This window comes from Pseudomonas sp. Kh14 (assembly GCF_900291005.1).
Lineage (GTDB): Bacteria > Pseudomonadota > Gammaproteobacteria > Pseudomonadales > Pseudomonadaceae > Aquipseudomonas > Aquipseudomonas alloputida.
The window spans coordinates 286049-401391 of the sequence record NZ_OLKJ01000038.1; the positions used below are offsets into that span (position 1 = coordinate 286049).

The 115343-nt window shown below is 63.1% G+C and carries 96 protein-coding genes and 2 riboswitches (2 of these 98 running past the window's edge); of the genes, 36 read left to right on the plus strand and 60 right to left on the minus strand.

Going from position 1 to position 115343, the window contains the following annotated elements; genetic code table 11:
* The 8 genes from hflK to FQ668_RS23795 form a co-directional block, all read right to left on the minus strand.
* Positions 1 to 445, minus strand: the beginning of a protein-coding gene (gene hflK, locus FQ668_RS23760) for an FtsH protease activity modulator HflK (protein WP_014592593.1). The gene continues 737 nt to the left of window position 1, outside the view; only the first 445 of its 1182 coding nucleotides appear in the window; its start codon is at positions 443 to 445; the stop codon falls past the left edge of the window.
* A gap of 96 nt (positions 446 to 541) precedes the next feature.
* Entirely contained in the window at positions 542 to 1843 is a 1302-nt protein-coding gene (gene hflX / locus FQ668_RS23765) for a ribosome rescue GTPase HflX (protein WP_012274456.1), read from the minus strand.
* 12 nt (positions 1844 to 1855) lie between these two features.
* Complete coding sequence (hfq, locus tag FQ668_RS23770; RefSeq protein WP_003249532.1) at positions 1856 to 2116, minus strand: RNA chaperone Hfq; 261 nt, start codon at positions 2114 to 2116, stop codon at positions 1856 to 1858.
* Positions 2117 to 2210: 94 nt separating this feature from the next.
* Positions 2211 to 3182: a tRNA (adenosine(37)-N6)-dimethylallyltransferase MiaA gene (gene miaA, locus FQ668_RS23775; protein WP_019437573.1), complete on the minus strand. Its 972-nt coding sequence runs from the start codon at positions 3180 to 3182 to the stop codon at positions 2211 to 2213.
* A gap of 1 nt (position 3183) precedes the next feature.
* Entirely contained in the window at positions 3184 to 5082 is a 1899-nt protein-coding gene (gene mutL / locus FQ668_RS23780) for a DNA mismatch repair endonuclease MutL (RefSeq protein ID WP_014592595.1), read from the minus strand.
* Positions 5082 to 6512, minus strand: coding sequence for an N-acetylmuramoyl-L-alanine amidase (locus FQ668_RS23785; RefSeq protein ID WP_014592596.1), 1431 nt, complete (start codon positions 6510 to 6512; stop codon positions 5082 to 5084). Before FQ668_RS23785 ends, mutL begins: the two co-directional genes overlap by 1 nt.
* An 11-nt stretch (positions 6513 to 6523) precedes the next feature.
* Positions 6524 to 6997: a tRNA (adenosine(37)-N6)-threonylcarbamoyltransferase complex ATPase subunit type 1 TsaE gene (gene tsaE, locus FQ668_RS23790; protein ID WP_003249523.1), complete on the minus strand. Its 474-nt coding sequence runs from the start codon at positions 6995 to 6997 to the stop codon at positions 6524 to 6526.
* The gene (locus FQ668_RS23795) at positions 6985 to 7845 is read right to left on the minus strand and encodes an NAD(P)H-hydrate dehydratase (RefSeq protein ID WP_014592597.1); all 861 of its coding nucleotides are present in this window, start codon (positions 7843 to 7845) and stop codon (positions 6985 to 6987) included. The genes tsaE and FQ668_RS23795 overlap by 13 nt, the downstream gene beginning before the upstream one ends.
* A 65-nt stretch (positions 7846 to 7910) precedes the next feature.
* Between FQ668_RS23795 and queG the strand changes: the two genes are divergently transcribed.
* Positions 7911 to 8975, plus strand: a complete 1065-nt coding sequence (gene queG, locus FQ668_RS23800; protein ID WP_014592598.1) for a tRNA epoxyqueuosine(34) reductase QueG — start codon at positions 7911 to 7913, stop codon at positions 8973 to 8975.
* A gap of 140 nt (positions 8976 to 9115) precedes the next feature.
* Here the strand turns inward: queG and FQ668_RS23805 are convergent, their stop codons facing one another.
* Together FQ668_RS23805 and orn are read right to left on the minus strand one after the other, a co-directional pair.
* Complete coding sequence (locus FQ668_RS23805; RefSeq protein WP_003249516.1) at positions 9116 to 9727, minus strand: trimeric intracellular cation channel family protein; 612 nt, start codon at positions 9725 to 9727, stop codon at positions 9116 to 9118.
* 91 nt (positions 9728 to 9818) lie between these two features.
* A complete protein-coding gene (gene orn / locus FQ668_RS23810; protein WP_003249514.1) occupies positions 9819 to 10361 on the minus strand; it encodes an oligoribonuclease in 543 nt (180 codons plus the stop codon).
* Positions 10362 to 10513: 152 nt separating this feature from the next.
* Here orn and rsgA point away from each other — a divergent pair, with 152 nt between their 5' ends.
* Positions 10514 to 11545 carry a small ribosomal subunit biogenesis GTPase RsgA gene (rsgA, locus tag FQ668_RS23815; RefSeq protein WP_014592599.1) on the plus strand — a complete coding sequence of 344 codons (1032 nt, stop codon included), beginning with the start codon at positions 10514 to 10516 and terminating at the stop codon, positions 11543 to 11545.
* A gap of 173 nt (positions 11546 to 11718) precedes the next feature.
* On the opposite strand, the gene motB is transcribed toward rsgA, so the two are convergent.
* Complete coding sequence (gene motB / locus FQ668_RS23825) at positions 11719 to 12759, minus strand: flagellar motor protein MotB (protein ID WP_144180701.1); 1041 nt, start codon at positions 12757 to 12759, stop codon at positions 11719 to 11721.
* Positions 12760 to 12762: 3 nt separating this feature from the next.
* Positions 12763 to 13614 carry a flagellar motor stator protein MotA gene (gene motA, locus FQ668_RS23830; RefSeq protein ID WP_003249507.1) on the minus strand — a complete coding sequence of 284 codons (852 nt, stop codon included), beginning with the start codon at positions 13612 to 13614 and terminating at the stop codon, positions 12763 to 12765.
* 130 nt (positions 13615 to 13744) lie between these two features.
* Here motA and FQ668_RS23835 point away from each other — a divergent pair, with 130 nt between their 5' ends.
* From FQ668_RS23835 to asd, 3 genes are read left to right on the plus strand one after another with little or no spacing between them, the layout of a single operon-like run.
* Positions 13745 to 15280, plus strand: a complete 1536-nt coding sequence (locus tag FQ668_RS23835) for an HDOD domain-containing protein (RefSeq protein ID WP_014592601.1) — start codon at positions 13745 to 13747, stop codon at positions 15278 to 15280.
* Positions 15281 to 15324: 44 nt separating this feature from the next.
* Positions 15325 to 16134 carry a rhodanese-like domain-containing protein gene (locus FQ668_RS23840; RefSeq protein WP_053868173.1) on the plus strand — a complete coding sequence of 270 codons (810 nt, stop codon included), beginning with the start codon at positions 15325 to 15327 and terminating at the stop codon, positions 16132 to 16134.
* Positions 16135 to 16143: 9 nt separating this feature from the next.
* Positions 16144 to 17007, plus strand: a complete 864-nt coding sequence (gene asd, locus FQ668_RS23845; RefSeq protein WP_003249501.1) for an archaetidylserine decarboxylase — start codon at positions 16144 to 16146, stop codon at positions 17005 to 17007.
* Between the two features lie 76 nt (positions 17008 to 17083).
* On the opposite strand, the gene serB is transcribed toward asd, so the two are convergent.
* Positions 17084 to 18298, minus strand: a complete 1215-nt coding sequence (serB, locus tag FQ668_RS23850; RefSeq protein WP_019437570.1) for a phosphoserine phosphatase SerB — start codon at positions 18296 to 18298, stop codon at positions 17084 to 17086.
* A gap of 134 nt (positions 18299 to 18432) precedes the next feature.
* On the opposite strand from serB, the gene FQ668_RS23855 reads away from it, so the two are divergent.
* Complete coding sequence (locus FQ668_RS23855; RefSeq protein WP_004576414.1) at positions 18433 to 19890, plus strand: AhpA/YtjB family protein; 1458 nt, start codon at positions 18433 to 18435, stop codon at positions 19888 to 19890.
* A gap of 410 nt (positions 19891 to 20300) precedes the next feature.
* On the opposite strand, the gene FQ668_RS23865 is transcribed toward FQ668_RS23855, so the two are convergent.
* The 9 genes from FQ668_RS23865 to FQ668_RS23905 all read right to left on the minus strand — a co-directional run bounded on the left by FQ668_RS23865 (position 20301) and on the right by FQ668_RS23905 (position 29577).
* The gene (locus tag FQ668_RS23865) at positions 20301 to 21011 is read right to left on the minus strand and encodes a membrane integrity-associated transporter subunit PqiC (protein ID WP_019437569.1); all 711 of its coding nucleotides are present in this window, start codon (positions 21009 to 21011) and stop codon (positions 20301 to 20303) included.
* A gap of 172 nt (positions 21012 to 21183) precedes the next feature.
* Positions 21184 to 23442, minus strand: a complete 2259-nt coding sequence (gene parC, locus FQ668_RS23870; RefSeq protein WP_014592603.1) for a DNA topoisomerase IV subunit A — start codon at positions 23440 to 23442, stop codon at positions 21184 to 21186.
* Positions 23443 to 23452: 10 nt separating this feature from the next.
* Positions 23453 to 23971: a TIGR02281 family clan AA aspartic protease gene (locus FQ668_RS23875; RefSeq protein ID WP_010955495.1), complete on the minus strand. Its 519-nt coding sequence runs from the start codon at positions 23969 to 23971 to the stop codon at positions 23453 to 23455.
* Positions 23968 to 24954 (minus strand): esterase-like activity of phytase family protein, encoded by a 987-nt coding sequence (locus FQ668_RS23880; RefSeq protein ID WP_014592604.1) that lies wholly within the window; start codon positions 24952 to 24954, stop codon positions 23968 to 23970. The genes FQ668_RS23875 and FQ668_RS23880 overlap by 4 nt, the downstream gene beginning before the upstream one ends.
* The gene (gene parE / locus FQ668_RS23885) at positions 24951 to 26855 is read right to left on the minus strand and encodes a DNA topoisomerase IV subunit B (RefSeq protein WP_003249486.1); all 1905 of its coding nucleotides are present in this window, start codon (positions 26853 to 26855) and stop codon (positions 24951 to 24953) included. The genes FQ668_RS23880 and parE overlap by 4 nt, the downstream gene beginning before the upstream one ends.
* Positions 26856 to 26890: 35 nt before the next feature.
* Entirely contained in the window at positions 26891 to 27499 is a 609-nt protein-coding gene (locus tag FQ668_RS23890) for a YqiA/YcfP family alpha/beta fold hydrolase (RefSeq protein WP_003249484.1), read from the minus strand.
* Between the two features lie 131 nt (positions 27500 to 27630).
* The gene (gene cpdA, locus FQ668_RS23895) at positions 27631 to 28431 is read right to left on the minus strand and encodes a 3',5'-cyclic-AMP phosphodiesterase (RefSeq protein ID WP_014592606.1); all 801 of its coding nucleotides are present in this window, start codon (positions 28429 to 28431) and stop codon (positions 27631 to 27633) included.
* 85 nt (positions 28432 to 28516) lie between these two features.
* Positions 28517 to 28969: a DUF1249 domain-containing protein gene (locus FQ668_RS23900; protein ID WP_003249480.1), complete on the minus strand. Its 453-nt coding sequence runs from the start codon at positions 28967 to 28969 to the stop codon at positions 28517 to 28519.
* A complete protein-coding gene (locus FQ668_RS23905) occupies positions 28960 to 29577 on the minus strand; it encodes an NUDIX domain-containing protein (protein ID WP_003249478.1) in 618 nt (205 codons plus the stop codon). Before FQ668_RS23905 ends, FQ668_RS23900 begins: the two co-directional genes overlap by 10 nt.
* Before the next feature lie 185 nt (positions 29578 to 29762).
* Between FQ668_RS23905 and FQ668_RS23910 the strand changes: the two genes are divergently transcribed.
* Complete coding sequence (locus FQ668_RS23910; protein WP_019437568.1) at positions 29763 to 30509, plus strand: RsiV family protein; 747 nt, start codon at positions 29763 to 29765, stop codon at positions 30507 to 30509.
* Here the strand turns inward: FQ668_RS23910 and cytX are convergent.
* Both cytX and thiC read right to left on the minus strand, forming a co-directional pair.
* A complete protein-coding gene (gene cytX / locus FQ668_RS23915) occupies positions 30478 to 31761 on the minus strand; it encodes a putative hydroxymethylpyrimidine transporter CytX (RefSeq protein ID WP_041167102.1) in 1284 nt (427 codons plus the stop codon). The genes FQ668_RS23910 and cytX overlap by 32 nt on opposite strands.
* 144 nt (positions 31762 to 31905) lie before the next feature.
* Positions 31906 to 33786, minus strand: coding sequence for a phosphomethylpyrimidine synthase ThiC (gene thiC / locus FQ668_RS23925; protein ID WP_144180703.1), 1881 nt, complete (start codon positions 33784 to 33786; stop codon positions 31906 to 31908).
* 155 nt (positions 33787 to 33941) lie between these two features.
* A riboswitch (TPP riboswitch) is annotated at positions 33942 to 34048 on the minus strand.
* 160 nt (positions 34049 to 34208) lie between these two features.
* Between thiC and FQ668_RS23930 the strand changes: the two genes are divergently transcribed.
* Complete coding sequence (locus FQ668_RS23930; RefSeq protein ID WP_076402322.1) at positions 34209 to 35642, plus strand: TolC family outer membrane protein; 1434 nt, start codon at positions 34209 to 34211, stop codon at positions 35640 to 35642.
* Between the two features lie 114 nt (positions 35643 to 35756).
* On the opposite strand, the gene waaA is transcribed toward FQ668_RS23930, so the two are convergent.
* The gene (gene waaA, locus FQ668_RS23935) at positions 35757 to 37028 is read right to left on the minus strand and encodes a lipid IV(A) 3-deoxy-D-manno-octulosonic acid transferase (protein ID WP_119713239.1); all 1272 of its coding nucleotides are present in this window, start codon (positions 37026 to 37028) and stop codon (positions 35757 to 35759) included.
* 11 nt (positions 37029 to 37039) lie between these two features.
* Entirely contained in the window at positions 37040 to 37930 is an 891-nt protein-coding gene (locus tag FQ668_RS23940; protein WP_003249460.1) for a LysR family transcriptional regulator, read from the minus strand.
* Between the two features lie 86 nt (positions 37931 to 38016).
* On the opposite strand from FQ668_RS23940, the gene FQ668_RS23945 reads away from it, so the two are divergent.
* The 4 genes from FQ668_RS23945 (at position 38017) to FQ668_RS23960 (ending at position 41449) form a co-directional block, all read left to right on the plus strand.
* Positions 38017 to 38349, plus strand: a complete 333-nt coding sequence (locus FQ668_RS23945) for a multidrug efflux SMR transporter (RefSeq protein ID WP_004577390.1) — start codon at positions 38017 to 38019, stop codon at positions 38347 to 38349.
* A gap of 88 nt (positions 38350 to 38437) precedes the next feature.
* The gene (locus tag FQ668_RS23950; RefSeq protein ID WP_014592611.1) at positions 38438 to 39613 is read left to right on the plus strand and encodes an FAD-binding oxidoreductase; all 1176 of its coding nucleotides are present in this window, start codon (positions 38438 to 38440) and stop codon (positions 39611 to 39613) included.
* Positions 39610 to 40422: an aldo/keto reductase gene (locus FQ668_RS23955; protein ID WP_003249454.1), complete on the plus strand. Its 813-nt coding sequence runs from the start codon at positions 39610 to 39612 to the stop codon at positions 40420 to 40422. The genes FQ668_RS23950 and FQ668_RS23955 overlap by 4 nt, the downstream gene beginning before the upstream one ends.
* A 58-nt stretch (positions 40423 to 40480) precedes the next feature.
* Positions 40481 to 41449: a hypothetical protein gene (locus FQ668_RS23960; RefSeq protein ID WP_014592612.1), complete on the plus strand. Its 969-nt coding sequence runs from the start codon at positions 40481 to 40483 to the stop codon at positions 41447 to 41449.
* Positions 41450 to 41530: 81 nt separating this feature from the next.
* On the opposite strand, the gene hldE is transcribed toward FQ668_RS23960, so the two are convergent.
* The 3 genes from hldE to FQ668_RS23975 all read right to left on the minus strand — a co-directional run bounded on the left by hldE (position 41531) and on the right by FQ668_RS23975 (position 46082).
* Positions 41531 to 42952 carry a bifunctional D-glycero-beta-D-manno-heptose-7-phosphate kinase/D-glycero-beta-D-manno-heptose 1-phosphate adenylyltransferase HldE gene (hldE, locus tag FQ668_RS23965; protein WP_003249449.1) on the minus strand — a complete coding sequence of 474 codons (1422 nt, stop codon included), beginning with the start codon at positions 42950 to 42952 and terminating at the stop codon, positions 41531 to 41533.
* 130 nt (positions 42953 to 43082) lie between these two features.
* The gene (msbA, locus tag FQ668_RS23970) at positions 43083 to 44891 is read right to left on the minus strand and encodes a lipid A export permease/ATP-binding protein MsbA (RefSeq protein WP_014592614.1); all 1809 of its coding nucleotides are present in this window, start codon (positions 44889 to 44891) and stop codon (positions 43083 to 43085) included.
* Positions 44892 to 44906: 15 nt separating this feature from the next.
* Complete coding sequence (locus tag FQ668_RS23975; RefSeq protein WP_076402324.1) at positions 44907 to 46082, minus strand: O-antigen ligase; 1176 nt, start codon at positions 46080 to 46082, stop codon at positions 44907 to 44909.
* Positions 46083 to 46182: 100 nt separating this feature from the next.
* Here FQ668_RS23975 and FQ668_RS23980 point away from each other — a divergent pair, with 100 nt between their 5' ends.
* Positions 46183 to 46788, plus strand: a complete 606-nt coding sequence (locus FQ668_RS23980) for a toluene tolerance protein (RefSeq protein WP_076402325.1) — start codon at positions 46183 to 46185, stop codon at positions 46786 to 46788.
* 3 nt (positions 46789 to 46791) lie between these two features.
* Here the strand turns inward: FQ668_RS23980 and FQ668_RS23985 are convergent, their stop codons facing one another.
* From FQ668_RS23985 to putP, 9 genes are all read right to left on the minus strand, one after another.
* Positions 46792 to 47883 (minus strand): glycosyltransferase, encoded by a 1092-nt coding sequence (locus FQ668_RS23985; protein ID WP_019437559.1) that lies wholly within the window; start codon positions 47881 to 47883, stop codon positions 46792 to 46794.
* A gap of 37 nt (positions 47884 to 47920) precedes the next feature.
* Positions 47921 to 48694, minus strand: a complete 774-nt coding sequence (locus FQ668_RS23990; protein ID WP_010955517.1) for a glycosyltransferase family 2 protein — start codon at positions 48692 to 48694, stop codon at positions 47921 to 47923.
* A gap of 65 nt (positions 48695 to 48759) precedes the next feature.
* Positions 48760 to 49716 carry a glycosyltransferase gene (locus FQ668_RS23995; RefSeq protein WP_003249439.1) on the minus strand — a complete coding sequence of 319 codons (957 nt, stop codon included), beginning with the start codon at positions 49714 to 49716 and terminating at the stop codon, positions 48760 to 48762.
* 48 nt (positions 49717 to 49764) lie between these two features.
* Positions 49765 to 51168: a PIG-L deacetylase family protein gene (locus tag FQ668_RS24000; protein ID WP_014592619.1), complete on the minus strand. Its 1404-nt coding sequence runs from the start codon at positions 51166 to 51168 to the stop codon at positions 49765 to 49767.
* Positions 51165 to 52061: an antimicrobial resistance protein Mig-14 gene (locus FQ668_RS24005; protein ID WP_014592620.1), complete on the minus strand. Its 897-nt coding sequence runs from the start codon at positions 52059 to 52061 to the stop codon at positions 51165 to 51167. The genes FQ668_RS24000 and FQ668_RS24005 overlap by 4 nt, the downstream gene beginning before the upstream one ends.
* Complete coding sequence (locus FQ668_RS24010) at positions 52061 to 53191, minus strand: glycosyltransferase (RefSeq protein ID WP_019437557.1); 1131 nt, start codon at positions 53189 to 53191, stop codon at positions 52061 to 52063. Before FQ668_RS24010 ends, FQ668_RS24005 begins: the two co-directional genes overlap by 1 nt.
* Positions 53175 to 54932: a carbamoyltransferase gene (locus FQ668_RS24015; protein WP_003249431.1), complete on the minus strand. Its 1758-nt coding sequence runs from the start codon at positions 54930 to 54932 to the stop codon at positions 53175 to 53177. Before FQ668_RS24015 ends, FQ668_RS24010 begins: the two co-directional genes overlap by 17 nt.
* Positions 54933 to 55124: 192 nt before the next feature.
* Positions 55125 to 55961 carry a 23S rRNA (adenine(2030)-N(6))-methyltransferase RlmJ gene (locus FQ668_RS24025; RefSeq protein WP_010955521.1) on the minus strand — a complete coding sequence of 279 codons (837 nt, stop codon included), beginning with the start codon at positions 55959 to 55961 and terminating at the stop codon, positions 55125 to 55127.
* Positions 55962 to 56067: 106 nt separating this feature from the next.
* Complete coding sequence (putP, locus tag FQ668_RS24030) at positions 56068 to 57546, minus strand: sodium/proline symporter PutP (protein ID WP_041167205.1); 1479 nt, start codon at positions 57544 to 57546, stop codon at positions 56068 to 56070.
* A gap of 72 nt (positions 57547 to 57618) precedes the next feature.
* Between putP and FQ668_RS24035 the strand changes: the two genes are divergently transcribed.
* Positions 57619 to 57837, plus strand: coding sequence for a hypothetical protein (locus FQ668_RS24035; protein ID WP_134697803.1), 219 nt, complete (start codon positions 57619 to 57621; stop codon positions 57835 to 57837).
* A 64-nt stretch (positions 57838 to 57901) separates the two neighbouring features.
* On the plus strand, positions 57902 to 61855 hold the full coding sequence (gene putA / locus FQ668_RS24040) for a trifunctional transcriptional regulator/proline dehydrogenase/L-glutamate gamma-semialdehyde dehydrogenase (RefSeq protein ID WP_070384418.1): 3954 nt from the start codon (positions 57902 to 57904) through the stop codon (positions 61853 to 61855).
* 533 nt (positions 61856 to 62388) lie between these two features.
* Here the strand turns inward: putA and FQ668_RS24045 are convergent.
* Positions 62389 to 63072, minus strand: a complete 684-nt coding sequence (locus FQ668_RS24045; RefSeq protein ID WP_019437554.1) for a hypothetical protein — start codon at positions 63070 to 63072, stop codon at positions 62389 to 62391.
* A gap of 142 nt (positions 63073 to 63214) precedes the next feature.
* On the opposite strand from FQ668_RS24045, the gene FQ668_RS24050 reads away from it, so the two are divergent.
* From FQ668_RS24050 to yccS, 7 genes are all read left to right on the plus strand, one after another.
* Positions 63215 to 65017: an acyl-CoA dehydrogenase gene (locus FQ668_RS24050; RefSeq protein ID WP_019437553.1), complete on the plus strand. Its 1803-nt coding sequence runs from the start codon at positions 63215 to 63217 to the stop codon at positions 65015 to 65017.
* Positions 65018 to 65048: 31 nt separating this feature from the next.
* Positions 65049 to 66491, plus strand: coding sequence for a TldD/PmbA family protein (locus tag FQ668_RS24055; protein WP_014592626.1), 1443 nt, complete (start codon positions 65049 to 65051; stop codon positions 66489 to 66491).
* Positions 66491 to 67810 carry a TldD/PmbA family protein gene (locus tag FQ668_RS24060; protein ID WP_019437552.1) on the plus strand — a complete coding sequence of 440 codons (1320 nt, stop codon included), beginning with the start codon at positions 66491 to 66493 and terminating at the stop codon, positions 67808 to 67810. Before FQ668_RS24055 ends, FQ668_RS24060 begins: the two co-directional genes overlap by 1 nt.
* Positions 67811 to 67919: 109 nt before the next feature.
* On the plus strand, positions 67920 to 69347 hold the full coding sequence (mdtD, locus tag FQ668_RS24065) for a multidrug transporter subunit MdtD (RefSeq protein ID WP_014592628.1): 1428 nt from the start codon (positions 67920 to 67922) through the stop codon (positions 69345 to 69347).
* A 112-nt stretch (positions 69348 to 69459) separates the two neighbouring features.
* A complete protein-coding gene (dbpA, locus tag FQ668_RS24070) occupies positions 69460 to 70797 on the plus strand; it encodes an ATP-dependent RNA helicase DbpA (protein ID WP_230065385.1) in 1338 nt (445 codons plus the stop codon).
* A gap of 121 nt (positions 70798 to 70918) precedes the next feature.
* Complete coding sequence (locus FQ668_RS24075; protein ID WP_026031845.1) at positions 70919 to 72100, plus strand: NAD(P)/FAD-dependent oxidoreductase; 1182 nt, start codon at positions 70919 to 70921, stop codon at positions 72098 to 72100.
* A gap of 83 nt (positions 72101 to 72183) precedes the next feature.
* On the plus strand, positions 72184 to 74367 hold the full coding sequence (yccS, locus tag FQ668_RS24080; RefSeq protein ID WP_003249401.1) for a YccS family putative transporter: 2184 nt from the start codon (positions 72184 to 72186) through the stop codon (positions 74365 to 74367).
* 18 nt (positions 74368 to 74385) lie between these two features.
* Here the strand turns inward: yccS and FQ668_RS24085 are convergent, their stop codons facing one another.
* Positions 74386 to 75123: an ABC transporter substrate-binding protein gene (locus FQ668_RS24085; RefSeq protein WP_014592632.1), complete on the minus strand. Its 738-nt coding sequence runs from the start codon at positions 75121 to 75123 to the stop codon at positions 74386 to 74388.
* 153 nt (positions 75124 to 75276) lie between these two features.
* Here FQ668_RS24085 and FQ668_RS24090 point away from each other — a divergent pair, with 153 nt between their 5' ends.
* Positions 75277 to 75729 carry a GNAT family N-acetyltransferase gene (locus FQ668_RS24090; protein ID WP_014592633.1) on the plus strand — a complete coding sequence of 151 codons (453 nt, stop codon included), beginning with the start codon at positions 75277 to 75279 and terminating at the stop codon, positions 75727 to 75729.
* Between the two features lie 25 nt (positions 75730 to 75754).
* Here the strand turns inward: FQ668_RS24090 and FQ668_RS24095 are convergent, their stop codons facing one another.
* From FQ668_RS24095 to tkt, 9 genes are all read right to left on the minus strand, one after another.
* Positions 75755 to 76051, minus strand: a complete 297-nt coding sequence (locus tag FQ668_RS24095) for a helix-turn-helix domain-containing protein (protein ID WP_003249396.1) — start codon at positions 76049 to 76051, stop codon at positions 75755 to 75757.
* Between the two features lie 12 nt (positions 76052 to 76063).
* Positions 76064 to 76564, minus strand: coding sequence for a M48 family metallopeptidase (locus FQ668_RS24100; protein ID WP_026031844.1), 501 nt, complete (start codon positions 76562 to 76564; stop codon positions 76064 to 76066).
* Positions 76565 to 76603: 39 nt separating this feature from the next.
* Positions 76604 to 78730, minus strand: coding sequence for a bifunctional diguanylate cyclase/phosphodiesterase (locus tag FQ668_RS24105; RefSeq protein WP_019437229.1), 2127 nt, complete (start codon positions 78728 to 78730; stop codon positions 76604 to 76606).
* A gap of 212 nt (positions 78731 to 78942) precedes the next feature.
* Positions 78943 to 80007, minus strand: coding sequence for a class II fructose-bisphosphate aldolase (fba, locus tag FQ668_RS24110; RefSeq protein ID WP_010955535.1), 1065 nt, complete (start codon positions 80005 to 80007; stop codon positions 78943 to 78945).
* A gap of 100 nt (positions 80008 to 80107) precedes the next feature.
* Entirely contained in the window at positions 80108 to 80437 is a 330-nt protein-coding gene (locus FQ668_RS24115; protein ID WP_003249387.1) for an MliC family protein, read from the minus strand.
* A 78-nt stretch (positions 80438 to 80515) separates the two neighbouring features.
* Positions 80516 to 80767: a hypothetical protein gene (locus FQ668_RS24120; RefSeq protein ID WP_019437228.1), complete on the minus strand. Its 252-nt coding sequence runs from the start codon at positions 80765 to 80767 to the stop codon at positions 80516 to 80518.
* The gene (locus tag FQ668_RS24125) at positions 80767 to 81930 is read right to left on the minus strand and encodes a phosphoglycerate kinase (protein WP_014592638.1); all 1164 of its coding nucleotides are present in this window, start codon (positions 81928 to 81930) and stop codon (positions 80767 to 80769) included. The genes FQ668_RS24120 and FQ668_RS24125 overlap by 1 nt, the downstream gene beginning before the upstream one ends.
* A gap of 12 nt (positions 81931 to 81942) precedes the next feature.
* The gene (gene epd, locus FQ668_RS24130; RefSeq protein ID WP_014592639.1) at positions 81943 to 83001 is read right to left on the minus strand and encodes an erythrose-4-phosphate dehydrogenase; all 1059 of its coding nucleotides are present in this window, start codon (positions 82999 to 83001) and stop codon (positions 81943 to 81945) included.
* A gap of 151 nt (positions 83002 to 83152) precedes the next feature.
* The gene (gene tkt / locus FQ668_RS24135; RefSeq protein WP_019436740.1) at positions 83153 to 85150 is read right to left on the minus strand and encodes a transketolase; all 1998 of its coding nucleotides are present in this window, start codon (positions 85148 to 85150) and stop codon (positions 83153 to 83155) included.
* A gap of 251 nt (positions 85151 to 85401) precedes the next feature.
* Here tkt and FQ668_RS24140 point away from each other — a divergent pair, with 251 nt between their 5' ends.
* The 4 genes from FQ668_RS24140 (at position 85402) to FQ668_RS24155 (ending at position 90057) form a co-directional block, all read left to right on the plus strand.
* On the plus strand, positions 85402 to 86394 hold the full coding sequence (locus tag FQ668_RS24140) for a metalloregulator ArsR/SmtB family transcription factor (RefSeq protein ID WP_003249377.1): 993 nt from the start codon (positions 85402 to 85404) through the stop codon (positions 86392 to 86394).
* 18 nt (positions 86395 to 86412) lie between these two features.
* A complete protein-coding gene (metK, locus tag FQ668_RS24145) occupies positions 86413 to 87603 on the plus strand; it encodes a methionine adenosyltransferase (protein ID WP_003249375.1) in 1191 nt (396 codons plus the stop codon).
* A 228-nt stretch (positions 87604 to 87831) separates the two neighbouring features.
* Positions 87832 to 89532, plus strand: coding sequence for an NAD-dependent DNA ligase LigB (gene ligB, locus FQ668_RS24150; RefSeq protein ID WP_019436741.1), 1701 nt, complete (start codon positions 87832 to 87834; stop codon positions 89530 to 89532).
* A 132-nt stretch (positions 89533 to 89664) separates the two neighbouring features.
* Positions 89665 to 90057: a DUF1090 domain-containing protein gene (locus FQ668_RS24155; protein ID WP_003249372.1), complete on the plus strand. Its 393-nt coding sequence runs from the start codon at positions 89665 to 89667 to the stop codon at positions 90055 to 90057.
* A gap of 188 nt (positions 90058 to 90245) precedes the next feature.
* Here the strand turns inward: FQ668_RS24155 and FQ668_RS24160 are convergent, their stop codons facing one another.
* Positions 90246 to 90704 carry a cytochrome c gene (locus tag FQ668_RS24160; RefSeq protein WP_019436742.1) on the minus strand — a complete coding sequence of 153 codons (459 nt, stop codon included), beginning with the start codon at positions 90702 to 90704 and terminating at the stop codon, positions 90246 to 90248.
* Positions 90705 to 90823: 119 nt separating this feature from the next.
* On the opposite strand from FQ668_RS24160, the gene FQ668_RS24165 reads away from it, so the two are divergent.
* The gene (locus FQ668_RS24165; RefSeq protein ID WP_019436743.1) at positions 90824 to 91975 is read left to right on the plus strand and encodes a murein transglycosylase A; all 1152 of its coding nucleotides are present in this window, start codon (positions 90824 to 90826) and stop codon (positions 91973 to 91975) included.
* Positions 91976 to 92025: 50 nt separating this feature from the next.
* Here FQ668_RS24165 and FQ668_RS24170 read toward each other — a convergent pair whose 3' ends face one another.
* Both FQ668_RS24170 and FQ668_RS24175 read right to left on the minus strand, forming a co-directional pair.
* On the minus strand, positions 92026 to 92412 hold the full coding sequence (locus tag FQ668_RS24170) for an MAPEG family protein (protein ID WP_010955544.1): 387 nt from the start codon (positions 92410 to 92412) through the stop codon (positions 92026 to 92028).
* A 28-nt stretch (positions 92413 to 92440) separates the two neighbouring features.
* Positions 92441 to 93274: an EamA family transporter gene (locus FQ668_RS24175; protein WP_014592644.1), complete on the minus strand. Its 834-nt coding sequence runs from the start codon at positions 93272 to 93274 to the stop codon at positions 92441 to 92443.
* A gap of 282 nt (positions 93275 to 93556) precedes the next feature.
* Between FQ668_RS24175 and FQ668_RS24180 the strand changes: the two genes are divergently transcribed.
* Entirely contained in the window at positions 93557 to 94792 is a 1236-nt protein-coding gene (locus FQ668_RS24180; protein ID WP_014592645.1) for a sodium:proton antiporter, read from the plus strand.
* 112 nt (positions 94793 to 94904) lie between these two features.
* Here FQ668_RS24180 and FQ668_RS24185 read toward each other — a convergent pair whose 3' ends face one another.
* Positions 94905 to 95306 (minus strand): acyl-CoA thioesterase, encoded by a 402-nt coding sequence (locus FQ668_RS24185; RefSeq protein ID WP_003249362.1) that lies wholly within the window; start codon positions 95304 to 95306, stop codon positions 94905 to 94907.
* Positions 95307 to 95484: 178 nt separating this feature from the next.
* Positions 95485 to 95581: riboswitch (S-adenosyl-L-homocysteine riboswitch) on the plus strand.
* A 20-nt stretch (positions 95582 to 95601) separates the two neighbouring features.
* Here FQ668_RS24185 and ahcY point away from each other — a divergent pair.
* From ahcY to FQ668_RS24215, 5 genes are all read left to right on the plus strand, one after another.
* A complete protein-coding gene (gene ahcY, locus FQ668_RS24190; RefSeq protein ID WP_014592646.1) occupies positions 95602 to 97011 on the plus strand; it encodes an adenosylhomocysteinase in 1410 nt (469 codons plus the stop codon).
* A 154-nt stretch (positions 97012 to 97165) separates the two neighbouring features.
* Entirely contained in the window at positions 97166 to 98011 is an 846-nt protein-coding gene (gene metF / locus FQ668_RS24195; protein WP_014592647.1) for a methylenetetrahydrofolate reductase [NAD(P)H], read from the plus strand.
* A 93-nt stretch (positions 98012 to 98104) separates the two neighbouring features.
* Positions 98105 to 99181: a hypothetical protein gene (locus FQ668_RS24200; protein ID WP_019436744.1), complete on the plus strand. Its 1077-nt coding sequence runs from the start codon at positions 98105 to 98107 to the stop codon at positions 99179 to 99181.
* A 169-nt stretch (positions 99182 to 99350) separates the two neighbouring features.
* Positions 99351 to 100139, plus strand: coding sequence for an ABC transporter substrate-binding protein (locus tag FQ668_RS24210; RefSeq protein WP_019436739.1), 789 nt, complete (start codon positions 99351 to 99353; stop codon positions 100137 to 100139).
* A 218-nt stretch (positions 100140 to 100357) separates the two neighbouring features.
* Complete coding sequence (locus FQ668_RS24215; RefSeq protein WP_144180705.1) at positions 100358 to 102238, plus strand: DEAD/DEAH box helicase; 1881 nt, start codon at positions 100358 to 100360, stop codon at positions 102236 to 102238.
* A 140-nt stretch (positions 102239 to 102378) separates the two neighbouring features.
* Here FQ668_RS24215 and FQ668_RS24220 read toward each other — a convergent pair whose 3' ends face one another.
* From FQ668_RS24220 to FQ668_RS24230, 3 genes are all read right to left on the minus strand, one after another.
* Complete coding sequence (locus tag FQ668_RS24220; RefSeq protein ID WP_003249350.1) at positions 102379 to 102957, minus strand: YceI family protein; 579 nt, start codon at positions 102955 to 102957, stop codon at positions 102379 to 102381.
* 32 nt (positions 102958 to 102989) lie between these two features.
* Positions 102990 to 103541, minus strand: coding sequence for a cytochrome b (locus FQ668_RS24225; RefSeq protein WP_014592651.1), 552 nt, complete (start codon positions 103539 to 103541; stop codon positions 102990 to 102992).
* Positions 103542 to 103735: 194 nt separating this feature from the next.
* A complete protein-coding gene (locus FQ668_RS24230) occupies positions 103736 to 105595 on the minus strand; it encodes a flavin monoamine oxidase family protein (protein WP_014592652.1) in 1860 nt (619 codons plus the stop codon).
* A gap of 372 nt (positions 105596 to 105967) precedes the next feature.
* Between FQ668_RS24230 and FQ668_RS24235 the strand changes: the two genes are divergently transcribed.
* The gene (locus FQ668_RS24235) at positions 105968 to 107374 is read left to right on the plus strand and encodes an adenosylmethionine--8-amino-7-oxononanoate transaminase (protein ID WP_014592653.1); all 1407 of its coding nucleotides are present in this window, start codon (positions 105968 to 105970) and stop codon (positions 107372 to 107374) included.
* Between the two features lie 148 nt (positions 107375 to 107522).
* Positions 107523 to 108242, plus strand: coding sequence for a 16S rRNA (uracil(1498)-N(3))-methyltransferase (locus FQ668_RS24240; RefSeq protein WP_019436737.1), 720 nt, complete (start codon positions 107523 to 107525; stop codon positions 108240 to 108242).
* Here FQ668_RS24240 and FQ668_RS24245 read toward each other — a convergent pair whose 3' ends face one another.
* The 4 genes from FQ668_RS24245 to FQ668_RS24260 form a co-directional block, all read right to left on the minus strand.
* Positions 108243 to 108860 (minus strand): hemolysin III family protein, encoded by a 618-nt coding sequence (locus tag FQ668_RS24245; RefSeq protein ID WP_019436736.1) that lies wholly within the window; start codon positions 108858 to 108860, stop codon positions 108243 to 108245. It abuts the gene before it with no gap.
* Positions 108861 to 109067: 207 nt separating this feature from the next.
* Positions 109068 to 109541 carry a chemotaxis protein CheW gene (locus FQ668_RS24250; RefSeq protein ID WP_003249336.1) on the minus strand — a complete coding sequence of 158 codons (474 nt, stop codon included), beginning with the start codon at positions 109539 to 109541 and terminating at the stop codon, positions 109068 to 109070.
* The gene (locus tag FQ668_RS24255) at positions 109534 to 114474 is read right to left on the minus strand and encodes an Hpt domain-containing protein (RefSeq protein WP_019436735.1); all 4941 of its coding nucleotides are present in this window, start codon (positions 114472 to 114474) and stop codon (positions 109534 to 109536) included. The genes FQ668_RS24250 and FQ668_RS24255 overlap by 8 nt, the downstream gene beginning before the upstream one ends.
* Positions 114475 to 114486: 12 nt before the next feature.
* Positions 114487 to 115343, minus strand: the end of a protein-coding gene (locus tag FQ668_RS24260; RefSeq protein WP_223279128.1) for a methyl-accepting chemotaxis protein. 1168 nt of this gene lie beyond the right edge of the window; the window shows 857 of its 2025 coding nt (coding positions 1169–2025); its start codon lies beyond the right edge, outside the window; it ends in the stop codon at positions 114487 to 114489.

Below are 115343 nucleotides of genomic sequence, written 5' to 3' on the forward strand. Positions count from 1 at the left end.
CGACGATGTTCTCGTCTTCGGTCAGCATCTGGCCCTGCTTGGTGTAGGCACGCTCACGCGTGACGTTTTCCATGTACTTGCGATCAAGCGGCGGGAAGTAGATGTTCAGGCCGGGACCGACCGTCTCATAGTACTTGCCGAGGCGCAGCACAACCGCCTGCTCCTGCTCGTCGACCACATACACGGCGCTGTACAGCCAGATTGCAGCCAGCACCGCCAGGCCGATGCCCAGCAGGCCCAGGCCACCGCCCTTGCCGACATTGCGATCACCGCCGCCACGTTTCTTGCTGCCGCCGAACATGCCATTCAGGCTGTCCTGCAGTTTGCGGAAGGCCTCGTCCAGATCCGGTGGACCTTTCTTGTCACCACCGCCGCCACCGCCACCACGGCGGCCGCCCCAGGGATCCTGATTGTTCGAGTTGCCACCCGGCTCGTTCCAAGCCATAGCGCTCTCCATCTGATAAAGCAAAGACGCGCCCACGGCGCGCCGTCCAATGCTACAGAATGCCTGTCACTGCTGCCCGGCGACCTCGACGAGCATTTATTGCAAAGTGTGTTGCTCGACAAACACTTGCGGCTCCATGCCTTCGCGGCTGACCAGGCGATTCAGTTCGACCATGGGCAGTCGCACGCTCAGCAGGCTGCGCCCTTCTTCATCATGCTCTTCACTCTGCACGGCCCCCAAGGCAAAGAATTGCGCGCGCAAGCGGGCAAAACGCTGCTCCAGGCACAGGGTACCGACAAACAGATCATCCCCCAGCAACTCGGCAACCGCCTGGCCAACCAGCTCCAGGCCACGCCCATCGCGTGCCGATACCCAGACCCGTTCCGGCTTGCCATCGGCATTGCGCTGGATCTGAGGCTCGACATCTTCGAGCAAGTCGAGTTTGTTGTACACCTCCAGGATCGGCAACCCCTCGGCACCGATCTCGCCCAACACCGCCAGCACCTGCTCGATCTGCTCCATGCGCTCAGGCTCATGGGCGTCGATCACATGCAGCAACAGGTCGGAGTTGCTCGACTCTTCGAGCGTAGCCCGAAATGCCTCGACCAGCTTGTGCGGCAGGTGGCGAATGAAGCCTACGGTGTCGGCCAGCACGATCGGCCCCAGGTCGTTGAGCTCGAGCCGGCGCAGGGTCGGGTCGAGGGTGGCGAACAGCTGGTCCGCGGCATACACCTCGGATTCGGTCAGGGCGTTGAACAGCGTGGACTTGCCGGCGTTGGTATAACCCACCAGCGACACCGAGGGGATATCCGCGCGCTTGCGCCCGCGACGCGCCTGCTCACGCTGGCTGCGCACTTTCTCCAGGCGTGACTTGATCTGGCGTATACGCACCCGCAACAGGCGGCGGTCGGTTTCCAGCTGGGTTTCACCCGGGCCGCGCAGGCCGATACCACCTTTTTGTCGCTCAAGGTGAGTCCAGCCGCGCACCAGCCGCGTGCTCATGTGCTCCAGCTGGGCCAATTCGACCTGCAGCTTGCCTTCATGGGTACGCGCCCGTTGGGCGAAGATATCGAGGATCAGCCCGGTACGGTCGAGCACACGACACTCGAACACACGTTCAAGGTTGCGCTCCTGACTGGGCGTGAGGGTGTGATTGAAAATCACCAGGTCTACCTGTTCGGCATGGACCAGGTCGTGCAGCTCTTCGACCTTGCCGCTGCCAATCAGGTATTTGGCGGAAGGCTGATGCCTTGTCACCGTGACCAGCGAGACGATGTCGGCACCGGCCGACAATGCCAACTCCTGAAACTCCTGCGGGTCTTCGCGCGCCTCAGGGTTCTGACCTTCCAAGTGAACGAGCAATGCCCGCTCACCACCACCGTGGCGCTCAAAGAACAATGCAGGCTCCTATCAGGCGTTGCCTGGCTCGCTGTCGCCGTGCTCGCTGTCGGTCGGGCTTGGCAGGCGGACCGGACGGGCCGGAACTACGGTCGAGATGGCGTGCTTGTAGACCATCTGGCTGACGGTGTTCTTCAGCAATACCACGAACTGGTCGAACGATTCGATCGAACCCTGCAGTTTGATACCGTTGACCAGGTAAATGGATACCGGGACCTTTTCTTTTCTCAAGGTGTTCAAGTAAGGGTCTTGTAGCGAATGCCCTTTTGACATATGCCGCACTCCTGTAAGGATAAATAATAGAAAATCAATAAAATCGATAAATTAGGCCGCCCCTTCGCAAGAATAGACGGCAATCAGCAGGGACTCAGCTCAATATGGAGATGGCCCCAAGGTATTTCAAGGTGCGGGACAGATTGTCGCAGGCCAGGCTGTCAAGCCAGTGCACTTCAGGCCAGCCACGCAACCAGGTGAACTGCCGCTTGGCCAGCTGCCGGGTAGCAATGATACCGCGTTCACGCATCTCATTCTCAGTCAGCTTGCCATCCAGGTAATCCCAGACTTGCCGATACCCCACTGCCCGTATAGACGGCAGCCCGGCGTGCAAGTCACTTCTGGCTCGCAGCGATCGGACCTCGTCAACGAAGCCCTGTTCCAGCATCTGCGAAAATCGTAACGCAATTCGCTGATGCAAAATGTGACGATCTGTAGGAGCAATCGCCAAGCTGGCGACAGTATAGGGCAAATGTCCGCCGGCGCCTGCGTCTGCGCCGCGACTTTCCGCGAATTGACGCCGACGATGAACTGTCATGCTCTCGCCGCTCACCCGGTACACCTCCAACGCCCGGATCAGCCGCTGCGGGTCATTGGGGTGGATACGTGCCGCGGACTCCGGGTCGACTTCGGCCAACTGGCGGTGCAGCTCGGCCAGGCCCAGGGCTTCAGCCTGCGCTTCCAGCTCGGCGCGCACCGCCGCATCGGCGGCCGGCATGTCGGCCAGGCCATCGATCAACGCCTTGTAATAGAGCATGGTGCCGCCGACCAGCAGCGGGATCTTGCCGCGCGCGGTGATCTCGGCCATGGCCTCCAGCGCGTCGGCACGGAACTGCGCGGCGGAATAGCTCTGGGCCGGGTCGAGAATGTCGATCAGCCGGTGCGGGTGGGCAGCGAGGACTTCTTTCGACGGCTTGGCCGAACCGATATCCATGCCCCGGTAGACAAGTGCCGAATCGACGCTGATCAGTTCACACGGCAGCACTGTGGTAAGTTCGATGGCAAGGTCGGTCTTGCCGGCCGCCGTAGGACCCATCAGGAATATTGCAGGGGGCTTGCCGCTCATTTCATCGACCGCGCAGGAAAAGTTTGTCCAGATCGTCCAGGCCCATCTGGGTCCAGGTGGGACGGCCATGGTTGCACTGGCCGCTGCGCTCGGTATTTTCCATGTCGCGCAGCAGGGCGTTCATCTCGGGAATTGCCAGGCGCCGGTTGGCGCGCACGGCACCGTGGCAGGCCATGGTACCGAGCAGTTCATTGAGGTGCGCCTGAATGCGATCACTGGTGCCGTACTCCATAAGGTCGGCAAGCACGTCCTGCACCAGGCGGTTGGCTTCGGCCTGCTTGAGCAAGGCCGGGATCTGGCGAATCGCCAAGGTCTCGGGGCCCAGGCGCTGCAATTCGAAGCCCAGGCGCTGGAACCACTGTGAATGCTCTTCGGCACAGTCGGCTTCACGCTGGCTGAGGGCCAGGGTTTCCGGCACCAGCAGCGGCTGGCCGCTCAGGCCCTCGCTGGCCATGGCCACCTTGAGGCGCTCGTACATTATCCGCTCATGGGCGGCGTGCATGTCCACCAGCACCAGGCCAACAGCATTCTCGGCCAGTATGTAGATGCCCTTGAGCTGCGCCAGCGCGTAGCCCAGCGGGGGAATGTCGCCTTTGCTCTCGGGCAGGGCCGTCGCAGGCGCTGCACCGCCTTCCAACGGTTTGTAGAACTCGCGATACACCGCCTGCGCCTCTGCAGCCGGCAGCGGCTGCGAAGGGCGCGGAGTGTACTGATACTGGTAACCGGCGCCACTGCCACTGTTGGAAAACGACTGCTGTGGGGCTCGAGGTTGCTCAAGCACCGGCGAGGCCAGGCGCATTTCACCCTGGGGCCCGAACTCACCGGCCTGCTGGCCAGTGGGGCGAACCAGCTCAGGCACGGCAGCAGGTGCAGCCAACTGGTCTTCCGGGCGTACATCGGCCAAGGCACGGTGCAAGGTGCCATACAGGAAGTCGTGCACAGAGCGCCCTTCGCGGAATCGCACTTCATGCTTGGTAGGGTGCACGTTCACATCGACGCCGTTGGGCTCCAGCTCCAGGAACAGCACGAAAGTGGGGTGGCGGCCGTTGAACAGCACGTCCCGGTAGGCCTGACGCACGGCATGGGCGACCAGTTTGTCGCGCACTGCCCGGCCGTTGACGAAGAAGTACTGCAGGTCTGCCTGGCTGCGCGAGAACGTCGGCAAACCGACCCAGCCCCAAAGGCGCAAGCCGTTGCGCTCGACGTCGATCGGCAGCGCCTGCTCCATGAAGCCCGGGCCGCAGATGGCACCCACCCGCCGCGCACGGGCGGTTTCGTCGTGGGCCTCGTGCAGGCTGAGGATGCTCTTGCCGTTGTGGCGCAGGTGGAAGCCGACATCGAAACGGGCCAGCGCCAGCCGGCGGATCACTTCCTGCAAGTGATCGAACTCGGTTTTCTCGGCCTTTAGGAACTTGCGCCGGGCCGGGGTATTGAAGAACAAATCACGCACTTCCACCGAGGTACCGACCGGGTGCGCCGCGGGCTGCACCCGCGGCGTCATGTCGCGGCCTTCGGTTTCTACTTGCCATGCCTCGCTGGCACTGGCGGTACGCGAGGTCAGGGTCAGGCGCGCCACCGAACTGATCGAGGCCAAAGCCTCGCCACGGAAGCCCAGGCTCAATACCCCTTCAAGGTCTTCCAGCTCGCGGATCTTGCTGGTGGCGTGTCGGGCCAGGGCCAGCGGCAGGTCGTCGGCAGAAATACCGCTGCCATCGTCCCGCACCTTCAGCAGTTTGACGCCGCCCTGTTCTACTTCGACATCGATACGCCGGGCACCGGAGTCCAGGCTGTTTTCCAGCAGTTCCTTGGCTACAGATGCCGGCCGCTCTACAACCTCGCCGGCAGCAATCTGGTTGGCCAGCCGCGGGCTGAGCAGCTGAATTCGCGAACCACCACTCATTATTGCGCGGCCAGGGTTGTGGCGGGTACATCGAGGCGCTGGCCTACCTTCAGCTCATCGGTCTTCAGGCTGTTGGTACTGCGCAGGCTGGCCACACTGACCTGGTAACGCACGGCGAGCATCGCCAGGGTTTCACCAGGGCGCACGATGTGTTCACGCGGGCCGGCGGCAATCTTGCCGGTGTCACGCAGCCAGGCGATATAGGTGCCAGGTGGCGGGTTCTGCTGGAAGTACTGGTGCACCCCGGTGCGGATCGATCGGGCCAGGGCCTGCTGGTGGCTGGCGGTGGCCAGCTTGGCTGCTTCGTTGTTGTTCGAGATGAACCCGGTTTCAACGAGGATCGACGGAATATCCGGCGACTTCAGCACCATAAAACCGGCTTGTTCCACGCGCTGCTTGTGCAGCGAGGTGACGCGCCCCATGTTGCCCAATACCTTTTGCCCCACGTTGAGGCTGGAGCTGAGCGTGGCTGTCATCGACAGATCAAGCAGCACCCCAGCAAGCATGCGGTCCTTGTCGTCGAGGCTGACGTTACCCGCACCACCGATCAGGTCAGAACGGTTTTCCGTGTCGGCCAGCCAGCGTGCAGTCTCGGAGGTGGCACCACGATCGGACAGGGCGAACACCGAGGCGCCAAAGGCTGCGCGCGACGGTGCCGCGTCGGCGTGAATCGAAATGAACAGGTCGGCGCCTTTCTTGCGGGCGATTTCCGTACGCTTGCGCAGCGGGATGAAGTAATCGCCGGTGCGGGTCAGCTCTGCACGGAAACCTTTTTCGCTGTTGATCTGACGCTGCAGTTCCTTGGCGATCTGCAACACGATGTCTTTTTCGTGCTGGCCACGCGAGCCGGAAGCGCCAGGGTCTTCGCCGCCGTGCCCGGCATCGATGGCAACCACGATGTCACGCTTGCCACTGGGTACCGGTGGTAGCTTGATCGCCGGCTGGGCCGGCGTTACTGGCACCGCCGGCGTGGTCGCAGGCGTTTGTACCGGGGCCGGTGCAGGCGGCGGCGCGCTGGCCGCGATAGCGTCAGCTTCCTGGTCATACAGGTCGACGACCAAGCGGTTGCCGTACTGTGCATTGGGCGCCAGGGTGAAGCTTTTCGGGGTAACCGACTTTTTCAGGTCGACCACAACCCGAAGATCGGTCGGAGTACGCTGGGCCGAACGCACACTGCTTATCGGCGTGTTGGAGGTGGCCACATTCAGTGGCGCGGCCAGTGTTGCACCATTGATGTCGATGACCAGTCGATCGGGTGCGCTCAGGGTGAAGACACTGTGCTGCACGGGGCCAGACAGGTCGAAGACCAGCCGCGTGTTGTCCGGTGCGCGCCACAGGCGCATGCTCTTGACTTGAGTGACGGCCAGAGCCTCAACGGTCACCGTTGTCAGCAGCAGCCCAACGATGGCGACCAGTGCGCGTATGCGCATACCTACCCCACTTACTGTTTATAGTGTTCGGCCAGTGCCACGCACCAGGCCTCGCCGCGAGCCCCCTGCGGCGAAAGGTTCAGCGAGCGTCCACTCGCTTGGGGGCTTATGGTAATGGTCAGGTCAGGCTTTGGCAAAACGCCCGCACCCTTTTGTGGCCATTCGAACAGGCACAGCGGGTCCCCCTCGAAATAGTCACGAATGCCCATGAACTCAAGCTCCTCCGGGTCGACCAGGCGATACAGGTCGAAGTGAAAGGCTCGGACCTCGCCAATTTCATAGGGTTCGACCACGGTGAACGTCGGGCTTTTCACAGCACCAGTATGGCCCAGACCGCGGATCAGGCCACGCGACAGGGTAGTTTTACCCGCGCCCAGGTCGCCCTCGAGGAAAATCACGCCGCGACCGCCGGTCACCTCGGCCAGTGCTGCACCGAATTTGACCGTGGCCTCTTCATCGGCCAGAAACAGATTTAAGCCAGACACGCAGAATGCTCCTCCAACAACTCACGAATGGCCGGCGCCAGATCACTGGCCGCCAGGCCTCTACCTTTTTTCCCAAGGCGCTCGCCGGCACAGGCGTGCAGCCACACCCCCAGACAGCCCGCGCCCCAGGCATCCAGGCCTTGGGCCAACAGGGCTGCCAGCACGCCAGTCAGCACATCGCCCAGGCCGGCGCCGGCCATCGCCGGGTGCCCGCGCTCGCACAACGCCAGTTGCCCGCTCGGGGCTGCCACCAGTGTGCCGGCACCTTTGAGTACACAGACGCTGTTATAACGGCGCGCCAGCTTGCGCGCGGCACCAGGACGGTCGGCCTGCACGGCCTCGGTGGCAATGCCCAGCAGCCGCGCCGCCTCCCCCGGGTGCGGAGTAAGGATGCTGCCACTGGGCAGGGCCAGCGGGGTCCGCGCCAGCAAATTCAAGGCATCGGCATCCCACACTTGCGGCCGCTCGGCGTTGGCCACCGCCGACAGCAGGCTGCGGCCCCACGCCGCCTGCCCCAGGCCGGGCCCGACCACCAGTACCGAGGCGCGCTCCAGCACGCCCATCAGCTGGTTGGCCGAACGGACACCCAGGCACATGACCTCGGGCAGGCGCGCCAGGCTGGCCGACACGTGCTCGGGCCGGGTTGCCACGCTGACCAGCCCGGCGCCGCAACGCAGGGCGGCTTCGGCGCTGAGCAATACAGCGCCTCCGGTACCAAGATCGCCACCGACCACCAGTACGTGGCCAAAGTCGCCTTTGTGGGCATGCGCATGCCGTGCCGGCAGGCGGGCAACCGTCACGCTGCTGAGCAATTGTGGGGCATTACTAGGGTGTTTGGTCTGCGGCATGGGGTCAAAGGCTCCAATGTCTGGCAGAATTATACGCACCTGAGCCCGTATTGCCTTGCCCATCCATGTCCGCCTCTGCACCTGACCTCGCCCAACTGGCCCAATCGATCAAGATTTGGGGCCAGGAACTCGGTTTTGCCCATGTTGGCATCGCCGGGGTCGACCTTGGCGAACACGAACACCACCTGCAGCGTTGGCTCGACGCCGGTTATCAGGGTGAAATGGAATACCTGGGCGCCCACGGCAGCAAAAGGTCACACCCCGACCAGCTGATCCCCGGCACGGTACGCGTGGTCTCGCTACGTATGGACTACCTGCCCGGCGACACGCAGATGGCGCAGCGCCTGGCCCAGCCGGAGAAGGCCTACGTGTCGCGCTACGCGCTTGGCCGGGACTACCACAAGCTGGTGCGCAAGCGCGTGCAATTCCTTGCCGACCGCATTCAGGAGGCCATCGGCCCGTTCGGCTACCGCGCCTTTGTAGACAGCGCCCCGGTACTTGAAAAAGCCTTGGCCGAACAGGCCGGGCTGGGCTGGATCGGCAAGAACACGCTGTTGCTCAACCGCAAGGCGGGTAGCTACTTCTTCCTTGCCGAACTGTTCGTCGACCTGCCGCTGCCGGTGGACGAAGCCACCACCAGCGAGCACTGCGGGCGTTGTCAGGCCTGCCTGGACATCTGCCCGACACAGGCGTTTGTGGGGCCCTATGTGCTGGATGCGCGGCGCTGTATCTCGTACCTGACCATCGAGCTAAGGGGCGCGATCCCTGTCGAGTTACGCGCAAAGATGGGCAACCGAGTGTTCGGTTGCGACGACTGCCAGATCGTCTGCCCCTGGAACCGTTTTGCCAAGCACAGCCAGGAGCAGGACTTCCAGCCACGGCACGGGCTGGAAAATACCGACCTGGCGGCGATGTTCCTGTGGGATGAACGCACCTTCCTGCGCAAGACCGAGGGCGGGCCTTTGCGGCGGGCGGGGTACGAGCGGTTCTTGCGCAACCTGGCGGTGGGGTTGGGCAATGCGCCCTCCACGATTCCCGTGATCGAGGCGCTGAAGGCCAGGCGTGACGATGAATCGGAATTGGTGCGTGAGCATGTGGAGTGGGCGCTGGCCCGACACGGAGCTCAATAGCGACCAGCCTCAGAGCATACGCCATCCTTGTGGGAGCGGGCGCGCCCGCGAAGCAGGCAACACAGGGAATGGCACCGGCTTCGCCGGTGTTCGCGGGCACGCCCGCTCCCACATGGGCCATGTTGCGCTTGTAAATCGCGTCACTGCTGGTCGTTGTAGTGGAACTTGGGCATTTCCCAGTGGAAGCGTATCGCCAATAGACGTACCAGGAAGCCGCCAAACAGAGTCAGCAACATCGCCTGCTCCGCCGGCACCTTGAAATACACGCATCCCAGATAGAACCAGGCCGCGGCAAATGACACGCTGGCATACAGCTCACGGCGGAACACCAGCGGGATGTCGTTGCAGAAGATATCCCGCAGGATCCCGCCAAACACCCCGGTGATCACCCCGCTGATCGACGCCACCAGCATGCCCTGCCCCATCTCCAGCGCCGTCATGCAACCTATCAAGGTAAACGCCACCAGCCCCAGGGCATCGAGCACCAGGAACAGCGAGCGAAGGCGGCGCATCATCGGCGCGATGAAAATGGTCAGCAGCGCCGCAAAACTGGTCAGCACCAGGTACTCAGGGTGCTTCACCCAGGTCAGGGGATAGTGCCCGAGCAGTACATCACGCACCGAACCGCCCCCAAGCGCAGTGACGCAGGCGATCAGCACCACGCCAAACCAGTCCATGCCGCGACGCCCGGCAGACAGCGCGCCAGTCATGGCTTCGGCGGTAATGGCGATAAGGTAGAGCATCAACAACATGGTGCGGGTCCGTGCAGGAAAGGCGCGCAGTCTAACCAGTTGCCCAAGGCACCAAAAGGGGGCGCAGATACAATATCTGCGCCATTTCGACTCACAGCTTGATGAAGTGCTCGCGATAGTGACGCAGTTCGGCGATCGATTCGCGGATATCGTCCAGCGCCAGGTGGGTATTGCCCTTCTTGAAGCTGTCACGCACGTCCGGCGCCCAGCGCGCGGCCAGTTCCTTGAGGGTGGAGACATCCAGGTTGCGGTAGTGGAAGTAGTTTTCCAGGTTGCGCATGTGGCGGTAGAGGAAACGACGATCCTGGCAGATGCTGTTGCCGCAGATCGGCGACTTGCCTTTAGGCACCCACTGCTCGAGGAAGGCGATGGTCTGTGCCTCGGCTTCAGCCATGCTGACCTTGCTCTCGCGTACGCGCTGGGTCAGCCCCGAAGCACCATGGGTGCGGGTGTTCCACTCGTCCATGCGCGCCAGCACTTCGTCACTGTGGTGGATGGCGATCACCGGCCCTTCGGCCAAGGTATTGAGCTCGCTGTCGGTGACGATGGTGGCCATTTCGATGATGACATCGCTGTCCGGATCCAGGCCGGTCATTTCCAGGTCGATCCAGATCAGGTTCTGTGGGTTTTGCATGCAGGGGCTCCTCATATAGGCGGTCATATTAGCCTAGTGGCCAAGGCACGCCCATTCACGGCACAAAGGTGAGCAGAATAGTCCAGCGGCGGGCGTGCTAAACTGCCTGCCGTTTTCAATGCCCCACGCCGGGCCTCTCTTACGGTACCTTCATGGCCAAACGCCAGCTCAATCGCCGCCAAAACTGGCGGATCGAAAAAATCCAGGGCGAGCGCGCCGCTCGCGCGGCCAAACGCGAGCAGCATGCACTGCAGGAACTGGAAGGTGGCGACCTGGGGCCGGAACAACTGGGCCTGGTGATCGCGCACTTCGGCGTGCAGGTAGAAGTTGAAGCTCAGGATGGCGAAACCGCAGGCCAGGTGTTCCGCTGCCATTTGCGCGCCAACTTGCCAGCACTGGTCACCGGTGACCGTGTCGTGTGGCGTGCGGGTAACCAGGGCATCGGCGTGATCGTGGCGCAGATGCCGCGCAGCACCGAGCTGTGCCGGCCGAACAACCATGGTCAACTCAAGCCGGTGGCAGCCAACGTCGACCTGATCGTGATCGTGTTCGCCCCGGCGCCGGAGCCGCACCCGAACCTGATCGACCGCTATCTGGTAGCGGCCGAGCACGCCGGCCTCCGCCCGCTGCTGCTGTTGAACAAGGCCGACCTGATCAACGACGAGAACGGCCCCGGCCTGCATGCGCTGCTGGAGGTCTACCGCGAACTGGGCTACCCGCTGCTGGAAGTATCGGCTCACCAGGGCGACGGCATGCAGCGCCTGCAGCAGCAACTCGACGGCCATATCAGCGTGTTCGTCGGCCAGTCGGGGGTGGGCAAGTCGTCGCTGGTCAACAGCCTGCTGCCAGACGCCGGCACCCGCGTCGGCGACTTGTCGGAATGGTCAGGCCAGGGTACCCACACCACCACCACGGCGCGGCTGTACCACTTCCCCAACGGCGGCGACCTGATCGACTCGCCGGGTATCCGCGAGTTCGGCCTTGGCCATGTCAGCCGCGACGACGTGGAGGATGGCTTCATCGAGTTCCGCGACCTGTTCGGCACCTGCCGCTTCCGCGACTGCAAGCATGACCGCGAACCGGGCTGCGCGCTGCTCAAGGCACTGGAAGAGGGGCGCATCAAGCCGCAGCGCATGAACAGCTACCGCTCGATCATCGCCAGCCTGGCAGAAGACAGCTACTGAAACGCTCGAAATGAAAGTTGCCGCGATCCCTTGTAGGAGCGGCTTTAGCCGCGAACACCGGCAACGCCGGTGCCATTCACCGCACTGGAGGCTTCGCGGGTAAACCCGCTCCTACAGTGATCGCGCCAGCGTTCAGGTGTTGGGTAGCACAGTTGCCCGCACCAAAAAGCCGCTTACTGCTCCTTGGCTTCATCCATCTTCAGCGTGCCATCTTCAAAGATGTTCAGCTTCTGGCGCAGCTCGCGCGGTTGCATCGGTGGCTGTTCAGTTGCCCCTGGGTCAGCCGGTGCCGAAGCCCCTGGCGCAGCACCACTGGCTGGCGCTGCAGGTGCAGTTGGCGCAGCTGGCGGCGTTTCCGGCGCCCCTTGCTCACCTTCGATATTGCGCTGGGCTTTCTTGGTCAGCACGATGATGTCGATACGGCGGTTGACCGGGTTGAACGGGTCCTTGCGGTCGAATAGTGACGACGAGGCGTACCCCACCACCCGTGCCACCTGGCCATCCGGGTAACCACCCGCCACCAGGGCACGCCGCGCGGCGTTGGCGCGGTTGGCCGACAGCTCCCAGTTACCGTATTCGCCAGTGCCAGCATACGGCTTGGCATCGGTATGGCCGCTGATGCTGATCTTGTTCGGCACCGCCTTGATGGTGTCAGCCATGGCCAGCAGGATATCTTCGAAGTAAGGCTGCAGGCGCGCGCTACCGATGTCGAACATCGACCGGTTCTCGGCATCCATGATCTGGATGCGCAGGCCGTCCTGGGTGATCTCGAACAGGATCTGGTCCTTGAACTTCTGCAGCTGTGGGTTCTCTTCCACCTTGTTCTGCAGTTCCTGCAGCAAAAGCTCCAGACGCTCGCGCTCGACCTGCTCGGCCATGGTCTCGACCTGGTCCTTGCTCAGCTGAGTGGGGGACTGCTGCGTCGGCTCGGTCTTCACTTCCGGATTGATGGTTTTGTCCGGCGCCATCTCCGGTGAACCCCCCAGGTCGATGACATAAGGCGTGCCACTCTCGGAGAAACCAATAGGGTCCTGGAAGTAGCCGGCAATGGCGATCTTCTGCTCAGGCGTGGCCGTGGACAACAGCCACAGCACCAGGAAGAACGCCATCATCGCCGTGGCGAAGTCGGCAAAGGCGATTTTCCAGGCGCCACCATGGTGGCCGCCGCCAAAGCGCTTGACGCGCTTGACGATGATGGGCTGATTGTTCTCCATGACTCAGCGACCGCGAACCGCTTGTTCCAGTTCGGCGAAGCTTGGGCGGTGCTTGGGGTACAGCACCTTGCGCCCGAACTCGACCGCCAGCGAAGGTGGCATGCCCGACGCCGAGGCCACCAGCGAAGCCTTGATCGATTCGTAGAGGTTCAGTTCTTCCTTGGCATCGTGCTCCAGGCACTTGGCCAAAGGGCCGAAGAAACCGTAAGCCGCCAGAATACCGAAAAAGGTACCCACCAGCGCCGCACCTACGTGCATGCCGATGGCCGCCTGATCGCCATCGCCCAGCGAGGCCATGGTCACCACGATACCCAGTACCGCCGCAACGATACCGAAGCCGGGCATACCGTCGGCGATGCCGGTCACCGCGTGGGACGGGTGCTCCAGCTCTTCCTTCATGCTCAGCAGTTCCATGTCGAACAGGCCCTCGAGCTCGTGCGGGGCCATGTTGCCGGTGGACATGATGCGCAGGTAATCGCAGACGAACGCGGTCATGCGCTCATCGGCCAGTACCGTCGGGTACTTGGCGAAGATCGGGCTGGCAGCGGCGTCCTCGATGTCGGCCTCGATGGCCATCATGCCTTCGCGACGGCTCTTGTTGAGGATTTCGTAAACGAGGCCCAGCACCTCCAGGTAGAAGGCATGGCTGAAGCGCGAGCCGAACATCTTCATCGACTTCTTGATGACGTGCATGGTCATGTGGCCAGGGTTGGCCTGCAGGAATGCACCAAAGGCCGCACCGCCGATGATCAGTACTTCGAACGGCTGGATCAGCGCTGCGATCTTGCCGTGGGAGAGCACGTAGCCGCCGAGCACGCTCGCGAATACGACGATGATGCCGATAATTTTAGCCATAGGTTCAAAGCACTTGCTGTCGTGGTCAGGGGAAGAGACGGGAGCTTTAAAACTCTTCTTCTACTTATCGGCAGAACTGCGCCAGACTATAGCCACTCAATGCGAAAAGCCAGTTCGGACTGATGTCAAAATGCCAATTGAAACCAAGGTGCCCACTCAGGCCCCGCGTACGCTAGAGGCCTGGGTAAAGCTGCTCGAGAGTGTTCGCATCCCCGTGCCGAAGCACAGCTACGACCGGGTCATGGCTGCCATCCACGATAGCCGCCGCTCGCTGCGCGACATCGCCGAACTGATGCAGGATAGCCCGGCACTGGTGCTGTCAGTGATGCGCGAAGCCAATCACCCCACCAATGCCAGCCTCGCCGAACCCGCCGAAAGCCTGGAGGTCGCTCTCAACCGCCTGGGCCTGGAGCGCAGCGAGCAGCTTCTCAAACGCCTGCCGGCGCTGCCCGTGGAGGAAATTCCGCCGGTACTGTGCCAGTTCCAGATGATCAGCCAGCATGCGGCACAGCAGGCCAGCGGCCTGTTCGCCAGCCGCCTGGCACGGCTGTGGCAAGAGATTCACTGGGGCAGCCTGCTGTTCCTGTCGCCGCTCTGGCCACTGGCACTGGCCTACCCCAAGCTGCTCGACACTTGGGAGCTGCGGGTTATCCACAAAGGTGAAGACGCCGCCCACGTCGAGGAAGAACTGTTTGGCGTGCGCATCATGGCGCTGTGCCAGACCATGGCCGAGTATTGGCGCCTGCCCCAGTGGGTCACCCAGGGTTATCGCCTGCTGCTGGAAGAGCGCGAGCAACTGGCCCTGGTGCTGAATATCGCCCGCGACGAAGACTTGCTCAGCCAGCAACACCGCCTGGACGCCGAGCCCGGCCTGCGGCGCTGGTTCAACCAGCCGGCCAATACCGTACTGCTGGCCAACAACCTGGCCCTAGCGGCACAGGTCGGCTGGGACAACCCGCACCTGCTGCGCTGGCAACTGCTGACCGCGCTGTACCTGCAAACCTCGCTGGAAGACGTGCAGCAGCAGGTGCACCAGCAGGCTGCCGCCAGCGCCCGCCGCCACGCCAGGCACGCCCTGTTCCACCCGGCCGAGGCCTTGATCTGGCCGTGGCACCAACGCCGCCCTCACCCGGACATGCTGGCCCCGCCACCGCCCAGCAGCGACGACCTGGCACGCTGGCGCACGCTGTGCCAGCACCTGCTGGCCCAACCCAGCCCGTTCACCAACGCCGTGCACCTGGCCACTCAGGCCCAAGAAGCCCTGCTGGCCTGTGGCATGCAACGCATCATGCTGCTTAGCCTGGACAAAGCCAGCGACTACCTGCGCGTGCAGCAAATTGCCGGCCTGCCCAAGGAGGCCGGTGCTCTGGCCCTGCAGGTATCGCAGAACAAGTTGCTGCAAAAGCTGCTGAGTCAGGCCGGGCAGCTGCGCATCACACCGGAAAACCACAGCCAGTTCTCGGCGCTGTTGCCCGCCCCGCTGCGCACCTTGTTCCGCAGCGAACATGTACTGCTTCGCTCGCTGGCTGCGAACGACCAGGTGCTGATGCTGCTGGTGGCCGACCAGGGCTGCCGGCCTTTGGCCGATATCAGCGTGCAAGCCTTCGGCAAGACCGCGCAATGCATCGAGCGGGCCTTGTCGGTGTTTACCAACCGCAAGGGTTGAGCCTTGCGCTACAATCGCCCCTCTTTCCACACTGGAGACCGTGGATGACCGACTTTTCCGGCCTGCCCCTGGTGATCGAAGCTGCAGACCTGCTGCCACGCCTGGATTCGCCGCAGCTGATCCTGGTCGACCTGAGCAGCGCCAACCGCTATGTCAGCGGGCATATCCCCGGCGCGCGCTTCGTCGAAGGCAAGCGCACCCAGCTCGGCCAGCCCCCGGCGCCCGGCCTGCTGCCAGCCCTGGGCGAGCTCGAAAAATTGTTCAGCGAACTCGGCCACCGCGCCGATGCCGTGTATGTGGTGTACGACGATGAAGGCGGCGGCTGGGCCGGGCGCTTCATCTGGCTGCTCGATGTCATCGGCCACAAGCGCTACCACTACCTCAATGGCGGTATCCAGGCCTGGCCGGCAGACAAACTATCCACCGAAGTGCCTGCCAGTGGCAACGCCCCGGTCCGTCTGCACATCGACGCCGCACCCACAGCCACCCGCGAGTACCTGCAAAGCCGCCTGGGCGCCGATGACCTGGTCATCTGGGACGCGCGCGGCCCGCAGGAATTCAGCGGCGAAAAAGTGCTGGCAGCCAAAGGCGGCCACATCCCCGGCGCGATCAACTTCGAGTGGACCGCCGGCATGGACCTCAACGACCACCTGCGCATTCGCCAGGACATCAAACAAGTCCTCGAGCAACTGGGCATCACCCCTGACAAAGAGGTGATCACCCACTGCCAGACCCACCGCCGCTCCGGTTTCACTTACCTGGTGGCAAAGGCCCTCGGCTACCCACGCGTCAAGGCCTACGCCGGCTCGTGGAGCGAATGGGGCAACCACCCGGACACGCCTGTAGAAGTCTAAGGAACCTGCATGAAATCCCGTCTGTTCATCATCAGCCAGTACCTGCTGCCGCACCACCTGCTGTCGCGGCTGGCCGGCTGCATCGCCGAGTGCCGCGTGCGCTGGTTCAAGAACGCCTTCACCGCATGGTTCGCCAAGCGCTACCAGGTCAACATGAGCGAGGCGCTGGTCGAAGACCTGAGTGCTTACGAGCACTTCAATGCGTTCTTCACCCGCGCCCTGAAACCTGGCGCCCGTCCGCTGGACGAAACCCCGGGCGCCATCCTGTGCCCGGCCGACGGTGCGGTCAGCCAGCTCGGCCCGATCGAGCACGGCCGTATCTTCCAGGCCAAAGGCCACGGTTTCAGCGCGCAAGAGCTGCTGGGCGGTGATCCGGCCATGGCCGCGCCGTTCATGGGCGGCGAGTTTGCCACCATCTACCTGTCGCCCAAGGACTACCACCGCGTGCACATGCCGCTGGCCGGCACCCTGCGCGAAATGGTCTATGTGCCGGGCCGCCTGTTCTCGGTCAACCAGACCACCGCAGAGAATGTCCCCGAGCTGTTCGCTCGCAACGAGCGCGTGGTCTGCCTGTTCGATACAGAGCGTGGGCCAATGGCTGTGGTACTGGTCGGCGCGATGATCGTCGCCTCGATCGAAACGGTCTGGGCCGGGCTGGTCACGCCGCCCAAACGTGAGCTGAAGACCTTCCGTTACGACGAAGCCAGCCGCACGCCGATCCACCTGGAGAAAGGTGCCGAACTAGGCCGCTTCAAGCTGGGTTCGACCGCCATCGTGCTGTTCGGGCCGGAGCAGGTGAAGTGGGCTGAGAGCCTGGGTGCGGGCTCTGCAGTGCGCATGGGGCAGCAGCTGGCGGCGCCTGTGCAGGCTTGATTCGAGCCATATGAAAAAGGCCCTGCATATGCAGGGCCTTTTTCGTTGGGCCGCCCTGCGGCCCCGGATTCACGGATCAGCCGCGGGCGTCGCGATCACGCAGGCCCAGCAGATACAGCACCCCGTCCAGCCCCAAGGTGGAAATCGCCTGCTTGGCCGACTGGCGCACCAGCGGCTTGGCACGAAACGCTACGCCCAACCCGGCCAGCGACAGCATCGGCAGGTCATTGGCGCCATCGCCCACGGCGATGGTCTGCTCCAGTTGCAAGCCTTCGTCACTGGCCAGCTTCTTCAACAAATCGGCCTTGCGCTGGGCATCGACAATCGGCTCAACAGCCACGCCGGTCACCTTGCCATCGACCACTTCAAGTTCGTTGGCGAATACATAGTCGATACCCAGGCGCGCCTGCACCTGACGAGCGAAGTAGGTAAAGCCACCGGACAGAATCGCGGTTTTGTATCCCAGGCGCTTGAGCTCGGCAAACAGGTTCTCGGCACCCTCGGTCAGGCGCAGCGATGCCCCGATCTCGTCCAGCACCCCCACATCCAGGCCCTTGAGCAGCGCCATGCGCTCTTTGAAGCTGGCGCGGAAGTCCAGTTCACCGCGCATGGCGCGCTCGGTGATCGCCGCCACCTGCTCACCCACACCCGCCGCCTTGGCCAGTTCGTCGATGACTTCGGCCTCGATCAGCGTGGAGTCCATGTCGAACACCGCCAGGCGGCGGTTGCGGCGGAACAGATCGTCCTTCTGGAAGGCGATGTCGACGCTCAGCTCTTCAGCCAGGGCAAAGAAGTCGGCACGCAGGGCCTGGGCATCGCTCGGCACGCCACGCACGGAGATCTCGACGGCTGCCTTGCCCTTGTCGATTTCAGCATCCAGTGCCACCCGGGCCGACAGGCGCTCTATACGCTCGATGGTCAGGCCGTACTGGCTGATCACCGCACTCACCCGCTGCAACTGCTCGGGAGTGATCTTGCGGCTGAGCAGGGTAACGATGTGTCGGGCTTCGCCATGCCCATCGGCCCAATGCTGGTAGTCCGCCTCGGAAATTGGCGTGTAACGGGCCTGCAGGTTCAGTTCGTGGGCTTTGGCCTGCACGCTTTGCAACAGCGCGGTAGCCACTTCGTTGTCCGGGATGTCGACCAGGATGCCAAACGACAAGGTGCCGTGCATGACCGCCAGGCCGATGTCGAGGATACTCACACCGCCCTGCAGCAGGACGCCGGTGATAGCCGCAGTGAGACCGGGACGGTCCTCACCGGTGATGTTGATCAGGACGATTTCGCGCACAACCTGGCTCCGACTTCGATGAAAAATGCGCATTCTACCGATTTTCCATGACCATCGGGCGCCAACGATACTTTGCCGACAAAACCCGGCTCGCTATACTCCCCCCACTTTCATGCCATTAAGAGCCGAGCTCTGTGAACCGGCCCACGCCAGTCAAACCAGACAATTTCTTCCTGATGATCTATCGCGCCCTGAGTCAACGTCGCGTGCCGCTGGCACTGCGCATCGCCTGCACCAACATTTTCCTGGTGGCGCTGGCGCTGGTGATCTACGCCTGCGTGATGGGCCTGCAGTTCAAGCAGGCCATGCATGAGCAGGCCGATGCCTTGGGCCAGAGCCTGACCACCCAGACGGCCACATCGGCAACCGAGCTGCTGGTGTCCAATGACATCCTCAGCCTCAACGTGCTACTGGGCAACCTGGTTAAAAACCCGCTGGTGGCCCATGCGGCAATCTACAGCGTGGATAACCGCATCCTCGCCGAAGCCGGCCAGCGCCCGCGCAACAGCCTGCTGGGCGAGGCCGAAGGCCTGTACCAGACCAAAATCACGTTCCAGGACGTGACGGCCGGGCAGCTGCGCATAAGCCTGGACATGAGCCAGTTCCAGCAACCGATGCTGATCAGCCTGCAGAGCATGGGCATTCTGGCCGCTATCCTGCTGGCCCTGGCCTTGGCCCTCAGCTTGCGTCAGGGCCGCTTCATCACCCTGCCACTGCTGCAGCTGCGGGTATGGCTGCGCGACCCGCAGCCCTATACCCCGGCCACCGACCGCCAGGACGAAATTGGCGACATCGCCCGCCAGCTGCATGCACGCCTGGCCCCGCCTCCGCCCCCGGAGCCGGAGCCTGAGGAAGAAGACGACGAGCAGTTCGACGACCTGCCCGCCGCTGCCCCGGCACCCAAGGCCGTACCGCGCGCCAAGGCTGCCCTGGAAGACGAGGATGACGACGAGGCCTTCGCCGGCCTGTTGGACGACGACACTGCACCCAAGGCCGCCGCAGAGGTCGAGTCCGACGAACCGCAGTACAGCGCCGTACTTGCCGTGCAGCTGGGCTCGCAGGAGCAACTGCGTCGCCTGCCACGCACACGCCTGGCCGAGCTGACCGAGCGCTACCGCGATTGCCTGGAGCACGCAGCCTCGCTCTACGACGGTGAAACCCACACGCTGAACGACGGCAGCACCTTGGTGCTGTTCCACAGCCGCGAGTGTGGCGAGGACTACCTGACCAACGCCATTTGCTGTGGCGAACTGTTGCGCGCCCTGGGCCACGCCCTGCAGATTGAGGTAGCTGACAGCGGCATTACCCTGCAACTGCAGCTAGGCCTGGTCTTGGGCAACGACCTGCATGGGCTGGAACTGGTTGACCTGCTGATGGCCGAGAAGGTCCAGGATGCCCTGGCACTGTCGCAGCACAGCCGTAACCTGTTGCTGGTGGAGCGGCAGATCAACGATGACGCCCTGATTCGCCAGCGTGCGCGTATTCGCCCGATCGCCAGCCCCGAAGGCGCCTGCTGTGTGGAGCGACTGATGGAGCCCTACCCGTCAATGCTGGAACGGCAACTGGCGCGCATGCATGAGCACCGCGCCTGACAGGCATACGCTGCATCTACAGCGCATGTCTTGTGCCAGGCTGGTTCCTTGCGACCACCTGCCTGGCGCAAGATGCAGCCAATAGCGCCCCCCGGTAGGAGCGGGTTTACCCGCGAATACGGTAGCGGCGGCAACGGTGAACGGCGGGTGGAAATTGGCCAACAGGCCTGGCCTCTTCGCGGGTAAACCCGCCCCTACGGCGGCCTGTGTTAAACCTCCGATGTGTGTCCCCCCCGATCAGGTGTAGGAGCGGGTTTACCCGCGAATACGGTGGCGGCGGCAACGGTGAACGGCAGGTAGAAATTGGCCAGCAGGGCCGGCCTCTTCGCGGGTAAACCCGCTCCTACGGAGACCGGCAGATACAAAAAAGCCCGCAGCGAATGCGGGCTTTGTCGTATCTGGCCATTTGATCAGAACCGATAAACTTCCATATCGGTGCGAATCGGCGAGGCCATCGGGATTTTGGGTTTCTCCGGCCCCTTCTTCACCTGCGTCGGTGCAGCGGGCTTTTTCGGTGCCTCTTCGGCAATCGCCGGCTGGTTGGCCAGCGGCTTCACCGCTGTGCTCAGCTGTTCGGCCAGCTTCTGCAGCAGTTGGCCCTGAGCCTGTACCTGCGACGACTCACTGCCCTCGTGCTGCTGCTCGAGGTGGATGATACGGTTGTCACGCACATGGCCACGGCGGTCAAGCAGACGCCACTGGGCATCCAGGATGGCCGGCTGGTTCTTGCCCGAGTCCAGGCGTGTAATCGACAACAGCACTTGCACGTCCGGGCTGAAGCCTGCAGTCGCCGGGGCCAGTACTACGCGTTGGCTGTCCAGACGCCAAGCCAGTTGACGCACCAGCAGCTGGTCGATATCCGATGAAAGGCTGCCAGCCCAACGACCATCGGTCGCCGCGCTCAGGCTGCCATCAGGTTGACGCTGCAGGAATGTCTCACGCTGAAGGTAATCGGCCACCGATACCGGGCCGAGCACCACGGCCATGCCCGCACTCTGCGACGGCTGGCCAGGATCACCACTGTCGAGCTGATACAGGGCAACCGGCTGATGCATGGTGCACCCGCCAAGGCCCAGCAGGCCAGTCATCAACAGCGCAAATGGAAGGCGCAGAAATTTCATCATCCCATCCAGGCGGCTGCCACAAGGCACACCGCAGTGATACATGTAGATTCAAACGGGCACACGGCCACGCCGGCACCGCAAGGGGCATATCATCCGCGAAATAACCGTCCGACTCCAGCATTTCTGCCCGAAACGGCGTTGAAATTGCCGTTCCAGACATTACAACCGGTTATGTCGGCACTTCCACCTGCAACCCATCGACGCGCTGGAACCCGCGTGGCAGCTTGCTGCCGCGTCGACCGCGCTCGCCCTTGTAGTGCTCCAGGTCGTCCGCCTTCAAAGACAGGGTACGCTTGCCGGCCTGCAATACAAGGGTCGCGCCTTCGGGAATCACGGCCAGATCGGTAACAAATTCTTCACGGCTGGCCACCCGGTCACCCGGCACGCCAATGATCTTGTTGCCCTTGCCTTTACCCAGCTGTGGCAAGTCGCTGACCTTGAACACCAGCAGGCGGCCTTCGGTGGTCACCGCCGCCAACCAGTCCTGCTCGCGATCAGCCACTGGACGCGGGGTCATGACCTTGGCCCCGTTGGGCAAGCTGAGCAAGCCCTTGCCGGCCTTGTTCTTGGCCTGCAGGTCTTCACCCTTGACCACGAAGCCGTAACCGGCATCCGAAGCCACCACGTACAGCGCATCGTCGTCAGGCAACAACACACATTCGAAAGTCGCCCCCGGTGGCGGCGTCAGACGGCCAGTCAGCGGCTCGCCCTGGCCACGCGCCGATGGCAGGCTGTGGGCCGCCAGCGAGTAGCTGCGACCGGTGGAATCGATAAGCACGGCAAACTGGTTGGAACGCCCCGCAGCAGCAGCCTTGAAGCCGTCGCCGGCCTTGTAGGAAAGGCCAGTGGCGTCGATATCGTGGCCCTTGGCGCAGCGCACCCAGCCCTTCTCCGACAGCACCACGGTGACGGGCTCGGTCGGCATCAGCTCGTTTTCCGACAGCGCCTTGGCTTCAGCACGCGCTACGATCGGCGAGCGACGATCATCGCCATAGGTTTCGGCATCCTTGATCAGCTCGCTGCGCACCAGCTTGCGCAGTTTGGCCTCGCTCCCCAGCAAGGCCTGCAGCTTGGCTTGCTCTTTCAGCAACTCATCCTGCTCACCGCGGATCTTCATCTCTTCCAGGCGCGCCAACTGCCGCAGGCGGGTCTCGAGGATGTAGTCGGCCTGGATCTCGGTCAGCTCGAAACGTTCGATCAGGGCCTGCTTGGGATATTCCTCAGTACGGATGATGTGGATCACTTCATCCAGGTTGAGGAATGCGGTGAGCAAACCGTCCAACAGGTGCAGACGCTTCTCGACCTTATCCAGACGGTGCTGCAGGCGGCGACGAACGGTATTGGTACGGAATTCCAGCCACTCCACCAATATGGTTCGCAGGTTTTTCAACTGCGGCCGGCCGTCCAGGCCGATGATATTCACGTTGACCCGATAGGTGCTTTCCAGGTCGGTGGTAGCGAACAGGTGCTGCATCAGCTCGTCGACATCGACGCGGTTGGATCGCGGGATGATGACAATACGGCACGGGTTCTCGTGGTCCGACTCGTCGCGCAGGTCGGCGACCATCGGCAGCTTCTTGGCCTGCATCTGCGCGGCAATCTGCTCCAGCACTTTGGCCCCGGAGACCTGGTGCGGCAGCGCAGTGACGACGATGTCGCCATCCTCGACGCGGTACACGGCGCGCATGCGGATCGAGCCGCGGCCGCTTTCGTACATCTTGAGAATTTCAGCCCGCGGCGTGACGATCTCTGCCTCGGTCGGGTAATCCGGCCCCTGGATGTGCTCGCACAACTGCTCGACGGTTGCCTTGGGCTCATCGAGCAGTCGCACACAGGCACTGGCCACCTCTCGCAGGTTGTGCGGCGGCACGTCGGTGGCCATGCCCACGGCGATACCAGTGGTACCGTTGAGCAGGATGTTGGGCAGGCGCGCAGGCAGCACGGCTGGCTCCTGCAACGTGCCATCGAAGTTCGGCACCCAGTCCACGGTGCCCTGGCCGACTTCGCTGAGCAGCACTTCAGCGTAGCGCGACAGCCGCGCCTCGGTGTAGCGCATGGCGGCGAACGACTTCGGATCATCCGGCGCACCCCAGTTGCCCTGGCCATCGACCAGGGTGTAGCGGTAGCTGAACGGCTGCGCCATCAGCACCATGGCCTCGTAGCAGGCCGAATCGCCATGGGGATGGAACTTGCCGAGCACGTCACCGACGGTACGTGCCGACTTCTTGTGCTTGGCATCGGCATCGAGCCCCAACTCGCTCATGGCGTAGACGATGCGTCGCTGCACCGGCTTCAGGCCGTCGCCGATGTGCGGCAGGGCACGGTCCATGATCACGTACATGGAGTAGTTGAGGTAGGCCTGTTCGGTGAAGTCAGCCAGCGAGCGGCGTTCTACGCCGTCCAGGCTGAGTTCCAGTGAGTCGCTCATGCGGGCCTCGTCATTTCAGGTTCTGGCGCAGCAGCATGGTGCCACCGCGCTGGGTAAATTCAAGTTGTTGCAGGGCACTCATACCCAGCAGTACGGTGGACCCATCCAGGCCCGGCACCACGATGGCGCGCACGTTCTGCAGGCGGATATCGCCCAGTTGCAGGCTGGTCAGGCGCGTGCGGTAGCCTTCGGTGCGGCCGTTGGCGGTGCTCAGTAGCACCGGGCTACCGCGCTCCAGGCTCAGTTCATGAGCCAACGCCTCCGGGATCGCCACGTCGGTGGCGCCGGTGTCGAGCATGAAATGCACCACCTGGCCGTTGATGGCACCATCCACCACGAAGTGGCCCTGGCCATTACTCAGCAGGCGCACTTCGATAAAGCCTTGACCATGCTCGGATTGCACCTGGCGGTTGGGGTTACGCTGGCTGTCTTCCCACTGGCCGAAAAAGCGCGTGGCAAGAAACAGCGCCGCCGCCCAGGCGACGATCATCAGTAACTTGCCCGCGCGCTTGCCCGGCGCCTGGCTCATGGTTTGGCGCTCCAGCCGCCTTCCGGTGCGTCGAAGCGCCAGACGACCGGGCGGGTTTCACCGTCGGCACGGGCGCCGTTGTTGTTGTCCAGGCCAATCCAGGCGCCCTTGGCATCGATCACCAGTGCTTCAGCCAGGCCAAACGGCTGCGCGTAGCGCCGTGACTCGACCAGCGCATCTGCAGCGAACGACCAGCAACGCTCAACCTTGCCACTGTCGACATCACGTCGGCACACCCGGTAGGCGTTACGTTCGAGGGTAAATAGCTTGCCCTCGAACCAGGCCAGGTCAGCGAAGTCGCGCGACAGTGCCCTGGCATTGGGCATCTGTGCGGGTTGCATTTCGACCCCCGCCTCGCTCAGCAGCACGCAACCACGCCCGCAGGTCCAGACCGACTGCTGGCGCTCGATGGCCACCAGGCCACGGCGCTCACGCTCGGCAGCCAGCCACAGGCGGTCACCCGCCGGGTTGATCGCCAGGCCTTCGAACAGGGCATTGAAGTTCAGCAGCATGCCGCTTGCCCGGGCCTGGCGCACCATGGCCGAGTCGATCCTCAACCAGTCCGGCTCGCCTTCCAGCGGCAATTGCAGCACCGCGGCATGCGCCTCGCTGACCAGATAGAGGTTACCCGCCTGATCACAGGTGATACCTTCGAAATCCAGCTCGCCACCGCGAATGTACGATGCCGCCCAGTTGCGCGACTTCAACCCCCATGGCAGGCCGCTTTCAGGGACAGCCGGCGGGGTGAAGGTAAGCGGCTGCGCGCGCCAGGTCGGGCTCTGCTGATCGAAGCGGTAGATACGGTCGTCGTCACGGTCGGACACGCCCCACAACCCGCCCCGGCATTCCACCAGGCCCGACAGGTTGCCACCGCGCATACCGTCGATCGGGTGCTCGGCTGTCATCTTCAGCTCTGGCCAGTTGCCCGCCAGACAAGGCAGGGCAACCAGCGTCAGGCAAACGGCAAGTACTTGCCGAATCAAACCATGACCTCGGCCAGGTTACCCTTGGTTTCCAGCCAACTCTTGCGGTCACCGGCGCGCTTCTTGGCCAGCAGCTTGTCCATCAGCTCGCAGGTGGCTTCTACGTCGTCCAGGGTCAGCTGCACCAGGCGCCGGGTGTTCGGGTCCATGGTGGTTTCGCGCAACTGCGGCGGGTTCATCTCGCCCAGGCCTTTGAAGCGTGTTACCTGCGGCTTGCCGCGTTTCTTCTCGGCCACCAGGCGGTCGAGGATGCCGTCACGTTCGGCTTCGTCGAGGGCGTAGTAGATTTCCTTGCCCAGGTCGATGCGGTACAGGGGCGGCATGGCCACATAAACATGCCCAGCTTCGACCAGTGCCCGGAAGTGCTGAACAAACAGCGCACACAGCAGCGTGGCGATGTGCAGACCATCGGAGTCAGCGTCGGCGAGTATGCAAATCTTGCCATAGCGCAGCTGCGCAAGGTCGGTTGCCCCCGGATCGACGCCAATGGCCACAGCAATGTTGTGCACTTCCTGGCTGGCCAGGACTTCGCCACCGTCCACTTCCCAGGTGTTGAGGATCTTGCCGCGCAGCGGCAGGATGGCCTGGAATTCCTTGTCCCGCGCCTGCTTGGCCGAACCACCGGCCGAGTCACCCTCGACCAGGAACAACTCGGCACGCATCGGGTCCTGGCCCGCACAATCGGCCAGCTTGCCGGGCAATGCCGGGCCCTGGGTGATGCGCTTGCGCTCGACCTTCTTGCTGGCCTTGAGGCGGCGCCCGGCGTTGCTGATGGCCAGTTCTGCCAGTTGCATGCCCAGTTCGGGGTGGGCGTTGAGCCACAGGCTGAAAGCATCCTTGACAACACCGGAGACGAACGCGGCGGCCTCGCGTGATGACAGGCGCTCTTTGGTCTGCCCGGAGAACTGCGGGTCCTGCATCTTCATCGACAGTACGAAGGTGATGCGCTCCCAAACGTCTTCCGGTGCCAGCTTCACCCCGCGCGGCAGCAAGTTGCGGAACTCGCAGAACTCACGCATGGCATCCAGCAAGCCTTGGCGCAGGCCGTTGACGTGGGTGCCGCCCTGGGCGGTGGGGATCAGGTTGACGTAGCTTTCCTGAATGCTGTCGCCGCCTTCGGGCAGCCACAGCAAAGCCCAGTCAACCGCTTCCTTGTTACCCGCCAGGCTGCCACAGAACGGCTCGTCGGGCAGGCGCTGGAATTCGTTGACCGAGTCGACCAGGTAGGAGCGCAGGCCATCCTCGTAGTGCCATTCCACCTTTTCGCCGCTGGCCTTGTCCTCGAAGCTGACCAGCAGCCCCGGGCACAATACCGCCTTGGCCTTGAGCACGTGCTTGAGGCGGCTGATGGAAAACTTGGGCGAGTCGAAGTACTTCGGGTCGGGGCTGAAGTACACGCTGGTGCCGGTGTTGCGCTTGCCGACCGAGCCGACCACTTCCAGCTCGCTGGCCTTGAAGCCATCGGCAAAGGTCATCTGGTACTCATTGCCGTCACGCTTGACGCGCACACGCACCTGCGTCGACAGGGCGTTGACCACCGAGATACCCACCCCGTGCAGGCCGCCGGAAAACTGATAGTTCTTGTTGGAGAACTTGCCGCCGGCGTGCAGCTTGGTGAGAATCAGCTCGACCCCGGACACGCCCTCTTCCGGATGGATGTCCACCGGCATGCCGCGGCCGTCGTCGCTGACTTCCAGCGAGTGGTCGGCATGCAGGATGACCTGCACCGAACGCGCGTGGCCGGCCAGTGCTTCGTCGACACTGTTGTCGATGACTTCCTGGGCCAGGTGGTTGGGGCGGCTGGTATCGGTGTACATGCCCGGCCGCTTGCGGACCGGATCAAGGCCCGAGAGGACTTCGATGGCGTCTGCGTTATAGGCGCTAGCGCTGGGATTGGCCATAGGGTCTCGTCGTCAGTCTGGTGAATGCAAAAAAGTCAAAATACAGAAAAATCGAGCGCCGCATACTGCCCACGGGCAATGCCGGCGAAGGCCAGCAGTGCCGGCAGGCGCTCGGCGAAGCCCTGGAAGCTGTGATCGCCACCGGCCTGGATACGCAGGGCACAAGCACGGTAATAGCGCTCGGCATGTCGATAGTCCAGGGTTTCATCGGCGGTCTGCAGCCACACTTGATAGCGGTCGGCATCGGCCGGGGCCGCGACTTCCAGCTCGGCCAGGGCCTGCACGTGATCGTGGGTCAGCTCCCAGGTTTCACCGCTGTAATGGTTGCGCTGGGTGCCCAGGTAACCGTCGAAATGCTTGTGCGGGGTTACCGCCGGGTTGACCAGCAGGGCCTTGAGGCCATGGCGCTCAGCCAGATGGGTGGCATAGTAGCCGCCGAGCGAACTGCCCACCAGCAGTGGCGCCCCCAGTTCGGCGATGGCCGCTTCGAGCTGGACCATGGCTTGCCGTGGGTGGTGGTGCAGGGCCGGCACTCGCAGCTGGTCGGCCAGGCCGAGCTGCTGCATGACTGCCTCCAGCTGACGCGCCTTGGTCGAAAGCGGCGAGCTGTTGAAGCCATGGATATAGAGGATGGAACCCGACATGCTGCCCCCGGAATCTGTGGCTTCGCGCCTGATAATGCGGGCGCAGGGACGCGCAGTGTAGCGCGTTCGCCGGGTTTTGACGCAGTGCCACGGATTTCGCAATACATTTCCGGCAGGCCGACGCGGCCTGCTCAATACCCTGGGCTATCGAAGTCGAGCTTCACCTCGAAATCCAGCGCCCGCTCCACCCCGGTCTCCAGCCGCCCGTCGGCATGCAGGCGCAACCAGCGGTACCCCGGATGCTCTTCGCTCACCTGGAAGTCTTCGCTGCGCGCCGCGAACTGAATGCAGGTCGACGGCGTGGCCAACAGGCGCCTCCCCTCTCGGACCTCATCCCATTCCTGGTGCACATGCCCCCATAGTAAAGCCCGTACCTGTGGATATCCTTCAACGATATCGAACAGCGCCTGGGCATTGCGCAAGCCGATCGGCGCGATCCAGGCGCATCCGATGTCCACTGGCTGATGGTGGAAGCACACCAGGCAATGCCGCTCGCCGGCCTCTTTCAAGGCGGCTTCCAGTACGGCCAGCTGGTCATCTTGCAGAAACCCGTGGGTAGCACCCTGCACGGCGGTATTGAGCATGACCACCCGCCACGCGCCGATATCGGTCACCGCCTGCACCAGTTCCGGCGCCACCTGCGCCATCACCTGAGCCTCGTCATGGTTGCCCGGCAGCCAGCGAGTGGGTACGCCAAACGGTGCGGTCAGCTCCCGAAACGCTTCATAGGATGCCACGCTGGCATCCTGGGACAGGTCGCCCGTGCACAGCAGCAAGTCGACAAGCGGCTGCTCGCGCCGCACCTGGGCCACCACGTGGCGCAGGCTGTCTCGGGTCTTGAGGCCCAGCATGCTGCCAGCCGGGTCGGCGAACAGGTGGGCATCGGTCAGTTGCACCACATGCACGGGGCGGGATTGGTCTGGCGGCGACAACGGCCATCTCCTCGAATGGATTCAGCGGGAATTATGGCTGTGCGACGGTGACGAGCAAACACCCGCAACCGACTAACGTCACAATTCAGCGAACACTTGCCAGTTCGTGGCCGCAGGCCAGGCAGTGGCTGAGCCATTCACCCAGGAACAGGTTGAGCTGGGCCTTTTCGTCCGGCTGATGCATGGCGTCGTTCGGATACGGGTAGATGCTGCGCAGGCGCCGGGTGTGTTCGGCGCTGACCACTTCGGCCATGCGTGCATCGTGATACACCTGCACTTCCAGGTGTGGCACTGGCAACCACGGCAGGCTGTGTTCCTGCCGCACATGCAGGGTGGTGGTATACGGGCAGGCCAGCACCACGTCGAGCACCAGCACGCCAAGCATCTGGTCACCCTGGGTCATGCCGATGCGGCGCGAGCTCTGGGTGGTGCGCATGTCGGGCAACAAGCGCATCAGCCGGGCATAGTTGGCCTCGCAGGCTGCCTGCAGCCCGACCAGGTCAACTCGATAGCGCTCGCGCAGCAGGTTCACTTCCACATACCTCTTACTTCGTCACGGTTCAGCGCCAACCATTGCAGGCCAATGATGGTGGCCGCATTGCAGATGCGCCCGTCGCGCACCGCCTGCAGGGCATCCTCGAACGCCCACACGCGTACACGAATGTCTTCGCCCTCTTCCTCCAGGCCATGCAGCCCTCCCGCGCCCTCGCTGCTGCAACGGCCGAGGAACAGGTGAACGTATTCGTCACTGCCGCCAGGCGACGGGAAGTAGCGGGTCATCGGCCACAGGGCGCTGAAGGTCAGGCCGGCTTCTTCTTCAGCCTCGCGATGGGCGACTTCCTCGGGCTGCTCGTCTTTGTCGATCAGCCCGGCAACCATCTCGATCAGCCAAGGGTTGGCGACCTTGTCCAGTGCGCCCACGCGGAACTGTTCGATCAGCACCACTTCGTCGCGCGCAGGGTCGTACGGCAGCACGCATACCGCATCGTGGCGCACAAACAGTTCGCGACTGATCTCGCGCCCCATGCCCCCGGCAAATAGCTCGTGGCGCAGGCGTAACTTGTCGAGCTTGTAAAAGCCCTGGAAGCAATTGGCCCGCTCGATGATTTCGAAGCCCTTGGGCACGGCGTTCAACGCGTCTGACATGGAAATCCTCATTACCTCAAATACTGCTTCGCGCCATCCTACTCCGCACGCCTTTTGGTTTCATCCCTTTCCAGCAACCGCTGGCGCACTCGGGACAGTAGCCCTTCACTCTGTTAGCTTAGTGGCGAACCGAAGGCCGCGCAGACGGTCAAAGGCCGACTTTTCCCTGTTCTGCAAGGATCATCATGACACTTGTCAAACTGACTTCCGTGGCCGTGCTGGCACTCGCTCTGGGCGCCTGCCAGAGCCTGTTCACGCCCAACTACCGGGCCCCGCTCGAGGTCAAGCGCGACGCCTGGGAGCATGTCAAACCCGGCTGCAGCGAGAGCGACTGCCCGCTGGTGAACATCGACATGATCCACTTCCCGGCTCTGCCCAAGCTCGACGGCATCGTCGAAAAACGCCTGCTGCAACTGACCGAAGACAATCAGCATGGCACCGCACCAGGCACCCTGCAGGCCTACGAACAGCAATATCTGGCCAATGCCGACAAACGTAACAGCAGCTACTTGCAAGCCAAGGTACGCGAGCAGCATGACGGGCTGGTGATCATCGAGCTGTCCAGCTACCTGGACAGCGGTGGCGCCCACGGCATGCCCGGGCGCGGCTTCATCAACTATTCACGCAAACTGGACAAGGTGCTGACCCTGCAGGACATGCTGGTGCCCGGCCAGGAAGACACCTTCTGGAAAACCGTCGAAGAATCGCACCGTGCCTGGCTGATGAGCGTGGGTATGGACAAGGATGCCGAGTTCGTCAAGACCTGGCCGTTCAAGAAATCGCCGCACGTCGCCCTGACGTACGGCGCGGTAGTGGTCAAGTACGAGGTCTATGCCATCGCGCCCTACTCCATGGGCCACGTGGAACTGAAGATCCCCTACCCGCGCCTGAATGGCGTACTCAAGCCTGAACTGTTTCCCGGCCGCGGCTGAGGCTTAGCAGCCCATGCAGCACACCTGCCAGCAGCAATGCGGGCAGGGTAGCGCCCAGTTCAGGCGCCTTGGCGGCAATCAGGTGATAGGCCACCGCCCCGGCAAACCAGGCCACCAACGCCTGCCAGTGCAAGCCATTGACCTGTGCTGGCAGACGGCGTCGACGGACCACGTAGTGGTCCATCAACACCACGCCGAACAGCGGTGCGAACACCGAACCGATCAGCAACAGGAAGTTTTCGTACTGTGCCAGTGGCGCCAACAGGGCGATCAGGGTGCACAACACGCCGATGGCCAACGCCAGGTGCTCGACCTTCAGCGGTAGCAGCACACCGGTGGAAACCGCCGCCGAGTGGATGTCGGCGAAGGCCTTTTCCGACTCGTCCAGCAGAATAAGCAGCAGCGGAATCCCCATGCCGGCGCCCGCCAGGGCCAGCAGCAAGGCATTGACTTCGCCATTGGCGGCGAACGCCAGCGTGTACGCCACGCCCAGGCTCATCAGCCAGGTGTTGCCGATGAAGTAGCCCACTACCGTACCGCCGAACACATGCCTGCCATTGCGGGCAAAGCGTGAGTAGTCCGCGATCAGCGGCAGCCAGGACAGCGGCATGGCGATGACGATATCGAAGCCAACCGCCAGCGACATCGAACCATCCCCGGCACGGTTCCACAGCTCCGCCAGGTCGGCCTTGGCGAACAGGTTCCAGGTCAGCCACAGACAGGCGCCCAGCAACAACCAGATGCCCCAGGCGCGCAGCACCTTGCGTACGAAGGCCAGTGGCCCGCTGACAGCCAGCAGGGTGGCCAGGGCACCGAAGCACAGCGTCCAGAGCATGGGGCTGTTCCAGGCACTGTCCTCACCGAACGCTCGCGCACCCAGCAAGCTGGCAGCATCGCGCATGACGATAATCTCGAAAGCGCCCCAACCCACCAGTTGCAGCAAGTTGAGCAGCGCCGGCAAGCGCGCGCCATGGCTGCCCAGGCTGAGTTTCAGGGTGCCCATGGCGGACAGCCCGGTGTCGCTGCCAATAACCCCCGCCGCCCCCAGCAACAGCACACCGACACCGGTGCCCAGAGCGATGGCCAGCACCGCGCCAGCAAGGCCCAGGCCTGGCGCCAGCATGGCGCCGACCTGCAGCACCATCAGGCCAATGCCGAGGGAAAACCACAGTGAAAACAGGTCGCGAGCACCGAAGATGCGCTGCTGGATGGGGATTGGATGGTCGGGAGAGAACTGGCTGGGTGATGTCATGGTCATGTCCGCAGGAGTGATGTTAAGTGGCATACACCACCCTGTGGGAGCGGGCTTGCCCGCGAACACCGGCAAAGCCGGTGCCATGCACCGCAGTGCTTGCTTCGCGGGCAAGCCCGCTCCCACAGGGTAAGGTGCTGCGGTTTAGACTTTGTGGTACAGCTGGCTGCCTTCCTGGCGGAACCGCTCGGCCTGCTCACGCATGCCTTGCTCGACCGTCACATCCACGGCCTCGATCTTGGCAGCGTACTCACGCACTTCCTGGGTGATCTTCATCGAGCAGAACTTCGGCCCGCACATCGAGCAGAAGTGCGCGACCTTGGCCGATTCCTTCGGCAGGGTCTCGTCGTGGAAAGCACGGGCGGTGTCCGGGTCGAGGCCCAGGTTGAACTGGTCTTCCCAACGGAACTCGAAACGCGCCTTGGACAAGGCGTTGTCGCGAATCTGTGCACCCGGGTGGCCCTTGGCAAGGTCGGCGGCATGCGCGGCGATCTTGTAGGTGATGATGCCGGTCTTGACGTCGTCCTTGTTCGGCAGGCCCAGGTGCTCCTTCGGCGTAACGTAGCAGAGCATGGCGCAACCGAACCAGCCGATCATCGCCGCACCAATGCCCGAGGTGATGTGGTCGTAACCCGGCGCGATGTCGGTGGTCAGTGGGCCGAGGGTGTAGAACGGCGCCTCGTCGCAGCACTCCAGCTGCTTGTCCATGTTCTCTTTGATCAACTGCATCGGCACGTGGCCGGGGCCTTCGATCATGCATTGCACGTCGTGCTTCCAGGCAATCTTGGTCAGCTCGCCGAGGGTTTCCAGCTCACCGAATTGCGCGGCGTCGTTGGCGTCGGCAATCGAGCCAGGGCGCAGGCCGTCGCCCAGCGAGAAGCTGACGTCGTAGGCCTTCATGATTTCGCAGATTTCGTCGAAGTGGGTGTACAGGAAGTTTTCCTTGTGGTGCGCCAGGCACCACTTGGCCATGATCGAGCCACCGCGGCTGACGATGCCGGTGACCCGCTTGGCGGTCAGGGGCACATAGCGCAGCAACACACCGGCGTGAATGGTGAAGTAGTCCACGCCCTGTTCGGCCTGCTCGATCAGGGTGTCGCGGAACAGTTCCCAGGTCAGGTCCTCTGCCACGCCGTTGACCTTTTCCAGGGCCTGGTAGATCGGCACGGTACCGATCGGCACCGGCGAGTTGCGAATGATCCACTCGCGGGTTTCGTGGATGTGCTTGCCGGTGGACAGGTCCATGACCGTGTCCGAGCCCCAGCGGATGCCCCAGGTCAGCTTGGCCACCTCTTCCTCGATCGAGGAACCCAGGGCGCTGTTGCCGATGTTGCCGTTGATCTTCACCAGGAAGTTGCGGCCGATGATCATCGGCTCTACTTCCGGGTGGTTGATGTTGGCCGGAATGATCGCGCGGCCACGGGCGATTTCCTGGCGGACGAATTCAGGGGTGATTTCTTTCGGGATGTTGGCACCGAAGCTGTGGCCGGCATGTTGCTCATTCAGCAGGCCGGCGGCGCGGGCCTCCTGCAGCTTCATGTTCTCGCGGATGGCCACGTATTCCATTTCGGCGGTGATGATGCCCTGACGGGCATAGTGCATCTGCGAGACGTTGGCGCCGGCCTTGGCCCGGCGCGGGTTGCGCACATGGGCGAAACGCAGCTTGGCCAGCTCTGCATCGTTCAGGCGCTGCTGACCGAAGTCGGAGCTCAGGCCTTCCAGGCGCTCGGTGTCACCGCGGGCTTCGATCCACCCCGAACGCACATCGGGCAGGCCTTTGCGCACGTCGATGATCACGTCGGGGTCGGTGTACGGGCCAGACGTGTCATACACCAGCACCGGGGCGTTGGACTCGCCGCCAAAATCGGTCGGGGTGTCATCCAGGCTGATTTCACGCATGGGAACGCGGATGTCCGGGCGCGAGCCTTCGACATAAATCTTGCGCGAACGCGGGAACGGTTGCACGGACTGCTGATCGACTTGTGCCGATTCGCTGAGGTTGATCGCTTTTTCTTGTTTGGTCATCACAGGCTCTCCTGACGGCTTCCTAGCAGTGGAATGTCGGGGTGAACCTGAAACGCGCGGACGCACCCTCTTTGGGTGCAGTGCCGGACATGGGGGGTGCCTGAAGCTGTATGCAGCTGTGACAATCCCGGACCTGGCACAAGAGGCTCCCCGGGAAGGCGAGCAATCTTGTTCCCTACGCAGGCGCTAACCTGATCAGGTTCAACGGGATCCGCACCTCTGCGATCTCAGCCTTTGCTTCAAGGCACCCCGACAAGAACATGCGCAGTCTAGACTGGAGTGGTCAGCAAAGCCAAGCAGGTAAATGCGCGGATGATGAAAGGCACACCGAGCGATTGTTGCCGGGTGCGCATGGCACTACACTGGCCCATCGCTCGATACTCAACAGTTCAGTAATTAAATTTCGTACAAGGATTGCCTCTATGCTGCGCAAACTTTCACTGGCGATAGCCGTGTCTTGTGCGTCCAACGGAGTGGTCTGGGCAGCGGACGTGCCCTCGACAGTCAAAACCGATCTGGTCAGCGTCTACCAGGAAGCAGTGGACAACAACGCCGACCTGGCTGCAGCACGCGCCGATTACGGGGCGCGCCGCGAAGTGGTGCCGCAGGCCCGCGCCGGGTTGCTGCCAAACCTGTCGGCCGGTGCCGAGATGATGAACACCCGCACCAAGCTGGACGAGCCATCCATCACGTCCAATCGCAGCGGCAACGCCTGGAGCGCGACCCTGGCTCAGCCGATCTTCCGCGCTGATCGCTGGTTCCAGTTGCAAGCCGCCGAAGCAGTCAACGAACAGGCAGCACTGGAGCTGTCGGCGACCGAGCAAAACCTGATTCTGCAAACCGCGCAAAACTACTTCGCCGTCCTCCGCGCCCAGGACAACCTGGCCGCCACCAAGGCAGAAGAAGCCGCCTTCAAGCGCCAGCTGGATCAGTCCAACGAGCGTTTCGACGTGGGCCTTTCGGACAAGACCGACGTGCTGCAATCCCAAGCCAGTTATGACACTGCACGGGCCAACCGGATCATTGCCGAACGCCAGGTGCAGGATGCCTTCGAGGCCCTGGTGACCCTGACCAACCGTGAGTACACCGCTATCCAGGGCGTGGTACATAGCCTGCCGGTACAAGTGCCAACGCCCAACGATGCCAAAGCCTGGGTCGAAACCGCCGGGCGCCAGAACCTCAACCTGCTGGCCACCAACTACGCGGTTTCTGCCGCAGAAGAGACCCTGCGTCAGCGCAAGGCCGGGCATGCACCGACCCTGGACGCCGTGGCGAAGTACCAGAAGGGTGACAACGACAGCCTTGGCTTCACCAACCCATCGCAACTGGGGGTGCGCTACAGCGGCGACGTCGAGCAGACCAGCGTTGGCCTGCAACTGAACATCCCGATCTACAGCGGCGGCCTGACCAGTTCGCAGGTACGCGAGGCTTACCAGCGCCTGAGCCAGAGCGAGCAACAGCGTGAAAGCCTGCGCCGCCAGGTCGTGGAAAACACCCGCAACCTGCACCGCGCTGTGAACACCGATGTGGAACAGGTACAGGCGCGCAAGCAGTCGATCATTTCCAACCAGAGCGCGCTGGAAGCCACCGAAATCGGCTACCAGGTCGGTACCCGCAACATCGTCGACGTGCTTGATGCCCAGCGCCAGCTGTACACCTCGGTACGCGACTACAACAATAGCCGCTACGACTACATCCTCGACAACCTGAGCCTGAAGCAGGCAGCCGGCACCCTGAGCCCGCAAGACCTGCAGGACCTGAAGCGCTACCTGAAACCTGACTACAACCCGGACAAGGACTTCCTGCCGCCGGACCTGGCGGCAGCAGCGGCCAAGAACTTCGAGCGCAGGCCTTGAGGTAGGGGCTGGACCATTCGCGGGCTCGCCCGCTCCCACAGGGATAGCGCAGCCCTCGAGCCATGCATCCATCCTGTGGGAGGGGGCGAGCCCGCGAAGGAGCCAATGCAAAAATCAGCGGATAAGCGCACCCAGACCCTCGAGCAATCGCTGCAAAGCCCCCTGATTGGCCCGCATCACCGCCCTGCCCGCCTCGCCCATGCGCTTGGCATCCTGCGGCAGTTCCACCAGGCGGCGTACCGCACCGGCCAGCCCGTCAGCATCATCCACCTGCTGCAACGCACCTGCCTCGCGCAGCATCGCGCTGATTTCGAGGAAGTTGAACACATGCGGCCCCATGAGCACCGGCAAGGCCAGCGCCGCAGGCTCCAACGGATTGTGCCCACCGGTCGGCACCAGGCTGCCACCGACGAAGGCAATGTCGGCCAGGGCATACAGGAACAGCAGTTCGCCCATGGTGTCGCCCAGCAATACCCGCGTTTGCGCATCGACCAGTGTGCCGGCAGAGCGGCGCACGGTGGTGAACTGCTCGCTGCACAACGCATGCACTGCATTGAAGCGCTCGGGATGGCGCGGCACCAGGATCAGCAAGGCATCGCCATGCACCTGCAACAACTGCCGATGCGCCTGCAGGATCAAGGCATCCTCCCCTTCATGGGTGCTGGCGGCGATCCACACAGGGCGCTGGCCGCTCCCCCACTGTTCACGCAATGCCCTGGCGCGCGGCAGCAGCTGTTCGTCGATCGTCAGGTCGAACTTGATCGAACCGGTGACTTGCACGCGCTCAGGGCGTGCACCCAGGTCACGGAAGCGCTGGGCCTCGGTTTCGGTCTGCACGGCAATCAGGCTCATCTCGGCCAGCATCGGCCGGGTCAGCCTGGCAAAGCGCCCATAGCCACGGGCCGAGCGCTCAGACAAGCGCGCATTGGCCAGCGCCACCGGAATGCCGCGCCTGGCACACTGGTGAATGTGGTTGGGCCAAAGCTCGGTTTCCATGATGATGCCCAGCTTCGGCTGTACATGATCGAGAAAACGCCCCGCCGCCCAAGGCAAGTCATAGGGCAGGTAGCAATGCTGCACGCGCGGTTCGTCGGCGAACAGGGCGCGAATGCGTTCAGAGCCAGTAGGGGTCATGCAGGTCAGTGTGATCGGCAGCTCCGGGTAAGCCTTGAGCAAGGCACGCACCATGGGTGCGGCAGCAATGCTCTCGCCCACCGATACCGCATGTACCCAGATACCACCCTGGCGCATGGCCGGCAGCTTGAAAGCAAAGCGCTCGCCGATACGCTGGCCATAGGCCGGCGCCTTGCGCGCGCGCAGGTATAGGCGCAGCGCAACCAGCGGCAGGCCCAGGTGAAACAGCAAGGTATAGAGAGTTCTGTTCATGGCGGCTAAGTCTACCCGATCGCGCGAAGGTGCACTGCAAAGCGCTCGGCCAGCCATTGCGCGGCCGGGCCCAGTGGTTCATCGCGGCGCCAGGCCAGCTCTGCCACCAAGGCCGGCGGCCGCCAATCGCTGTCCAGTTCGACCATGTGCGCCTGATAGGTCGGGTACTGCACCACATGCCGGGGTAACCAGGCCCAGCCCAGGCCGCGCATCAGTAGTTCGGCCATGGCGTAGAAGCTATCGGCACGCCATACCTGTGGGCTGATCGCTTCGCCACCGGGGTAACCGCTTTGTTGTGGCGTGATCAGCAACTGCCGGTGGCGGGCCAATTGTTGGCGGGTGACCCGGCCTTCGCCCGCCAGCGGGTGGCCGACCGCGCACACCGTGACCATCTCCACGCTGCCCAACGCACGGCGCTCCAAGGAAGCCGGGATGCTTTCGTGGAGGAAGAACAGGCCCAGATCGGCGCGCCGCTCCACCAGCTTGCGCGCCACATCGCCCTGGGCTCCGCTGGCCAGTTGCACCTCCAGGAACGGGTAGCGGCTAGCCAGTTCGTCGAGGCTGTCGATCACCGGCTGATACGGCATGGCTTCGTCCTGCGCGACCCGCAGCAAGGCCTCCTGCCCGCGCATCAGGGCCAGGGCGCGGCCATCCAGGCGTTCGCACTGGCGTAACAATTCGCGGGCGTCTTCCAGCAAGGCGCTGCCGTTTTCAGTCAATTTCGGTTGCCGGCCGCTGCTGCGCTCGAACAGGGTGACCCCTAGGTCGGTTTCGAGCAGCGCGATGGCACTGCTGATCGCCGACTGGGCTTTGTGCTGCTCACGTGCCACTGCGGAGAACGAGCGCAGTTCTGCAACGCGCAGAAAGGTACGCAATTGTTCAAGGTTCCACTGCTCGGCCATCAACCTATCTCCAAAATTGATAGGTAATGACTTTACCCCATCCAGGCAACGTCTAGAATGCCCGCTCAGTAACGGAGGATCCCGCCATGAATGCCTACACCTACCTCGCCATTGCCATCTGCGCCGAAGTCATCGCCACCGCCTCGATGAAGGCGGTGAAAGGCCTGAGCACGCCGCTGCCACTGCTGTTGATGGTGGTTGGCTATGGCATTGCGTTCTGGATGCTGACGCTGGTGGTCCGCAGCATTCCGGTGGGGATTGCCTACGCCATCTGGTCGGGCCTGGGGATTGTGCTGATCAGTGTGGCGGCGCTGGTGATCTATGGGCAGAAGCTGGATATGCCGGCGATGCTTGGCATGGCCATGATCGTGGGTGGCGTGGTGGTGATTCAGCTGTTCTCGAAGACCGCTGGGCATTGAGAGCCCTTGTGCGGGGCTCGCCGACGATAGGGCCATCTCAGGTATAGCCTGTATACTTGCCAGCTGTCCCAGTCTTCGAGGTACCGCCATGCCATCTGCCATTTCCACTGACGTGCTGATCGTCGGCGCCGGGGTCGCAGGCCTCTGGCTCAATGCCCGCCTGCGCCGCCTGGGCTACTCGACAGTGCTGGTGGAGCGCGCCAGCCTTGGCGGCGAGCAGACCATCAAGTCGCAGGGCATCATCCACGGCGGCACCAAATACGCCCTGCACGGCGCCCTGACCGGCGCCTCGGAAGCCATCGCCGACATGCCGCGCCGCTGGCGCGAGGCCTTGGCCGGCGACGGCGAACTCGACCTCAGTCGTACCCGCCTGCTCTCCGATGCCCACTACCTGTGGTCGCCGGGCACCTTGGCCGGCAACCTCACAAGCTTCTTCGCCAGCAAAGCCGTGCGCGGCAGGGTCGACCAAGTCAAGGGTGACCAGTTGCCACCGGCACTGCAGGACCGCGCGTTCAAGGGCAAGGTGTACCGCCTGGCGGAACTGGTGGTCGATGTCCCGAGCCTGCTGGCCAACCTGGCCGAGCTGGCCGGCGAGTCCTTGCTGGCAGGTGAACGCATCGAACCCTTGCGTGAAGGTAATGCGTTGGTCGGCCTGCGCGTGGACGACCGGGAAATCCGTGCCCAACGCATCGTGTTGAGCGCCGGAGCCGGCACCGAAGGCTTGCTGCAGGCGCTGGGCCTGGATCAGCCGGCCATGCAAACCCGCCCGCTGCACATGGTCATGGCCAAGGGCCCGAACCTGAAACCTTTGTACGCCCACTGCCTCGGCGGCGGGCCCAAGCCGCGGGTAACGGTGACCACCCATCCGGCAGCCGATGGCCAGTGGGTCTGGTACCTCGGTGGGGACCTGGCCGAAGCCGATGGCGTGGCGCGCGAGCCTGCAGCGCAGATTGCTGCAGCGCAGAAGGAAATCGCCAACCTGCTCCCATGGGTCGATCAGAGCCTGGTGCGCTGGGCCACACTGCGCGTCGACCGCGCTGAGCCTGCACAATCTGGCCTGGCACGTCCGGACAACGCCTTCCTTGCCGACCAGCAGCGCCTGCTGGTGGGCTGGCCGACCAAACTGGCACTGGCACCGGACTTCAGCGACCGGGTAATCAGCCACCTGGAGCGCGACGGCATTCGTCCACAAGCACAGGCCGACCTGGCCGACCTCCCACGCCCTCCACTGAGCGTACCGGCCTGGGAGCAGTTGCTGCCATGAGCCTGCCAACCCTGCATGCGTTCCATCGCCCGCTGGGGAGCACCGGCCTCACGGTCTCTCCACTGGGCCTCGGCACGGTCAAGCTGGGCCGCGATCAGGGCGTGAAGTACCCCACTGGCTTCACGATCCCCGGCGATGAGGAAGCCCGCCTGTTACTGGCCCAGGCCCGCGAGCTTGGCATCAACCTGATCGACACCGCCCCGGCCTATGGCCGTAGCGAAGAACGCCTGGGCCCGCTGCTGCGCGGCCAACGTGATGAATGGGTAATCGTCAGCAAGGTCGGTGAAGAGTTCGAGGAAGGCCTGTCGCATTTCGACTTCAGCGCTGCCCACACCCGCCGCTCGGTGGAGCGCAGCCTGCGCCGGCTCGAAACCGACCGCATCGAACTGGTGCTGGTGCATTCCGACGGCAACGACCTGGCCATCCTCGAACAGCAGGAGGTCTACCAGACCCTGGCCGAACTCAAGCAGGAGGGCAAGATCCTCGGTTTCGGGCTGTCCGGCAAGACCGTCGCCGGCGGCCTGAAGGCACTGGAGCAAGGCGACTGCGCCATGGTCACCTACAACCTCAACGAACAGGCAGAACGCCCGGTGCTGGACTACGCTGCCGAACACGGCAAGGCCATCCTGGTAAAGAAGGCCTTGGCGAGCGGGCATATCTGCCTGGCCCCGGGCGTCGACCCGGTGCAGGCCAGCTTCGAGCTGCTGTTCGCCCACCCGGGCGTCAGCAGTGCTATTGTCGGCACCATCAACCCGTTGCACCTGGCCCATAACGTGGCCACCGTCGCCCGCATCCTGGGCCAGCATTGAGTTACCTCAGGCTCCCGACTCAGGGACTGGAGACTGACCCGACGCAAGGAGGAGCCTCGTGGCGCGAACGCTGATCCGCAAGAACCCGAGCAACTTCAAGACACTGCCACTGCATGTCGAGGCCACGACCGAAGGCTTGATCTACCAAAGCATCGGCATGCCGCTGAACTTTGCCCAGACTCAGCAACGGCGCAAGGCCATCCAGTTACCCGACACACAACACTTCGTGGTCGAACTGGCCAACCTGGGCGTGTCGGTGCGCCTCACGCTGCATTGGCAGAACCGCGATTACTGGGTACTGGTGCGTCAGCGCCGCCAAGACCGTGGCGATGTGGTACTGAAACTGATTTCCGGTTATGTACCGGCGCAGGAGCTGAACCTGCCGCTGCACACGGCCGTACAGGAAGTGGCCGAGGAGTGCCTGCTGGAAACCCCGGAAGGTTGGCTGGGCGGGCGCTTCAACGACACCTGGCTGCCCGTACCCTACGCCGCCGCCCTGCACTACCGCGAAACACCCCACTTCGTGCTGGCTCCGGAGTCCGGTGCCGCACGCCCGGTGCATTGCGGCAAGCTGATGCTACTGGAGCGCCCACGGGCCTATGTGCACCTGCCCACCGCTTCGCTACAGCTGATCTATGACATGCGCCTGCAAGTGCCCCGTGACGCCAAGAAACTCAGCTTGTTCCACGTTGACGAGCGGCTGGAGGGCGACCAGCTGGTGGCGCGGCTCAACCGCAAACGGCCCGACCTGTACCTGATGCCATTGAAGGACGGCCAGCCACTGGCAGAGCTGTACACGCTGAAAAAGGATGAACTGGTGCCGGCGAGTACGCGTGGGCTGTACCTGGCAGAAAGTTTTGCCCGGCAGGAAGGCTGGGTGGTGGCAGATGAACGGGTACGCTGGAAGGATTGGGTGAAGCAGCAGGGTTTGGTGGAAAGCAAGCCCGCACGGGCGTCGCACTTGCAACGCTTTGGCGACAAGGCGCGAGCGCTGCTGGAGCGGGCGCGGACCTCGCTGAACAAGTGACATCCCGAAAGCTTTCACCTGCTTGCCGGAGCGGGTAAACCCGCCCCTGCAGAGGGCCGCCGCAGCGGCCCCAAGGTCAGATCAGTTCTTGCGAATTTTCTCGACAATCGCCGTGGTCGAGCTGTTCTCGACCAGCCCCAGCACCTTCACGGTGCCGCCATAGCCCTTGACGATATCAGCGCCAACCACTTGGTCGATGCCATAGTCTCCACCCTTGACCAACACATCCGGCTTGACCTGGCTCAGCAGGTTTTCCGGGGTGCCTTCCGGGAAACTGATCACCCAGTCCACCGCGCCCAAACCGGCCAGCACGGCCATACGCCGGTCAACGCTGTTGATCGGTCGGCCCGGCCCTTTCAGGCGGCTGACCGAAGCATCGTCGTTTACCGCAACGATCAGGCGATCACCCTGGGCCCGCGCCTGTTCCAGGTAAGTGACATGCCCGGCATGCAGGATGTCGAAGCAGCCATTGGTAAAGACGATCTTCTCGTTGTGGGCCCGAGCGTCATCAATGGCCAGCAGCAGTTGCTCAAGGCCCAGCACGCCGCGTTCGGAGCCTTCCTCACGCTGGATGGCCCGGCGCAGCTCAGGGGCGCTGATGGCAGCCGTACCCAGCTTGCCGACCACAATGCCCGCCGCCAGGTTGGCCAGGGCCACCGCATGGGGCAGGTCCTCACCCGCGGCAATGGCCGCGGCAAGGGTGGAAATGACAGTATCGCCGGCACCGGTCACATCGAACACTTCGCGTGCCCGCGCTGGCAGGTGCAACGCCGGCTGACCAACGCGCAGCAGGGTCATGCCATGCTCGCCACGGGTGACCAGCAGGGCGCCCAGGTCCAGGTCCTGCAGCAACTGCAAGCCCTTGGCAACCAGTTCGGCCTCATCGACGCAACGGCCAACGATGGTCTCGAACTCGCTGAGGTTCGGGGTAATCAGGCTGGCGCCACGGTAGATGGAAAAGTCCTTGCCCTTGGGGTCGGCCAGCACCGGAATGCCCTTGGCCCGCGCCGCCTGGATCAGGTTCTGGTGATTTTTCAGTGCACCTTTGCCGTAGTCGGACAGGACCAGCACCTTGACGCCTTCGAGCAGGCTGTCGACCTCCGCGCCCAGCGACAGTGGGTCGGTGGCGAACGGCTCTTCGAAATCGATACGCAGCAGCTGCTGGTGACGGCTCATGACCCGCAGCTTGACGATAGTCGGCTGGTGCGCGATGCGCTGGAACACCGAACGGACACCGGCAGCCTGCAGGCTGTTGGCCAGGCTGTCGGCAGCCTCATCCTGGCCGGTGACGCCGATCAGCGAAGCCGGCGCGCCCAGCGCAGCAATGTTCAAGGCAACGTTGGCCGCGCCGCCGGGGCGATCCTCGATCTGATCGACCTTGACCACCGGGACTGGCGCTTCAGGCGAAATACGCGAAGTACCGCCATGCCAGTAGCGGTCGAGCATGACATCGCCGACCACCAGTACCGGGGCTTGATCGAAACGCGGCATGGACAACTTCATGGGCAACCCATATGGAAATAATGAACAGGGGCAGGATATTAGCACAGGGTAGTCAATGGCTTTATGGCCAGATCATCCCTGGAAAATTCCCGTGACAATCGGGGCCATGACGGCCCCGATCAAGGAGGGTTCAGGTGATATCGGCCTTGGCCGGCTCATCCAGCCCCATGGCATGCAGACGGGCATAATGGCCATTAGCCGCAAGCAGCTCGGTGTGAGTACCGCGCTCGACCAGGCGGCCCTGGTCCATGACCAGGATCTGGTCAGCCTTCTCGATGGTCGACAGCCGATGGGCAATCACCAGCGTGGTACGGCCTTGCATCACGTGATCCAAGGCGGCCTGGATATGCCGCTCGGACTCGGTATCCAACGCCGAAGTCGCTTCATCGAGGATCAGCAACGGCGCGTTCTTAAGCAGCGCACGGGCAATTGCCAGACGCTGGCGCTGGCCACCGGACAGCAGTACACCGTTCTCACCCACTTCGGTATCGAAGCCCTTTGGCAGCCGGTCGACGAATTCCTTGGCATAGGCATCGGCCGCGGCGGCTTCGATGTCTGCGCGCGGCGCACCGGCCAGATCGCCATAAGCGATGTTGTTGGCCACGGTGTCGTTGAACAGGGTGACATGCTGGGTGACTTGCGAAACATGGCGACGCAGGTTGCGCAGGCGATAGTGCTCGATCTCCACGCCATCGAGCAGGATCTGCCCCTTGTCGTGGTGATAGAAGCGCGGGATCAGGGCCGCAAGCGTAGACTTGCCACTGCCGGAGCGGCCGACCAGGGCGATCATCTGCCCGGGCTCTGCGACAAAACTGATATCGCTCAACACTTCACGCTCGGTACCCGGGTAGGTGAAGCTCAGGTTACGCACTTCCAGGCGCCCTTCCACGTGTTCCTTCTCGACCGTACCAGTGTCCACTTCAGGCGCTTCGTCCAGTTGCTCGAAGATGCTCTCGGCACCTGCCAGGCCCTTCTGGATGGTCGAGCTGACTTCCGACAACTGGCGAATCGGCTTGGGCAGCAGGCCGGCAGCGGTGATATAAGCCACCAGGTCACCAGCAGTGGAGTCCCCGCGCAGGAACAGCACCAGGAACATCAGCGCAGCCATGGCGCTGTAGATCACCAGCTGAAGCATCGGCGTGTACAGCGAGCCGGTCTTGGTCATGCGCAGTTGCTTGTCGGTGTTGCTCTGGCTGGCCTGGCCGAATCGCTGCTGTTCGTAGGCCTCGCCACCGAAGCTACGGACCACGCGGTAACCCTGGATGGTTTCCGAGGCAACGTGGGTGACGTCGCCCATGGCTACCTGGATCTTCTTGCTCTGCTTGCGGAATTTCTTGCTGGCGATGCTGACCATAACCGCAATCACCGGCAAGATGGCGACCATCACCAGGGTCAGGTGCCAGTTCATCCAAAGCAGGTAGGCAAACAGGAACACCACGGTCAGGCCTTCGCGGATCACCACCTTGATGGCGTCGGTAGCGGCGCCGGTGACCATGGTCACATTGAAGGTAATGCGCGAAATCAGGTGCCCGGAGTTGTGGTTGTCGAAATAGCGGTTGGGCAACACCAGCAGCTTGTTGAACAGTGCCACCCGCAGGTCATGCACCAGGCTCAGAGAGACCTTGGCCAGGAAGTAGTTGCCGAGGAACGAGCCCAGGCCCTGCCACGCAGCGATCAGGATGATCAGCAGCGGCACCGCCTGCAGCAATTGCAGGTCACGCAGGTAGGGGACGTTGGGGAACAATACCGCTTCGGGGTTGCTCAGCCCATCGACGAAGTACTTGAGAATGCCGGCCAGCATTGGCTGGGTCGAGGCAAAGATCACGAAACCGACAATGCTCAGCAGGAAAATGCCGACATAGGGTTTCACATAGCTCAACAGCCGGAAGTAGATCTTCAGGCTGGAGGTGTGCTCCGCTGGTCGCGGTGTTTCGGCCATTATCGAGCTCGCTGTTCAGGTTGAACCGGCAATTTTACCACAGGCGTCATTTTCGGCACGCCCCCATGGCAGCAACATGGCAAGGCCCACCGGCAGCCAGCTGATGAACCATTCGGCACGTGGCGTACCGGTGAGGCTGGCGGCATCGAACTGCATGGCCAGGGTCGAGTAGACCCAGAAGCCCAGCAGGACCTTGCCGAACAGGGTGCCACGGGCGCGCACGATTTCGCCCAGCGTGAACAACCACACCATTACCCACAGCAACATGCCGGGCAAGCCCATTTCAACGGCAACATGGGTGAACATGTTGTGGGTGTGATCGAAGTGCATGCCGACGGCGCTCACCTCGTAATCAGCCCCCAGGCCAAGACCAGTCCAAGGGTGCGCGGCAATCATCTGGAGAACGGCATGGAAAATTTCCGGCCGGTAGGACGAGCCCCGTTGGGCGATAACGTCGTACACGGCCCAAAAGGCCAGGCCGGTGGCAAGCAGTGCCAGAACAGAGAACACCCGGCTGTGGCGGTCACGGAACCACAACGGCGCCATCACCACGGTAATCACCAGTGCCAGAACCGCACCACGGCTCTGGCTGAGCATGGCGAAGGCCCCCAGGCAAGCCAGTGCCGCCAGCCACAACAACTGCAAGCCACGTTGCCGAGGAGGCTCGTAGAGCATCAAGAGCAAGGCCGAACCAATGACATAAGCCCCCAGGATGGGGTGGGATATCTCACCGATACCCGCCAGCCTGAACAGCAGGGGCGCACGCTGCACCCCGTAGAACTTGATGATGGAGACCAACGCAGCGATGGCCAGCAGCGCGCTGCCAAGCAGCAATAACTGACGAATGCGGGCTTGGCCAAGCTGGGCCAACAGCGGAAACGCCAGCAGGAATACCAGGATGTAGAGCAAGCGCTTGAGCTCGCGCAGGGGCTCCTCGGCGGGCGACCATGCCAGGCTCAGCCCGCTCCAGGCCAACAACAGCAGCACACTCCCCCACAGCGCCGGTTGCCGCCTCCAGGCTTGCACCAGCACACCTCGGGCCGACCAGGCCAATACCAGCGTTGGCAGCCACAAGAACAACACCAGACCTTGCTGATAAACCTTGTTGCTGGGTGCCAGGGCAATCGCCGCCAGGAACCAGACCAGGCCCAAACCTAACCACGCTTGTGCCCAGTTTTTTTGATACAACATCCTTTCCCCCGATGAATCAGAAACACCATCCATGGTGCTACAGCATTATTTTCGGCATTATTGCCGGTCATTTTGCTCGCCAGACGACAAGGCTCTATTCATGCAATGCTCCCGGCTCACCCAGGTCGACTTCGATCAGCTGACACTCGGCGCACAGGTGCTTGAGGCAGACAGCCATGGCGCCAAAGTCTACCTGCTCACAGATGGAAATTTCCTCAAGGTTTTTCGTAGGAAGCGTCTGATTTCATCTGCACTGCTACGTCCTTACTCGCAGCGCTTCGTCGATAACGCCGCGCGCCTGACGCAACTGGGCATCCCAACCCTCGAAGTGATCAGCCAGCACAAGCTTGACCTGCCGGGCCGCACTGCGGTGCTGTATCGCCCGCTACCCGGGCGAACGCTGCTGCAGATGTCGCGCGATGACGGCTTCAGCTGGGACACTTACCTGCCACGCCTGATCGAGCTGATCCGTCAGTTGCACCGCAGCGGCGTCTATTTCCGCTCGCTGCACCTGGGCAACGTGGTGGTCACCCCCGACCAGCGTCTGGGCTTGATCGACGTGGCCGACATGCGCTTTCTGCGCCCGCCACTGTCGGCCCGCATGATTCGACGAAATGTGCAGCACATGGTGCGCTATATCGAGCGGGAGAACCTGGGCGACCGGTTCCCCCTTGCCGCCTTCGAGGCAGCCTTGCTGACACGCTGAAGGTCAGCTGCGCAACAGGCTCTGCGAGCCGCTGCAGAAAGCCTGCCAGGCCTGCTCCGGTGCCAGTGCCTGGCGCTGCTTCGCGGCGATCGTCGATGCACTGAGCGCCGTACAGCGCTCAATCGCCTCAGCCCAGGCGCTTTCGTCGGCAACCGGCAGGTAGCCCCCCGTGTCGCGCAACTGCTCGCGAAACACTTCCAGGTCGCTGCACACCACCGGTACATCGGCCATCACCGCCTCTTGCACCACCAGCCCCAGGCCTTCGGAACGCGAAGGTACCAATAGCCAGTCGAATGCCCGATACAGCTGCTGCAGGTCTTCGCGGTGACCGCGCAGATGAACGCGCTCGGCCAGGCCCAACGCGTCGATACGCTGCTGCAGCACGGCATGCTGCGGCCCCTCGCCAATGATCGCCAGCTGCAAGCCCGGTTGCCGTGCACTGGCCCTGGCGAATGCCTCGATCAGCATTTCGAAGCCTTTACTCTCTACCAATCGCCCTACCGCACCCAGCATCACCTCGGCGCCCTGAGGCAACTTCAGTGCCTGCCTGGCCTGGTCCCGGCTCAGCAAAGGCTCGACGAATGCAAGCGGGTCGAGCGCCATGCGCAGCGTCTGCACCGGCCTGCCCAGGTCACGCTCCAGCGACTCGGCCAACGTCTGTGATACCGCCGCGATACTCAGACGCTCGGACGGAAACATCTGCAACAAGCGGATATCGCTGGCATGCAGACGCGTCTTGCCATGGAACAGTACCTTGGCACGTACGTGCCCGATGCGCTGCAACAATGGCAGCACCAACCGGGCGACGCCAATACCATCGAGCAGCACCACTTCTGCCCCGGCCTCGGCCAGTGCCTTGCGCAAGCGCATGCGCAGCCACGGGCGCAGCAAGCGCCACAAATGCCGCCCTTTGAGCGCACGTGAGGGCATATGCCATTCCCGGGTCGAACCGAGCCCACAGCAGAGCCCGCTCCCCAGCAGCAGCCAGTTACTGATCCGGGCATCGGCACCCGCGTTCGACAAGACCTGCCGGTGCACCTTGTGGATGGACATGTACGGCGTTCCACCCGCCCACATCATATTGACGATGTTCATGGGCCCTCTCCCGCTCAAGTCAGGTGGGACAGCGACTTCATTGAACAAAAATGGTGATTCCCATGCCGATCAAGGCCCCCGCAACCAGCGTCAATGCCAGCTTCAACCGATCACGTTGACGACGCTTGGCCTTACGCTCCACTTCAATGGGCAAGGTCACGTGATTGCCGAATCCAGTGTGCAATACTGCATCACCCTCCAAGGTGACCGCTGTCAGATTTAACTCAGCGTAACGACGGGAAAGCGCCTTTTCTCCAGCATAGGCGGCAAATGGCGCACAGCGCTGGTAATCGCTCAATCGGCGCAGCCCAGGGTTGAGCGAGAACGCCTGCCACTCAGCCTTGTCGGACAGCAGCGGATAGCACGGCACCCCGGCGATCACCTGGCGATCGCCCAAGTGGATGTACGGGCTGTGGATGGCCAGGTCGTGGGCATGGCTGCGCAACCAGACCTGCAAGATGTTTGGACTGACATCCAGGATGGCCTGCGAGTCTTCGACAAAGCCTTGGCGATAGAATTGCCAGTCGTCTTCGCAGTGAAAAATGTACGGCGTCTTGACCTGGCTGTAGGCCAGGTCGATAGACGGCAACTGGCCAAGTTTGGGCCGGTTGACGAACACCTTGCAGTGCGGCTTCCAGTGCGCCGGCACAGCGGCATGCACAGCATCGTCGCCAGAGTCTTCGGTGATGAATACCTCGCGAATGGGCGCGGTGTTGTAGCGATCGAAACTCTCAAGGGTGTCTTTGAGCAGATCGAACCGCCCACAACTGGTCACGACGAGCGTGACGTCACTCTCATTTGAAAAGCGCACCGGATTCCCTCCGCATTACGACTATCGGCCTTCAACAACCCGCTCCTGGGCGTGAAAGCTCTTGTTTAGATGCCCAGCTTCAGACGCAGCCGCTGCCATGCAGACAATGGCGGGTGGGGCCTGAGCGCCGGGCGCATGTGGTCGACGATGCTACGTCCAACTGCGCCGAAACTAAAACGGGAAACCGCCAGATGGCGGCCATTTTCTGCAATCTGCCGGGCTAGCTCGGGGTTCGCGCGCAAACGACGGAGCTTTTCCTGAAGGGTCGGGATGTTGTCATAGAACACCACGTTGTGCATGTCTTGCAGGCCCAGCGCACGGTTCTCTTCCTCGCCCTGGTCGTATGCCAGCAGCACACAGCCACAGGCCATGGCTTCGAAGTTCTTGATCATGTACTCGCCCATGCCGACATCGGCACTGACGAAGAAACGAATACGGTTGAGCGTGTTGCAGTAGTCCTCGCCCGACTTGGTACGGGTTACCAACAGGTTCTCGACCTGCCCCAACTCGTCCAGCAGTGCCTTGCGGCCGCTGTAGGCCACGCTGTTGACGCTACCGACAAAGGCCAGTTCGATATCACGCTCACGCCCTTGGTCGGCCAGCAACTGCTCGTCATAGCCCTTGGGCACGAACACCGCGTCGAAACCTTCCTGGCGCAAGCGCTCGCTGACCATGTAGCCGGAGCTGATCACCCGTGCCCATGGCAGTTGACGATAATGAGCGCTGAACTTGCCGGTGTACTTGCACGGGATGTAGTTCTGGTAGGCGTCGTGCTCGAGAATCACCAGGTTCGGCACAGTGCGGATGAAGGCCACCTGACGGATCTCCTGCTTGAAACGCAGGAAGAACACGATGCGGTCATAGCGCTCGACTTGCACCTCACGCTTGAAGTAACGGCGCAGGTTGCGCTGATCCTGGCTGGTCAGCCAGCGCAGGTCGCACTCGCAGTTGGCCGCGACGCCATCGTACAGGCGGTCAAGAATCGCCCGCTGTTCCTTCTGCACCAGAAATAGGACTTTCATTGCTTTCCTTGGGCGCTCTGCGCCTTCGCGGTCAACCATGGGGCGTGCTTACAGGTCACGCCGCCAGAACAGTTCGTGTCGGCGCACGGCCTTGCGGAAGAATTCGTTCTCCCCATAAGGCGATGGCTGTCGCCCGGCAAGCCAGCGTTGCAGCAGACGGCGCAGGCGGCGCTTGAACGGTGCCGGCGGCTGCAGGTCGTGCATCATGCCCAGGGCCATCGCCTTGTCCCGCTGAGTCGCGCAGTCCAGTACCAGGCTGCAGGGTGCCCAGGCCTGGGCAGCGCTCAATTGCGGCGGTAAAGCCACGCCATCGCCACTGTCGCCCATCGGCCAGCGGTCGTTATCGTGCAGGTGGTTGGCGTAGCACAGCAAGGTTTGTGGCTGCCAGGTCATGCCTTGCAAGGCTTCCAATACCGCCGCCTGAGCGCAGATATGGTCCGGATGGGGGTCTAGCTGCGGGTGCGGCATCACCAGCACCTCTGGTTTGGCCAGCTCCAGCAAGGCTCGCAGGTCGGCCAGCAGGTTGTGCCAGGTGGGTGCGCCATCACGGTCGCCCGGTAACGGGAACGGGTTGAACTGGCGGAACACGCGGATATCGGCCAGGTCGGCTTCACGTGAGGCGGCCGGCTGGTCGGGTGCTGCCTGCATGGCAGGCAGCTGCAGGCAAAAGTAGCCCAGCTGTATGCAACGCGACTCCGGCACGCCGGCCCAACGCGGCACCACGATGCTGTCCCAGGCACGCAGGCGCCCCTTCAGGCGCGCGGCCTCGGCCTTTGCCAGGCCCATCTGCTGGTAGTGCTCGGCCTCTATCTCACCGGCGGTCAGGGTCACCACCCAGCTTTCGTCGGCCTGGCTGTACAACCCATACGCGGCCAACTCGGCGTCGTCGGCATGTGGCGCGATCACCATCACCCGGCGCTGCTGCAGCTCGACCGAGGGGGTTATCCACAGACGCAACTGGCCCTGCAGCCGGCAATGCCGGCCGCGCAGTCGCAACGTACCGGCCTGCAGTGGCGCAGCAAGACCCGTCAGGTTAAGGAAGCGCACGCCATCAACGCCACGCTCGAACGCTTGCCGATCGGCCTGTTCGCCAGCCAGCAGCTCGACCCGAGGATCGAGAAAGCGGCCCAACCAGCTGCTTTTTAGCCGCAGTTCAAGCACCAGGGTTTCGTCGCCCTGCAACGTGCAATCAGCCTTGAGCCAGCCATCGTGCAGGCTGGCAGGAACCTGCTGCACCTGATCGCCGAAGTCGTAGGCATAGTCCTCACCCGGTGCATAGAACAGGTGGTCGGCAAACCAGGCCTCATGGGCAGCCCAAAGCAGCGGCAACAGCAGCAGTGGCAGCCACCACCAGCTGAAAACACCGAGGGCGACCAGCGCAACCAGGCCCGCCAGCAGCCCCAGGCGTTTGTTGCGCCGGTGGCGCTTGAGCAACTGCTGCTTGCGGCTCACGCTTGATACACCGGCACAGGGTTGCACCAGCGGTCCTTGTACTCACGATCAGCACGGCCGAACGAGAACCGCAGCGGCTTGTTGCGCGACCGGGCGTCTTCCCAGGCGGCCTGGGTATTGAGGAAGCTCAGCACGCTGCCTGGGCTGAAGGCCTTGGTTTCAGGGTCGACGCCGCCATTGATGTACTCGACGCTGATCCACTCCGGCGCTTCTACGCGGTACACCAGCTGGATGGCAATCGGCTTACCGTCCAGCAGCAACACCGAGCCGATCAGCAGCTCACGCAGGCGCTCCAGCACATCGGCCATACGCTCGGCACCGGTGGCCGGAAACCCCCAGCGGCGCAGGAACAGGTCGCAGTACATGCTGGCGATTTCCTGAGCACTGAAGTCGCTGATCGGGCGTACCACACCACCCGCCTCTTCCAGCAGGCGCAGTTCACGGCGCTGGTTGTAGCGGAACTTCTTCGACAGGTCTTCAGGCGCCCGGGCCATGGCCAACTGCTCCTTCTGCGCCTTGAGGCCGCTGAAGCGGCCCTGGTTCAGTTCAGACAGGTAACGCATTGTATGGCGCAACGGCGCAGCGGCATCAGACGCCGCCGGCAGAATGATCTCGGCATTACCGAGGTCGAACAGGGCCTTCTTGCCAGTACGCTTCAGCACGTCCTTGGACAGCGCCAGGTGACGCCCCCAGGCCGGGATGGCGGCTTTCAGCTCGCCAGCCTGGTGCCAGCCCAGGTAACGCACCGGGATCTGTGCCAGGTCCGCCAGTTGCTCGACAACCAGCGGATGGGTGGCGACACTGCCGCCAAAGCGCGCCCACGCCTGGGCATAAGCCTTGGCATCGATAGCTTGCCAACCGCGTTCGCGGAAGGCCTGGATACGATTGAGCATCAGGCCTGCCCCACCAACGCGCGCACCTGTGGAAGTTGCCAGAAGGCCTCGCGCACCGCCTGGTCAGAGAAACGCTCACCCAGGCGTTGCAGCATGTGCCTGGCACAGGCCTGGCGCTGCCCAGCGTCCAGTACGGCCATGTGCTGCAGGCCCTGGGCCAACTGCGCGGCGTCGCCCAGCGGGAACAGCACGCCAACGCCCTCGACCACTTCGCGGGCTCCGCCACAGGCCGTGGCCAACACCGGCACACCGGCAACCATCGCTTCGAGCAGGACCATGCCGAACGGCTCATGATCGGAACTCAAAGCGAACACGTCGAACGCCTGGAAGTAACGGCGCGCATCCGGTACCTGGCCAAGAAAGTCGACTTGCCCGGCAATGCCAAGCTCGGCAGCCAACGCCTTGAGCTTGGCCTCCAGGCGCCCCTTGCCGAGGATCGCCAGGCGGGCGCCAGCCGGCAGCCCCGGCAGTGCCTGGGCAAAACCGCGCAACAGGGTGGCCTGGTCCTTGTCCGGGTGCAGGCGCCCGACATTGCCGACGATCCACGCCTGGGGATCCAGGCCCAAGGCCTGGCGTGCGTCAGTGCGCGGCACCAGGGCTGCTTGCAGGGCGTCGATGTCGATGCGGTTGTACAGGGTCTGGATGCGTTCGGCCGGCCACTGCGGCAAGCAACGGCGCATATCGTCACGTACCGCGTCCGAAACACCCAACAGGCTCAGACGCTTGCTGAACAGGTTCGCGAACAGGCGGCGGCCTTTGCGCTGGTAGTCGCCAAAGGCATGGTGCACACCAATCACCGGCAGGCCGGTCCCAAGCAGGGCAACGTAGATCGGCTTGAAGCGGTGGGCGATGCAGAAAGCGAAATTGCGCTCGGCCGCAATGCGCCGCAATGTGCGGATGGCGCCGAGTTTCAGGCCGCGCACGGCCTTGGAACTGAACTCAAGGAACAGCACCTCGTCCGACGCACAGCCAGCCGCCACCTGCGCATCGGCGGCGCCGGTGAGGAACACCGTGGTCACCTGGTACCCACGCCCCTGAAACAGGCTGGCGTACTGACGGGCGCAGTCCAGGAACGGCCCGTCATAGCCATGGCAGAACTGCAGGATGCGCGGTTCAGAGCGGCTGGTCATACGGGGCCGCGCCGTCCTTCACAACCAGGATGTCTTCCATGATCAGGTACTGCAGGTCCGAGCCGAAGAACATGTTCAGGGCATCCGTCGGCGAGCAGATCATCGGTTCACCACGACGGTTCAGCGAGGTGTTCAGCGACACACCGTTGCCAGTCAGGTCTTCCAGCGCCTTCATCATGTCGTAGTAACGCGGGTTGTACTCGCGCTTGAGCACCTGGGCACGCGAAGTGCCGTCCTCATGCACCACTTCCGGCACGCGGGTCTTCCACTCTTCAGCGACTTCGAAGGTGAAGGTCATGAACGGCGCGGGATGGTCGACCTTGATCATCTGCGGGGCGACAGTGTCGAGCATCGACGGGCAGAAAGGTCTCCAGCGTTCACGGAACTTGATCTGGTGGTTGATGCGGTCAGCCACGCCTTCCACGCTTGGGCAGCCGATGATCGATCGGCCACCCAGGGCACGCGGCCCGAACTCCATGCGGCCCTGGAACCAGGCTACCGGGTTGCCATCGACCATGATCTGGGCGATCTGCTGCGGCATGTTCTCGAGTTTGCGCCACTTTGGCTGGTTCGGGTGACGGGCGCAGGCGGCGATCACGTCCTCGTTGGAGTACGACGGGCCGAGGTAGACGTGCTCCATCTTCTCGACCGGAACGCCACGGGCGTGGGAAACATAGGCGGCGGCGCCAACGGCAGTCCCGGCGTCACCGGAGGCCGGCTGGACGAACAGCTCTTTCACGTCCGGACGGGCGATGATCTTCTGGTTGAGCTTGACGTTCAGCGCACAGCCGCCGGCGAAGGCCAGCTTGCCGGTTTCACGCAGGGTGTCGCCCAGGTAATGGTCGATCATCTGCAGCGCCAGTTTCTCGAACAGCGCCTGCATGCTGGCGGCGTAATGGATGTACGGCTCGTCGGCGATGTCGCCTTCGCGCTTGGGGCCCAGCCATTCGATCAGCTTTGGCGAGAAGTAGAAGCCCTTGCCCTTCTCTTTATAGCGGCGCAGGCCGATAACGTTGGCGTACTCGGTGTTGATCACCAACTCGCCGTTTTCGAAGCTGGCCAGACGCGAGAAATCATACTTGCTGGCGTCGCCATACGGCGCCATGCCCATGACCTTGAACTCGCCATCGAGCATTTCGAAGCCCAGGAACTCGGTGATGGCACCGTAAAGGCCACCCAGCGAGTCCGGGTCGAAGAATTCCTTGATCTTGTGGATCTTGCCGTTTTCGCCGTAACCAAAGAAGGTGGTGGCGTACTCGCCCTTGCCGTCAATGCCGAGGATTGCGGTTTTTTCCTTGAAACCCGAGCAATGATAAGCACTGGAAGCGTGGGCCAGGTGGTGCTCGACCGGCTCGATCTTGACCTTTTTCGGGTCGAAGCCCAGTTGCTCCAGGCACCAGACGATCTTCTTGCGATAGCGCTTGTAGCGACGGTTGCCCATCAGGATGGCATCGAGTGCACGATCCGGGGCGTACCAATAGCGCTTGGCATAGTGCCACCGCGCCTTGCCGAACAGGCTGATCGGGGCGAACGGGATGGCTACCACGTCGACGTCGGACGGCTTGATGCCTGCCTGTTCCAGGCAGAACTTCGCCGACTCGTAGGGCATGCGGTTCTTCGCATGCTTGTCACGCACGAAGCGCTCTTCTTCGGCGGCGGCAATCAGCTTGCCGTCAATGTACAAGGCCGCGGAAGGGTCATGGCTAAGGGCGCCGGACAGGCCAAGAATCGTCAATGCCAAGGGATTAGCCTCTTCATTCGGTAAAAATGCGCCAGCGGCCTCGTGGGCGGATGGCGGCTAAAGGGCGGGATTATAACGCAAACATTGGAGGCACACCGCCCCCTTGTAGGAGCGGGTTCACCCGCGAAGCAGGCAACGCGGTGGATGGCACCGGCGTAGCCGGTGTTCGCGGGTAAACCCGCGCCTACAGGTTTACTCGGCGATCAGCCAGTCCATGCGGTAACTACCGGCGGTCTGTGCCAGCTCTTTGGCCAGCCATGGCAGCAGCTCCTTAAGTTCATCCTCCAGCCCCCACGGCGGGTTGGCGATGGCCAGGCCAGAGCCGTTCAGCCCCTGCGGGCTGTCCTGGTGATGCACATACAGCTCAACCCGCAACAGTTTCGGCGCGCCAGTGCTGGTCAGGTCCTGGTAATAGCGGGTCAGCGAGCGCTGGTCCTTGATCGGGTACCAGATGGCCGCAACAGTCTGGCGCATGCGGCCGATCGCCTCTTTCATGGCAGTGGTGCAGCGCTTGAGCTCATCGGCCTGCTCGAACGGCGGGTCGATCAGCATGATCGCGCGCTTTTCCTGCACCGGCAGCAAGGCCCGGGGCACATGCCAGCCTTCACCCAGGTGCACGGTCACGCGCGGGTCTTTTTTCATGTTTTCTTTGAGGAGCGGCCCGTCTTCGGGGTGCTTCTCGTTGAGCAGGGCGCGGTCCTGCTGGCGCATCAGGCGACGGGCCAGTTCGGGCGACCCCGGGTAGTAGCGCAGCTCGCCATCGGCATTCAGGCGCTTGATGATGCGCAGGTAGTCGTCGGCCATGGCCGGCAGGTCATCGCGATTCCACAGGCGGGCTACGCCTTCCAGGTACTCGCCGGTACGGCTTGCCTGGTCGCCTTGCAGGTCGTACAGACCGAGCCCTGCGTGGGTATCGATATAGGCGAACGGCTGCTCCTTGCGCGACATCAGGGCGATGAGGCGGGTCAGCACGATGTGTTTGAGGACGTCGGCGTGGTTGCCGGCGTGGAAGGCGTGACGATAGTTCATGGCAACTCCTGCGAAGGCGGCAAGTTTACCTTGCCTTGCAGGCGGAGTCAGGCCTGGCTGCTGATTGGCGGCACCCGCAAAGCAGGCGCCGCCAATTCAACGGATGTTACTTGTCGGCGTGATACGCCGCATCAGCCGCTTCGAAGCGCTTGACCATCGTCTGCGAAGGGCTGCCCAGCTTGCTCACCAGAACAATGGCGATGCTGGCGAACAGGAAGCCCGGGATGATTTCGTACAACCCGAGGGTGTCGAAGTTCTTCCACAGGATCACCGTCAGCGCACCCACCACGATACCGGCCAGCGCACCGTTACGGGTCATGCCTTTCCACAGCACCGAAATCAGCACCACCGGGCCGAAGGCGGCACCGAAGCCAGCCCAGGCATAGGCCACCAGGCCCAGCACGCGGTTTTCCGGATTGGCGGCCATGGCGATGGCGATCAGGGCCACGGCCAGCACCATCAGACGGCCGACCCACACCAGCTCGACCTGCGAAGCATTCTTGCGCAGGAAGGCTTTGTAGAAGTCTTCGGTCAGGGCGCTGGAGCACACCAGCAGCTGGCAGCTCAGGGTACTCATGACTGCGGCCAGGATGGCCGACAGCAGGACACCCGCAATCCATGGGTTGAACAGGATCTTGGCCAGCTCGATGAACACACGTTCGTGGTTCTCGCTAACCGGGCCTGCCAGTTCAGGATGGGCCGAGAAGTAGGCAATGCCGAAGAAGCCAACGGCACAGGTACCCGCCAGGCACAGGATCATCCAGGTCATGGAAATGCGGCGCGCCTTGGCGATCGACTTCACCGAATCAGCGGCCATGAAGCGCGCCAGGATATGCGGCTGGCCGAAGTAACCCAGGCCCCAGCCCATCAGCGAGATGATGCCGATGAAGGTGGCACCCTTGAGCATGTCGAAGTTCGCCGGGTTCACCGCCTCGATAGCGGCGAAGGTCTGGTCGAAGCCACCGGTGGAGATCAGCACGATTACCGGGGTCAGGATCAGCGCGAAGATCATCAACGACGCCTGTACGGTATCGGTCCAGCTCACCGCCAGGAAGCCACCAACGAAGGTATAGGCGATGGTCGCCGCTGCACCAGCCCACAAAGCGGTTTCGTACGACATGCCGAAGGTGCTCTCGAACAGACGGGCACCGGCCACGATGCCGGAGGCACAGTAGATGGTGAAGAACACCAGGATGACGATGGCGGAAATGATACGCAGCAGCCCGCTATTGTCTTCGAAACGGCTGGAGAAGTAGTCCGGCAGGGTCAGCGCGTCACCGTTGTGTTCGGTCTGCACGCGCAGCCGGCCGGCCACGAACAGCCAGTTCAGGTAGGCACCCACTGTCAGGCCGATGGCGATCCAGGCCTCGGACAGGCCCGCAAAGTAGATGGCACCAGGCAGGCCCATCAGCAGCCAGCCACTCATGTCGGAGGCACCGGCAGACAGCGCGGTAACCACGCTACCGAGGCTGCGACCACCCAGAATGTAATCGGAAAGGTTGTTGGTAGCGCGATAGGCGGCGAAGCCGATCAGCACCATTGCTGCGATGTAGATCACGAAGGTGATCGTTAGTGGATTGCCCATGCGTGTGCCCTGGCGTTTGTTTTTATCATGCGCAACCACAGCGTTGGCGGTTGCACCCAGGCGGCGAATGCTATGCAACAACGCAAAGAAGGTGCAACCATTTTTCTTTTGCAAGTTGCACCTGCCCGTGCAATTTCCGACAAAGCCCACTTCTTGCTCCTTTCGGGAGCAAAAAACCGCTTTTTCAGAATAAATCGCACCGAAAGCGCCCCTTTTCAGGGTATGGGAATAGCTGTCGGACGAGTTGCACCTTTCACACGAAAAATTCGGGTTGCACCTGGTTGCACCTGAATTGTCCTACAGATACTCTTGACGCCAGCTTAGGCCACAACCGTGGCAATAACGAGGATAAGAAATGGCGACTACCACCCTTGGGGTCAAACTCGACGACCCGACCCGTGAGCGACTCAAAGCAGCTGCGCAGTCCATTGACCGCACGCCGCACTGGTTGATCAAGCAAGCGATCTTCAACTATCTGGAGAAGCTCGAGGGTGGCGCCACCCTGACCGAACTCAACGGTCATGCCAGCAACCCGGCCGACGATGCCGGTGAAATCCAGGCCGATCACAGCCACCAGTGCTTCCTCGAATTTGCCGAAAGCATCTTGCCGCAGTCGGTACTGCGCTCGGCGATCACCGCTGCCTACCGCCGCCCCGAGCAGGAAGTGGTGCCAATGCTGCTGGAGCAGGCGCGCCTGAGCGCGCCGCTGGCCGACGCCACCAACAAGCTGGCCGCAGGCATTGCCGAAAAACTGCGCAACCAGAAAAGCGCCGGCGGCCGTGCCGGTATTGTCCAGGGCCTGCTGCAGGAGTTCTCGCTGTCATCCCAGGAAGGCGTGGCGCTGATGTGCCTTGCCGAAGCCCTGCTGCGTATCCCCGACAAAGGTACCCGTGATGCCCTGATCCGCGACAAGATCAGTACCGGCAACTGGCAGCCGCACCTGGGCAACAGCCCGTCACTGTTCGTCAACGCCGCCACCTGGGGGCTGCTGCTGACCGGCAAGCTGGTCAGCACCCATAACGAAACCGGCCTCACCTCCTCGCTCACCCGCATCATCGGCAAGAGCGGCGAACCGATGATCCGCAAGGGCGTCGACATGGCCATGCGCCTGATGGGTGAGCAGTTCGTCACCGGCGAGACCATTGCCGAAGCCCTGGCCAACGCCAGCCGTTTCGAGGCCAAAGGCTTCCGTTACTCCTACGACATGCTCGGCGAAGCCGCACTGACCGAACACGACGCGCAGAAGTACCTGGCGTCCTACGAGCAGGCCATCCACTCGATCGGCAAGGCCTCGCATGGCCGTGGTATCTATGAAGGCCCAGGCATCTCGATCAAGCTGTCGGCACTGCACCCGCGCTACAGCCGGGCCCAGTACGAGCGCGTGATGGAAGAGCTGTACCCGCGCCTGCTGTCGCTGACCCTGCTGGCCAAGCAGTACGACATCGGCCTTAACATCGACGCCGAAGAAGCCGACCGCCTGGAGCTTTCGCTGGACCTGCTCGAACGCCTGTGCTTCGAGCCATCCCTGGCTGGCTGGAACGGCATCGGCTTCGTTATCCAGGCCTACCAGAAGCGCTGCCCGTACGTGATCGACTACGTCATCGATCTGGCCAAGCGCAGCCGCCACCGCCTGATGATCCGCCTGGTAAAAGGCGCCTACTGGGACAGCGAGATCAAGCGTGCCCAGGTCGAAGGCCTGGAAGGCTACCCGGTCTATACCCGCAAGGTGTACACCGACGTGTCCTACGTCGCATGCGCCCGCAAGCTGCTGGCCGTACCAGAAGCCATCTACCCGCAGTTCGCCACCCACAACGCCCACACCCTGTCGGCCATCTACCACATTGCCGGGCAGAACTATTACCCGGGCCAGTACGAGTTCCAGTGCCTGCACGGCATGGGCGAGCCGCTGTACGAGCAAGTGGTCGGCAAGATTGCCGATGGCAAGCTGAACCGCCCGTGCCGCGTGTATGCACCGGTCGGCACACATGAAACGCTGCTGGCCTACCTGGTGCGCCGCCTGCTGGAAAACGGCGCCAACACCTCGTTCGTCAACCGCATCGCCGACCACTCGATTTCCATCCAGGAACTGGTCGCCGACCCGGTGGCCAGCATCGAGCGCATGGGTACCCAGGAAGGCAGTATCGGCCTGCCGCACCCACGCATCCCGCTGCCGCGCGATCTGTATGGCACTGAACGAGCCAACTCGGCCGGCATCGACATGGCCAACGAACACCGCCTGGCATCGCTGTCCTGCGCCATGCTGGCCACCGCTCACAATGACTGGAAGGCTGCCCCGCTGCTGGCCTGCGCCGCCAGCGAGAGCGCTGCCGCACCGGTGCTGAACCCGGCAGACCACCGCGACGTAGTCGGCCATGTGCAGGAGGCCACCGTTGCCGACGTGGACAACGCCATCCAGTGCGCACTGAACGCCGCGCCGATCTGGCAGGCCACCCCGCCAGCCGAGCGTGCTGCCATTCTGGAGCGCACCGCCGACCTGATGGAGGCCGAGATCCAGCCGCTGATGGGCCTGCTCATTCGCGAGGCCGGCAAGACCTTCGCCAACGCCATCGCCGAAGTGCGTGAAGCCGTGGACTTCCTGCGCTACTACGCGGTGCAGGCACGTAACGACTTCAGCAACGACGCCCACCGCCCACTGGGCCCGGTGGTGTGCATCAGCCCGTGGAACTTCCCGCTGGCGATCTTCACCGGCCAGGTGGCCGCAGCCCTGGCTGCCGGCAACCCGGTACTGGCCAAGCCTGCCGAGCAAACCCCGCTGATCGCCGCCCAGGCCGTGCGCCTGCTGCTGGAAGCGGGCATCCCAGAAGGCGTGCTGCAGTTGCTGCCGGGCCGAGGTGAAACCGTCGGCGCCGGCCTGGTCGGAGACGAGCGCGTCAAAGGCGTGATGTTCACCGGCTCCACTGAAGTGGCCCGCCTGCTGCAGCGCAACGTCGCTGGCCGCCTGGACAACCAGGGCCGGCCGATCCCGCTGATCGCCGAAACAGGCGGCCAGAACGCGATGATCGTCGACTCCTCGGCACTGACCGAACAGGTCGTGATCGACGTGGTGTCCTCGGCCTTCGACAGTGCCGGCCAGCGTTGCTCGGCCCTGCGCGTGCTGTGCCTGCAGGAAGACTCCGCCGACCGCGTGATCGAAATGCTCAAGGGCGCCATGGCTGAAAGCCGCCTGGGCTGCCCGGACCGCCTGGCCGTGGACATCGGCCCGGTGATCGATGCCGAAGCCAAGGCCGGCATCGAGAAGCACATCCAGGGCATGCGCGAGAAAGGCCGCCCGGTCTACCAGGTCGCGATTGCCGATGCTGCCGAGATCAAGCGCGGCACCTTCGTCATGCCAACCCTGATCGAGCTGGACAGCTTCGACGAGCTGAAGCGCGAAATCTTCGGCCCCGTGCTGCACGTGGTGCGCTACAACCGCCGCAATCTGGACCAGCTGATCGAGCAGATCAACAACTCCGGCTACGGCCTGACCCTCGGCGTGCACACCCGTATCGACGAGACCATCGCCAAGGTGGTGGAAACCGCCAACGCCGGCAACATGTACGTCAACCGCAACATTGTAGGTGCAGTGGTGGGCGTGCAGCCGTTCGGTGGTGAAGGCCTGTCTGGCACCGGCCCGAAAGCCGGCGGCCCGCTGTACCTCTACCGCTTGCTGTCGACCCGCCCGGCCGACGCCATTGGCCGCCACTTCCAGCAGCAGGACGGCGAAGGCAAGCCAGACCGCACCCTGCACGAACAGCTGGTCAAACCGCTGCACGGCCTGAAGGCCTGGGCCGAGAACAACCAGCTTGCCGACCTGGCCGCGCTGTGCAGCCAGTTCGCCAGCCAGTCGCAGAGCGGCATCGCTCGCCTGCTGCCAGGCCCGACCGGCGAGCGCAACAGCTACACCATTCTGCCGCGGGAGCACGTACTGTGCCTGGCAGACAACGAAACCGACCTGCTGGCGCAGTTCGCCGCGGTACTGGCCGTTGGCAGCTCGGCGGTGTGGGTTGACGGTGAACCGGGCAAGGCTCTGCGCGCCCGCCTGCCGCGTGAGCTGCAGGCCAAGGTGAAGCTGGTCGCGGACTGGAACAAGGATGAAGTGGCGTTCGACGCAGTAATCCACCATGGCGACTCGGACCAGCTGCGCGGCGTATGCCAGCAGGTGGCCAAGCGTGCCGGGGCGATCGTTGGGGTGCACGGGCTGTCCAGCGGTGATCACCAGATTGCGCTGGAGCGCCTGGTCATCGAGCGCGCGGTGAGCGTGAACACTGCAGCGGCGGGTGGTAACGCCAGCCTGATGACCATCGGCTAATGGCTGAGGGTTGTTGAAGAAGAAGGAGAGCCTCGGCTCTCCTTTTTTATGCGTGCATGTCCTGAAGCAGGGGCTGGACTAACAGGTGCTCACCAGAACGTGGTCATGCCAACGCTGACTGGGTGTCTTCTGTTGTTACCGTTTATCCCCTGGAAATTCTCGGCTGCCTGGGCCGGTCCTTTCGCGGGTAAACCCGCTCCTACCACGGTGACGGACAGTTGGATAGAGGCCGTCGTAGGAGCGGGTTCACCCGCGAAAGGGCCGGCCCTGCTGGCCAATCTCCCCCCGCCGTTCACCGTTGCCGCCACCACCGTACTCGCGGGTAAACCCGCTCTGGTGGACACACATTGGGGGTTGGACACAGGCCGCTGTGGGGTTTTCCCGCGAAAGGACCCGTCCAGACAGACATATCAAAAAAGCCTTGCAGCAGGCTCCTACCCCAACATCGTATTGTCTTCAAGGAAAGTGGAAACGCGGGGTGGATCGGGGACTATCCGGAGCTCCCCTCAGACAGAGCTCCGGCCAAAAGTTGCTCAAACCATTGGTGAAAGCGCAATCAAAGCAAACAACTGTGCTGCCATAAGCCCAATACCCAACAGCATCCAAAGCCAATTTGCCAGCGTGAACCGGCTGTTGGCCTTCCCTTCTTTGTCACCCGCACTGAAATTGATGCCCTTCTGCATGAACACCAGAATGATCAGCCAAGCTGCCTGAATGGCTAAGCCCGCAAAGTAGGCCGGCCACAGCTGGCCTTCCAACACGACGCTGGCAGCCACCCAGACAACGCAAAAACCGTAATAGCCCAGCGTGAGCCCCAGGATGGACCACGGATAAGTTTTACCTGAGTCGCGAATATGGTCATTTGCCCTTCTCAATAATGGATAGATGAAGAACACTGCAAAAGCGCTTCGCCAGAGCGGACTTACGCGCTCTCCCGTTTTCTCTCTATGCAGACTCCAACTTTGATAGAAGCAATAAACCCAGTAGAAGCCCAAGGTAAAGAAAGTCATTACACCAAATTTCATAGGCGAGACTACGAAGAAGGGAACCTGGTTGCCGTTGGCCTCAGCCAAGTCAGCGTGATGGGCATCACTCATCTGAAACGTTTCCTTGTGAACACCAAAACGCACATTCAAGGCCAACTGACATTCGATCCGCAGCAGTTCATTTCCGATCGGGAATGTGGGAAACGTCTCTATATTGTCCCGAGCAGGCATTACACGACCTGACCTTGCGCTGGTTTCACCAATAACCGGCAGGCTTCCCGGCGTTCTCAACCCATATCACGCAAACCTATTAACCTGTCCCCAGTCTCACCACGCTCCTACACTCGCAGCATCCCGCCTCAGGACCGCCACCATGCCCGAGACCTTGCTCAGCCCCCGCAACCTCGCCTTCGAGCTTTACGAAGTCCTCGACGCCGAAGCCCTGACCCAGCGCCCGCGCTTCGCCGAGCACAGCCGTGAAACCTTCGATGCGGCACTGACGACCGCCCGCACCATCGCCGAAAAGTATTTCGCCCCGCACAACCGCAAGGCCGACGAAAACGAGCCACGCTACGTGGACGGCCGCGCGGAGCTGATCCCCGAAGTGAAGCCCGCCGTCGATGCCTTCCTCGAAGCCGGCTTCCTCAACGCCAACCGGGACTTCGAGGTCGGCGGCATGCAGCTGCCCAGCCTGGTCTCGCAAGCCTGCTTCGCCCACTTCCAGGCCGCCAACGCCGGCACCACGGCCTACCCGTTCCTGACCATGGGTGCGGCCAACCTGATCGAGAGCTTCGGCTCCGATGAACAGAAGCGCCTGTTCCTGCAACCGATGATCGACGGCCGCTACTTCGGCACCATGGCGCTGACCGAACCCCACGCTGGCTCGTCGCTGGCCGACATACGCACCCGCGCCGAACCAGCAGGCGACGGCAGCTACCGGCTCAAAGGCAACAAGATCTTCATTTCCGGCGGCGACCACGAACTGTCGGAAAACATCGTGCACATGGTGCTGGCCAAGCTTCCGGACGCCCCGCCCGGGGTCAAGGGCATCTCGCTGTTCATCGTGCCCAAGTACCACGTAAACCCGGACGGCAGCCGTGGCCCGCGCAACGATGTGCTGCTGGCTGGGCTGTTCCACAAAATGGGCTGGCGCGGCACCACCTCCACAGCCCTGAACTTCGGCGACAATGGCCAGTGCGTCGGGTACCTGGTCGGCCAGCCGCACCAAGGCCTGGCCTGCATGTTCCAGATGATGAACGAAGCACGTATCGGCGTTGGCATGGGGGCGGTCATGCTCGGTTACGCCGGCTACCTGTATTCGCTGGAGTACGCCCGCCAGCGACCGCAAGGCCGGCTGCCGGACAGCAAAGACCCGCTCAGCCCGGCAGTACCGATCATCGCGCACACCGATGTGAAACGAATGCTGCTGACACAAAAGGCTTATGTAGAAGGCGCCTTCGACTTGGGCCTGTACGCAGCGCGCCTGTTCGACGATACCCAGACCGCCAACGACGAAACGTCGCGCAACCAAGCGCAGGCGCTGCTCGACCTGCTGACCCCGGTCGTCAAGTCCTGGCCTTCGACGTTCTGCCTCAAGGCCAATGAACTGGCAATCCAGGTTCTCGGTGGTCACGGCTACACCCGCGAATACCCGGTAGAGCAGTACTACCGGGACAACCGCCTGAACCCGATCCACGAGGGTACAGAAGGCATCCAGTCGCTCGACTTGCTCGGTCGCAAGCTGGCCCAGAACCAAGGTGCCGGGCTCAAGCAACTGATCCGCCTGATCGCCACAACCGGCGAGCGTGCAAGCCACCACCCTGAACTCGACCCACTGCGCCAGCCGCTGGAGCAACTGGTCAACCGCCTGCAGGGCGTCACACTGGCCCTGCTAGGCGACATGGCCCAAGGGAAGGTCGCGGGCGCCCTGGCGAACTCGGCCTTGTACCTCAAGGCCTTCGGCCACTGCGTAATCGGCTGGCGCTGGCTGGAACAGGCCATTCACGCCGAGCTTGGCCTGCAGAAAGGTCACCCTGCCGATCGCGACTTCTATCAGGGCAAGCTGCAGGCCGCGCGTTATTTCCTGACCTGGGAAGTACCGGGCTGCCATAATGAGCTGGCATTGCTCGAGGCACACGACGATACCTGCCTCGGCATGCAAGACGGGTGGTTCTAGGGGGAGCCACCGTGTACACGGAGGCATCCGCATGTTCGATTCCAGCGCCCTGCTGCGCCAGCGCTTTGCTGCGCTGCGCAGTACGGCCGAGTTGTTTTCCCTGCGCCATGTGAAACAGTCGCACCAGGCGCTTTCGGTGCGACGCAACGTTGCCGAACCGCCCTTCTTCAGCCAGGATGAGGGCGCCATGCTCACCGTGCGGGTCAATGGCGTGGAGGCCTACGCTGCCACCGCCGACCTGTCCCAGGCTGGCCTGCAGCGCGCCCTTGAGCAAGCCGAGGCGCTGGCGCGGCAAATCGCCCGGCACAGCCTGCTGGACCTGCGCGAACAAGCCGTGACCAGCGCACGCCACGACCATGTTTCGCCCAACTTCGACCAACCCGTGCCCAACCTCGCCGACTGCCTTGGCCTGCTCGCCACCGAATCGGCCAGCGTGCCCAAGGACAGCCGTTTGGTGGACTGGCAGGCCAGCCTGGGGCTGAGCCTGGTCGAGCAAACCTACCTGAACTCGGCCGGCGCCGAACTGCGCCATGCCCAGCGCTTCCTGTTCCCGGGCCTGGGGGTGACCGCCAGCGACGGCCAGGACAGCCAAAGCCGCAGCCTGGGCCGCGACAACTTCGGCCAACAGGGTGGTTTCGAGATCATCGAGCGCTGCGGCCTGGTCGGCGCGGCCAGTCGGGTGGCCGACGAAGCGCTGCAACTGCTGTTGGCGCCGAACACCCCCAGTGGCCCGCGTGACCTGCTGTTGATGCCAGACCAGATGATGCTGCAGATTCACGAATCCATCGGCCATCCGCTGGAGATGGACCGCATTCTCGGTGACGAGCGCAACTACGCCGGCACCAGCTTCGTCAAAGCCAGCGACTTCGGCCACCTGCAGTACGGTTCCAGCCTGCTGAACGTGACCTTCGACCCGACCATTGGCGAAGAGCTGGCCAGCTACAGTCATGACGACGACGGCACCCCGGCCAGCAAAGCGTTCCTGATACGCGACGGCCTGCTGCTGCGCCCGCTGGGTGGCGCGCTGTCTCAGTTCCGCTCTGGCCTGGACGGCGTGGCCAACAGCCGTGCCTGCGGCTGGAACCGCGCGCCGATCGACCGCATGGCCAACCTCAACATCGAGCCGGGCGACCAGTCTTTCGAGCAACTGATCGGAGGCATCGAGCACGGCATCCTGATGCGTACCAACCGATCCTGGTCCATCGACGATGCGCGCAACAAGTTCCAGTTCGGCTGCGAATGGGGCCAGTTGATTGAAAGTGGCGAGCTCAAGGGCATCGTCAAGAACCCCAACTACCGCGGCATCTCCGCGCAGTTCTGGCGCAACCTGTCGGCGGTTGGCGACCACAGTACCTTCCAGGTGCTGGGCACGCCCAACTGTGGCAAGGGCGAACCCAATCAGGTGGTGCGGGTCGGCCACGCCTCGCCTGCCTGTGTGTTCCGCCAGATCGATGTATTCGGAGGAGACGCGTGATGAAACAGGCTTTCGAAACCCTGGTCGGGGAGGTGCGCACCGCCCTTCAGGCGGGCGAGCAGTTCACCCTCGGTTACAGTGCCGAGCAATCGCAGTTCGTGCGTTTCAACCATGCCAAGGTGCGCCAGGCCGGCGAAGTGAGTCAGGCCAGCGCGCAACTGCGGCTGGTGCGCGATGGGCGCCAGGCGGAACAGCAGGTGACCTTGAGTGGCGATGCGCAGCTGGATCGCCAGCGCCTGGCGGATGCCCTGGAGCAGCTGCGCCAGACACTGCCGCTACTCGCCGTCGACCCTTATCTGCGCCTGGACGAGAGCCCCTGGCACAGCCATAGCCAGCAAGCGCAGGCGCTGCCAGACCTGAACGAAGTGCTGGCACTGCTGGAGCGTAATGCCGGTGACCTGGACCTGGTCGGTATATACGCCGCTGGCCCAGTCTGCCGGGGCTTCGCCAGCTCGTACGGCGCGTTCGGCTGGCACCAGGCCAACAGCTTCAACTTCGATTGGAGCTTGTTCCACCCAAACGGCGAAGCGGTGAAAGCCAACTATGCCGGTCAGCTGTGGAACGCCGACGACTTCAGCGCACGCCTGCGCCAGGCGCGGGAGCAGTTGGGCTTTCTTGGGCGCCCGGCGGTGACCCTCAAGCCAGGCAGCTACCGCGCTTTCCTGGCGCCGGCAGCGATGGACGAGATCGCCGGCATGTTGTGCTGGGGCGGTTTTTCCGCGCAGGCCCTGGCGACTGGCAACAGTGCCTTGCAGCGCCTGTACAACGGCGATGCGCGGCTTAGCCCGTTGGTCAGTTTAACCGAGCAGGTCAGCGGCTCGCTTAGCCCGGCATTTTCCGATGAAGGTGCGCCGCGCCTGGATGTGCCGCTGATCCAGCAAGGCGAGGCCCGGCAGCGGTTGATCAGTGCACGCAGTGCAGCCGAGTTCGAGCTGCAGGCCAATGGCGCCGACGTCTACGAGTCGCCCTGTGCGCTCAGCCTGGCGCCGGGCAATCTGGCCAGTGCGCAGATCCTTGAGCGTCTAGGCACCGGGCTGTACATCAGCAACCTGTGGTACCTGAACTACTCGGACCTGCCAGCGGCGCGCATGACAGGGCTGACCCGCTTCGCCACTTTCTGGGTAGAAGACGGGCAGATCCAGGGGCCGGTGAGTACCATGCGCTTCGATGACAGCCTGTACAGCTTGCTGGGCAGCCAGCTGGAGGACCTGACCCAGGAGCGCGAGATGATTCTGTCGACCAGTACTTATGGACAGCGCAGTACCGGGTCGAGTCATTTGCCCGGGGCACTGGTCAAAGGCCTGACCCTGACATTGTGACTGGACTTGCCGGCCCCTTCGCGGCTAAAGCCGCTCCTACAAGGAACGCGTAACCCTTGTAGGAGCGGCTTTAGCCGCGAAAGGGCCGGCACTGACAAACGAGGAAGTCATGCCCGAACGCACCCCGCTGGACCCCGTCACCGCCCGCTGGATCCCTTGGGTGGTGGCCATCGCTTTCTTCATGCAGTCCCTGGACGGCACCATCCTCAACACTGCACTGCCGGCCATGGCCCGCTCGTTGGCCGAAGACCCCTTGCGCATGCAGGGTGTGATCATTGCCTACATGCTCACCGTGGCCCTGCTGATCCCTGCCTCAGGCTGGATCGCCGACCGATTCGGCACCAAGCGCATCTTCTTCAGCGCCATCTTGCTGTTCAGCTTTGGCTCGCTGCTGTGCGCAGCAGCCAACAGCCTTGGCTTCCTGATCTTCGCCCGCGTAGTGCAGGGCCTGGGCGGTGCGCTGATGCTGCCGGTCGGGCGGTTGGTGGTGCTGCGCGCCTACCCACGCAGCGAGCTGGTGCGGATCATGAGTTTCATCACCATCCCCGGCCTGCTCGGGCCATTGCTGGGTCCAACGGTCGGTGGCTGGCTGGTGGAAATCCTCAGCTGGCACTGGATCTTCCTGCTCAACCTGCCAGTCGGCCTGCTTGGCTGCATTGCCGTGTGGAAGTTCATCCCGGACTTGCGCGGCGCCGAGCGCACCACCTTCGACGGCCCTGGTTTCCTGCTGTTCGGCGCAGCGATGGTACTGATCACCATTGCCATGGAAGGCCTGGGCGAGCTGCACCTGCCGCACTTGCGGGTAATGTTGCTGCTGTTCGCCGGCATGGCCTGCCTGGCCGCGTACTGGCTGCGCGCCGGGCGCGACCCGGAGCCGCTGTTCTCGCCAAGCCTGTTCCGCGTGCGTACCTTCGCCATCGGCATCCTCGGCAACCTGTTCGCTCGCCTGGGCAGCGGCGCGCTGCCGTTCCTGGTGCCGTTGTTGCTGCAGGTCGCGCTGGGCTACTCACCCGCCCAGGCTGGCATGAGCATGATCCCGCTGGCGGCGGCGGCCATGCTGGCCAAATCCATTGCCCGACCGCTGATCGAACGGTTCGGCTATCGCATCATCCTCACCTGTAATACCTTGCTGCTGGGTATCCTGCTGGCAAGCCTGGGCCTGGTGGACGAGCAGACCCCTTATTGGCTGCTGTTGGTGCAACTTGGCCTCCTGGGCGCAGTGAACTCCATGCAGTTCACTGCGATGAACACAGTGACGCTAATCGATCTCGACGACGCCAGCGCCAGCAGCGGTAACAGCCTGCTGTCGGTGGTCGCGCAACTGTCGCTGAGCCTGGGTGTGGCCTGCGCCGGCGCACTGTTGGGCGGCTTTACTGCGGCAGGCAGCGCCGAAGGCGTGGAAACCACCCTGGGCGCGTTCCAGCTGACCTTCGTCACCATCGGTGTAATGGCCATGCTGGCAGCGGCGATCTTCCTGCAGCTGGCGCCGACGGACGGAAGGCGTGCCCGTCGTCCGGAACAACACATGGAGTCGTAGGGCGAATGGCCACGAGGCTGGTAGACTATGCGGCATTTTTCGCTTCGCACCGCAGGCCCGCCTCGTGACCACCGAATCCACCGCCTTTGCCACCTTGCCGCTGTCCACTGCCATGCTGGCCAACCTGGAGGCCCTCGGCTATGCCTCGATGACGCCGATCCAGGCCCAGAGCCTGCCTGTCATCCTCAAAGGCCAGGACCTGATCGCCCAGGCCAAGACCGGTAGCGGCAAGACTGCCGCCTTCGGCATCGGCCTGCTCAACCCGATCAACCCGCGCTACTTCGGCTGCCAGGCGTTGGTGCTCTGCCCTACCCGCGAACTCGCCGACCAGGTGGCCAAAGAGCTGCGCCGCCTGGCCCGTGCCGAGGACAACATCAAGATCCTGACCCTGTGCGGCGGCGTTTCGCTGGGCCCACAGATCGCTTCACTGGAGCACGGCGCGCACATCATCGTCGGCACCCCAGGGCGCATCCAGCAGCACCTGGACAAAGGCACCCTGGTCCTGGATGGGTTGAACACCCTGGTGCTGGACGAAGCCGACCGCATGCTCGACATGGGCTTCTTCGACGCCATCGCCAGCATCATCGGCAAGACCCCGTCGCGCCGCCAGACCCTGCTGTTCTCGGCCACCTACCCGGCCGGCATCAAGCAACTGGCCGCCGACTTCATGCGCAACCCGCAGCAGGTCAAGGTCGAAAGCCTGCACACCGACAACCAGATCGAGCAGCGTTTCATCGAGATTGACCCGCAGCAACGCCTGGAAGCCGTCACCCGCGTGCTTGGCCACTACCGCCCGCAGTCGTGCGTAGCGTTCTGCTTCACCAAGCAGCAATGCGAGGACGTGGTTGCCCACCTGACCGCCAAGGGCATCGTCGCCCAGGCCCTGCACGGCGACCTGGAGCAACGCGACCGTGACCAGGTGCTGACCATGTTCGCCAACCGCAGCAGCTCGGTGCTGGTGGCTACCGACGTGGCCGCGCGCGGCCTGGACATCGATGGCCTGGACATGGTCATCAACGTGGAGCTGGCGCGTGATGCCGAAATCCACGTACACCGCGTGGGCCGTACCGGCCGCGCCGGCGAGAAAGGCGTTGCGGTCAGCCTGGTGGCACCGGCCGAAGGCCACCGCGCCCAGGCCATCGAAGCGCTGCAGAAGAGCCCGCTGCGCTGGGACCAGCTGGACAGCCTGAAAAACAAGGGCGGCGAGCCCCTGCTGCCGGTAATGACCACACTGTGCATTGCCGCTGGCCGCAAGGACAAGCTGCGCCCTGGCGACATCCTGGGGGCCCTGACCGGTGATGCCGGCATCCCAGGCAAGCAAGTGGGCAAAATCGCCATCTTCGACTTCCAGGCGTTTGTGGCCGTGGAGCGGGCGCTGGCCAAGCAGGCCATGCAGCGGCTGAACAGCGGCAAGATCAAGGGTCGCGCCCTGAAAGTCCGCATTATCTAAAGCCAGGCAAAGCCCCCTGTAGGAGCGGGTTTACCCGCGAATGCGGCAGTGAATGCACCATCGCATCGCGGGTGAACCCGCTCCCACAGGGTTCAGCATTTCAAATCTGAAGGTTCATACCGTGCACTCCACCGACGTGATCATCCTTGGCGCCGGCGCCGCCGGCCTGATGTGCGCCCAGCTCAGCGCCCGGCGCGGCCGCCGGGTACTGCTGCTCGACCACGCCAACAAGCCAGGCAAGAAAATCCTCATGTCCGGCGGCGGGCGTTGCAACTTCACCAACCTGTACACCGAGCCGGCCAACTTCCTTTCGCACAACGCGCACTTCTGCAAGTCGGCACTAGCCCGCTACACCCAGTGGGACTTCATTGAGCTGGTGTGCAAGCACGGCGTGGCGTACCACGAGAAGAAGCTCGGCCAGCTGTTCTGTGACAACAAGGCCAGCGACATCCTCGACATGCTGCTGGCCGAGTGCGACGAGACCGGTGCCGAGATCCGCATGCACACCAGCATCGAACAGATCGAGAAGACCGAAAGCGGCTATCTGCTGCAGACCAGCGGCGGCCAGTTCGCCTGCCAGTCGCTGGTCATCGCCACCGGCGGCCTGTCGATCCCGACCCTGGGGGCCACCGGTTTCGGCTACCAGGTGGCCCGCCAGTTCGGCCACACCCTGCTGCCAACCCGCGCCGGGCTGGTGCCATTCACCATCACCGAGCCCCAACTCAAGGCGATGTGCACCGAGTTGTCCGGCACCTCGCTGGACTGCACCGCCAGCTGCAATGGCACCAGCTTCCGCGAAAACCTGCTGTTCACGCACCGCGGCCTGAGCGGCCCGGCGATCTTGCAGATCTCCTCGTTCTGGGAAGCCGGTGATACCGTCGAGATCAACCTGTTGCCCGACCGCGATGCGCTTTCCTGGCTGCAACAGATGCAGGCCGAACGCGCCAACGCCGAACTGAAGACCGTGCTGGGCGAGGTGTTCACCCGCAAGCTGGCCAACTTGCTGGCCGAGCAGTGGTTCGAGTCAAAGCCAATGAAGCAGTACACCCCGGCGGAACTGGCGCAAATCGCCGAAAAGCTGGCGAACTGGCAGGTAGTACCGGCCGGCACCGAAGGCTACCGCACCGCCGAAGTGACCCTGGGCGGCGTGGATACCCGAGAGGTGTCGTCCAAGACCATGGAATCGCTGAAAAGCCCGGGGTTGTACTTCATCGGTGAAGTGCTGGATGTCACCGGCCACCTGGGCGGTTTCAACTTCCAGTGGGCCTGGGCATCGGCGAACGCCGCCGCGCAGTTCGTGTAGAGTAGAATCCTTTCAGCAGCACGGAACGCTTCTTGCTGGCCCGTGCTGCAGTGCATTCTTCGCTCACCGCCTGGCAGGCCATCATGTCATCGAGCTCGTTCCGTCAGTCACTGCGTCGCCTGTGGGGCCAAGACAAGTTCAGCTACAGCATCCGGGTCACCATTGCCCTCACCGGCAGCCTGGCCCTGTGCTGGTACCAGAATGAGATGGCCCTGCTGATTCCTTTGTTCCTCGGCATCATCGCCAGCGCCCTGGCCGAAACCGACGACAGCTGGCAGGGCCGCCTCAGCGCCCTGGCCGTTACCCTGGTGTGCTTCGCCATCGCTGCACTGGCAGTCGAGTTGCTGTTCCCCTACCCCTGGATCTTCGTCATTGCCCTGGCCCTGGCTGCCTTTGGCCTGACCATGCTCGGGGCGCTGGGCGAGCGCTACGGCGCCATCGCTTCGGCCACCTTGATCACTGCGGTCTACACCATGATCGGTGTGGACCAGCGCGGCGGCCAGGTCACCGATTTCTGGCACGAACCGCTGCTGCTGGTGGCAGGTGCGGCTTGGTACGGGCTGCTGTCGGTGCTGTGGCAGGCTCTGTTCTCCAACCAGCCGGTACAACAGAGCCTGGCCAAACTGTTTTTCGAGCTGGGCAGCTACCTCAAGCTCAAGGCCAGCCTGTTTGAACCGGTCCGCACGCTCGACGTCGAGGCACGGCGCCTGGAACTGGCCCAGCAGAACGGCAAGGTGGTGGCCGCGCTGAACGCAGCCAAGGAGATCATCCTGCACCGGGTAGGCAACAGCCAGCCAAACTCGAAGGTAAGCCGCTACCTCAAGCTGTACTTCCTGGCCCAGGACATCCACGAGCGTGTCAGTGCCTCGCACTACCCCTACAACGCACTGACCGAGGCGTTTTTCCACAGCGACGTCATGTTCCGCTGCCAGCGCCTGTTGCGTAAACAGGGTTCATCCTGCCAGGAACTGGCCCGCTCGATCCGCCTGCGCCAACCATTCGTGCTGGCCAGCGGTTATCCAGAAGCCCTCGAGGACCTCAACGCCTCGCTGGAGCACCTGCGCATCCAGAGCAACCCGGCCTGGCGCGGCCTGTTGCGCTCGCTGCGAGCACTCGCCGCCAACCTGGCAACACTGGACCGCCTGCTCAGTGCCGCCAGCAACCCGGATAGCCTGGCCGACGCCAGCGACAGCAGCCTGCTCGACCGCTCACCGCGCTCGCTGAAGGACGTGTGGACGCGCCTGCGCACCCAGCTCACACCGACCTCGCTGTTGTTCCGCCATGCCTTGCGCCTGCCGCTGGCGCTGTCGATCGGCTATGGCATGGTGCACCTGATTCACCCGACCCAGGGCTACTGGATCATCCTCACCACGCTGTTCGTGTGCCAGCCCAACTACGGGGCCACGCGGCGCAAGCTGGTGCAGCGAATCTTCGGCACTGCCGTTGGCCTGACAGTGGGCTGGGCCTTGTTCGACCTGTTTCCCAACCCGGTCATCCAGTCGTTGTTCGCCGTGGTTGCCGGGGTGGTGTTCTTCGTCAACCGCACCACCCGCTACACCCTGGCCACTGCGGCGATCACCCTGATGGTGCTGTTCTGCTTCAACCAGATCGGCGATGGCTACGGCCTGTTCCTGCCACGCCTGTTCGATACCCTGGTGGGCAGCCTGATTGCCATCCTAGCGGTGTTCCTGTTCCTGCCCGACTGGCAGGGCCGACGGCTGAACAAGGCGCTGGCCAATACCCTGGCCTGCGCCAGCGTGTACCTGCGCCAGATCATGCAGCAGTATGCCCACGGCAAGCGCGACGACCTGGCCTACCGCCTGGCCCGGCGCAATGCCCACAACGCTGACGCGGCGCTGTCCACCACCTTGGCCAACATGCTGATGGAGCCGGGGCATTTCCGTAAGGAGGCCGACGTTGGCTTTCGTTTCCTGGTGCTGTCGCACACGTTGCTCAGCTACCTCTCGGGGTTAGGCGCGCACCGCGACACGGCGTTGCCAGCGGAGGTGCAGGAGCAGTTGATCGAAGGCGCCGGGCAAAGCCTGGCCAGCAGCCTGGACGAGATTGCCAACGGCCTGGCCGCACGGCTGCCGGTGGCGATTCACAGTGATGCCGAAGAAGCGCTGGCCAATGCCCTGGAGCAGATGCCGGAAGATCTGGATGAGCATCAGCGGTTGGTGCAGACACAGTTGGCGTTGATATGCCGGCAGCTGGGGCCATTGCGGACCCTGGCGGCACACCTGATCAAGGAAAATGCCCCGGCCTGATCGTTTTATTGCCTGTGCTCAAAAGCCATACTGACGCAGCAGCCGGGCATAGCTGCCATCGGCCTTCATCGCCGCTATCGCCTGCTCGAAACGCTCGACGATCCGCTCACGCTCCGGGTGCTTCAGGCTGACCAGAATATGCAGGGTGTTCTCCCCCAGCGGCGGATCCACCAGCATCACCCCATCACGCACGTCCTGCGGCTCACGCTGCAGGTTGTAGCGGGCCACGTACTCGTCTTCCACCGCCAGGCTTACCCGCCCTGCCGCCAACATGCGTACCGCAGAAGAAAAGTTGCGCACCGGCACTTTGTGCAGACGGGGATCCCTGTCGAATTCCGGTGAATAGGCGTAATCACGCACTACGGCAATGCTATAGGCATAAAGGTCAGACAGACGCTTGTAGCTAAACGCCTCGCCCTTACGCTGCAGCAGGCGAATACGATTACTCAGGTAGGCGTTGGAAAACTGCCCGATACTGGCGCGCGAGTCGTTGTACCAGGCGTTGATCAGCACGTCGTAGCGCCCTTCACCTACCCCCAGCAACGCACGCGCCCACGGCACCTCTTCATAGCCGCTGGCGTAGCCGGCGCGCGCCAGTGCCGTGGTAACGATGCTGGTCGCAAGGCCGCCGCCCGGCATCTTGGCATCGGTGAACGGTGGCCAGTTGTCGGCCACCAGGCGCAGCTTGGCGTGACCCGGGGAAGGTGTTGCCAGCATCGTTGCCAGTAAACCCAGAACACAAAGCAGTGGCCGCATGCTCACGTCCTTTCGCAATGGAGGGCAACACTGCCAGTGAGATTACACAAAGCGGTTGCCGAGGGCAGCGGCCAATAGTGTCATTTAGCCTCTATTTTGGCCGAAGCACATGCAGCATGCGATGATCGAGCCCCATCCAAGGAGTCCGTTCCCATGTCAATCGACTGGATCTGCAAGCACCACACCGACCTCGGCAAGGAGCAGCTCTATGCCATTTTGCAGCTACGCACTGAAGTACTCGTGGTGGAGCAGCGCCACGCCTACCAGGAAGTCGATGGTCAGGACCTGACTGGCGATACCCTGCACCTCATGGCCTGGCAGGAAGACAAGCTGGTCGCCTACCTGCGCCTGCTGGATCCGCAGTCACAAGGTGGGGATGTGGTGATCGGACGAGTGGTGACATCAGCGCAGGCGCGAGGTTTGCAGCTCGAAGAAAGCTTGCTGCTCAAGGGGCTGGAGGCGGCGGAACATTGTTGGCCGGGGGTGCCGGTTTATCTGTCGGCTCCGGCGCATTTACAGGCGTTTTATGCCCGCCATGGGTTTGCGGTGGTGAGCGAGGAGTCTTTGGAGAACGGCATCGCATCTATTGGAATGCGCAAGGGATGAGCCCGCCCTGTGCGGGCTTTGCACATCAGGGGTAACCCAGCACTTCGCGGATCTGCCGCAAGTGACGGATGATCCACTGCTTGTCGATCGCCCCCCAGTCATGAATGCGATAATGCCCGGCGTGGTTGCGTGCGCCCTCCTGCTGTTCGAACTCGCAGACGATGTCCAGGTCGGCCAGCGCGGCGATAGTGTCCTGAGCGGTGCGACGGGGCATGCCGGTGGCCTCCATCAGGGCGGGCACGCTGGTCGCGGTCTGGCTATCGATCAGCCAGGCCACGTACAGGCGGCGGTAGAAGCTGCTCTTGGTCTTGCTCACTTCCATGCTGCATGTTCCTTAGAGGTTGCCTGGCAGCTCCCGGTAGGTCAGGTAGACGCGCAGGTCGAATTCCAGTTGGTGATAGTCCGGCTCCATGTGCTGGCAGAGCTGGTAGAACGCCTTGTTGTGATCTCGCTCGCGCAGGTGCGCCAACTCGTGCACAACAATCATGCGCAAGAACTGTGGCGCGGCCTCCTTGAACAGCGAGGCAATGCGGATTTCCTTCTTCGCCTTGAGCTTGCCGCCCTGCACCCGCGACACCGCCGTGTTCAAACCCAGGGCCCGATGCGTCAGATCGAGGCGGCTGTCGAACAGCACCTTGTCCAGGTTTGGCGCACTTCGCAGGTACTGTTGGCGCAGATCCTGGGCATAGCCATACAACGCCTTGTCGTTTTGCACGTCATGGCGGTCAGGGTAACGGCGCTGCAGGTATTCACCCAGGCGGTCGCTGTCGATCATCTTCCGCACCTGCTCCTGCAGGTGCGGGGGGTAGGCTTGCAAGTAACGTAGTACGGTCATGGCGCTGTATTCGGCGTAACGAATGCCGATTCTAGCCAATCACAGCCCTGGCCAGGAGAAAATTGCCGGGAAGCCGCTAGCATCAGTCGCGGTCATCGGATAAGCCACCAGGAAACCCTGAACGTATTCGCAACCATTGGCCTTGAGCCAGGCTGCCTGCGCCGGGGTCTCCACACCCTCGGCGATCACCGTGATACGGTAGTCGGCGCACAGGCCGATCACGCTGCGAACCAACGCAGCATCTACCGCCGAATCGGGCAGACGCGCCACCAGATGACGGTCGAGCTTGAGTGTGTCGATAGGCAGGTCGCGCAGCATGCGCAACGAACAGTCACCCGCACCGAAGTCATCCAGGGCCACCCTCACGCCCAGCTCACGCAAGCGGTGGATCTGTTTGACGGCCGCATCAATGTTATACATCAGCGACGTTTCCGCCACTTCCACCTCCAACTGCGTCGGGACAAGCTGGTAAAGCTGGATGACCCGTTGCAGTTCTTCGACCAGGCCAGGCATGACGAACTGCGCGCGGCTCAGGCTGATGCCGAGCACAAGGTCGGGCGGAAACCGGTCGTACCAGGCCTGCCGCTGGGCGGCCCCTTGGCGGTAGATCCAGCTGGCCAGACGGTTGATCAGACGCGCTTCTTCCAGCAACGGGATGAACAGCCCCGGCGGCACATCGCCAACGCTGGGGTGCTGCCAGCGCAGCAAGGCCTCGAAACCACGCAGGCGACCATCGTGGAAGGCGACCTGTGGCTGGTACACCAAGGTAAAGTCCTGCTGCTCGATGGCCGTGCGCACGCTGTCCTCGAGCATCAATCGCGATCGCGCCCGTCCGTTGAGTTCCTGGTCGTAGAAGCGGTATTGCTGACGCCCCGCTTGTTTGGCTGCGTACATCGCTGCATCGGCCGAACGCAGCAGGCCTTCAACATTGGCGCCGCAGTCCGGGTAGGTGGCAATGCCGATGCTGACCCCAAGGCACACATCGAGCCCGTCGACCTCATGGCTGATGGAAACACGCTCGAGCAACCGTTCGGCAAAACGCCCGGCCTGCTCCGGGTAGGGCAAGCTGTCGAACAGTGCAGTGAACTCATCGCCGCCCATACGCGCCAGCAAGGCCTCACTGCCCAGGCAGTCCTTGAGCTGCTCGGCCACCCAGCGCAACACCCGATCGCCCGCGTCGTGGCCGAGCGAGTCGTTGATGCGCTTGAAGCCATCCAGGTCCATGTACATCAGCGCCTGCGCCTTGTCCGAGCGCTCGTTGCGCAACAGAGCACCTTCAGCCGCCTGGTAGAAACCACGGCGGTTGAGCAGGCCGGTGAGCGGGTCAGTAATGGCCTGGTATTCCAGCTGTTGGTGCAAGTTACGCACTACCGACATGTCCAGCACGGTCACCACCATCGCCTGTTGGTCGGCAGGCAACGGCGCACAGGACAGCGCCACCGGCACAAGCTCACCGCCTTGGGTACGCAGTTGGGCATCGTGTACGCGGAAGATCTGCCGCCCTTGGTAGGCCTTGTAGAAGTCCGACTCGCGCCACAGGCTGGTACTGGTCAGTTGCACAACGTCGAGCAATTGGGTGCCCTGCAGGTGTTGCACCGGTGCCGCCAGCAAACGGGAAATGGCCGGATTGGCAAAACTGATGATGCCATGGGCATCAACCACCAGAATGCCTTCGGCGGCATTTTCCAGGATGGACGCATTGAATGCCCTGGCCGTCTCCAGCTCGCGACTCAGCTGCTGCAGCATGCGCCGGTTGCGCTGCTGGTCGAGCAGCGCCTGGACCTTGGGCTTGAGGATTTGCGGGTCGAACGGTTTGAACATGTAGTCCACGGCGCCGCTGGCGTAGCCTTTGAGCACGGCCGCTTCGGACTGTTCGTTGGCGGTGAGGAAAATGATCGGGGTCAGTCGGGTACGCTGATTGCCGCGCATCAGCCGGGCGACTTCAAAGCCGTCCATTTCCGGCATCTGTACATCCATCAACACCAGGTCGACTTCGTATTCAAGCAACGCGCTCAAGGCTTCTATCCCAGAGCTTGCCGTCAATACTTGCCAATCCTGCCGAGCCAGCAAGGCCCGCATGCTGATGAGGTTCTCGGGGTAGTCGTCTACCACCAGAAGAACTGAGCTGCCATCCAGTGGCTGCTGTTGAGGGTGAGCGCCATCCATGCTGCTTCTCTGTTATGTGACCGACTTCAAAATACGGTTGGATCCATTAGTACTCTAGACCTGAGGCTGCAACAAGCAATGCAATCAGAACGCTATCAATGGTCAAACTGTACGGTAGCCGACTAACGGTCGGTCTGCCGTAAATATGGACAGGTTTCCATCGCCCATAAAAAAACCCGCATCACTGCGGGCTTTTCAGGGTTACCTGTCGATCAGTTGACCTTGGCGGCCAGTTCACCTTTCAGGTAGCGCTGGTACATACCTTCCAAAGAGATCGGCTTGATCTTCGAAGCATTGCCTGCGGTGCCGAAGGCTTCATAACGTGCGATGCACACGTCGCGCATGGCCTTGATGGTTTCACCGAAGAACTTGCGTGGGTCGAACTCGCTCGGGTTCTGCGCCATCAGACGGCGCATGGCACCGGTAGAGGCCAGACGCAGGTCGGTATCGATGTTGACCTTGCGCACGCCATGCTTGATGCCTTCAACGATTTCTTCGACCGGTACACCGTAGGTTTCTTTGATGTCGCCGCCGTACTGGTTGATGATCGCCAGCCACTCTTGCGGTACCGAGGACGAACCGTGCATCACCAGGTGGGTGTTGGGGATGCGCTTGTGGATTTCCTTGATACGATCGATGGCCAGCACGTCACCGGTTGGTGGCTTGGTGAACTTGTAGGCACCGTGGCTGGTACCGATGGCGATCGCCAGGGCGTCGACCTGGGTCTTCTTGACGAAGTCGGCGGCTTCTTCCGGGTCGGTCAGCATCTGGCTGTGATCCAGCACGCCTTCGGCGCCGATCCCGTCTTCTTCACCGGCCATGCCGGTTTCCAGCGAACCCAGGCAGCCCAGTTCGCCTTCAACCGAAACGCCGCAGGCGTGAGCCATGGCAACGGTCTGCTGGGTAACGCGGACGTTGTACTCGTAGTCGGTCGGGGTCTTGCCGTCTTCACCCAGCGAGCCGTCCATCATGACCGAGCTGAAGCCCAGCTGGATCGAGCGCTGGCAGACGTCAGGGCTGGTACCGTGGTCCTGGTGCATGCACACCGGGATGTGCGGGAACTCTTCGATGGCAGCCAGGATCAGGTGGCGCAGGAATGGCGCACCAGCGTATTTGCGGGCACCGGCCGAAGCCTGAACGATCACCGGGGAGTCGGTCTTGTCGGCCGCTTCCATGATGGCGCGCATCTGCTCGAGGTTGTTGACGTTGAAAGCTGGTACGCCGTAGCCGAACTCGGCGGCGTGGTCCAGCATCTGGCGCATGCTAATGAGTGCCATTGTGTATCTCTCTCCCGACAAGCGTCGTTTGTTTCGTGCAAGCCTGCCGCAGGGGCGGTTGCTGTTCAAGTAGTGTGGGCCACCCTCGCGGCCCGGCCAGTCACGGTGCCTTGCAGCCCCGCCCAATCAGATCGTTGGTTGCCACCCAATACACCAGGCCTTCTTCGCCCTTGGTGTGGAAGGCCAGCATGCCATCGCTGTACAGCGCACCCGAGGCACCCGGTTCAGCCTTGAGCCGGTACACCTGGTCGCCGCCGCCAAGGCGCACGTCAACCTGGTCACGTTGCGCATCGGCGAAGCGCCAAAGCACCTCAGCCTGGGTGTCGCAGACCCAACGGGTCCAGTTGTCTGCCGGGGCCGGTTGCGTCGGCTGCAGCAGTGAGCATCCTGCCAGTGTCGCCAGGGCCGTCACGGCCAAAAGCGCTTTCATTCAGTTTCCTCGATTTGGGGCTGCTGTGCAGCCCTTCCTCAAGACCACAAATCAACGTTCAGGTTGCCTATTACCCGATCAAGGGCAACCCGGCGCCTTGCGCTGGTGGTCTTCGTCGTACTTTTCCAGGCCTTCCGGGCCCACGCGCTTGCCGATGACCGGCACAGTCTCGGCCTGCCATTCGGACTGGTAGCAACCGCCCTTGTGCGACTGCGCCGGGTCGGTATCCGAGGCCGGGCTGCCCGCGCAAGCGCTCAGCAGACCGGCCAGCATCATCACAGGCAATTGTTTGACCACCAGGCCACTCCCTTTGCCAAGCGCCGACGTCATCAGGCCTTGGCCCGCTCTTCCAGGATTGCCACAGCTGGCAGGACCTTGCCCTCGACGAACTCGAGGAAGGCGCCACCACCGGTAGAAATGTAGGAGATTTCATTGCTGACGCCATATTTGTCGATGGCTGCCAGGGTGTCACCGCCACCGGCGATGGAAAACGCGGCGCTGTCGGCGATGGCCTTGGCCAGTACCTTGGTGCCGTTGCCGAACTGATCGAATTCGAACACGCCAACCGGGCCGTTCCACAGAATGGTTTTCGACGACTTCAGCAGCTCGGCGAAGTTGGCCGCGGTCTGCGGGCCGATGTCCAGGATCATGTCGTCGGCAGCTACATCGGCAATGGCTTTGACAGTAGCTTCGGCGCTCTCGGCGAACTCTTTGGCAACCACCACGTCGACTGGCAGCGGCACGCTGACCTTGGCGGCAATGGCCTTGGCGGTATCGACCAGGTCAGGCTCGTACAGCGACTTGCCCACCGGGTGGCCGGCAGCGGCCAGGAAGGTGTTGGCAATACCGCCACCGACGATCAGCTGGTCGCAAACACTGCTCAGGCTGTTCAGCACGTCCAGTTTGGTGGAAACCTTGGAGCCGGCAACGATGGCCGCCATTGGCTTGGCCGGGGCCTTCAGGGCCTTGCCCAAGGCATCCAGTTCGGCTGCCAGCAATGGGCCGGCAGCGGCAACCTTGGCGAACTTGGCGACGCCATGGGTCGAGCCTTCGGCGCGGTGTGCGGTGCCGAAAGCGTCCATGACGAATACGTCGCACAGGGCAGCGTACTTCTGCGCCAGCTCGTCGGCGTTCTTTTTCTCGCCCTTGTTGAAGCGCACGTTCTCGAACAGCACCAGTTCACCGGCCTGTACCGCGACACCGTCCAGGTAGTCGGCAACCAGCGGCACGTCACGGCCCAGGGCCTTGCTCAGGTAATCGGCGACCGGCTTGAGGCTGTTCTCGGCAGAGAATTCGCCTTCTGTCGGGCGGCCCAGGTGCGAGCAGACCATTACCGCTGCGCCCTTCTCCAGGGCCAGCCTGATGGTCGGCAGCGCTGCCTGGATACGCGCATCGCTGGCTACCACACCGTCCTTCACAGGCACGTTGAGGTCTTCGCGGATCAGTACGCGCTTACCTTGCAGGTCGAGGTCGGTCATCTTCAACACGGTCATGAATGCAGTCCTTCAGGGCTGTTTGGTGCGGGTTGGGTGAACGACGTGCAGAAAGTGTTCGGCAACGTCGAGCATACGGTTGGCAAAACCCCATTCGTTGTCGAACCAGGCCAGCAGGTTTACCAGGCGGGGCCCGGAAACACGCGTCTGGCTGGCATCGACGATCGCCGAATGCGGGTCATGGTTGAAATCACAGCTGGCGTGCGGCAGCTCGGTGTAAGCCAGCAAGCCTTTAAGCGGACCTTCCAGCGCGGCCTCGCGCAGCACTCGGTTGACTTCGGCCGCACTGGTGTCGCGGGCGGTCTGCAGGGTGATGTCCAGGCACGAGACGTTGACGGTCGGTACACGTACCGCTTTGGCCTGGATTCGCCCGGCAAGTTCCGGAAGCAGGCGCTCGATGCCACGCGCCAGGCCAGTGGACACGGGGATCACCGACTGGAAGGCCGAGCGCGTGCGGCGCAGGTCCTCGTGGTGATAGGCATCGATCACCGGCTGGTCGTTCATCGCCGAGTGGATGGTGGTGATCTGCACGTATTCGATGCCGAACGCCTGATCCAGCACACGCAGCAGCGGCACGCCGCAGTTGGTGGTGCACGAGGCGTTGGACACCAGGCGCTCGCTGCCGGTTAGGCAGGCCTGGTTGATGCCATAGACCACCGTGGCGTCAACGTCGGCCTCGCTGGCCATGGGCTGCGAGAACAGCACCCTTGGCGCACCGGCGTCGAGAAAACGCTGGCCATCGGCACGGGTGTTATAGGCACCGGAACACTCCAGCACCAGGTCGATGCCCAGCGCAGCCCAGTCGATGCCTTCGGGGGTGGCACTGCGCATTACCTTCACGCAGTCGCCATTGATGTGCAGACAGTCGCCGTCGACCTTGACCTCGCCGGGAAAACGCCCGTGGGTGGAGTCGAAGCGTGTCAGGTATTCCAGGCTGGCCTGATCGGCCAGATCGTTCAGCGCGACGATCTCGAAACCGGCCTTTGCCCCCCGCTCGAACAGCGCGCGCAGGACACAGCGGCCGATACGGCCATAACCGTTGAGTGCAACTTTGTAGGGACGGTGGGGCATTCGGGGCTCACGAGACAGTTCAATTGTCGTCAGCCTGCGGAATTTGCGGTGTGGCATTCGCGGGCAAGCCCGCTCCCACAGGGTTTCATGCAACCTCTGTGGGAGCGGGCTTGCCCGCGAATGAAGGCGACACCGCCCGCAGATCTTTAAATCAGTCTTCCAGCAGCTCTTCGGCAGTACCGAGGATGTTCTCCAGGGTGAAGCCGAACTCTTCGAACAAAGCCGAAGCCGGCGCCGACTCACCGTAGGTGGTCATGCCGATGATACGACCTTCCAGGCCGACGTACTTGTACCAGAAGTCGGCGTGGGCAGCTTCGATGGCGATGCGCGCACCGACTTCCAGCGGCAGCACGGACTGCTTGTAGGCAGCGTCCTGGGCATCGAACACGCTGGTGCACGGCATGGAAACCACGCGCACCTTGCGGCCTTGCTCGGTCAGCTTGTCGAAGGCCTGAACAGCCAGACCCACTTCGGAACCGGTGGCGATCAGAATCAGTTCGGGCTCGCCGGCGCAGTCCTTGAGCACATAGCCACCGCGGCTGATGTCGGCGATCTGCTGGGCATCGCGGTCCTGGTGCTGCAGGTTCTGGCGCGAGAAGATCAGCGCCGATGGGCCGTCCTTGCGCTCCAGGGCGTTTTTCCAGGACACGGCGGATTCCACCGCGTCGGCCGGGCGCCAGGTGTCCAGGTTCGGGGTGCTGCGCAGGCTGGTCAGCTGCTCGATCGGCTGGTGCGTCGGGCCGTCTTCGCCCAGACCGATGGAGTCGTGGGTGTACACGTGGATCACGCGCTGCTTCATCAGGGCCGACATGCGCACGGCGTTACGGGCGTATTCCATGAACATCAGGAAGGTCGCGCCGTAAGGCACCAGGCCACCGTGCAGGGCAACGCCGTTCATGATGGCGGTCATGCCGAACTCGCGCACGCCGTAGAACACGTAGTTGCCGCTGGCGTCATTGGCTTCGACGCCCTTGCAACCTTTCCACAGGGTCAGGTTGGAGCCGGCCAGGTCCGCCGAACCACCGAGGAACTCCGGCAGCAGCGGACCGAAGGCGTTCAGGGCGTTCTGGCTGGCCTTGCGGCTGGCGATGGTTTCGCCTTTGGCAGCCACTTCATTGATGTAGGCCTGGGCCTTTTCGCTGAAGTCGGCCGGCAGCTCGCCGCTGGCACGGCGCTTGAACTCGGCAGCCAGCTCCGGGTAGGCCTTGGCGTAGGCGTCGAAGCGCTGGTTCCACTCGGCTTCAACCTTGGTACCGGCGGCCTTGGCATCCCACTCGGCGTAGATGTCGGCCGGGATTTCGAACGGGCCGTGGTTCCAGTTCAGGGCCTGGCGGGTCAGGGCGATTTCGTCGTTGCCCAGCGGGGCGCCGTGGCAGTCTTCCTTGCCCTGCTTGTTCGGCGAACCGAAACCGATGGTGGTCTTGCAGCAGATCAGGGTCGGGCGATCGCTCTTGCGGGCGGTCTCGATGGCCATCTTGATTTCTTCGGCATCGTGGCCGTCGACGTTACGGATCACCTGCCAGTTGTAGGCTTCGAAGCGCGCCGGGGTGTTGTCGGTGAACCAGCCGTGCACTTCGCCGTCGATGGAGATGCCATTGTCATCGTAGAAGGCGATCAGCTTGTTCAGGCCCAGGGTGCCGGCCAGCGAGGCGACTTCATGGGAGATACCTTCCATCATGCAGCCGTCGCCGAGGAACACGTAGGTGTTGTGGTCGACGATGGTATGGCCGTCACGGTTGAACTGGGCAGCCAGTACTTTCTCGGCCAGGGCGAAGCCCACGGCGTTGGCGATACCCTGGCCGAGCGGGCCGGTGGTGGTCTCGACGCCTGGGGTGTAGCCGTACTCCGGGTGGCCCGGGGTGCGGCTGTGCAGTTGGCGGAAGCCTTTGATGTCATCGATGGTGACGTCGTAGCCGGTCAGGTGCAGCAGCGAGTAGATCAGCATCGAACCGTGGCCGTTGGACAGCACGAAGCGGTCACGGTCGGCGAAGCTCGGGTTGCTCGGGTTGTGCTTCAGGTAGTCGCGCCAAAGCACTTCGGCGATATCCGCCATGCCCATGGGGGCACCTGGGTGGCCGCTGTTGGCCTTTTGCACGGCATCCATGCTGAGGGCACGAATGGCGTTGGCACGTTCACGACGGCTGGGCATCGCTGATCTCCTAGGGGGCTTGAATAGGTGGTGTCACGAAAAAGGCGGCCATTTTCGCCCACTGGGGGCGCTTGGGGCAAACATTTAAGCGCCAAGCGCCAGCTTTAAGCCGCAACTGAAGAAGCAGAGCGCGACTCGGGGCGCCCCAAAGCGTGTAACTTGTGGCTTTCGGCTTGCAGCTCATCGCCAATATCAAAACTTTTTGATATTGGCCTTGCTAGGGCATCGATGCCTGTCTAGACTGCCGCCCCATGAATCTGCGTGCGCAATCGATCCCCGAGCAACGCGAAACATTGGCCGCCCTGTGCAAAGCCAGTGGCGATGCGCTGCGCCTGAACGTATTGCGCGCCCTGGCCAACGACTCGTTCGGCGTGCTGGAGCTGGCGCAGATCTTCGACATCGGCCAGTCGGGCATGAGCCATCACCTCAAGGTGCTGGCTCAGGCCGACCTCGTGGCAACCCGCCGCGAAGGCAATGCCATCTTCTACCGCCGTGCCCTGCCCGATGGCCTGCGCCTGGGTGGCCGGCTGCACGCGGCACTGCTCGAAGAAGTCGACGACCTGGCCCTGCCGCCCGATGTGCAGGCGCGCATAGCCCATGTCCAGCAGCGACGGGCAGCCACCAGCCAGGACTTCTTCCTGCGCGTGGAAGAGAAGTTCCGTGCCCAGCAGGACCTGATCGCCGGCCTTCCGCAGTACCGCGACAGCCTGCTGGCGCTGCTCGACAAACTGCATTTCGACCCGGCTGCCAGCGCGCTGGAAGTCGGCCCCGGCGACGGTGGCTTCCTGCCCGACCTGGCCCGGCGCTTCGCCCAGGTCACCGCTCTGGACAACAGCCCTACCATGCTCGAGCTTGCGCGCCAGGTGTGCCAGCGCGAAGGGCTCGACAACGTGAACCTGCAGTTGGCCGATGCACTGGGTGCAACGGATGTGGCCGCCGACTGCGTTGTGCTGAACATGGTGCTGCACCATTTCAGCGACCCGGCCCTGGCCTTGCGCCAGCTGGCCAAACGGGTGAAGGCAGGCGGCAGCCTGCTGGTCACCGAACTGTGCAGCCATGACCAGGGGTGGGCGCGCGAAGCCTGCGGCGACCTCTGGCTGGGCTTCGAACAGGACGACCTGGCGCGCTGGGCCAATGCTGCCGGGCTGGCCCATGCGGACAGCCTGTACGTGGGCTTGCGTAACGGTTTCCAGATCCAGGTCCGCCATTTTCAGCGGACGGCTGGCGACATACACCATCGGTAAATTTCAGGAACCTTCGAGATGAGCGAATACTCCCTTTTCACCTCCGAGTCCGTGTCCGAAGGGCATCCGGACAAGATCGCCGACCAGATTTCGGACGCCGTCCTTGATGCCATCATCGCTCAGGACAAATACGCCCGCGTAGCCTGCGAAACCCTGGTCAAGACCGGTGTCGCCATCATCGCCGGCGAAGTCACCACTTCGGCCTGGGTCGACCTGGAAGACCTGGTGCGCAAAGTCATCATCGACATCGGCTACAACAGCTCCGACGTCGGCTTCGACGGCGCCACCTGCGCCGTGATGAACATCATCGGCAAACAGTCGGTAGACATCGCCCAGGGCGTGGACCGCTCCAAGCCGGAAGACCAGGGCGCCGGTGACCAGGGCCTGATGTTCGGCTACGCCAGCAACGAAACCGAAGTCCTGATGCCTGCACCGATCTGCTTCTCGCACCGTCTGGTAGAACGCCAGGCCGAGGCGCGCAAGTCCGGCCTGCTGCCATGGCTGCGCCCGGATGCCAAGTCGCAGGTCACCTGTCGCTACGAGAACGGCAAAGTGGTCGGTATCGACGCCGTGGTGCTGTCGACCCAGCACAACCCGGAGGTTTCGCAGAAAGACTTGCAAGAAGCCGTGATGGAGCTGATCGTCAAGCACACCCTGCCGGCCGAACTGCTGCACAAAGGCACCCAGTACCACATCAACCCGACCGGCAACTTCATCATCGGTGGCCCGGTGGGTGACTGCGGCCTGACTGGCCGCAAGATCATCGTCGACTCTTACGGCGGCATGGCCCGTCACGGGGGTGGCGCGTTCTCCGGCAAGGACCCGTCCAAGGTCGACCGTTCCGCCGCCTACGCCGGCCGCTACGTGGCCAAGAACATCGTCGCCGCCGGCCTGGCCGAGCGTTGCGAGATCCAGGTGTCGTACGCCATTGGCGTGGCCCAGCCGACGTCCATCTCGATCAACACCTTCGGTACCGGCAAGGTCTCCGACGACAAGATCATCCAGCTGGTGCGCGAATGCTTCGACCTGCGTCCGTACGCCATCACCACCATGCTCGACCTGCTGCACCCGATGTATCAGGAAACCGCTGCCTACGGCCACTTCGGCCGCACCCCGCAGCAGAAGACTGTCGGCGACGACACCTTCACCACCTTCACCTGGGAGCGCACCGACCGCGCCCAGTCGCTGCGTGACGCTGCCGGCCTGTAAGCGTCCTGCAGCGCCAGACGAAAGCCCCTGCCGAGCGATCGGCAGGGGCTTTTTTGTGCCTGTCACGGCATTTTCATCGCCCGTGAGATCGAGCGCCGCGCTCGTTTCTTGCTCCGCCTCGGGATTGGAGACGAGCACCAGCGAAATATCACCTGACAACTGCACGCGCCGCCCGCCCCGCCACCCGCCTACGCTAAGCGCTTCCCCGCCATGCAAGGATGCCAGGCCATGCCGTACCTGTTGTTGTTCGCCCTGCTATTTGTGCTGAACACCCCATTGGCCAGGGCTGCTTCATGCCCACACTGGAACCCGCAACAGGCCGAGGCCGAAGTTGCGCAACTGCGCGCCACGCTTGCCCGATGGGACGAGCACTACCATCGCCAGGGCATAGCTCTGGTGGCCGACGAACTGTACGACCAGAGCCGCGAGCGCCTGAACCACCTGCAGCAGTGCTTCGCGGTTGGCACCAGCCCCTCTCCCCTGGCCAGTGCTCGCGGCCCGGTCCCCCACCCCGTACCGCATACCGGCGTCGACAAGCTGGCAGACCGCCAGGCCGTGGCGCGATGGATGGCCGGCAAGACCGGCGTGTGGGTACAACCCAAGGTCGACGGCGTAGCCGTTTCCCTCACCTACCAACAGGGCCGATTGGTGCAGTTGACCAGCCGGGGGGACGGTGTACACGGCCATGACTGGAGCCGACACATCAAACAGCTCGGCGCTGTCACCCGGCAGTTGCCTGAGGCGGTCGACCTGCACTTGCAAGGTGAGCTGTATCTGCGCCTGAACGATCATGTACAAGCCAAGGCCGGCAGTGCCAACGCCCGGGGTACCGTGGCAGGGCTGCTCGCACGCAAGCAACTGACTGGCGAACAAGGCAACGCTATCGGCCTGTTCGTGTGGGGCTGGCCGCACGGCCCCGAGCAACAGGCCGAACGCCTCGCCCAACTGGCACGGCTGGGGTTTCCGGACAGCCAGCTTTACAGCATCGCCATCGACACGCTGGAGGATGCAGCACACTGGCGCGAGCACTGGTATCGCTCTGCTCTGCCCTTCGCCACCGACGGTGTGATCCTGCGCCAGGGCAGTCGGCCACCTGCCGAGCGCTGGCAGGCCAAGGCACCCTACTGGATCGCGGCCTGGAAGTACCCCTATGCACAAGCCTTGGCCGAAGTACGCGACGTGCGCTTTCGGGTCGGCCGCACTGGCAGGGTCACGCCCGTTCTTCACGTGCAACCCGTTACCCTCGATGACCGGCGCATTACCCAAGTCAGCCTTGGGTCGCTGGCGCGCTGGCAACGCCTGGATATTCGCCCCGGCGATCAGGTGGCCATCAGCCTTGCCGGGCTGACCATTCCGCGGCTCGAACACGTCGTGCACCGCGCTGTAGAGCGCCAACCGATAACCGCACCAGCACCCGACCAGCATCATGCCCACAGCTGCTGGCGGGCCAGCGAGGGCTGTGATGAGCAGTTCATTGCCCGACTTACCTGGCTTGGCGGTAAACAGGGCCTGGCCTTGCCACGCACCGGGCCCGGCACATGGCGTCGGCTGGTCGAAGCTGGCTTGGTAACGTCCATGACCGACTGGCTGCAACTCGATGCCGAACGCCTGCAGCAGGCCCGCGGCATCAGCAGGCTCACTGCAGCACACCTGATGGGCAGTTTCGACGAAGCCCGCTCACGGCCAGTCGATCAGTGGCTGCGCGCCCTTGGCGTGCCCATTGGCAAGCATTTGCCACTGACTGGCGACTGGCAGGCGCTGGCCTCACGCAATGCCGAGCAATGGCAAACCGTGCCCGGCATCGGCGCAAAACGCTCGCACCAACTTGTGGAATTTTTCGCGGCCTCCGAGGTGCAAGCCATTGCCGCACAGTTGGCCGACGCCGGCATAGAAGGTTTCCGGCCCCCACCCCAGCGCATTGAGCAATGATTTTTTACCAAATAGTGCGTAGGAAAAACCCGAGACTCCGGCAGAAAACCTCACCAAGGGTTTCTAAATGGGCAAAACCAAGGCAGGATTTCCCCCAACTTTTGCTGCCCCGCCCCGTTAGGGAGGCTTTTCATGAAACGTATTTCGACTCTTTTCCTGCTCGCAACACTGGGCCTGGCCGCGGGTACTGCTCAGGCTGCCCAGCCCGATGCCGGCCTGACCGGTTGCGCCGCCAAGCGCAGCGCCATCGAAAACCAGCTGAAAATTGCCCGTGACCACGGCAACAGCGACCAGGTGGCAGGGCTGGAGGAAGCCCTGCGCGGTGTGGACAACTGCACCGACGCCAGCCTGCGCAAGGAACGTGAGCAGAAGGTGCTCGATGCGCGTCACGAAGTGGCGCAGCGGGAAAAGGACTTGAAGAAGGCAGAGAAGAAAGGCGACGCCGAGAAGATCAACAAGCGCAAGGACAAGCTGGCCGAGTCGCGTAAAGAGCTGCAGGAAGCGGTCGACGATCTCGACCGCTAAGGCATCTGGCCGGCAAGCCTGGTCTTTGTGGGAGCGGCCTTGTGTCGCGATAGGGCCGCGCGGCGGCTCCAGCTATGCATGCATTTTTGCTGAAATCCTGGGGCCGCTGAGCGGCCCTATCGCGACACAAGGCCGCTCCCACAGGAATCTGTACAAGCCCCGAAGGTTTGCGCGAACAGCACAGCCATTCAATGATTACGAAATTCGCTATGACAGGCCTTGCACGCAGCCTCGACATTGTCCATCGGTTCCTTCAGTTGCGCAGCATCCAGTGGCTGGTTGCGGGTGACATCGACCAGTTCGCCGGTGACGCCCTCAAGCTGCCGGGCCAGGTCATGGAACCGCGCCTGGCGCTCCCACACTTCGGCACGGGCGGCGCTGTCACCACCATCGCGCACCTGTGGAAAATGCTGCCACGGCTGATGCGACAGGCTGTCCAGCTTCAGCGCACCGTCGGCAAACTTCACCCCGTCGAACGGCAATCGGCCACGCAGCATGCCGCCGAGGTCCTCGCTGGTCTTGAGCATGTCCTTGAAGATCACCTTGCGTTTGCCCAGCGGCGAGTTCGGGTCAACCCGGTCGCAACCCGTCAGAGCCCCTCCCAGGGCAAGTGCTGCCAGCAGAACAACGGTCAATCGCTTAAACATCACGCTCACTTCGGCCTACGCAAATGGGCGGCCAGTATCGCTGCCCCTGGGCCAAACACCAATAGCCACATAAAAGACAGGGGCGAACCTTCATGTTCGCTCATGACAGGAATGCACACATGAAATCTGCCCTGCGCCACCTGGCCTGGACACTGCCGGTGCTGGCTTTGCTGGCCGGCTGCAACGGCGGCGAGAGCGCCAAGCCCGAGCCCCACGCTGTCGCCACCTATGCCCCGGCCACTTGGAAAGACTTGCCGGCCGTCAGCGATGAAGACCTGCTGGCAGGCTTTTATGCATGGCGCAACGGCTGCGAAAAACTCAAGCGCGACCCGGTGTGGGCCGCCACCTGCGAAGCGGCCGGCAGCGCCACAGCCAGCGCCACCCAAGTGCGAACCTTCCTTGAACAGAACCTGCAGGTGTACGGCCTGCGCTCTGCACAGAACAATGCCAACGGCCTGATTACCGGCTACTACGAGCCGGTCTACCCAGGCAGCCTGAGCCAATCGGCAACCAACCATGTGGCGGTCTACGGCATCCCTGATGACATGATCGTGGTCGACCTGGCCAGCGTGTACCCCGAACTGAAGGGCAAACGCCTGCGCGGCCGTCTGGAGGGTCGGGTGCTCAAGCCCTACGACACGGCCGAAGTCATCAACCGTAACGGCGTCAAGGCACCGGTGCTGGCCTGGCTGACCGACCCGATGGACCTGCAATTCCTGCAGATCCAGGGGTCTGGCCGGGTGCAACTGGAAGACGGTCGTCAACTGCGCCTGGGCTACGCCGACCAGAACGGCCACCCCTATCGGCCGATCGGCCGCTGGCTGGTGGAGCAGGGTCAGCTGAAAAAAGAAGAAGTGAGCATGGGCGCCATTCATGCCTGGGCCCAGGCCAACCCGCAGCGCGTACCAGAGCTGCTGGCCAGCAACCCCAGCTACGTATTCTTCAGCACCCGCCCGGACAGTAACGAAGGCCCGCGCGGCTCGCTGAACGTACCGCTTACCGCCGGCTACAGCGTGGCCATCGACCGCAAGGTGATTCCCCTGGGCAGCTTGTTGTGGCTGTCTACCACACGCCCGGACGGCTCGCCGGTGGTACGACCGGTTGGCGCGCAGGACACCGGCGGGGCGATTACCGGCGAAGTGCGTGCCGACCTGTTCTGGGGCACCGGCCCGGAAGCCGGCGAACTGGCCGGGAACATGAAGCAGCAAGGGCAGATCTGGATGCTGTGGCCCAAGGGCCAGCCACTGCCTGAGGTACCCAAGGTACCGTGATCGTTGTGGCCATCCTCGCGGGGGCTGCCCGCAAAGATGGCCAGCCGGTTTCAGATGGAAACCACGAAGAACGACACGATCAGTGCCAGGCTGGCAAACCACACCAGCGACCGCAAGGCAGCCCAGTCGGCCAGGTAGCAGATGATGTAAAGCAAGCGGCTGGTGATATACATCACCCCCAGCACATCCTGGGTCACCTGCTCGGCATTGCCGACGATATCCGCCACAAGCACCGCCGCAGCAAATGCCGGAAACGCTTCGTAGCCATTCTGCTGCGCAGCATGAGCACGCCGCGGCAGGCCCGACAAGGTATCGAGGAAGGCTCGCGGATCGTGATTGTCCTTGAGGCCGAAGCGGCCACTGCTCGCCTTGGCGATCAAGGCACAAAGCGGGTTCAACAGCAGCGCAATCAGGATGCACCACAGGGCAACAGTCATGGACAGGACTCCTTGTTCAGTCTTCAGGTCAAAGCTTCATTACCAGCATGCCGGCCAACACCAGCCCGCAAGCTAGGAGTCTCGGCCCGCCAAAAGGTTCTTTGAGGTAGCGCATACCCAGCACCACCACCAGGATCACGCTCAACTCCCGCAGTGCCGCCGCTTCGGCCACAGACCCCAGGTGCATGGCCCACAGCACCAAGGCATAGCTGAACAATACGCAGAACCCTACCGCCAACCCAAGGCGCCACTGGCTTCGCCAGAACAGTACGAATGGCGCCCGCCGCGCTACGCCCGCCAACAACGGGAATTGCCAGGCGCTGAGCAGGGTCAGCCAGACCAGGTAATCCCACGGCTTGCCCCACAGGCGCACGGCCTGGCCGTCGAACCAGGTGTAGCAACCAATGCACAGGCCAATCAAGGCAACTACCGGCAGCATCGACCATGGCAACCGGTCACCGCCGCCGCCCTGCCACAACAGGCAGGCCATGCCACAGGGGATCATCAGGATACCGATGATCTGCTGCTGGCTCAGCGATTCCCCGGCAAAGGCCAGGGTCAGCCCCAGCACCACCAGCGGTGACAGCCCGCGCATCAGAGGATAGACCAGCCCCAGATCGCCCACGCGGTAGGCCTGGATCAGCAGATAACGGTACAACTGCTCAGCCAGTGCCGAAGCTACCAACCAGGGCCAGATTTCAGCAGGCGGAATATCCACGAAGGGCACCGCCAGCACCGCGAAGGCCAGCGCTACCGTGTCCATGCTGGCAATGACCAGCAAGCGCTCGCCACTGAATTTGATCAGGGTATTCCAGGTTGCATGCAGCAGGGCGGCAACCAGCACCAGAGATGTTGCCAACACGCCTTCTTGTCCTTATGGCTTTTCATGGCTGTGAATATATAGCGTTCAGGGGGGCTTTGTGGGAGCGGGCATGCCCGCGAAGAATGCAACTCGGTGTATGGCACCGGCTTTGCCGGTGTTCGCGGGCACGCCCGCTCCCACAGGGTAACCAGTGCAGACTGTCACGGGAACGATTTGGACTAATTCGGTCAAACCCTGTGCCCCGAACCCCGTGCCAGGTCATCAAAGAACTGCCCGAGCCACTCGGGTAACGACTTGGAAGCCACTGTTACAGGATTCGGGATGCTTGAATTAGTTGCCGCGTTTATCTGCCTCACCACACTTCTGACCTATGTGAACTACCGTTTCATCGGCCTGCCCCCCGCCATCGGCGTGATGGTCACGGCGCTGCTGTTTTCCCTGATATTGCAAGGCCTGAGCCTTATCGGCTTCCCTGGCCTGGAAGAGCGCGTCGAAGGGCTGATGAACCAGATCGACTTCAACGATCTGCTCATGCACTGGATGCTGGCGTTTCTGTTGTTTGCCGGCGCTCTGCACGTCAACCTCAGCGACCTGCGCAGCTACCGCTGGCCGATCGGCCTGCTGGCCACCTTGGGCGTGCTGATTGCCACAATGGTCATCGGCTACCTGGCGCATTGGGTGTTTGCCCTGTTCGGCTGGCAGGTCCCCCTGATCTACTGCCTGCTGTTCGGTGCACTGATCTCACCGACCGACCCGATTGCCGTGCTTGGCGCGCTGCGTACTGCCAATGCGTCCAAACCGCTTAAAACCACCATCGTCGGCGAGTCACTGTTCAACGACGGCACGGCAGTTGTGGTATTCACCGTGTTGCTGGGCATCATCCAGTTGGGTGAAACACCGAGCATGACCGACACGGCGATCCTGTTCGCCCGCGAGGCCATTGGCGGTGTGGTGTTCGGTGGCCTGATCGGCTACGCCACCTACCGCATGATCAAGAGCGTCGAGCAGTACCAGGTGGAAGTCATGCTGACCCTGGCGCTGGTAATCGGTGGTTCGGCGATGTGCTACGAGCTGCATGTGTCGGCACCGATCGCCATGGTGGTGGCAGGCCTGATCATCGGCAACCTGGGGCGCAACCTGGCGATGAATGACATGACCCGCCGTTACATGGACGGTTTCTGGGAGCTGATCGACGACATGCTCAATGCGCTGCTGTTCGCATTGATCGGCCTGGAGCTGTTGCTGCTGCCGTTCAACTGGATGCACCTGGCGGCCGGCGGCGTGCTGGCGCTGGCAGTGCTGCTGTCGCGCCTGCTGACGGTGGCCCCGGCGATCGTGCTGCTGCGGCGCTGGCGCCCGGTGCCCAAAGGCACGGTGCGGGTGCTGACCTGGGGTGGCCTGCGCGGTGGCGTGTCGGTGGCACTTGCGCTGTCGCTACCCCTGGGCGATGAACGGGACCTGCTGCTGTCGATCACCTACATCGTGGTGTTGTCGTCGATTCTGGTGCAGGGGTTGAGCATTGGGCGGGTGGTGCGCAAGGTCAGCGCCCAGCCTTGAGAATGCCGGGGCCGCTTTGCGGCCCATTCGCGGGTAAACCCGCTCCTACAGGTTCGCGTCCCGCTGTAGGGGCGGGTTCACCCGCGAAGAGGCCGACACTGGCAACCAGGGCCTATTCGACTGCCGAATCCGGGAACTGGTCCTGCACGTACTTGATCTCGGTGCGCCCATGGGCTGCCGGCAAGCCATCCTCACCCAGGTTGACGAACACCATCTTGTCGACAGTCAGAATGCTCTTGCGGGTGATCTTGTTACGCACTTCGCACTTGAGGGTGATCGAGGTGCGGCCGAACGCGGTAGCGGTGATGCCCAGCTCGATGATGTCACCCTGACGCGAAGCACTGACGAAGTTGATTTCCGACATGTACTTGGTCACCACACGCTGGTTGCCCAACTGGACGATGGCGTAGATCGCCGCCTCTTCATCGATCCAGCGCAACAGGCTGCCACCGAACAGGGTGCCATTGGGGTTGAGGTCTTCGGGTTTAACCCACTTGCGGGTGTGAAAGTTCATCTGTACTCCTGACCTGCTTGGCTAACGTGTAGCAATGATGGCAGAGCGGCTGCCTTCGCTCCATTGAACATCGACTATCGTCGCGATTAATCGACGGAAAACCTTGGGCAAGCCGGCGGGGGCAGCTATAATCTGCGCCGTTTTACATGGTTGCCCACAGCGGTGCCATGCCCGCCACCTGTCCGAGGGGCGCTGCAGCAGGCTAGGCCTGTCAGGCTCGGATGGGGCGTTGCTCGCTCCCGCGAGCGCTTAACGCACAACGGCGCCCATTCGCACATTACGAATGGAGGCTCTCATGAGCGCTGCAAACATGCCTGCTGGTTTTACCGATTACAAAGTCGCCGACATCTCCCTGGCCGCCTGGGGCCGTCGCGAAACCATCATTGCCGAATCGGAAATGCCTGCGCTGATGGGCCTGCGTCGCAAGTACCTGGCCGAGCAACCGCTCAAGGGTGCGAAGATCCTGGGCTGCATCCACATGACCATCCAGACCGCCGTGCTGATCGAAACCCTGGTTGCCCTGGGTGCCGAAGTGCGCTGGTCGTCCTGCAACATTTTCTCGACTCAAGACCAGGCCGCCGCTTCGATCGCCGCCGCCGGTATCCCGGTGTTCGCCTGGAAAGGTGAAACCGAAGAAGAGTACGAGTGGTGCCTGGAGCAGACCATCCTGAAAGATGGCCAGCCATGGGACGCCAACATGATCCTCGACGACGGTGGTGACCTGACCGAACTGCTGCACAAGAAGTACCCGCAGGTACTGGACCGCGTGCACGGCGTGACCGAAGAGACCACCACCGGCGTACACCGCCTGCTGGACATGCTGGCCAAGGGCGAGCTGAAAGTCCCGGCGATCAACGTCAACGACTCGGTCACCAAGAGCAAGAACGACAACAAGTACGGCTGCCGTCACAGCCTGAACGATGCCATCAAGCGTGGTACCGACCACCTGCTGTCGGGCAAGCAGGCCCTGGTGATCGGCTACGGTGACGTGGGCAAGGGCTCGGCCCAGTCCCTGCGTCAGGAAGGCATGATCGTCAAAGTTTCCGAAGTTGACCCAATCTGCGCCATGCAGGCCTGCATGGACGGCTTCGAGCTGGTCTCGCCGTTCATCGACGGTATCAACGACGGCACCGAAGCCAGCATCGACAAGGCCCTGCTGGGCAAGATCGACCTGATCGTGACCACCACCGGTAACGTCAACGTCTGCGACGCCAACATGCTCAAGGCCCTGAAAAAGCGTGCCGTAGTCTGCAACATCGGCCACTTCGACAACGAGATCGACACCGCCTTCATGCGCAAGAACTGGGCCTGGGAAGAGGTCAAGCCGCAGGTTCACAAGATCCACCGTACCGGCGCTGGCAGCTTCGACCCGCAGAACGACGACTACCTGATCCTGCTGGCCGAAGGCCGCCTGGTCAACCTGGGCAACGCCACTGGCCACCCAAGCCGCATCATGGACGGCTCGTTCGCCAACCAGGTTCTGGCACAGATCTTCCTGTTCGAGCAGAAGTTCGCTGACCTGCCGGCCGAAAAGAAAGCCGAGCGCCTGACCGTTGAAGTGCTGCCGAAGAAACTCGACGAAGAAGTGGCCCTGGAAATGGTCCGCGGCTTCGGCGGCGTGGTCACCCAGCTGACCAAGCAGCAAGCCGACTACATCGGCGTGACCGTCGAAGGCCCGTTCAAGCCGCACGCCTACCGCTACTAAGCGGCAAGCTTGAAGCTGCAAGCGGCGACGTGCCGTTGCCACTTGCAGCTCCGGAAACACAGATCTTGAACGACGCCCAAGCCAGACCGGCCATCACCGATCTGGCTTTTACTTGCAGCTTGCCGCCAGACGCTTGTTGCCAGAGGAACGCCTGATGTCACAAGAACGCCGCTACAGTTTCGAGTTCTTCCCGACCAAGACCGATGCCGGTCACGAAAAGCTGATGGGCGTCGCCCGCCAGCTGGCCACCTATAACCCGGACTTCTTCTCCTGCACCTACGGTGCCGGTGGCTCGACCCGCGACCGCACGCTCAATACCGTGCTGCAGCTGGAAAGCGAAGTGAAGATACCTGCCGCGCCGCACCTGTCGTGCGTGGGCGACACCAAGGCCGAATTGCGCTCCCTGCTGGCCGAGTACAAGGCCGCCGGCATCAAACGCATTGTCGCTTTGCGTGGTGACCTGCCGTCGGGCATGGGCATGGCCAGTGGTGAACTGCGCTATGCCAGTGACCTGGTCGAGTTCATCCGCCAGGAAACCGCTGATCACTTCCACCTGGAAGTGGCTGCCTACCCGGAAATGCACCCGCAGGCGCGCAACTTCGAGGCGGATCTGGCCAACTTTGTGCACAAGGTCAAGGCCGGTGCCGACAGCGCCATCACCCAGTACTTCTTCAACGCCGACAGCTACTTCTACTTCGTCGAGCGTGCACAGAAGCTGGGCGTAGACATTCCGGTGGTACCGGGCATCATGCCGATCACCAACTACAGCAAGCTGGCCCGCTTCTCCGATGCCTGTGGCGCCGAGATCCCGCGCTGGATCCGCAAGCAGCTGGAAGCCTATGCCGACGACACTGCCAGCATCCAGGCCTTCGGCGAAGAAGTGATTACCCACATGTGCGAACAGCTGTTGCAAGGCGGCGCGCCGGGGCTCCACTTCTATACCTTGAACCAGGCCGAACCGAGCCTGGCGATCTGGAACAACCTGAAGCTGCCGCGCTGAAATCTTTTGGCAAAGTCTGCTTAAGAAATGATTAAGGCTTTGGTCATAGACTAAAGCCTTATTCATTTTCGGGTTAAACAGGTCTTGCCTGCCATGCAGCACACCCAACCTTCGCGCCCACAGCTTGTATACCTGGCTTTTGGCCCGGCAACCTACCATCAGGAAGCCTGCTTCAGCATCGTCAGCGCCCTCGCCCAGCTAGGCAGCGCAGCCGGCGAGGCCATGGACATCCAGGTCTACACCGACAATGCGCAGCCCTACGCCAGGCTGCCCGTCACCGTCCACCTGCTGGACGAGGCCACGCGCCAGGCATGGAATGCCCCGCACGGTTATCACTTTCGCAGCAAGCATGTGCTGTTGCGCCAGGTACTGCAGCAACACCCGCTTGCAGTGCTGATCGACACCGACACCTTCTTCCGCACTTCGCCGTTGCATCTGTTCGCCCGTGTGGCGCCCAACCGCCTGCTGTGCAACGCCATCGGCACGCGCTACGGCGCTGACCAGAAGTGCCTGTTGTACAAGAACCTGCTGGCCATTCTCGAGTCCCGGGGACTGGCCGACTGCCAGATGCCACTCGTCAATTCCGGCGTTATCGGCCTCACTGCCGAGAACTCCGACACCCTGGACCGCTCCATCGCCATGATGGACGAATTCTACCCCTTGGCTCGAGAGGCCTATACCCTTGAGGAGTTCTGCCTGGCAGTAGCGGCCTACCGCAACCTGGAGCTGGCCGAGTGTACCGATGTCATCCATCACTACTGGAGCCGGAAGGCGCAGTTCCGCGCCAAGATCCAGGCCTGGCTGCGCAAGCATGACCACGACCCACTCAGCCCCTCGGCCCTGGCCGACGTTGCGCGGGTCAACGACCAACTGCCGCGGCCACCCACCCTGCACCGCCTGGGTTACAAGGCGTTGAGCCTGACCCTGCCCAGCCACGAGCGCCAGTTCGCCCGCGAATTGCTCTATGGCTGCTACCCCTACCCCAATGAGTTCGATCGCGCCTGTGCGTCCGCCTGGTGGGACAAGGCCCTGGAAAACCTCAATGACCGCTACGGCCACGTGGAGCCCGAGCGGCTGCGTCAGTGCCTGCGCCATCCGGGGCTACGGCTATCGCTGGGCGAGCGGCGCAAGGATATCGAGGCGCATCTGCTGCGAACCACTCAAGCCTGATGTGCCCGCAAAACTCATTGCCTTGCGCGGTCTTGTGGGAGCGGGCGTGCCCGCGAAGAGAGCAACCCGATCGTTGGCACCGGCTTCGCCGGTGTTCGCGGGCACGCCCGCTCCCACATCGATCGTGCATGCCTTTACCGTACACCGGCCGAGCGCGTAATCTCCGGCCATGCCACATATCGCCCGTCTATTCTGGATCCTCCTGCTCGTTTGCCTGAGCCCGTTGGCTCTGGGCGAACGCTTGCGCCTGGTAACCGACGACTGGGCACCTTATGTGTTTCAGCACAACGGCCAACCGCGCGGCATCGACTACGAAGTCGCCAGCCAGGTCTTCGCACGCCTCGGCGTCGAGGTGGAGTGGCAATTCCTGCCTTGGAAGCGCTGCTTGGCGATGGCTGAGCAGGGCCTGGCCGATGGCATTCTCGACATCTTCCAGACGGATGCGCGCCAACCCTACATGGTGTACGGCTCCGAACCCATGTCGGAGGTCGAATTCGTCCTGTTCCAAAGCCGCACGCGCCGCCATGCCGTCACCCACCTGGACGACCTCGCCGGCCTCACCGTCGGCACATCGCCAGGCTACACCTACGGTAAAGAGTTCACCGAGGCCCCGCACTTCAAGCGCGAAGCCGCACCCACCCACGAAGCCAACTTCGGCAAGCTGGTGCTGGGCCGTATCGACCTGACGATCACCGACCGCAGGGTCGGGCATTACCTGCTCCGCCAGCTCGGCCTGCAACAGCAAGTCGAAGAACTGCCGCTGGTAGTCAGCCGCCAGGCGCAGTATTTGGGCCTGGTGCGCAAGCCTGGACGCGAGGCACTGGCCGTGGCCTTTGCTGAAGAGCTGCAGCGGTTCAAGCAGGAACCGGCCTATGCAGCGATCAGCAACCGCTATACAAGCGACACTGGAAACATTCTCAACGCCGTTGAGCAGCAGGAAAGCAGCACAGCGCGATAGCTCTGTTATACTCGGGCCTTCCCGCCCGGCTCACGCCCGGACGCTCGGCCTCGCAACAGGCATCCCGATCGGTACCGACGCCCCTTCGCGTCCAGCCTCCGTTTCCCGGATGTGCAGTGAAAGCCCAGCTGGACCGGACGCGATCGCATTTCACCGATGCCCGTCGCGCCAGGCAGAACATCCCAACGGGCCCAGCCCACACGAGAACAGGATCGCCCATGTCCTTTGCTTCCCTCGGTCTCTCCGAGGCTCTTGTCCGCGCTATCGAGGCTGCGGGCTACACCCAGCCGACCCCCGTGCAACAGCGGGCTATTCCCGCCGTGTTGCAAGGCCGCGACCTGATGGTTGCCGCACAGACAGGTACGGGTAAAACCGGCGGCTTCGCCCTGCCGATTCTCGAGCGCCTGTTCCCGGCCGGCCATCCCGACAAATCGCAGCGCCACGGCCCACGCCAGCCTCGCGTGCTGGTCATGACACCGACCCGCGAACTGGCAGCCCAGGTGCATGACAGTTTCAAGGTCTATGCCCGTGACCTGCCACTGGTCAGCGCCTGCATCTTCGGCGGCGTTGGCATGAACCCGCAGATCCAGGCCATTGCCAAAGGCGTTGATGTGCTGGTCGCCTGCCCAGGCCGCCTGCTCGACCTGGCCGGTCAAGGCAAGGTCGACCTGGCCCACGTGGAAATCCTTGTACTTGATGAAGCCGATCGCATGCTCGACATGGGCTTCATCCACGACGTCAAGAAGGTCCTCGCCCGCCTGCCGGCCAAGCGCCAGAACCTGCTCTTCTCGGCCACCTTCTCCAAGGACATCACCGACCTCGCCGACAAGCTCCTGCACAACCCGGAACGTATCGAGGTCACCCCGCCGAACACCACCGTCGAGCGTATCGAGCAGCGGGTGTATCGCCTGCCTGCCAGCCACAAGCGTGCCTTGCTGGCGCACTTGATCACCCTGGGCGCCTGGGAACAGGTGTTGGTGTTCACCCGAACCAAGCATGGCGCCAACCGCCTGGCCGAGTACCTGGAAAAGCAAGGCCTCACCGCCGCCGCGATCCACGGCAACAAGAGCCAGAACGCCCGCACCAAGGCTTTGGCCGACTTCAAGGCCAACAGCGTGCGCGTACTGGTCGCCACCGACATCGCTGCCCGCGGCCTGGACATCGACCAGTTGCCCCACGTTGTCAACTTCGAGCTGCCGAATGTCGAGGAGGACTACGTCCACCGCATTGGCCGTACCGGCCGTGCCGGTCGTTCGGGCGAAGCAATTTCCCTGGTCGCGCCAGATGAAGAGAAGCTGCTCAAGAGCATCGAGCGGGTGACCAAGCAGCGCATCGCGGATGGCGACCTGATGGGCTTCGACGCCAGCCAGGTAGAAGCCGAGAAGCCCGAAGCACGCGAGCGCCCGCAGAACAACGGCCGCGGCGGCCGCAACCAGCAAGCCCGTGGCGAAGGTGGTAAAGACAGCAACGGCGGCCGCAAGGACAAAGGCAAGGACAAAGGCAAAGCCAGGCAGCAAGCTGCGGCCAAGCCGGACGACAAGGAAAAGAGCGGCGACAAGCAGCAACCGCGCAAGCCGCGTGACAAGAAGCCACGCCCGCAGCAAGCCAGCAGTAACAGCGTTCCGAAGCCGCCGGCAGACCGCGACCCGGAAGAATTCCTGGACGACGAGCTCGATAACTTCGGTAACCGCGCCGACTATGTCAGCCCGTACCAAGGCAAGAACCAGGGCCGCAACCGCCGCCCGGGTGGTGCTGGCCAAGGTCAGGGGCAAGGCAATGGCCAACGCAGCAACGCTGGCGGCCAGGGCCAAGCCCGCAATGGCGGCCAGCCACGCAGTGGTGCCGGAGAAAAACGCCCGCCCCGCGCCAACAACGGTGGCGGTGCCCGTCGTGATGGCGGCGGTGGCCGTGGTCGCCCTGCGCGTGACGATGCTGCCCGGCAAGAGCCGGCCGTGCGCAACACGCGTCAGCCGGAAAAACAGCCAGTGATCATTCGCAAGGAGTCCAAACTGGACCGCTTCCCGACGCCTGAGCAACTGGATGACCTGCCAAGCCGCCCACGCGGTGAGCGCCCGGCGCTGCTGACCCGCAAGGGCTGATAGAAATACCGAGGGGGCTGCTTCGCGGCCCTATCACGACACAAGGCCGCGCCTGCAGAGAATTTCTTGATCTCTGCAGGCGCGGCCTTGTGTCGTGATAGGGCCGCAAAGCGGCCCCCTCGGTCTTCAGCTAGCAGAAATTACTTCTGCTTCACACCTTCGACACTGATATCCAGGTCCAGGGTCTGCGAAGTAGCGCCTGGGCCTTTGATGCCGAAGTCGTTCAGGTTCAACGTCGTGGTGGCGTTGAAGCCTGCGCGCTCACCACCCCATGGGTCCTTGCCTTCACCGTTGAAGGTAGCCTTGAACGTCACCGGTTTGGTGACACCGTGCATGGTCAGGTCGCCAGTCACATCAGCCGTCTTGTCGCCAGTCGACTTGACGCTGGTGGAGACGAATTTGGCGTCCGGGTACTTCTTCACGTCCAGGAAGTCGGCGCTGGCGATGTGCTTGTCACGCTCGGCGTGGTTCGACCACAGGCTGGCAGTTTTCAAGTCGACACTGATCTTGCTGGCTTCAGGCTTGGCACTGTCCCAGCTGAAGTTGCCGTCGAAATCCTTGAAAGTACCGTGGATGAAGCTGTAGCCCAGGTGGCTGATTTTCCAGTCAACGAACGCGTGCTGGCCTTCCTTGTCGATCTTGTACTCGGCAGCCATGGCCTGGCCAGCAGAGAGCAGAGCGGTACCGAGCGCCAGAGCGGCAAAAGTCTTTTTCAACATCCTGTTCCTTCCTGTGTAATTGAGGTTGAGAGTCAAGCTTTGCGGCCCAGCATGCGAGTCAGGGTCGCGTCACGGTCGATGAAATGATGCTTGAGCGCGGCAAGGGCATGCAGCACGGCAAAAATCACCAGCCCCCAAGCCAGCCACAAATGAACCACACCCGCCACATCTGCCTGGTCAGGCAGGTCGCTGATCAGTGCCGGCACTTCGAACAGGCCGAACACCGGAATGCCGACGCCGTCGGCGGTGGAAATCAGGTAACCGGCAACCATCACCGCAAACAGCCCAAGGTACAGGGCCAGGTGGCCCAACTTGGCCGCCAGGCGTGTGACCGCACCATGGTTGGTTGGTGCCGATGGTGGCGGGCTGATGAAACGCCAGACTAGCCGCAGCAGCATCACCGCCAGCAGCACCAGGCCGATGCTCTTGTGCAGGTCCGGGCCAGCTTTGCGCCAAGGGCTATAGTAGTCGAGGCCGACCATCCACAAGCCCAGGCCAAACAGGCCGAAAACTGCCAGCGCCACGCCCCAATGCAGGATGATGCTGACCACGCCGTAGCGAGAAGGTGAATTGCGCAGTTGCATGTTGCGTGTTTCCCCGTGAAAGCTATGCACAGACTAACGCGTAACGTATCGAAGAAAAGCGGAAAAAATTGCTTTGGATTATCGAGGAATCCGATATTTATTCTCTTAGCTGACCATTAAGAAAACATTAACGATAGTAGGAGAGTTGGCAGTGCCGGCCCCTAGGCTGCGATCAGGCCGGCACTGTTGATCAATCAGCCCGCCTTGGCCTGGGTAGTGGTTACAGCCTTCTTCGCTGGGTCGGTCTTGGCTGTCGCCTTCTTCGTCTCGGCAGGCTTGTGGGCTGGCTTGTGCGCGGGCGCATGCTTGGCGGGAGCGGCTTTGGTTGCCGCAGGCTTGGCCGCCGTTTCCTTGGCCACAGGCGCAGGCGCTGCAGGAGCCGGAGCTGCCTGTGGAGCGGGCGCAGGTGCAGACGCCACTTCCTCAGCCTTGGCTATTGGCTCAGCCTTCGCCTCTGGCGTTTGCGCCCCGCCGAACAGGCGCTTGAAGAAGCCTGGCTTGTCCTGCTTGGCCTCTTCGGCCTGCTTAGGCTCAGCTTTGGCCGGCGCTTTGTCAGCTTTGTCGCCCTTGTCGGACGAACCGCCGAACATATTGGAGAAGAACCCGCCCTTGCTCTCCTTGGCGGCCACCGCACCTGCCGCCGCCGCAACCGGCAGCGCCTTGGCCGGGTCGAACGACTTGCCGGCCAACAGGTCCTGTGCCTGGCTGGCCGCACGCTGGCCACTGCGCAGGGCGCCTTCCAGGGTGCCCGGGTACAGGGCATCCGTGTGCTCACCGGCGAAGATCATGCGCTGCACCGGACGTTCCCACAGGCGCCAGTATTTACTGATCTGCCCTGGGCCGTAGGCCAGGTAGGCACCACCCATGCCAGCGTCCGCGCTGTATCGCTTGACCTCATAACCGGTGAAAGCACCACGGGCCTGGGGGTAGAACGCATGCAGACGGATCAGCACCTGGTCGACCATCTGCTTTTCACCAAAGGCCTGCAGCAGGCGAGCGTTATCGCCGGACAGGTTGATCACCACGTTGGCCCCCCCCTTGAGCGCCGGCTCGACCCACAGCATGCCGAGGCCGGCGTTACTGTAGATTTCGCCCGACATGCGTGCACGGCTTTCCCAAACGGGTTTCTTGAACTTGAGCATGATCTGGTCGCGCCAACCATAGTTGGTACCCTTGAGCGCCGCCAGGTGCTGGCTGTCCAGGCCAGGGGTCATCTGAATCTTGGCCAGTGCGCGCAGGGGCACGGCCATGACCAGATAATCCGCCTTGTAGCCGAGGCTGCCGACTTTTACCGTGACACCATCCTTGTCCTGGACAATGGCGGTAACCGGAGAGTTGGTCTTGATGGTTTTCAGCTGCTTGACGAAAGCCTGGGCCAGCACCGGGCTGCCACCGGGCAGGCGCGCAGCGCGCAGGTCGCGGTCGCTGACGCCGCGGTAGACGCGGTTCTGCTGGGCGAAGTACAGCAGCGACAGGCGGGACGGTTCATCGTAGCGGGTGCGGATCTGCTGATTGATCAACTGACGGGCGGTGGCCGGCAGTTGCAGTTTGTCCAGCCAGGTGGAGACGTTGATCTGGTCAAGGGCGAACAGCGTGCTGGTTGCCTGCGGGTTCAGCGGGTCATCGATCGAACGGGCCAGGTCATCGAGGGTTTTCTCGTAACGCTTGAGCGCCTCGGCAGTGGCCGGTTGCTTGGTGGCCAGGTCGCTGGCGCTGAAGTACTCGCCGTCGATCAGGTAACCCGGGGTTCGCACGAACTCGGGCGCCGGCAGTGTTTCAAGCTTGAAACGGTCGAGGTACTGGTTGAGCACCGGCTGTGCCTTGGCGTTGCCGATCCACTCGCTGGTGGCCAGGCCCGAACGCCCGCCCATGCCCGCCTTGGCCTCCAGCAGGGTCACCTGCCAGCCTTTGTTCTGCAGCTCGTAGGCTGCCGTCAGGCCTGCCAGGCCACCCCCCACGACAATCGCCGTGGGCGTCTTGTCTTTTGCCAGCGCAGCGCCGCTGGACACACCAATCAATACCAACGCGCACAGGCGCACCCAAGCAGCAGCCATGTCGGCGAACTCCGAGTCAGAGGTTACAGAAACGGGGAGAGGCAGGAATGCCCCAGGAAGATGCGTTAAGAATACGTCAGGTCCGAGCACCCTGCCAGCGCAGTGACATCAAGTCCTTTTGGCAGCTCATATTTTTGTCGGTAGCTATGGCACACAGTAGCAGGGGACCTCTGCATGAGGCTGGTGACTTCGCACAGCCTCAGGCCTGAGCCTTCACTCCGGCAACACATCCTGCAGGGCTTTGCTCTGTGCATGGCAGCAGGCTCGAATGGACCGGCACCCACAGCCATTGAACGGCAGCGGTTGTCCTGCCCTGCGGCATTGCTTAGGCTTACGCGGTCGAACCACGCCGCAAAGCCAGGAGAAGTGCCCATGGGCCTCAATGATCAGTGGATGCAACGCGACCTCAAGGTCCTGTGGCACCCCTGTACCCAGATGAAAGACCACGAGCAGCTGCCGCTGATCCCGATCAAGCGCGGCGAAGGCGTGTGGCTGGAAGACTTCGAGGGCAAACGCTACCTGGATGCGGTAAGCAGCTGGTGGGTCAACGTGTTCGGCCATGCCAACCCGCGCATCAACCAGCGCATCAAGGACCAGGTCGACCAGCTCGAGCACGTGATCCTGGCCGGTTTCAGTCATCAGCCAGTGATCGAGCTGTCCGAACGCCTGGTCGCCATGACCCCGGCCGGTCTCGACCGTGTGTTCTATGCCGACAATGGCTCGTCGTGCATCGAAGTGGCGCTGAAGATGAGCTTCCACTACTGGCAGAACATCGGCAAACCGGACAAGAAGCGCTTCGTCACCCTGACCAACAGCTACCATGGCGAAACCATTGCCGCCATGTCGGTGGGTGATGTGCCGCTGTTCACCGAGACCTACAAGGCGCTGCTGCTCGACACCCTCAAGGTGCCAAGCCCTGACTGCTACCTGCGCCCCGAGGGCATGAGCTGGGAGGAGCACTCGCGCAATATGTTCCAGGCCATGGAGCAGACCCTGGCCGAACACCACGCCTCGATCAGCGCCGTGATCGTCGAGCCGCTGATCCAGGGTGCCGGTGGCATGCGCATGTACCACCCGGTGTACCTCAAGCTGTTGCGCGAGGCCTGCGACCGCTACGACGTGCACCTGATCCACGACGAGATCGCCGTAGGTTTCGGCCGCACCGGCACGATGTTCGCCTGCGAGCAAGCCGGCATCCGCCCGGATTTCCTGTGCCTGTCCAAGGCCCTGACCGGCGGCTACCTGCCGCTGGCCGCCTGCCTGACCACCGACAAGGTGTACCAGGCGTTCTATGATGATTACCCGACACTGCGTGCATTCCTGCACTCGCACAGCTACACCGGCAACCCGCTGGCGTGCGCTGCAGCGCTGGCGACCCTGGATATCTTCGAGCAGGACAACGTGATCGAGGCCAACAAGGCCCTGGCCACGCGCATGGCCACAGCCACTGCACACCTGGCCGATCATGCTCACGTTGCCGAAATACGCCAGACTGGCATGGCCCTGGCCATCGAAATGGTTCAAGACAAGGCAGGCAAGGTTGCCTACCCCTGGCAGGAGCGCCGGGGCCTGAAGGTGTTCGAGCACGCCCTGTCCCGCGGCGCCCTGTTGCGACCGCTGGGCAGCGTGGTGTATTTCCTGCCGCCGTACGTGATCACCCCCGAGCAGATCGACTTCCTTGCCGAAGTGGCCAGCGAAGGCATCGATATCGCCACCCGCGACAGCGTCAGTGTCGCAGTGCCGGCCAACTTCCACCCCGACTTCCGCGACCCGGGCTAGGCCCGGCAATTCGCCACACCACTTTTCCTGTGGGAGCGGGCGAGCCCGCGAACAAGGGCGAAGCCCTTGCCAGGCACCGCGGCGCCTGATTCGCGGGCACGCCCGCTCCCACAGGGGATCTGCGTCTCTCTATTTACCGAGCAAACCCATGAGACTGTCCCGCTTCTTCATCGACGCCCCCCTGAGCCTTGGCGAGCACGACCTGCCCGAGGCCCAGGCCCATTACATTGGCCGCGTGCTGCGCATGGCCCCCGGCGACGCCGTGCAGCTGTTCGATGGCAGCGGCCAGGAATACCGTGGTCAGTTGCTCGAGGTGGGCAAGAAAACTGTCCGCGTCAGCCTTGACCAGGCTTTTGCCGGCCAGGCCGATTCACCGCTGCATGTGCACCTGGGCCAGGGCCTCTCGCGTGGCGAGCGCATGGACTGGGCGATCCAGAAGGCCACCGAGCTTGGTGCCAACGAAATCACCCCGATCGTCAGCGAACGCTGCGAAGTGCGCCTGAAAGACGAACGCGCCGACAAGCGCCTGGCCCACTGGCGCCAAGTGGCGATCAGCGCCTGTGAACAATGCGGGCGTTCTACCTTGCCCGTCATCCACCCACCCGTGACCCTGGCCGAATGGTTGAGCAGCACCAAGGCTGACCTGAAGCTGGTCCTGCACCCGGTGGCCGAGCCGCTCACCAGCCATGAAAAGCCCGCCACCCTGGCCTTCGTGATCGGCCCCGAAGGCGGCCTGAGCGAAGCCGAGGTCGAGCAGGCCAAAGCCGCCGGCTTCCACGCAGCACGCCTTGGCCCGCGCGTGCTGCGCACCGAGACCGCGCCGGTGGTGGCGCTGTCGGTGGCACAGCAGTTGTGGGGCGACTTTTAACTAGCGCACGTAGAGCGACACCGCCACGAAGTGCATCAGGCTGCCAGCGATGACGAACAGGTGCCAGATGCCATGCCAGTGGCGGAAGCGGCTGTCGAAGGCGAAGAAAATGATGCCGACGGTGTAGAACACGCCGCCGGCAGCCAACCAGGCGAAGCCGGCAGTGCCCAGCGAGTTCAGCAGTGGTTTGACTGCCACCAGCACGATCCAGCCCATTACCGCATAGATGATGATCGAGAGGATCCGCGCCTCGGAGCGCGGCTTGATCTCTTGCAACATGCCGATGATCGCCAGCCCCCAGACCACGCCGAACAGGCTCCATCCCCAAGGGCCGCGCAGGCTGACCAGGCAAAACGGCGTGTAGCTGCCGGCAATAAGCAGATAGATCGACAGGTGGTCGAGCTTGCGCATGATCACTTTCGCCCGCCCACGGGTGCTGTGGTACAGGGTGGAAATGCTGTACAGCAACAGCAGCGTGCCGCCGTAGATGGAGAAGCTGACGATCTTCCACGGGTCGCCTTGCAGGCCCGCGACCACAATCAGCCAGATGGCACCAATAGCAGCGAGGACAGCACCGACCAGGTGGGTCCAGGCGTTGAAGCGTTCACCGTAATACATGCAAACACAGACCTCCTGAGGTGGGCTGGGTTCCTGTTGTGATGTTGATGACCTCGCTCTTTGCGGGAGCGGCCTTGTGTCGCGAAAGGGGCGCGAAGCGGCCCCAGGCTTTCATTGCCACTGCATGAACCGCCGGGGCTGCTGCGCAGCCCTATCGCGACACAAGGCCGCTCCCACTCCAGACCACCAGACCCTGCGCTTCACATCCTAACCAAGGTCAGGTTGCAGATCCGCGTCACGCACCAGCCTTTCCAATGCGACCAGGTCCGGCACCCGCGCCACCTGCTCACCCACCTGCACCGCTGCCAGCTCCAACCTGCCCAGCGCCACATCCACGTAGTTAAGCTGGCTGTCGAGCTTGCACGAGCGCGGAATGTCCTGCAGCAACAGCGCCAGGTACCGCAAACCGGTATCGCCCAACGCATTGAGCACCACCACGCGAGCCCGCTCGCCGCACGGCGTCTCACCACCGCATGCGGCCTCGAAACCGATCAACGGCAGGCGTTGCTGACGCCAGTCGATCCACCCCAGGTGCCAGGCGGGGTCGCCGTGTTGGCACACCAGGTTACGCTGCCCGCTCAACTCGGCCACCGCCACGTTGGGCAACACCAGCGTGCGGTCGCCCAACGGCAGCAACAGCCCGGTCAGGCTGCTGCGCTGGCCGGAAATCAGTTCAAGCATGGGCCTGGCTCCAATGGGCGATGCTCTGCAACAGCAGCGATTCCTGGTACGGCTTGCCCAGGTATTCATTGACGCCGATGGCCATGGCGCGGTCCCGGTGCTTTTGGCCGGTGCGCGAGGTGATCATGATGATCGGCAAGTCTTTCAGCCGTGCGTCACGGCGAATGCGTGTGGCCACCTCGAAGCCGTCCATGCGCGGCATTTCGATGTCCAGCAACAACACGTCAGGCCGGTGCTCTTCCAGCAGGGCCATGGCATCGACACCATCCTTGGCCGTAAGCACGCTCATGCCGTGACGCTCCAGCAGGCGGCTGGTCACCTTGCGTACGGTTACCGAATCGTCCACCACCATCACCAGCAAGGCACGGCGCGGTGCCGGGCCAAGCAATTGGCGCTGGCTGCCGCCACCGGGCAGGCGGGCCAGCCGTCGCTGCTGGCCGCGCAGCTGGCCCAGCAGGTCAAGAATCAGCACCACCCGGCCATCGCCTAGCAGTGTCGCCCCCGATAACCCGGCAACCGCGGCAAACTGCGGTCCCAGGCTTTTCACCACGATCTCGCGGCTGGGCGACAGGCTGTCGACCTGGATGGCGAACGACTGCTCCTTGGAATGCACCAGCAGCACCGGCAACGGCACGCTCTGCCCCAGCAGCGCCGGGCGCGGCAGGCCTTGCAGCAACTCGCCCAGGTAGCGCAGCTCGTATTCGTGGCCGGCATAGACATAGCGGGGCGAGTCCAGCTGGTAGCACGCCGCAAGCTCGGCAGGTGGCACACGGACGATGCCCTCGATGGTATTGAGCGGAATGGCGTATTGCTCTTCACCCAGGTGCACCATCAGCGCACGGTTGATCGACACGGTGAACGGCAGGCGGATCAGGAAACGCGCCCCCTTGCCCTGCGCCGACTCGATACTCATCGAGCCACCCAGTTGCTTGACCTCCTCGTGCACCACATCCATGCCCAGCCCACGCCCGGAAATCTGGGTGATCTTTTCGGCGGTGGAGAAGCCTGGCCGCAGGATGAACTGCAGGATCTCGTGGTCACTCAACTGCGCCTGCGGGTCCAGCAGGCCGCGCTTGATGGCCTTGCGCCGCACCGCCTCCAAGGGCACGCCGGCACCATCATCCGTCATTTCGATGACGATATCGGCGCCCTCATGCAGCAAATTCAGGTGAATGGTGCCCTGCTCCGGCTTGCCGGCGGCCAGGCGCATTGCGCGGCTTTCCAGGCCGTGGTCAACGGCGTTGCGCAGCATATGCTCCAGCGGCGCCACCATACGTTCCAGCACGCTGCGGTCCAGTTCGCCCTCGGCATTGCCAACCACCAATTCCACCTGCTTGCCCAGCTCGCTGGCTACCTGCCGCACCACACGCTGCAAGCGCGGCACCAGGCGCTCGAACGGCACCATCAGGGTGGCCGTCAGGCCCTCCTGCAACTGGCTGTTCACCCGCGCCTGCTGTTGCAGCAGGCTGTAGGCCTCCTGAGCGCGCTGAGCCAGGGTCTCCTTCAGGTCGAGCAGGTCCGAGGCAGACTCGAAGAGGGCCCGTGACAGTTGCTGCAGCTGGGAGTGGCGGTCCATTTCCAGCGGGTCGAAGTCGTCATAGGCATCGCCTTCGAACTGCTGCCGGCTGGAGATTCGCCCCTGGGTCTCGACATCCAGACGCAGCAACTGATCACGCATGCGCTCGAGTGTGGTTTCCATCTCGTTAAGGGCGAACTGCGCGTCGTTGACCTGCTGCTCGATGCGCCCCCGGATGATCGAGTGCTCGCCGGCCAGGTTACCCAGGTCGTCGAGCAGCTCGGCGTCGACCTTGACCATGTCACCCGGTGCCCGCTCTGGCGCTACTGCCGGTACTTCGGCAGTTGCAGCTTCTGGCGGCCCCTGGCCCGCGGCACTGTCTGTCAGTGCGGCGCTGCTGAAGTTGCGAATGTAGTCGATCAGCGCTGTAGCGGCATGCAGCGGCTGCCCCAGGCGCACAGCGTCAAGCATATGCGCCAGCCGGTCGTGGCAGTTCTGCAGCAGTGCGAACAGCGGCGCGCTTGGCGGCAATCTACCCGCAGCCAACAGCTCGTAGAGGAACTCCAGTTCGTGGGCCAGGTCGCCGATCGGGGTAATTTCGACCATGCGCGCCACGCCTTTGAGGGTGTGCAGGTCACGCATCAGGTTGTCCACCTCGACGCTGCTGCGCGGGTCGGCCTGCCAGCGCGCCAGAGCCGCCGCGGCGCTCTCGACGATGTCCGAGCTTTCTTCCAGGAACACTTCCAGCAGCTCTTCGCCAGGGCTTTCCGCCTCCTCGGCAAGCGGCTCGGCCACCTGCGGCTGCAACGGTGGGTGTGGCAACCCCAAGGTATCGGCCAGGTCCATGTCCGGATGCAGCGGTGTGACCGTATCGATGCCCACCAGGCCGGTGGCATCCGGTGCCAGGGCCTGGTCCAGCAGGTTGCGCAGGCTTTCGACCAGCTCCGGGCGCGGTGGAATATCCTGCCCGGCCGCCACTTCGTCCAGCATGTCCAGCAACGCTTCATGGGCCCGCTGCGCCTGGCTGAAGAAGCGGGAATCGGCAGGCAGGCTGCCTTCCTCCACCGCGCCATACAGGTCCAGCAACGCCTCGCACACCTCATCCATCTGCCACAGGTCGGCCAGGTGCGCGGCGTGCCCCAAGGTGGTCATCTGGTCGAGCAGGTTATCCAGTGCGGCACGCTGGCCGGGCTGTTGCTGCCAGCGCGACAACAACGTCTCTGCATCGAGCAGGATGTCCATGGCCTGGGCCAGAAAGCTGGCGACCAACTGCGGATCACGCTTGCTGCGGCCGGCCTGGTGCGGGTCTTCATGCAGGCTGGCCAGGCGGCTGTCCACGGCCTGGCCCACCTGCTCGATCAGTTCCGCGGCACCGGGGATGGCGGCCAGGGGCGTGCTATCGAGTTGCGCCAAGCCCAGATGGAACAACGAGCGCGCAGCTTCCAGCCACTCCATCTCGGCCATTTGCAGTGGCAGCTGATGGCCCTTGTATTCACGGGCCAGGCGGTCGAAGGCGGTGGCCAGTTCGGCGACCGGCATCACACCGGCCATGGCGGCACTGCCTTTGAGTGTATGCAAGGCACGCTGCAAGTCATCGCTGACCGGCGTGTCGTGGCCGCCGGCGCTTTGCAGATAAACCTCAAGACTGGCCAGATGACCCTGCGCCTCGGTGCGAAAAATGCCCAGCAACTGCGGATCGAGGCCATCGACACCGGCAGCCGCCGGGGCATCGTTTTCGGCCAGGCTGTGTAGATGCCCGGCCAATTGCTCGATTTCAGTCAGTTGCGGCAACTGGCCGGCGGCAAAGTCGGCCAGCAGGTCAGGCAGGTGAACGAACACCTGCTGCAGCGCTACAACCCCTTCCGGGCTGAGCACGCTGCGGCCCTCGAGCACCCGGTTCAGCAGGTGCTCGGCGCCCCAGGCCAGTTCAGCCACCGCCTCGGCATGCACCATGCGGCCGCTGCCTTTGAGTGTATGCAGCGCACGACGCACTTCGCCCAGTGCCTCGCGCTGCTGGTTGTCGGCACGCCAGCGCAGCCAGTGGCGCTCGATTTCCGGCAGCAGTTCGCCCGCCTCGTCAAGGAACACTTGGCGAAGCTCGTCATCGATGCCATCGCCATTGCCGTACTGGTCTGGGCTGGCCCCGACCACCGCGCACTGCACACCCAGCGCCGCCAAGCTGGCCCGTGCCATCTCGATAAAGGGTTGACCATCGGCCAGCGGGTCTGCCGCTCGCCATTGCAGGTAGCATTCGGCAGCGCTCAGTGCCTCGGCCAAGTGCGTCAGCTCATCAATCGGCGGCTCTTCCTCCAGGTGCTGCAGCCAACGCTGCACATAGCTTGCGCAGCCGACAAACAGCTCGGCCACAGCGGGCAGCATCAACATGGCCAGTGCCCCGCGGATCTGCTGCAGCAGCCCCGGCAAGGGTTGCAGGCGTTGCCGCGGCCAGTCGGACTCCAGGTAATCGCCGATCAGATCCTTGGCCTGTTGCAACACGTTCAGCGATTCATTCAGCACCAGCTGGCGTATCTCGGCCAGGTCCGAGCCCGGCAGGCTACCTTGGCCGTTTTCCTCCAAAGGGCCGACCATGCCGTTCAGGGAGGCCTCCACGTACAGCAGGGCCCCTGCCACATCCATCAACACCGCGTCGTCCACCGCCCGCTCGCCCTGAGCCAATGCCTGCAACGCCAGCACCTGGTCGATGATCACCCGCCGCGGTTGCTGAAAGCCCAGTACCGCCAGGGTGTCAGCCACGTGGCGCAACGGTGCCAGCAGCGCATCGAGCTGCTCGCGGTGCTGACGGTCGCCGCGGCCGTACTGGTCCAGGCGCTCCTTGATGCGCATCAAGTCGTCGCACAGTGCAGTCACCACTGAACGCAGCGCATCGCGCCCCGACCCGGCCTGCAGCTGGTCACGCCAGTTGCCCAGCGACAGGTCGAGGTTGGCAAGGTCATCGTCACCCGCGAAGCGTTGGGCGGCGCCGGTCATCAGGCTGGCCTGGGCCAGCGGTTCCTCCCCCCGGCAGGCGCGCAGCTGGTTGAGCAACGGCAGCATCACCAGTGGCAGGTCATGGCGAGCACCGCGCAACCGCTCCAGGTACGAGGGCAACTGCTCCAGGCCGCGGAACAATGCACCCAGGCAATCACCCCGGGGGCTGACCTGGCCGTCGGCCAACGCCCTGGCAAACAGCTCCAACTCCTCGGCCAGGCGCGTGGCGCCGCGCAGTTCGAGCATGCGCAGGCAGCCGTGCACCTGGTGCAGGTTGTCGACCACGAAAGCCATCATCGACAGGTCGCCCGTCTCGCCGGCAAAGCGCTCCAGCGCCTGCCGTGCCTGGCCCAGGCAATCGAGGATGGCGGCCTTGGTCCAGGCCAGCGCCACTGTTTCGTGACGTTCGGGGCTTACTGCAGAAGCCATGGTCACTATTCCTTAACGCGGCTCGGTAGGGGGTGGCAGGGTGAAACCGGACACCGAACGGCGCATCTCGCTGGCCATGCGGGCCAAATGGCGGATGCTGTCGGCGGTGGCACCGGAGCCGGCGGAGGTTTGTGCGGTAATCTGCTGGATCACCGCCATGGTGTGGGAGATCTGCCCGGCCGACGAGGTCTGCAACTGGGCAGCGTCGGAAATGCTGTGGATAAGGTCGGCGAGGTTCTGCGATACCCCTTCGATCTCGGCCAGCGCCACCCCGGCATCCTGGGCCAGGCGTGCGCCACGCACCACCTCGGCGGTGGTCTGCTCCATGGAGATCACCGCTTCGTTGGTATCGGCCTGAATGGTACGCACCAGCGCCTCGATCTGGCGGGTGGCAGACGATGAGCGCTCGGCCAGGCGCTGCACCTCGTCGGCAACCACGGCAAACCCGCGGCCGGCCTCACCGGCCAGCGAGGCCTGGATGGCAGCGTTCAAGGCAAGAATGTTGGTCTGGTCGGCAATGTCGTCGATCAGGCTGACGATGTCGCCGATTTCCTGTGAGGACTCGCCCAGACGCTTGATCCGCTTGGCGGTGTCCTGGATCTGCTCGCGAATGTTGTCCATGCCGTTGATGGTGTTGTGCACCACCTCGTTGCCCTTGTTGGCGATGGCCACCGAACGCTCGGCCACCTTGGCCGATTCGTAGGCATGCGCCGATACCCGGTCGATCGACTCGACCATGTCGCCCACCGCCTCGGACGCCTCGCTGATCTGTGCAGCCTGGTGCTCGGAGGCCTTGGCCAGTTGCCGCGCAGTGTTCTGCGTGTCCTGCACGGCGGCAGCAACCTGCACTGCACTGTGGTTGATGGTGG

Bases quoted from the DNA above. Each gene is read 5' to 3' on its own strand.
- FQ668_RS24045 (WP_019437554.1), bottom strand. From the start codon at position 63,072: ATGCCTGCTCGGGACAATATAGAGACGTTTCCCACATTCCCGATCGGA.
- FQ668_RS23835 (WP_014592601.1), top strand. From the start codon at position 13,745: ATGCCAATTGAAACCAAGGTGCCCACTCAGGCCCCGCGTACGCTAGAG.
- FQ668_RS23805 (WP_003249516.1), bottom strand. From the start codon at position 9,727: ATGTTGTTGATGCTCTACCTTATCGCCATTACCGCCGAAGCCATGACT.
- FQ668_RS23795 (WP_014592597.1), bottom strand. From the start codon at position 7,845: ATGCCGCAGACCAAACACCCTAGTAATGCCCCACAATTGCTCAGCAGC.
- asd (WP_003249501.1), top strand. From the start codon at position 16,144: ATGAAATCCCGTCTGTTCATCATCAGCCAGTACCTGCTGCCGCACCAC.
- FQ668_RS24100 (WP_026031844.1), bottom strand. From the start codon at position 76,564: ATGACCGTACTACGTTACTTGCAAGCCTACCCCCCGCACCTGCAGGAG.
- FQ668_RS24185 (WP_003249362.1), bottom strand. From the start codon at position 95,306: ATGAACTTTCACACCCGCAAGTGGGTTAAACCCGAAGACCTCAACCCC.
- dbpA (WP_230065385.1), top strand. From the start codon at position 69,460: ATGCTGGCCAACCTGGAGGCCCTCGGCTATGCCTCGATGACGCCGATC.
- FQ668_RS24180 (WP_014592645.1), top strand. From the start codon at position 93,557: ATGCTTGAATTAGTTGCCGCGTTTATCTGCCTCACCACACTTCTGACC.
- FQ668_RS24160 (WP_019436742.1), bottom strand. From the start codon at position 90,704: ATGTTTAAGCGATTGACCGTTGTTCTGCTGGCAGCACTTGCCCTGGGA.
- FQ668_RS24055 (WP_014592626.1), top strand. From the start codon at position 65,049: ATGTTCGATTCCAGCGCCCTGCTGCGCCAGCGCTTTGCTGCGCTGCGC.
- parE (WP_003249486.1), bottom strand. From the start codon at position 26,855: ATGGCCAATCCCAGCGCTAGCGCCTATAACGCAGACGCCATCGAAGTC.
- FQ668_RS23840 (WP_053868173.1), top strand. From the start codon at position 15,325: ATGACCGACTTTTCCGGCCTGCCCCTGGTGATCGAAGCTGCAGACCTG.
- epd (WP_014592639.1), bottom strand. From the start codon at position 83,001: ATGCCCCACCGTCCCTACAAAGTTGCACTCAACGGTTATGGCCGTATC.
- msbA (WP_014592614.1), bottom strand. From the start codon at position 44,891: ATGGCCGAAACACCGCGACCAGCGGAGCACACCTCCAGCCTGAAGATC.
- FQ668_RS23930 (WP_076402322.1), top strand. From the start codon at position 34,209: ATGCTGCGCAAACTTTCACTGGCGATAGCCGTGTCTTGTGCGTCCAAC.
- motB (WP_144180701.1), bottom strand. From the start codon at position 12,759: ATGGAGAACAATCAGCCCATCATCGTCAAGCGCGTCAAGCGCTTTGGC.
- FQ668_RS24210 (WP_019436739.1), top strand. From the start codon at position 99,351: ATGCCACATATCGCCCGTCTATTCTGGATCCTCCTGCTCGTTTGCCTG.
- hldE (WP_003249449.1), bottom strand. From the start codon at position 42,952: ATGAAGTTGTCCATGCCGCGTTTCGATCAAGCCCCGGTACTGGTGGTC.
- FQ668_RS24235 (WP_014592653.1), top strand. From the start codon at position 105,968: ATGGGCCTCAATGATCAGTGGATGCAACGCGACCTCAAGGTCCTGTGG.
- FQ668_RS24220 (WP_003249350.1), bottom strand. From the start codon at position 102,957: ATGTTGAAAAAGACTTTTGCCGCTCTGGCGCTCGGTACCGCTCTGCTC.
- yccS (WP_003249401.1), top strand. From the start codon at position 72,184: ATGTCATCGAGCTCGTTCCGTCAGTCACTGCGTCGCCTGTGGGGCCAA.
- FQ668_RS24155 (WP_003249372.1), top strand. From the start codon at position 89,665: ATGAAACGTATTTCGACTCTTTTCCTGCTCGCAACACTGGGCCTGGCC.
- mutL (WP_014592595.1), bottom strand. From the start codon at position 5,082: ATGAGTGGTGGTTCGCGAATTCAGCTGCTCAGCCCGCGGCTGGCCAAC.
- metK (WP_003249375.1), top strand. From the start codon at position 86,413: ATGAGCGAATACTCCCTTTTCACCTCCGAGTCCGTGTCCGAAGGGCAT.
- parC (WP_014592603.1), bottom strand. From the start codon at position 23,442: ATGAGCGACTCACTGGAACTCAGCCTGGACGGCGTAGAACGCCGCTCG.
- FQ668_RS24230 (WP_014592652.1), bottom strand. From the start codon at position 105,595: ATGGCTGCTGCTTGGGTGCGCCTGTGCGCGTTGGTATTGATTGGTGTG.
- FQ668_RS24200 (WP_019436744.1), top strand. From the start codon at position 98,105: ATGCAGCACACCCAACCTTCGCGCCCACAGCTTGTATACCTGGCTTTT.
- FQ668_RS24115 (WP_003249387.1), bottom strand. From the start codon at position 80,437: ATGAAAGCGCTTTTGGCCGTGACGGCCCTGGCGACACTGGCAGGATGC.
- FQ668_RS24125 (WP_014592638.1), bottom strand. From the start codon at position 81,930: ATGACCGTGTTGAAGATGACCGACCTCGACCTGCAAGGTAAGCGCGTA.
- FQ668_RS24240 (WP_019436737.1), top strand. From the start codon at position 107,523: ATGAGACTGTCCCGCTTCTTCATCGACGCCCCCCTGAGCCTTGGCGAG.
- FQ668_RS23785 (WP_014592596.1), bottom strand. From the start codon at position 6,512: ATGCGCATACGCGCACTGGTCGCCATCGTTGGGCTGCTGCTGACAACG.
- FQ668_RS24120 (WP_019437228.1), bottom strand. From the start codon at position 80,767: ATGACGTCGGCGCTTGGCAAAGGGAGTGGCCTGGTGGTCAAACAATTG.
- miaA (WP_019437573.1), bottom strand. From the start codon at position 3,182: ATGAGCGGCAAGCCCCCTGCAATATTCCTGATGGGTCCTACGGCGGCC.
- putP (WP_041167205.1), bottom strand. From the start codon at position 57,546: ATGGGCAATCCACTAACGATCACCTTCGTGATCTACATCGCAGCAATG.
- FQ668_RS23865 (WP_019437569.1), bottom strand. From the start codon at position 21,011: ATGAAATTTCTGCGCCTTCCATTTGCGCTGTTGATGACTGGCCTGCTG.
- FQ668_RS24005 (WP_014592620.1), bottom strand. From the start codon at position 52,061: ATGCTCAATCGTATCCAGGCCTTCCGCGAACGCGGTTGGCAAGCTATC.
- FQ668_RS24215 (WP_144180705.1), top strand. From the start codon at position 100,358: ATGTCCTTTGCTTCCCTCGGTCTCTCCGAGGCTCTTGTCCGCGCTATC.
- tkt (WP_019436740.1), bottom strand. From the start codon at position 85,150: ATGCCCAGCCGTCGTGAACGTGCCAACGCCATTCGTGCCCTCAGCATG.
- FQ668_RS24095 (WP_003249396.1), bottom strand. From the start codon at position 76,051: ATGGAAGTGAGCAAGACCAAGAGCAGCTTCTACCGCCGCCTGTACGTG.
- FQ668_RS24060 (WP_019437552.1), top strand. From the start codon at position 66,491: ATGAAACAGGCTTTCGAAACCCTGGTCGGGGAGGTGCGCACCGCCCTT.
- mdtD (WP_014592628.1), top strand. From the start codon at position 67,920: ATGCCCGAACGCACCCCGCTGGACCCCGTCACCGCCCGCTGGATCCCT.
- FQ668_RS24245 (WP_019436736.1), bottom strand. From the start codon at position 108,860: ATGTATTACGGTGAACGCTTCAACGCCTGGACCCACCTGGTCGGTGCT.
- thiC (WP_144180703.1), bottom strand. From the start codon at position 33,786: ATGACCAAACAAGAAAAAGCGATCAACCTCAGCGAATCGGCACAAGTC.
- ahcY (WP_014592646.1), top strand. From the start codon at position 95,602: ATGAGCGCTGCAAACATGCCTGCTGGTTTTACCGATTACAAAGTCGCC.
- orn (WP_003249514.1), bottom strand. From the start codon at position 10,361: ATGCAAAACCCACAGAACCTGATCTGGATCGACCTGGAAATGACCGGC.
- waaA (WP_119713239.1), bottom strand. From the start codon at position 37,028: ATGAACAGAACTCTCTATACCTTGCTGTTTCACCTGGGCCTGCCGCTG.
- FQ668_RS23890 (WP_003249484.1), bottom strand. From the start codon at position 27,499: ATGTCGGGTTCCATCCTCTATATCCATGGCTTCAACAGCTCGCCGCTT.
- FQ668_RS24010 (WP_019437557.1), bottom strand. From the start codon at position 53,191: ATGACCAGCCGCTCTGAACCGCGCATCCTGCAGTTCTGCCATGGCTAT.
- FQ668_RS24085 (WP_014592632.1), bottom strand. From the start codon at position 75,123: ATGCGGCCACTGCTTTGTGTTCTGGGTTTACTGGCAACGATGCTGGCA.
- FQ668_RS23955 (WP_003249454.1), top strand. From the start codon at position 39,610: ATGAGCCTGCCAACCCTGCATGCGTTCCATCGCCCGCTGGGGAGCACC.
- queG (WP_014592598.1), top strand. From the start codon at position 7,911: ATGTCCGCCTCTGCACCTGACCTCGCCCAACTGGCCCAATCGATCAAG.
- hfq (WP_003249532.1), bottom strand. From the start codon at position 2,116: ATGTCAAAAGGGCATTCGCTACAAGACCCTTACTTGAACACCTTGAGA.
- FQ668_RS24250 (WP_003249336.1), bottom strand. From the start codon at position 109,541: ATGCTTGAACTGATTTCCGGCCAGCGCAGCAGCCTGACCGGGCTGTTG.
- putA (WP_070384418.1), top strand. From the start codon at position 57,902: ATGGCGACTACCACCCTTGGGGTCAAACTCGACGACCCGACCCGTGAG.
- FQ668_RS23995 (WP_003249439.1), bottom strand. From the start codon at position 49,716: ATGAAAGTCCTATTTCTGGTGCAGAAGGAACAGCGGGCGATTCTTGAC.
- FQ668_RS24090 (WP_014592633.1), top strand. From the start codon at position 75,277: ATGTCAATCGACTGGATCTGCAAGCACCACACCGACCTCGGCAAGGAG.
- metF (WP_014592647.1), top strand. From the start codon at position 97,166: ATGTCACAAGAACGCCGCTACAGTTTCGAGTTCTTCCCGACCAAGACC.
- FQ668_RS24165 (WP_019436743.1), top strand. From the start codon at position 90,824: ATGAAATCTGCCCTGCGCCACCTGGCCTGGACACTGCCGGTGCTGGCT.
- FQ668_RS23950 (WP_014592611.1), top strand. From the start codon at position 38,438: ATGCCATCTGCCATTTCCACTGACGTGCTGATCGTCGGCGCCGGGGTC.
- cytX (WP_041167102.1), bottom strand. From the start codon at position 31,761: ATGACATCACCCAGCCAGTTCTCTCCCGACCATCCAATCCCCATCCAG.
- FQ668_RS24035 (WP_134697803.1), top strand. From the start codon at position 57,619: ATGCAACAACGCAAAGAAGGTGCAACCATTTTTCTTTTGCAAGTTGCA.
- FQ668_RS23875 (WP_010955495.1), bottom strand. From the start codon at position 23,971: ATGAGCCAGGCGCCGGGCAAGCGCGCGGGCAAGTTACTGATGATCGTC.
- FQ668_RS24025 (WP_010955521.1), bottom strand. From the start codon at position 55,961: ATGAACTATCGTCACGCCTTCCACGCCGGCAACCACGCCGACGTCCTC.
- FQ668_RS23975 (WP_076402324.1), bottom strand. From the start codon at position 46,082: ATGTTGTATCAAAAAAACTGGGCACAAGCGTGGTTAGGTTTGGGCCTG.
- FQ668_RS24050 (WP_019437553.1), top strand. From the start codon at position 63,215: ATGCCCGAGACCTTGCTCAGCCCCCGCAACCTCGCCTTCGAGCTTTAC.
- FQ668_RS23905 (WP_003249478.1), bottom strand. From the start codon at position 29,577: ATGTCAGACGCGTTGAACGCCGTGCCCAAGGGCTTCGAAATCATCGAG.
- FQ668_RS24170 (WP_010955544.1), bottom strand. From the start codon at position 92,412: ATGACTGTTGCCCTGTGGTGCATCCTGATTGCGCTGCTGTTGAACCCG.
- FQ668_RS23910 (WP_019437568.1), top strand. From the start codon at position 29,763: ATGACACTTGTCAAACTGACTTCCGTGGCCGTGCTGGCACTCGCTCTG.
- motA (WP_003249507.1), bottom strand. From the start codon at position 13,614: ATGGCTAAAATTATCGGCATCATCGTCGTATTCGCGAGCGTGCTCGGC.
- FQ668_RS24140 (WP_003249377.1), top strand. From the start codon at position 85,402: ATGAATCTGCGTGCGCAATCGATCCCCGAGCAACGCGAAACATTGGCC.
- rsgA (WP_014592599.1), top strand. From the start codon at position 10,514: ATGGCCAAACGCCAGCTCAATCGCCGCCAAAACTGGCGGATCGAAAAA.
- FQ668_RS24255 (WP_019436735.1), bottom strand. From the start codon at position 114,474: ATGGCTTCTGCAGTAAGCCCCGAACGTCACGAAACAGTGGCGCTGGCC.
- ligB (WP_019436741.1), top strand. From the start codon at position 87,832: ATGCCGTACCTGTTGTTGTTCGCCCTGCTATTTGTGCTGAACACCCCA.
- FQ668_RS23945 (WP_004577390.1), top strand. From the start codon at position 38,017: ATGAATGCCTACACCTACCTCGCCATTGCCATCTGCGCCGAAGTCATC.
- FQ668_RS23940 (WP_003249460.1), bottom strand. From the start codon at position 37,930: ATGGCCGAGCAGTGGAACCTTGAACAATTGCGTACCTTTCTGCGCGTT.
- FQ668_RS24225 (WP_014592651.1), bottom strand. From the start codon at position 103,541: ATGCAACTGCGCAATTCACCTTCTCGCTACGGCGTGGTCAGCATCATC.
- fba (WP_010955535.1), bottom strand. From the start codon at position 80,007: ATGGCACTCATTAGCATGCGCCAGATGCTGGACCACGCCGCCGAGTTC.
- FQ668_RS23980 (WP_076402325.1), top strand. From the start codon at position 46,183: ATGCAATGCTCCCGGCTCACCCAGGTCGACTTCGATCAGCTGACACTC.
- FQ668_RS24105 (WP_019437229.1), bottom strand. From the start codon at position 78,730: ATGGATGGCGCTCACCCTCAACAGCAGCCACTGGATGGCAGCTCAGTT.
- FQ668_RS23985 (WP_019437559.1), bottom strand. From the start codon at position 47,883: ATGAACATCGTCAATATGATGTGGGCGGGTGGAACGCCGTACATGTCC.